Source organism: Aneurinibacillus thermoaerophilus (assembly GCF_900099925.1).
GTDB lineage: Bacteria > Bacillota > Bacilli > Aneurinibacillales > Aneurinibacillaceae > Aneurinibacillus > Aneurinibacillus thermoaerophilus.
In genome coordinates, this window is record NZ_FNDE01000001.1 from 57,672 (window position 1) to 173,014 (window position 115,343).

Here is a 115,343-nt window from a genome sequence, read left to right on the forward strand (position 1 = left end):
TTTTTCGGCTGCGGTCGTCGGGGCAGTGCTTGGTTTTCTTGTATTTAATGCGCACCCTGCCAAAGTGTTTATGGGGGATACGGGTTCTCTTGCCCTCGGCGGCGCGCTGGCAGGCGTCGCGATTTTAACAAAAACAGAAATCTTGCTTGTGATTATTGGCGGGGTATTTGTGATGGAAGCCCTGTCTGTTATCATTCAGGTTATTTCATTCAAAACGCGAAAAAAACGGGTATTCCGCATGAGTCCGTTGCACCATCATTATGAGTTGGGCGGCTGGTCCGAATGGCGAGTAGTGGTCACCTTTTGGTTTGCCGGACTGATTTGCGCAAGCCTGGGCGTGTATATTGGGGTGTTGAGCTAATGTCAGTAGAAGAGGGAAAAGCGTTATATCAAGGGAAAAGAGTCCTGGTGCTTGGCCTCGCCAAAAGCGGGGCCGCTGTGGCGCGCGTGTTGAAGCATTGCGGCGCCTTAGTAACGGTAAATGAAAAAAAGCCGGAAAGTGAATGTGAGGAGGCAAGAGATTTGCGGGCGGAAGGGATTGATGTTATTTGCGGGGGGCATCCCGACGACATTGTAAATCCGTCCGTCGATTTCGTAATAAAAAATCCGGGGATTCCGTATTCGGTCGTACCGATTCAAAAGGCGCTTGCGCTTGGCATTCCAGTAATAACGGAAGTGGAAGTCGCATATGAACTGTCGGATGCGCCCATTATTGGAATCACTGGCTCGAATGGTAAAACGACGACCACTACACTGATTGGGCGCATGCTGGAGGAAAGCGGTCTTCATCCGGTTGTGGCTGGCAATATTGGCACACCGTTGAGTGAACAGGCGGCCCAGGCAAAGGCGGAGCAGACGCTGGTGGCAGAGTTGAGCAGTTTCCAATTGAAGGGCACGCGACGGTTCCGTCCGTCCATTGCCTGTCTGCTGAACGTGTATGACGCGCATTTGGATTATCATAAAACAAAGGAAGACTACGTACATAGCAAAAGCAAGCTGTTTGCGAATCAAACAGCCGAAGATGTGGCTGTACTGAATTATGATAGCGAGATTTGTCGGGCGCTTGCGGCTGATATAAAGGCCGCTCTTCTTTGGTTCAGCACAAAGCAAGAGGTGGAACAGGGAAGCTTTGTTCGTGGAGACGAAATCGTATTTAAGCGCCCGCAAAGCGGAAGATTAGCGCAAAAACTGTCGGAAGCCCCGGAGATAGAGAAAGTGCTTCGTCTGGATGAACTGGCGCTTCCGGGAACACATAATCTGGAAAATATTTTGGCGGGTGTCTCTGTGGCGCGTGCTGCCGGGGCGAGTATAGAAGCGATTCGGCGCGTACTTCGCACATTTGCCGGGGTGGAGCACCGGCTTGAATTTGTGGCGGAAATTAATGGGGTTAAATACTACAACGATTCGAAGGCGACCAATCCGGAGGCGGCGAGCCGGGCACTTGCTTCGTTTGTCGCGCCAATTATCTGGATTGCAGGTGGTCTTGACAGGGGCATTGATTTCAAAGAGCTTGTGCCACTTCTAAAAAAGCGCGTTAAAGCGGTCATCACATATGGACAAACAGCAGAAAAATTGTTGGCTCGGGCGGAAGAAGCAGGGATTATTCGCAGAAAGCGCGTCGATAATGTTACTGACGCGGTTGCGCAGGCCCGACTGATCGCTCAGGAAGGGGATGTGGTACTGCTCTCGCCGGCGTGTGCCAGCTGGGATATGTACAAATCGTTCGAAGAGCGGGGGGTCTTGTTTAAGCAATCCGTGCATAAGCTTAAAACAAGCCTGTAACCGCTGTTTGAACGTTTGATCCAAAATCAGGGGATTGAACGGACAGGCAGCTGGATGCAGTAAATTCTGTGCTGTAAGAGGTGTTTATGTTGATAAAGGCCCGTTCAACTCCTGATTTTATTATTATTGTTGTTACACTTGTACTGCTGGCGGTCGGTGTCGTTATGGTGTACAGTTCGAGCGCGGTTGTCGCTGCACAGAAAGGCGACCCGTTCTTTTTCACCAAACGGCAGCTTATTTTTGCGATTCTCGGTATTTTCGCTATGTTTGTGACGATGAACATTGATTACTGGATATGGAAAAAATGGGCAAAACCTGGCCTTTACTTTTGCTTCTTTTTGCTTGTTATTGTACTCCTTATCGGTAAGGAGGTTAACGGAGCAAAAAGCTGGTTGGGAATTGGTGCATTCGGAATTCAGCCAGCGGAGTTTACGAAGTTAGGTATGGCTATTTTTCTGGCCAAATGGCTTTCGGATAACCAGAAAATGATTGTTTCGTTTACGAAAGGTTTGGCACCAACGCTCGGCATTGTATGCCTTGCATTTGGTCTTATTATGATGCAGCCTGATCTTGGAACTGGCACGGTATTGCTTGGTACTTCAGTATTGATGATTTTCATCGCTGGAGCAAAAATGAAGCATTTGTTTGGGCTTGCCTTTCTCGGCGTTCTCGGGTTCGCTGGCCTTATTTTAGCGGCGCCGTACCGAATAAATCGGATTACCGCCTTTCTCGACCCGTGGAAAGACCCGCTTGGCGATGGATACCAGATTATCCAATCTCTATACGCCATTGGGCCTGGCGGTTTAATGGGGCTTGGCATCGGTATGAGTCGCCAGAAATTCTTGTATTTGCCGGAACCGTATAACGATTTTATTTTTTCTATCCTTTCGGAAGAGCTTGGATTTATCGGCGGTGCGACAGTGCTGTTGTTATTCTTACTGCTGCTGTGGCGCGGTATGAGAATTGCAATTACGGCGCCCGATTTATTCGGTAGCTTGCTTGCGACGGGGATTATTGGTATGCTGGCGATTCAAGTGGTTATCAATGTCGGTGTTGTTACCGGTATGTTTCCGGTAACGGGAATCACCCTACCTTTTCTGAGCTACGGCGGTTCTTCCCTCACGCTGATGCTGACGGGAATTGGGGTTCTGCTAAATATTTCACGCTATTCTCGAATCTAAGTGCACGGATTAAAATAGAGAGAAAATGAACAATAGAGGAGACAGGTGGTGCGAGTATGGATATTGTTATTAGCGGGGGCGGCACAGGCGGACATATTTATCCGGCTCTCGCCCTTATTAAAGAAATCAAACGGCACGAGCCGGGCTCCCGCGTATTATATATTGGAACAGAAAAAGGGTTGGAGTCGGAAATTGTGCCGAAAGAAGGGATTCCGTTTGAGTCGGTGTATATTACTGGCTTTAAGCGGAGTCTTTCGTTTGAGAATGTAAAAACAATCATGCGATTTTTTAAGGCGACCCGCCGGGCGAAACGTCTTATCCGGGAATTTAAGCCGGATGTTGTCGTAGGCACCGGCGGTTATGTTTGTGGTCCGGTTGTATACGCCGCGAGTTCGCTCGGTATTCCCACGCTGATTCATGAGCAGAACGTAATTCCAGGTCTGACCAATAAATTTTTGTCTCGTTATGCGGATCGAGTGGCGGTTACATTCTCCGGGTCAGCTTCGTACTTTCCACAGGGAAAAACGGTGGTGACCGGAAATCCACGGGCTACGGAAGTTGCGCACGCGGACGGACGGGCCGGGCTCGTTTCGCTACATGTTCCATCAGGGAAAAAATATGTTCTTATTGTTGGCGGAAGCCGCGGGGCGAAAGCGATTAACGAAGCAGTGATTCAAATGGCACCGAAGCTGTGTGATTATCCGGCTTACCATTTTATTTATGTAACGGGAGAGGTCCACTACGATAAAACAATGGAAGCTATAAAAAATCAGGGCGGTGTGCCGGAAAATATGACGATCCGTCCTTTTATCTATAATATGCCTGAAGTGCTGGCTGGTATTGATTTAATCGTAAACCGGGCAGGCGCATCTTTCCTAGCGGAGATTACTGCGCTCGGCTTGCCGTCTATTTTGATTCCTTCTCCTTATGTAACAAACAATCATCAAGAAAAAAATGGAAGGTGGCTGGAAGAACAGGGCGCATCGCGCGTGATTACTGAGTCGCAATTGAACGGTTCTCTTCTTCTTGCTGAAATTGACGCTATCCTGCGTGACAGCGCGCGAGTGGATAGAATGCGCCAGGCGGCAAAAGCGCTTGGTCAGCCGAATGCCGCCACACTCATATACAAAGAATTACAAGCGATCACCTGCGCCTAGCTGTAACACAGCGAGCGGGTTGGGCATACATTATTCTAGGCGCGTGACCCGTGGAAGCAGTGCGTACCAGGCAGGGGATTCACTCAAGGAGGTTCTATCATGCAGGAGCTAATCAGAGAGTTGAAAGAAGCTAACATTGGAACAGTGCTTATCAATGAGCCGCTGGCAAACCATACAACATGGAAAATCGGCGGCCCGGCAGATATTCTTGTTGAACCGACTGACAAGATGGCGTTAGCTCGCAGTATGAAACTCGTTCACAAGCATAATGTACCTTGGTATGTGCTGGGCAGAGGCTCAAATATGCTTGTGCGGGACCGAGGAATCCGCGGCGTTGTCTTTAAACTGGCTGATGGATTTAATCACCTCGCTTTTAATGGGGAAGAGATAGAGGTGGGTGCTGGCTATTCGTTTATTCGATTAGCTGTCATGGCCGGGAAAGAGGGATTAACCGGGCTTGAATTTGCCGGTGGCATTCCCGGTACGGTGGGCGGCGCCATTTATATGAATGCAGGCGCACACAATTCTGACGTTTCACGCATTCTTAAATCGGCTGAAGTGTTGCTCGAAACAGGGGAATTGGTGATTTTTTCCGCCGACGAACTCGGGTTTAGTTACCGCACGTCCATCTTGCAGAAGAGGCGGGGCATTGTTGTAAGCGCGGTGTTTAAGCTGGCTTACGGCGACCGTAAAGAGATCGCCCGTCATATGGCAGCATATAAAGATAGAAGACGCCAGACACAGCCGTTGTCGCTGCCGTGCGCGGGAAGCGTGTTTCGTAATCCGCCAGGCGACCACGCCGGACGTTTAATTGAAAGCGCGGGACTTAAGGGGCTTCGGGTCGGCGGTGCACAAATTTCGGAGAAGCACGCCAATTTCATCGTAAATCGAGGGAACGCGACGGCCCAGGATGTCCTCGACCTGATGGAACAAGTAATAAAAATCGTAAATGAACGGTATAATATTAAACTTGTTCCGGAAGTATTGGTGGTGGGCGAGGGGTAAACGGAGGTGAAATCTTGGAGTCATTCGTAATAGAGGGGGGAACCCCTCTTTCAGGAGAATTGCGCATTCAAGGCGCAAAGAATGCGGCACTTCCGATTCTTGCGGCTACCGTGCTGACCGGAGGTTCCTACACCATCTACGATGTACCCCGTCTCTCTGATATTGATGTAATGCTTAAGATTTTGACAAAACTTGGTGCCGTATGCAGTCATACAGGAACGACTGTTCACGTAGATACGACGAATCTTTCTTCTTCGTTTGTTCCACAAGATCTAATGGGGCAGATGCGTTCTTCTATCTTTTTAATGGGGCCGCTTTTGGCGAGATTCGGGCAAGTGACGCTTTCACGTCCGGGCGGCTGTGCTATCGGGGAGAGGCGCATCAATCTTCATCTTAAAGGATTGAAAGCTCTCGGAGCCACAATTACGACTCAAGACGGATTGATTCATTGTACAGCTAATAAGCTCAAAGGTAGCGTCATCTTTCTTGATTATCCGAGTGTCGGAGCTACGGAGAACATTATGATGGGAGCGGTGTTGGCAAAAGGGGAGACCATTCTTTCCAATGCAGCGCGTGAACCGGAAATTATCGATTTGCAAAATTTCCTTAACCGTTTGGGCGCGCGCGTACGCGGCGCTGGAACGGATCGGATTATCATCGAAGGGGTCTCCCGACTTCATGCCACAGATTATCAGGTGATTCCCGATCGGATTGTAACCGGGACGATGATGCTGGCGGCGGCTATTACACGCGGAAGCATTACTTTGCGAAACGTCAACCCAATGCATCTTGTGTCTTTGTTAGATGTTGTCAAACAAAGCGGTGTTGAAATCACATATGGGCATGATATAATTACGGTAAAGGCCAGCAGATCATTTCGCGCCATTGATCGAATTATGACGGCACCCTATCCTGGATTTCCAACCGACATGCAATCTCAGATGATGGCGTTTCTTTCACTGGCACGAGGATGCAGTATCATTAAAGAGACGGTGTTTGACGGGAGATTCCGGCATGTGAATGAATTATGTCGGTTGGGTGCTGATATTTACGTGGATTTGAATACGGCTTTTATTCGTGGTGTGCCGCGTTTATCGGGCGCGGTAGTAGAAGCAACTGATTTGCGAGCCGGTGCGGCGCTGATTATTGCCGGGCTCGCTGCGGAAGGAGAAACGAGAGTGACGCAATCCTATCATATTGATCGCGGTTATGATAGGATTGAAGACCAGCTTGTGAGTCTGGGGGCTCGTATTCGGCGGGTTCAGTGAAGCGGCACTTTCAACAAGCATATTTTGTGCATGTGAAGCGGCATATGGGAGTATGCCGCTTTTGTAAGTTTACAGGTTTAAAAGCGGAGGAATACGGAATGGCGAATATAGAAAAAATCCCGCGTTTACGGAAGGAAAACCGGAAGAAAAGGACGAACCGCCAATTGCTTATACTGCTGTTGCTATTTTTTCTCGTGTTACTCCTCGTTCTTTTTTTTCAATCCTCTATCAGCCGGGTACAGGATATTTCCGTAACCGGAGCCCAACTTGTGTCTCCGGGAGAAGTGATCAAACAATCTCACCTTCATTTTGATATGCAGTATTTGCTGGTGAATAAAGAGAAAGTAGCCACCTCTATCGTATCAGCGATTCCTGCGATTGAAAGCGTAGAAGTGCGTAAAACGTTTCCTGGGAAAATTGAACTGGTGGTTAAAGAACGCCCACGTGTGGCGTTTTTGATGAATAACCGCGGCGAACTTTATCCGGTAACAAACAAAGGCGTTGTCTTGCGACAGTATCCGTCGAGCGACGAAATGGTGGACAAGCCGATTATCCGGTTGTGGAAGACAGAGCAGCTGTTGCCTGAATTTGCGGAGCAACTCGACAAGTTAGATCCAGGAATTCGTCGACAAATTTCGGAGATTAGGCATGAACCTACGAAAAATAATCCAGATCGTCTCATTCTTTTTATGAAAGACGGTTTTGAGGTTCATACCGTAATCCAGGATTTTGCGGATAATATGGCATGGTACCCTTCATTTGTACAGAGCTTGAAGCGGGAAGGAAAGACGGAAGGGATTATTAATTTATCAGAGGTGAAGTGGTTTGAACCGTATAAGCAGCAACAAACAAACGGTAATAAACAACCTTAAGATTCGTAGAATCCACGTATACTTAGCGCTTGTGTTCCTCGTATTTGGATTTATTGTTGCTTATTCGGTGCAGTTGACCATGGAAGGTGCAAGCAATGTTCCTGCTTCAAGCGATAGTGAGTGGGAGAAAAAAGTTAAGCTAAATGAAAAGCTTATCCAGGAAAAAGAAACGAACGAGGAACTGGAAAAAAGATTGCAAAAGTTGCGGCTGGAAGTGAATCAAAAAGAAAAGGAACTGTCGGAAAGACAGGCAGTTTCTCGACAGGTATTGAATGAATTGGAACAAATGCGAATGAAGGCGGGATTGATACCGGTTGTCGGATCGGGGGTGACGGTCACACTTGAAGACAGTAAATCGGCCCGCAGCTTTAATAATGTTGCCGACGGGATTGTGCACGATCAGAATATTCGGGATGTGGTCAACGAATTATTTGCTGCTGGTGCGGAAGGTATCGCCATCAATGATCAACGTTTGGTGGGCGGTTCAAGCGTCCGCTGTGTCGGGCCGACAGTGATTGTCAATGATACAAAACTTGCGCCTCCGTTTGTGATTAAGGCGATTGGTGACAAGGAAACTCTTCTTTCAGCTCTAAAATTGCCCGGTGGGGTCATTGACATGCTGAAGCAACGTACGATTGAAATTACCATCAACAGTTCAGACAAAATTGAACTGCCGGCCTATGTCGGTGAAACGCAAGCGAAGGCGTCGACAGAAGCCTAAAGCATCAAGGGAATGATAGTTTGACATCACTTTTTCCCTTATAACGTCGATGAATGTTAGTATCTTAAGGTGTATTTAATAGGAGCGGTAAGGAAGCGATGAAAAATGAAAAATAATCGACAGGTCCCATTCATAATTACAGTAATAAGTATTATTATTGGGTTCATGCTAGCGCTCCAATTTCGCTCAAATCAGATGATTTTTGCAACGGAACGCCAAGACTTGTTTCAACTGCGTCAGAATGTACAAAAAGAAATGGAGCGTCACCAGAAGCTATTAAATGACATTTCCAAGTATGAAAAACTGTTGAGAGAATATGAAACGTCGATGAATGAAGGCGGGGGGCTTTCTGTCATTCAGGAAGAGTTTGCCCGCATTAAAAGAGAGAATGGTTTTTCCGATGTGACGGGACCTGGCGTGATTATTACGATTGAAGATAATCCTGTCGCCCCAGGAATGAACAAGCTTCAATCTCCAGTTATTGACCAAGATTTAACCGATTTGACAAGCCTGTTATTCGCGAACGGTGCCAAAGCGATCGCCATTAACGGGAATCGGTTGATCGTGAGCAGTTCCATTCGTACCGTCGGTGAAGGCATTCAGGTAGATACAAAGCCAATTGAGATGCCTTATATTATAAAGGCAATCGGAGAACCACAGAGCTTGGAAGCTGCGCTGCGCCTTCCCGGTTCGGACCGTGAATCAATGGAAGCCTGGTTTCAATTTTTAAATAAAAAGTTTATCATTCAAAAATCGGAAAGCGTGACGGTTCCCGCGTATCAAGGAACTGTAAGAGTAAAATATATGAAGCCTATGGAACAAAAAGGAGCGTCGTAAGCGAATGTGGTTACCAATTCTCGGTTTAGTCATTGGTGTGATTCTCGGGCTATCATTTCAATTCCGGGTACCGGAGGAATACAGCAGCTATTTGTCCATCGCAGTGCTGGCCGCCCTTGACACCATTTTTGGAGGCTTGCGCGCATATTTGCAGAATTCCTTTGACATTAAAGTATTTATGTCGGGCTTTTTCTTTAATACGTTACTGGCGGCCGGGCTTGCTTTTCTTGGCGTGTATATGGGGATCGATTTGTATTTAGCGGCCATTTTTGCTTTTGGCGTTCGCCTGTTTAACAATATTGCTGTGATCCGCCGTATACTCATCGGGCGCTGGTTCAGGGAAAAAGAGGAGAAAACGCTCCCTTAACGCATATTTTTTATAAATTTTCGCGTTGAAAAAAGAGGGGAAATACTGCGCGATGTGGAAGTAAATACAGTACATCATTTTTATTGCTACGCTAGACACTACCAAAAATAAAAATAGAGGAGGTGCCAAATTTGAACAGCAGTGAATATATTGTCAGCTTAGATATTGGTACATCCAAAGTCAGAGTAATCATTGGAGAAATTAACAGCGGAACCATTAATATTATTGGGGTTGGAACGGCGGATTCGCATGGAATAAAAAAAGGTGCCATTGTAGATATTGACGAGACTGTGCAATCGATTCGGGAAGCCGTAGAAAAAGCGGAGCGTATGGTCGATTTGCCGATCCGTCATGTTGTGGTCGGTATTTCAGGCAACCATATTCAGTTGCAGCCGAGCCACGGAGTGGTTGCTGTGTCCAGCGAGAACAGAGAGATTACGGACGAAGATATTGAACGTGTAATGAAGGCGGCGCAGGTGATAGCCGTTCCCCCGGAACGCGAAATTATCGATGTGGTTCCTATTCAATATATTGTTGACGGCCTTGGAGAAATCAGCGACCCAAGAGGTATGATGGGCGTACGCCTCGAGATGGAAGGTACGATCATTACAGGAGCAAAGACTGTCATACATAACCTCGTACGCTGCGTAGAACGGGCGGGATTATCCATCGCCGGAATGTACCTTATGCCGCTTGCATCCAGTGAGATTGCGTTGACGAAGGATGAAAAAAATTTAGGGGTAGTGCTTGTGGATATCGGCGCCGGTTCTACGACAGTGTCAGTATTTGAGTCAGGAACGCTGAACGCTTTTTCCGTGTTGCCAATCGGTGGCGATTATATTACAAACGATATTGCGATCGGATTCAGGACGACAACAGAAGAAGCGAAGCAAATTCAATTAAACAGCGGGTGCGCGCTTATCGAAGAAGCGAGTGAGGACGAGCGCTTTCTTGTGAAGCGGATAGGGAGCGATGTGGAGAAGGAATATACCCAGTTAGAATTGGCTAATGTGATTGAACCTCGTGCTGCGGAAATTTTTAATTTGGTAGAAGACGAATTATATCTTATGGGTTATGATACAAGCATACCGAATGGTTTCGTATTGACCGGGGGAGTGGCCAATATTCCGGGTTTGTTAGAGTTGGCGCGTTATGAGCTACAGGCCCCTGTGCGGATTGCGATTCCGGATTACATAGGTGTGCGTGATCCATCCTATACAACGGGAGTGGGGCTGATCAAATACGCGTCCAAATACTATATGAATCAGATGCCTCAGCAACCGGAAGTGAAACAGCCTCAGCCGAAAAGCAAAAAAACGAATAATGCACTGAAAACTTCAAAAGAGCTGAAGGAACATGGGGGAGTTTTCAAGAAGGTTAAGGAATGGTTTAGTGAATTTATTTAGAACTGTGTGCATGATAAGTGAGGGGGACTTTTATACATGTTAGAATTCGACTTGGAAATGGATACGCTAGCGCAGATAAAGGTCATCGGTGTTGGCGGCGGTGGGAGCAATGCGGTAAACCGGATGATCGAAAGCGGGATTCAGGGCGTTGAATTCATCGCAGTCAATACTGATTACCAAGCGCTTAATCTGTCAAAGGCGCAGCATAAGCTGCAAATTGGCGCCAAGTTAACGCGCGGGCTTGGCGCTGGAGCCAATCCGGAAGTTGGAAAGAAGGCGGCGGAAGAAAGCCGTGAACAAATCGAACAGGCGCTACGGGGAGCCGATCTTGTTTTCGTGACTGCCGGAATGGGTGGTGGGACGGGAACAGGAGCTGCTCCAGTCATCGCGGAAATCGCAAAAGAAATCGGAGCACTTACAGTAGGCGTTGTAACCCGTCCATTTACATTTGAAGGTCGTAAACGCGCCGTGCAAGCAGAGCAGGGGATTATCGGACTAAAAGACAAGGTTGACACGCTTATTGTCATTCCAAACGATCGGCTGCTAGAAATTGTTGATAAAAATACTCCAATGCTTGAAGCGTTTCGTGAGGCGGATAACGTGCTTCGCCAGGGTGTGCAAGGCATTTCCGACTTGATTGCCGTACCGGGATTAATTAATCTTGACTTTGCTGATGTGAAGACGATTATGACGGAGCGGGGCTCTGCACTTATGGGGATTGGGATTGCTACGGGAGAAAATCGGGCGGCCGAAGCGGCGAAAAAAGCGATTTGTAGTCCGTTGCTTGAGACATCGATTGACGGCGCGCGCGGCGTGCTAATGAATATTACTGGTGGTACGAATTTGAGTCTATATGAAGTAAATGAAGCGGCCGATATTGTTGCTTCTGCTGCTGATTCGGAAGTAAACATGATTTTTGGTGCTGTAATTAACGAGAACCTGAAAGACGAGATCGTCGTGACAGTCATTGCGACCGGATTTGAAGAGTCACAACAACAAATGGCGCGCCGACCACAAATAGATGCAGGTCGCGATAAGGCGCTAAGCGTGCAGAACTTGCGACCGCTGCGTCGTACAAATCAGGCTGAGCCGGAGCGAGACAGCGAAGAGCCACAAATTCTGTCCCGTCCAGAGCCGCGTCAAGCTCCATCATACAGCGGAATGGACAATCTTGACATTCCGACATTCCTGCGCAATCGCAGACGCAAAAATAAAGAAAGATAGCTGGAATAGCAAAAGCCTTGAGTGAAATGCAATCACTCAAGGCTTTTGGCTTGAAAAATGGGAATAACTTATCTTTATTATAGAACATACATTTTCAAAAAGCGAGTGCGGCATATTCATGATTTACTTTTCCTCTTTTTCCCTTTATTATGTCATATCCTGTCTAAAATTCCTCTCATATTTTGTCTTAATTTTTCATACGATTTAAGGACAATGCCATCTTTTTCTATGTGATAATAAGAACACGAGAAAATGGGAGAGGAGGTTCAGAACGAATGTGACGGTGTATGCCGACATGGTATTTGTTATCAATATGGTTATTGATTATATGTTGTTGTTTTTAACCGGTCATATTTGTCGTCAGCCTCTTCGAAAACGCAGGTTGTTACTCGCTTCCGCCGTTGGCGCCGCGTATACGGTTTTTTTGTTTTTTCCGCCCTTATCCTTCGCGTTTACTTTTCTTGCGAAATTTATTTTTTCTTGCATTATGATTTTGCTTGCGTTCCGCTGGACGAGAATATGGACTACGCTTCGTCTTCTTGGTGCCTTTTACGCTGTTTCCTTTTTTATCGGCGGTGGGCTCATGGCTACCCACACTATGCTGGAATCCAAGAGTGAAGTCGTAAATGGGATCGTATTGACGCATACAGGCTCTGCTGGAACGAATCCGACATTTCTATTTATTGCTTTTGGTTTTCCAATTTTTTGGTGGTGTACACGTCACGGGTATTATAGCGTGAAAGCCAACCGGCAGGTTGATGTGCAGCACGTCTGTCTTGAAGTGGATGTGTTTGGTCACACGATTCGCTGCCGCGGCTTTATTGATACAGGCAACCAATTGCATGATCCGTTGTCACGCATCCCCGTCACTATTATGGAAGCCGAATTGTGGAAAGAGGTATTGCCGGATGGAATTTTGCGGCAGATATATTGTGAAGAAATAGATATTGCAAGCGCCGTGCCTGACGGAGAGGAAAAGTGGTTAGAAAGAATGAGATTTATCCCGTACTGTACGGTATCCAGCAAAGCAAGTTTTCTTATTGCTATTCGTCCGGACGAAGTGCGGGTATATGCGGGTAACAAAACATATCGTTTACGCCGGATGTTGATTGGTTTGCGAGCTTCCCCGTTATCTGCGGATGGAAGCTATCAGGCGGTAGTACATCCAAAAGCGACGGCAGAAAAGGATGAGCTCGCTTCCTAACGATAAAAGGAGGGATACAATGATTGCAAAGCTACGCTTGCTAGTACAATTGTGGTGGTACCGATTCCTTATTAGCATTGGCGCGAAAACCGAAGAAGTTCATTATATCGGCGGCAGTGAAGCGCTCCCGCCTCCGTTAAACCGTGAGGAAGAAGACTATTTGCTAAGCCGTTTACACACCGGGGATCCAGCTGTTCGCTCCATCTTGATTGAACGAAATTTGCGACTTGTTGTATATATTGCCCGCAAGTTTGAGAATACGGGCATTAATATCGAAGATTTGGTTAGTATCGGAACCATTGGCTTGATTAAAGCTGTTAATACGTTTGATCCGGAAAAGAAAATTAAGCTTGCAACATACGCATCCCGCTGCATTGAAAACGAAATTCTTATGTTCTTGCGTCGTAATAGCAAAGTTAAATCGGAAGTGTCGTTTGATGAGCCACTTAATATTGACTGGGATGGGAACGAATTGCTGCTGTCCGATGTACTAGGCACAGAGAACGATATTATTTACCGTGATCTGGAAGAACAAGTGGACAAAAATCTTCTGTATAAAGCGCTTGATAAACTGTCGGAACGCGAGCGTATTATTATGGAAATGCGTTTTGGGTTAAATGGGGAAGAAGAAAAAACGCAAAAAGACGTAGCCGATATTCTCGGCATTTCACAATCTTACATTTCCCGCCTTGAAAAGCGCATTATTAAACGGCTTAAGAAAGAGTTTAACAAAATGCTATAATAACCGCATGAATTGCGTGATAATTCGAAAGCGAATGTATCATGTCGATGCTGCATAATTTTTCCCTTCGCGGAGATACTTATCAGTAACGCTGGCTCCATTAGGAGGGAAAATACGTGACACGCAACAAGGTAGAAATCTGCGGAGTGGACACATCCAAGCTTCCTGTGCTAACTAACGCACAAATGCGGGAATTGTTTGTCCAACTGCAAAATGGAGATTATGCAGCAAGAGAGCAACTAGTGAATGGCAACTTGCGCTTAGTGTTAAGTGTAATCCAGCGCTTTAACAATCGCGGAGAATACGTGGATGACTTGTTTCAGGTGGGCTGCATTGGGCTGATGAAAGCCATAGACAATTTCGATTTGAGCCAGAACGTCAAGTTTTCTACGTATGCTGTCCCGATGATTATTGGGGAAATCCGCAGGTACCTTAGGGATAACAATCCCATCCGCGTCTCCCGCTCATTGCGAGATATTGCGTATAAAGCGTTGCAAGTAAGGGATGCGCTAACGAATAAAAATTCCCGTGAACCTACTATTATGGAAATCTCGGAAGAATTAAACGTTCCGAAGGAAGATGTAGTGTTTGCTCTGGATGCAATTCAGGATCCAGTCTCGTTGTTTGAACCGATTTATCAGGACGGTGGTGACCCGATTTTTGTTATGGATCAAATCGGCGACGAGCGAAATAGGGATAGCCAGTGGACAGAAGAGATCGCGTTGCGGGAGGCGATGCAGCGGCTCACGGAAAGAGAAAAATTGATTCTTTCTATGCGCTTTTTTGAAGGAAAAACCCAGATGGAAGTTGCCGAAGAAATCGGCATTTCCCAGGCGCAAGTATCGAGGCTGGAGAAGGCCGCCATATCGCAGATGTATAAGCACGTACAGTGAAGAAGTGAGTGGATCAATAACAGAAACGGACGCGTTGTACCGCGTCCGTTTTTCAATTATTACTTTTATTTTTTGAAATACTTATTGTAGATTTGGTCGAACTCGCCGTTTTCCTTTATAGCGGCAAGACCTTTGTTCAGCTTATCCAGCAATTCTTTGTTCCCTTTTTTCACCGCGATGCCGTACTGTTCTTGTTTGGCTGAAGTGTCTTCAATAATGTTCACATCGTCAAGCTTTAGCTTTTCCATGAATTTTTTCACAACCGCGTTGTCGGCAACAACCACGTCAATGCGGCCGTTCCTCATATCTTCAATCGCGCCCGCTACCTCTTCGTAGCCTTTTAAGCCGCTATAACCTTTTCCGAGTTTTTCTTCCACAAGGAGTTGACCTGTTGTACCGGATTGAACGCCGATTTTCTTGCCTTTCAGGTCAGCTACCGTTTTCACAGCCGGCGCGTTCTTTTTAACGAGAATCCCTTGTTCTGCTGTAAAGTAAGGGGTTGTAAAGTCAAACACTTTTTTGCGATCATCGGTAATGGTAATACCGGCGATGGCGATGTCAACGGAACCGTTTTTAAGACCGGCCATCATCGGATCCCAGCCCGTATGCTTTACTTCGATCTCCATGTTTTGCGCTTTGGCGATCGCTTTAATCAAATCAATATCAAATCCTTCCGGCTCTCCGGTCGGAGACATTGATTCAAACGGAGGGAACGCAGCATCCGTTGCTACTATGAGCTTCTTTTTTTCTGCCCCTGCCGCATTTCCCCCATTGCTTTCCTTGCTGCCACAAGCTGCAAGTCCAAACGCGAGCAAGCAGGCGATAAGTGTGAATAAAAACTTTTTCCCCATTGTGTATAGACCTCCTATATTTTTGTACATAATGTGCATTTCCTCATTTAGACTATAGCACGATGTTGCAATTTCAAACGGATTTATACAAAATGTTTATTCATAAGGTAACATGAATAAGTATACGAGCATAATACGTTATTGGCAAGTGCTTTGAAGATAAAAAATACTTTTAGGACATTTACTAAATCTCGTACATATACTGGTTATATAAACCGAGAAGCCGGGCGCTGCAAAGCGAGGTGAACAAATAATGGTAAAAATTTCAGAATTTCAGGAGAAAGATGTGGTAAACATATTAGATGGAAAAAATCTCGGCCAGGTGATCGATTTGGAAATTAACCTACAAGCGGGGCGCGTCGAGGCAATTGTTGTCCCGGGCAAAGGGAACGGAAAGTTTTTCGGGTTGTTTGGCGGAGGAGAAGAAATTACAATTCCGTGGCGCAACATCGTAAAAATCGGGAAAGATGTAATTCTTGTCCGGCTGGATGATGGGGTGGCACTTATGAAACAGGGTATGGACGAAGGCTCGTACCGTTCATAAATCCGTATTCTTTCTTTTCTTATAAGGACGGGAATGGTAAGATTCTTATTGTGAGGAGGGAAGAGGATGGAGCCATTCGTCATGCAGGAGAAGGGGCTTATGCTCCGCCTTACGGGATGGGAAAGCAAGTGGCCGCAGCTTGTGGCCGGCTTTTCCACGAGGAACGGCGGCGTAAGTAGGAGAGAATATGAAAGTCTGAATTGTGGGTTGCACGTTGGAGATACAGTGGAGCATGTCATTCAAAATAGACGAAAACTTGTTGAAGCAAACGGTTTTTCTTTTGCTTCTTGGACGTGCGCAGAACAAGTACACGGAAGCAATATTCGCGTGATAACGGACGATGATGTAGGCGCGGGCAGAATGGCGCACAGCGACGCGATTGCAGAAACGGATGGTCTGCTGACCGATAAGCGAAACGTGTTTCTTGCTTCGTTTTACGCCGATTGTGTGCCGCTTTTCTTTTATGCATCAAAAGCAAAAGCGCAAGTGATTGGTGTGGCGCATGCGGGCTGGCGCGGAACGGTCGCGCGTATCGGTCCGAAAATGGTTGAGACAATGCGGAAAATATGGGCGATTGGTCCGGAGAATATATACGCAGCAATCGGGCCGTCTATCGGTGCCTGCTGCTACGAAGTGAATGATATAGTGGCCGATGAGATTAAAAATGTGCTTGGTGCAAAAGCCTTTCGTGTATTGACAGAGACGCGCGAAGGAAAGTATATGTTAAATTTGCAGGAAACGAATCGAATTTTGCTTGAAAGAGCAGGAATTTTGCCATCTCATATCGAAGTGAGTCATTTATGTACAAGTTGCCGAAGCGATGTATTTTATTCCTATAGGAAAGAAAAAGGAAAAACGGGCCGGATGACGGCTTTTATCGCATTGAAAGAGGGGTAAGGGAAGACATTGTCATATATTGCGGAAAATTTACGACGGGTACAAGCAATGATTGAAGCCAGCTGCGAACGTGTGGGGCGTAAACCGTCCGAAGTGCAAATTGTAGCGGTCACGAAATATGTGTCTTTGGAGACGACGCGTGCGGCTATTTCGGCCGGCATCCATCATATTGGGGAAAGCCGGACACAGGATGCCGTGCCGAAGTGGCAGGCAATCGGCACGGAAGCAGCCACCTGGCATTTTATCGGTCATTTACAGACCAATAAGGTGAAAGACATGGTTGGCCGGTTTACATATGTGCACTCCTTGGATCGTTTTTCGCTCGCTAAAGAATTAAATAAGCGCGGAGCGCAACACGACGTAGTGACAAAATGCATGGTGCAAGTAAATGTTTCCGGTGAAGAGACGAAACATGGGCTTGCGCCGCAAGAGGTACCTGATTTTCTTGCGGCTATTCAGGACATGCCGCACATTGAAGCATGTGGATTTATGACGATGGCCCCATATGTCGAAAATCCTGAGGAAACAAGGTGGATTTTCCGGGAACTGCGTCAGTTGCGCGATCGGATGCGGAAACAGTATGCACATATGCCGCTGCATCATTTAAGCATGGGAATGTCCAACGATTACCATATCGCTGTCGAGGAAGGAGCAACCTTTATCCGTTTGGGGTCCACGCTGGTCGGCGACGAACGAAATTGAAATTATTTAGGTAAGGAGAGCGATGAACATGGGCGTCGTTAGCAAGATTAAGGAGTTTTTCGGGCTTGGGGGCGAGGCAGAAGTGTATGAAGAAATTATCGATGAGGCGGAGGAGTATGAAGAGGAAGAAGCGTATGTAAAGCCGCGCAAAAACCGCCAGATGAATAACGTCGTCAGCCTGCACGCCGTAAAAGAGCAGGCGCCCCGTGTCATGCTGGTTGAACCGAAATCTTATGAAGAAGTACAGGAGATTGCGGATCACCTATGCTCCAGACGCGCCGTTGTCATCAATTTGCAGCGTGTACCGGGCGAACAGGCAAAGCGGATTATCGACTTTTTAAGCGGTACGGTGTACGCTATTAACGGCAGCATTCAACGGGTTGGACACAAGACGTTTTTGTGCTTACCTGAACATATGGAAGTACAAGGAAATATTACGGAAATGATATATGATGATAGAGGTTAAAGTAGTCGAGGTGAGGAAATGGCGCAAATTATCAGCCTGATCCATTTTGGATTCAATGTATACTATTATATGATTATTATTTATATTGTAATGTCTTGGATTCCCCAGGTACGCGAAACATCTTTTGGTGAAATGTTGGGACGGCTAGTGGAGCCGTATCTGCAAATTTTCCGCCGCTTTATCCCGCCGCTTGGCATGATTGACATTTCGCCGATTGTGGCGCTGTTTGCGCTATATTTCGCCCAGATCGGGCTTATCAGCATCCTGATGTCGCTGGTGTAACTAGATGAGCATATACCAGCACTTTCGGCGGGATGAGCATCCGTTCGTGGAGCGGGTGCTGGAATGGACCGAGCGCGTTCGCGCTCGGTATCAGGTGCTCCGCACCGATTTTCTTGATCCGCGTCAAGCATTTATTGCGAGATCGATTGCGAACCGAGAAGCGGGCGTATATTTTGAAACATATGGCGGATACGAAAAGGCGGAGCGAGTAAGAGGCCTTTTTTACCCTGAATATGTGGAACCATCGCGGGAAGAGTTTGGGTTAGCCCTGCTTCAGGTCAAAGGGACAAATCGTTTTTTGACGCTGGAACATCGGGATTATTTAGGCGCTCTGATTGGGTTAGGTATAAAGCGGGAAAAATTTGGAGATATACTTGTTCATACTGATGGCGCACAGCTTTTGGTGGCGGAAGAAATTGCTGGTTACGTGCGTTTATATATGAATCAGGTTCACCGTGTTCGTGTAACAGTGGAGGAGGTTCCACTTGAGGGGATTTCTGTACCTGAGCAGTCGTTTCATCCGTTGTCGTTTACCGTACAATCCCCCCGACTGGATGCGGTAGTTGGAGATGTATACCGCTTGTCCCGGGCCAAAGTGGTCGCTCCGATCCAAAACGGACGGGTGAAGGTGAATTTTCGTGAAATAAACGATCCGTCTTTTTATCTGGAAGAAGGGGACATTGTTTCGTTTAAAGGTTTTGGCCGCTTTAAAGTAACTTCTATTGGCGGAGAAACAAAAAAAGGCCGCATTAAAATGGAAGTTGTTGTATTTGACTGATTCTATGTTTTGCTTTTTAGATTTATGGGAGGTGCACTGTCGTGTCGCTTACACCACTGGATATTCATAATAAGGAATTCAGCCGCGTGTTTCGCGGGTATGACGAAGACCAAGTCAATGAATTTCTTGATCAAATTATCAAAGAGTTTGATATTTTGCTAAAGGAAAAACGCCAGCTTGAAGAGCGCGTGGCTACGTTGAACGAGAGGTTGTCCCAGTTCTCCAACATCGAAGAGACGCTCAAAAAATCGCTCGTTATGGCTCAGGAAGCGGCGGACGAGCTGAAGGCAAACGCGCGCAAAGAAGCGCAGCTCATTATTAAAGAAGCGGAAAAGAACGCAGATCGCTTGATTAACGAGGCGTTGGCGAAGTCCCGCAAGCTTGTTTCCGAAATCGATGAGCTAAAGCGTCGCGCTTCCGTATATCGCATGCGTTTCCGCTCCATCTTGGAAGCGCAGCTTGAAATGCTGGACAACGGCGATTGGGAAGACTTCGAAAAAATTGAAGAAGACCTTGCGAAAAATATGACAGAATAAGCAGCAACATGTGAAAACTCTGTCGGTTGACGTTAGGGCATTGATTGGTCTATAATTCTTAGAATATACCAGATTTTTACGAGGGATAGCGTAGCCTTCTCGTCCCGTTTGCATGGGCTGGGAAGGCTATTTTGCGATGATTATACTGTAGGAGATGAAACGAGGATGGATTACAGTAAAACATTGAAGCTTCCAAAAACCGATTTCCCGATGCGGGGAAACCTGCCAACACGCGAACCTGAAATGCAGGCATGGTGGGAAGAAAACAAAATGTATGAGAAAGTGCAGGCACGCACCAAAGGCCGGCCTAAGTTTATCCTACATGACGGACCGCCGTACGCGAATGGTGATATCCATATCGGACACGCATTGAATAAAGTGCTGAAAGACTTTATTGTGCGCTCGAAATCGATGCTGGGATTTGACGCACCGTATGTGCCGGGCTGGGACACGCATGGACTGCCGATTGAGCATGCCATTATCAAAAACGAGAAAATTGATCGGCATAAAGTGGGCGTCGTCGAGTTCCGTGAGCGTTGCGCCGAGTACGCGTACAAGTACGTGGATAAGCAGAAAGAACAGTTCAAACGTCTCGGTGTGCGCGGCGACTGGGACAACCCGTATATTACGCTGAAGCCAGAATATGAGGCCCGCCAGATTAAAATCTTTGGTGAAATGGCGAAAAAGGGCTATATTTATAAAGGATTAAAAGCCGTATATTGGTCTCCGTCTTCGGAAACGGCGCTGGCGGAAGCGGAAATCGAATACAAGGACAAACGCTCTGCATCCATTTATGTCGCGTTTTCTGTGACGGACGGCAAGGGCAAACTGGCAGAAGGCGATAAAGTCGTTATCTGGACAACCACACCGTGGACGATTCCGGCTAACCTGGCAATTGCGGTTCATCCAGAACTGGAATATTCGCTTGTGAAAGTAGGAGCCGACAAGTTTCTCGTCGCATCCGGACTGCTTGAAAATGTAGCGCAGACGATCGGTTGGGAACAGTACGAGGTGACCGCTACATACAAAGGAGCGGAGCTGGAAGGCGTCGTATGTCGCCATCCGTTCTATGATCGCACATCACCAGTGCTGTTAGGTGAACACGTTACGCTCGATGCTGGTACAGGCTGCGTTCATACCGCGCCCGGCCACGGGGAAGACGACTTTATGCTTGGCCAGAAGTATGGGCTAGATGTACTCTGCCCTGTGGACGAAAAAGGGATGATGACCAAAGAAGCGCCGGGATTCGAAGGCGTATTCTACGATGATGCCAACAAGCTGGTTACTGAGAAGTTAAAAGAAGCGGGTGCGCTGCTTCATATGGGCTTTATTACTCACTCGTATCCGCACGACTGGCGTTCCAAACAGCCGGTTATTTTCCGGGCGACCGAGCAATGGTTTGCGTCCATTGACGGGTTCCGCGAGCAGATGCTTCAGGCGATTAAAGATGTGAAATGGATACCGCATTGGGGCGAGCAGCGTTTGCATAATATGATCGCGGACCGCAGTGACTGGTGTATCTCCCGCCAGCGTGTCTGGGGCGTGCCGATTCCGATTTTTTACTGCCGCGATTGTAATGAGCCGCTGGTGAATGACGATACGATTCATCATATTTCCGAACTGTTCCGTAAGGAAGGTTCTTCCGTTTGGTTCGCAAAAGATGTAGAAGAGTTGATGCCGGAAGGCACCGTTTGCCCGAAATGCGGCGGCAAGCACTTCCGTAAAGAAACAGACATTATGGACGTATGGTTTGACTCAGGTTCTAGCCACGAAGCAGTGTTGCGCGAACGGGAAGAACTGGTGTGGCCGGCGGACTTGTATCTGGAAGGTTCTGACCAGTACCGCGGCTGGTTTAACTCGTCTTTGTCCACCGCTGTGGCTGTGTATGGACGGGCACCATACAAAGCGGTATTGAGCCATGGTTTTACGCTGGACGGCGAGGGACGGAAAATGTCCAAATCGCTCGGGAACGTGATTGTGCCGCAGAAGATTATGGATCAGTTGGGCGCAGACATTCTCCGTCTGTGGGTTGCTTCTGTAGACTATCAGGCGGACGTGCGCATTTCGGACGCTATTCTCAAACAAATTGCCGAAGCGTACCGTAAAATCCGCAACACATTCCGTTTTCTGCTTGGTAACTTGGAAGGCTTCGATCCGGCCGCAGACCGTGTGCCTTATGAACAACTGGAAGAGCTTGACCGTTATATGATAGCTAAAACCCAGAAGGTCATCGAAAAAGTGCGTAAAGCGTATGAGGAGTATCAATTCCATACGGTATACCATGTGATTCACAACTTCTGCTCGATCGAGCTAAGTTCCTTCTATCTGGATATCTCGAAAGACCGCTTGTACGCGGACGGGGAGAAATCGCTTCGCCGGCGCTCCGCGCAAACTGTGATGTATGACATTCTGCTGGCTCTTGTGCGTCTTGTAGCACCGATTATCCCGCATACGGCGGACGAAGTGTGGAAGTACATTCCGGGAACTGACGCGGAAAGCGTACAGCTGACCGATATGCCGGAAGCGCGGAGTGAAAGGAGCGATGAGGCGCTGGAAGCGAAGTGGGATCGCCTTGTGGAAATTCGTGATGAAGTGCTGAAGGCTCTTGAAGAGGCACGTCGCGAGAAAGTCATCGGTCAATCGCTGGCTGCATCCGTCGCGATTTATCCAGGCGAAGAGGTGGAAAAAGCGCTTAAAGGCGCGGACGAGCATTTGAAAGAACTGTTCATTGTATCGCATGTGACGCTTCACTCCTCTTCCGAAGTGGCACCGGAAAATGCTGTGCAGCTGGAAGGTCTCGCGGTTGTCGTAACGCCTGCGGAAGGCGAAAAATGCGAGCGTTGCTGGGTGATTACGCCGGAAGTAGGACATGATGCTGACCATCCAACGCTGTGCGTACGCTGTGCAACGGTAGTTAAACAGGAAGTAAACGCATAACCGGGAGGAAGGCTGTTGATTTATTATTATGTGATTGCGCTGCTGGTTTTTCTTGTTGATCGCTTCACGAAATGGCTGGTTGTAACTTATATGGAAATCGGCCAGTCTATCCCCCTGTGGGAGGGTGTGTTTCATCTTACTTCGCACCGGAACAAAGGGGCAGCGTTTGGTATCCTTCAAAACCAGCGCGCCTTTTTTATCATCATTACCCTGGTTGTCATTGTCGGGATCGTGTGGTATTTGCGGAAAATGGTGAAAGAAAGCACGCTTGTTTCCTGGGCGCTGGCGCTTATTTTGGGCGGCGCGGCCGGCAACTTTTATGACCGGTTGCTGACCGGGGAGGTTGTGGATTTCTTTGATTTTACATTGATTCATTTTCCGATTTTTAATGTTGCCGATTCAGTGATTGTGATTGGGGTAGGTCTGTTTATGATAGACGCGCTGCGGGAGCTACTTATGAATGAACGGGGTAAAACGTATGAATAACGAAGAACGTTATGAACGGCATGATTGGATTATCGAGCCGGAGGATGCAGGCGAGCGCGTAGATAAATTTTTGGCTTCTGTGCAGGATGATTGGTCTCGCAGCCAATTGCAGGGCTGGATTAAAGACGGATTGCTTTTCGTTAATGGAAAGTCGGTCAAAGGAAATTATCGGTTACAGGAAGATGATGAAGTCGTACTGCACGTGCCGCCGGCAAGAGAATTGAACATTGAGCCGGAAAACATTCCGCTGGATATTGTGTACGAAGACAGCGATGTCATTGTGGTAAATAAGCCGCGTGGGCTGGTCGTACATCCGGCACCGGGTCATTACTCCGGCACGCTGGTAAACGCGCTGCTTTACCATTGCCAAGATTTATCCGGCATTAATGGGGTACTTCGTCCCGGAATCGTACACCGGATCGACAAAGATACATCCGGCTTACTGATGGTGGCGAAAAATGATAAAGCGCACGAATCGCTGGCGCGTCAACTGAAAGATCACACGGTGACGCGCCGCTACGTAGCGCTCGTGCACGGTGTGATTTCGCACGATAAAGGAACCATTGATGCGCCCATTGGCCGTGATCCGAAAAATCGCCAGCAAATGGCGGTTGTATTTGAGTATAGCAAGCCGGCGGTTTCGCATTTCGTCGTGCTGGAGCGTTTTAAAGAGCATACGCTTGTCGAATTGAAACTGGAGACCGGGCGCACGCACCAGATTCGTGTGCATATGAAATACATTGGCCATCCGTTGGTCGGCGATCCAAAGTACGGACCCAAGAGCTTCTTTAAGATTGAGGGGCAAGCGTTGCACGCGAAAACGCTCGGATTTACTCATCCTTCGACCGGAGAGTACCTAGAATTTCATGCTGCATTGCCGGATGATATGGAACAAATTTTGAAGCGCTTAAGATTTGGAGCGTTTATGGAGCAGTGAAAAATCCACGAGTTTACCTTATTTCTAAAAAGTAGTTGACATACTCCCGTTTTCGTGTCATACTTCTTTTAACTACAAAGGAACCTTTAAATCAGTCCTGTGAGGCTGGCAAGGAGAACGAATAGGTTTGGCATAGGGATGGGGAGTTGTGCGCTCACTCATTCTTTGTCGAGCACAAAAAAGCTTTCTGCCGCCCGCAGAAAGCTTTTTTTGTGTCGGGGTTTTATTTTATGGATAAAATAAAGGTACGTTTGTGAAGGAGAGAAGCGTGACAATGACGAGCGAATGGAAAGAAAAAAACGTGCTTCTAGATGAGGCTGCGATGCGGCGGGCGTTGACCCGTATCGCCCATGAAATTATCGAGCGCAACAAAGGTATAGAAAATTGTGTGTTGGTTGGCATTCGCACGCGTGGGATTTATCTGGCGAGGCGGCTTGCAGCCCGTATTCAGCAAATCGAAGGACAGACGATCCCGGTCGGTGAGCTGGATATCACGCTGTATCGCGATGACCTTACGCATAAACAAGAACAGCCGACGATCAGAGGCAGCAAGATTGAGGTTGATATTACTGGTAAAAAAGTCATCCTCGTAGATGATGTGTTGTTTACAGGCCGGACGGTACGGGCAGCGCTGGATGCGTTGATGGATATTGGAAGACCGCAAATGATTCAACTGGCCGTGTTAGTCGACAGAGGACATCGCGAACTTCCTATCCGCCCGGACTATGTGGGAAAAAACGTGCCGACATCGAAGGAAGAGATTATCGTTGTTGAACTGGCTGAAATTGATAACCGCGAATGCGTAACGATTCGTGAAAAATTTAAAAAGTAACAGAGCACAGAAAAAAGAACAGTGACCTTTAACTCAGCTCCGTGAGGCTGATAAGGAAGGAGAAGAAATTCAATGATAAAAAAGGATTATGTTGATGTGCATGAGATACCGGCGCTGCAAAAAGTAGTTCCGCTAAGCTTGCAGCACCTGTTTGCGATGTTTGGCTCAACCGTTCTGGTGCCCCTTTTGACCGGGCTTGACGTATCGGTGGCGCTTCTTACGAGCGGAATTGGAACGCTTCTGTTCCTGCTCATTACTAAAGGCAAGCTGCCGAACTATCTTGGTTCCTCGTTCGCGTTTATTGGCCCAATTCTTACGGTAAGCCACAGTCACGGTGTCGGCACTGCAATGCTCGGCTGCTTTATGGCCGGTCTCGTATATTTAATTGTGGCAGCCATTGTCAAATGGACGGGCGTTCATTGGCTCAATCGTTTGTTGCCGCCTGTTGTTATTGCATCGATTATCGTTGTAATTGGCCTTAGCGTATCCGGCGTGGCGGTTGGCTGGGCGCTAAATGACCCGCTAAGCGATCCGGCGAAGCCGGCCTACTCCCTCGGAGCGGTGGAAGTGGCGTTTGTTACGCTGGCGGCTACGGTTGTGGCGACGATTTTCTTCCGCGGATTTTTATCGGTGCTCCCGGTGTTAACCGGAATGATCGTCGGCTATGCGTACGCGGCGGTTCGCCATCCAGAATGGATTGATTTTGCGAAAATCAAGGAAACGCCCTGGTTTATTAGCCCAGGCATGTGGGTGAACGAGCATTTCATAACAGGTCAGGTATTGGACGCATTTGCTTCTCCGGGCGCCTTGCTGGCCGCGCTCGTAATCGCACCGGTGGCGTTTGTCACGCTGGCTGAGCACATTGGCCACCTGCTCGTAACAGCCAACATTATGAACCGTGATTTGATGCGCGACCCGGGCTTGCACCGCTCGCTTGCGGGAGATGGGGTAGCGGTGATAGTCGCATCGTTCCTTGGTGGACCACCGAGCACAACCTACGGCGAAAACATGGGCGTTCTTGCGTTAACTAAAGTATACAGCCGCGTGGTTATTGCCGGAGCCGCCTGCTTTGCTATCCTGTTCGCGTTCATTGGAAAAATCGGCGCGTTCCTGATGACGATTCCGAAACCGGTATTAGGCGGTGTAACGATTGTATTGTTCGGCATTATCGCGGCGCAGGGGATGCGAATGTATGTAGAGCACAACATCGATTTCTCCCATAAGCGGAATATGGTTATCTCGGCCATTGTGCTCGTAACCGGAATCGGAGGATTTAAAATGGACTTCCATGAAGTAACATTTAGCACCTTCATCGCGAACCTTACGATCGACAACATTGCAATGGCAACGTTCCTTGGTATTTTCCTGCATGCGGTGTTGCCCGGCAAAGAGGTCGCTTTTGGGAAAACAAAAGAGGGACAATTGCATAAACAGGCATCATAATCATCCTTTAAAACAGTCCTGTGAGTCTGGTAAGGATGCCATGATGTATACTGCATATGGAGAAAAGGCTTCGTGCCCGGCTTCAGACCGGACACTTAGAGAAACCGGGCCTCGCTTCTCAGTGTGTATATAACAAGGCTTCTTACCAAGAAAAATGGGTAAGAAGCTTTTTTTATAAATCAAATTTGATTCTAGGGCAGGAGGAGAACAATGGGTACCATTTTATGCAACGGTCAAATACTTGTAGATGGAAAGCTAGTAAAGAAAGATATTCTTATCGAAGGAACGAACGTGTCACGAATTGCCGACAGCATAGAGGAAGCAGGTCACGAAGTGTTAGATGCGGCGGGTAAACTGATTGTCCCCGGTTTTATAGATATGCATGTACATTTGCGGGAACCGGGTTTTGAAGCAAAAGAAACCATTGCTACCGGAACAGCGTCCGCGGCGCGAGGCGGTTTCACGACCGTTGCTTGCATGCCGAACACGCGTCCCGTGATTGACACTCCCGAGACGGTTCGGTTGATTCTGCAGAAAGCAAAAGAGGAAGGAAGCGCCAGGGTGCTGCCGATGGGGGCGATTACTGTTCGTGAACTGGGCCAAGAATTGACAGATATGGCCGCGTTGAAAGAAGCAGGGGTTATCGCAGTGTCAGACGATGGTGTAGGCGTACAATCCAGCAAAATGATGAAAGATGCGATGAAAGTAGCTACCTCCCTTGGGCTGCCGGTTGTGGCACATTGTGAGGATGATAGTCTTGTGGAAGGCGGCTGCGTGCATGAGGGTGTGTTCAGTGAAAAGCATGGTTTGAAAGGCATTCCATCTGAGGCGGAGTCGATTCATGTCGGACGTGATATCTTGCTGGCAGAGGCGACGGGGGCACACTACCATGTATGCCATATCAGCACAGCCGAATCAGTGCGGCTTGTTCGTGAGGCGAAACAGCGGGGCGTGCGCGTAACCGCGGAAGTTTGCCCGCACCATTTGCTGCTGTGCGACGAGGATATTCCAGGTCCGGATGCTAACTACAAGATGAACCCGCCGCTTCGTTCACGACGTGACCGTCAAGCGTTGCTCCAAGGATTAAAGGACGGCACGATTGACATGATTGTAACGGATCACGCACCACATACAGCAGAGGAAAAAGGGCGTGGCATTGAACTGGCACCGTTCGGCATCGTTGGCTTGGAGACTGCATTCCCGCTTTTATATACGAAGCTAGTATTGACAGGCGAATTTACCTTACAGGAAATTGTGGATCGGATGACCCGCGTTCCTGCGGAAGTATTTAACCTGCCGTGGGGTGCGCTGGAGGAAGGCAAGAGCGCCGATATTGCGGTAATTGACTTAGAAACGGAAAAAGAAGTGAATCCGGAAACATTCGCGAGCAAAGGGCGCAATACACCGTTTACTGGCTGGAAGTTAAAAGGTTGGCCGGTGCTGACCATGCTAGAAGGCCGTATCGTGTGGCAAGCGGAAGAGATGAACAGCGAAGGAGCGAGACAATAATGAAAAAACAAGCAAGACTTGTATTGGAAGATGGAACAGTATTTACTGGCAAATCGTTTGGGGCACAGGGAGAATCGCTGGGCGAGGTCGTCTTTAACACCGGAATCACCGGCTATCAGGAAGTGCTGTCAGACCCATCGTATTGCGGGCAAATCGTGACAATGACATATCCTTTAATCGGAAATTATGGCATAAACCGCGATGATTTTGAAACGATGAGGCCGTTCGTGCATGGTTTCGTTGTCCGGGAGCACTGCGAGGTTCACAGCAATTGGCGCAGCGAGCAAACGGTTGATTCGCTGCTGAAAGAATACAATATTCCGGGCATCGAAGAAGTCGATACGCGCAAGTTAACTCGTATTATCCGCCAGCATGGCACGCTGAAAGGGCTCATTACTACCTCGGATGAGCCGGTAGAATCCTTATTGGAGAAGCTAAAAGCGCCGCTGATGGAAGACCAGGTGGCCCGCGTATCTACCAAAAATATGTTTGCTGCACCAGGACGTGGTTCTAAAATCGTGCTTGTAGATTTCGGAGCCAAATACGGTATTTTACGCGAGCTGATCAAACGGGGCTGCGACGTTATCGTGGTGCCGTATAATGTGACCGCAGACGAAATCCGCCGCATTCGTCCGGATGGTATTATGCTGTCCAATGGACCGGGAGATCCGAAAAACGTTCCGAAAGCGATTCGCATGATTCAGGAGATTCTGGGTGAATATCCGCTGTTCGGCATCTGTCTCGGCCATCAACTGCTCGCGCTGGCGTGCGGCGCTGATACGCATAAAATGAAGTTTGGCCATCGCGGCGGCAACCACCCGGTGAAAGAGTTAGCGACCGGACGCACCTATATTACGTCCCAAAACCATGGCTATGCGGTTAGCAAGGAATCATTGACAGACACTGATTTGGAAATTAGTCACATCGCGCTCAATGACGGTACGGTAGAAGGCCTTACACATAAAAAATATCCGGCATTTTCCGTACAGTACCATCCGGAAGCTGCGCCAGGACCATACGATTCCGATTATCTGTTTGACCGTTTCTTAGAGCAAGTTGCCAAATTCACAAAGGAGGAGAAGAATTATGCCGCGACTCGATAACATCAAGAAAATTCTTGTAATTGGATCAGGCCCTATTGTCATCGGCCAGGCCGCTGAATTCGACTATGCCGGAACGCAGGCTTGTCAGGCGCTGAAAGAAGAGGGATTTGAAGTCATTCTGGTCAACAGCAACCCGGCCACCATTATGACTGACACGAACATGGCGGACAAAGTCTATATCGAACCACTGACGAAAGGCTTTCTCGCGCGCATTATCCGTCAGGAGAAGCCGGACGGTCTACTTGCCACGCTCGGCGGACAAACCGGCCTGAATCTCGCCATGGAACTGCATGAAGCAGGCATTTTAGAAGAGGAAAATGTAACGCTTTTAGGCACGAATCTTGAAGCGATCAAGAAAGCGGAAGACCGGGAACAGTTCCGCGCCCTGATGCAGGAGATCGGCGAACCGGTTCCACCGAGCGATATCATTCATACAGTGGAGGAGGCGCTTGCGTTTGCCGAGGAAATCGGCTATCCGATTATCGTGCGTCCGGCCTATACGCTCGGGGGAACGGGTGGCGGCATTGCATCCAATGAGGAAGAATTGCGCGAAATCGTAGCAAGCGGTCTAAAATACAGCCCGATTCACCAGTGTCTTGTCGAAAAAAGCATTGCCGGTTTTAAGGAAATTGAGTACGAAGTCATGCGCGACGCGAATGACAATGCGATTGTCGTATGTAACATGGAAAACGTTGATCCGGTTGGGATCCATACCGGCGACAGTATCGTTGTAGCACCGAGCCAAACCCTTTCGGATCGCGAGTATCATATGCTGCGTTCTGCGTCCCTCAAGATCATCCGCGCTTTGAATATTCAGGGAGGCTGTAATGTACAGCTGGCGCTCGATCCGGACAGTTTCCAATATTACGTTATTGAAGTCAATCCGCGCGTAAGCCGTTCTTCTGCACTGGCATCCAAAGCGACCGGTTATCCGATTGCGAAAATGGCTGCCAAAATCGCGGTTGGTTACACGCTTGATGAACTGAAAAATCCGGTGACTCAGCAAACTTACGCTTGCTTTGAACCCACGCTCGACTATATCGTAACAAAAATTCCGCGCTGGCCATTCGATAAGTTTACTTCGGCCAACCGGAAACTGGGCACACAGATGAAGGCAACAGGCGAAGTTATGGCGATTGGGCGCACGTTTGAAGAATCGCTCCACAAAGCCGTGCGTTCGCTCGAGATTGGCTTGCACAGCCTGGATTTGCCAGAGGCGAAAGAGCTTAGTCAAGAAGAACTGGAGCGCCGCCTTATAAAGGCAGACGACGAGCGTTTGTTCCTCGTTATGGAAGGTTTGCGCCGCGGTATAACCGAACAGAAAATTCATGAATGGACGAAAATCGATTCCTTCTTCTTGGCGAAGTTCAAAAATATTGTGCGCTTTGAAACAGAAATGGCAGAAGCGGCAAAAGAAGGCGCGCTTAGTTCCGACATGCTGCGCCAGGCGAAGCGCATGGGCTTTACTGATCGCCGCATTGCGGAAGTAACCGGTATTCCGGTTGCGGACATTGAAGCAAAACGCAAAGAAGCAGGCATCGTGCCTGTATATAAAATGGTTGATACCTGCGCGGCCGAATTTGAAGCGGCCACACCGTACTACTATTCTACATATGAAGAGGAAGACGAACGCGTCGATTCAGGCAAACCGCGCGTAATCGTACTCGGCTCCGGCCCGATCCGCATCGGACAGGGAATTGAGTTTGACTACTCAACCGTTCACGCTGTATGGGCGCTCAAAGAAATGGGCTATGAAGCCGTGATTATTAATAACAATCCGGAAACGGTATCGACTGACTTCAGCACATCTGATCGTCTGTATTTTGAGCCACTCTATATTGAGGACGTGCTGCACATTATTGAAAAAGAAAAGCCGGAAGGCGTCATTGTGCAGTTCGGCGGGCAGACTGCGATTAATTTGGCGGCAGGACTGGAAAAAGCAGGTGTAAAAATTCTCGGTACCGACCTTGCCAGCATTGATGCGGCGGAAGACCGCGAAAAGTTTGAAAAGCTGTTGCGTTCGCTGGACATCGCGCAGCCGCCGGGTCAAACGGTAACATCCATCGAAGCGGCTGTCGAAGCAGCGGCATCTCTCGGTTATCCGGTGCTTGTTCGTCCGTCATACGTGCTGGGCGGCCGAGCAATGGAGATTGTGTACAACGAGCAGGAATTGTTGACATATATGCGCGAAGCCGTAAAAGTGAATCCCGAACACCCGGTGCTTGTGGATACGTATTTGATGGGGGCAGAAGTAGAAGTAGATGCTATTAGCGACGGCGAAAACGTGTTAATTCCGGGAATTATGGAACATATCGAGCGGGCCGGCGTCCATTCTGGCGACTCGATTGCCGTATACCCGACGCAGACCATTTCACAGTCGCTAAAAGACGAATTAGTCGATATGACGACTCGCATCGCGCGCGGTTTGCATATCAAAGGGCTGTTGAACATTCAGTTTGTTATCCATAAAAACAAAGCGTACGTGCTGGAAGTAAACCCGCGTTCTTCCCGTACCGTACCGTTCTTGAGCAAAATCACAAACATTCCGATGGCGAACATTGCAACCAAAGTGATTCTCGGGGCTACCATTCCGGAATTGGGCTATGAGCCTGGCTATCAAAAAGAAACGGAACACGTATCCGTAAAAGTGCCGGTGTTCTCGTTCGCTAAGCTGCGTCGCGTTGACACGACGCTCGGACCGGAAATGAAGTCTACGGGCGAAGTCATGGGCCGCGACAAAACGCTGGCCAAAGCGCTTTACAAAGGTTTGCTTGCATCCGGCATGAGCATTCCGACACACGGCTCACTCCTAGTGACCATTGCCGATAAAGACAAGGAAGAAGCGAAAGACCTTATCAAAGGCTTTAACCGACTCGGATTTAAGCTGCTGGCGACAGAGGGAACGGCCAAATTCCTTGAAGCGGAGGGCATGCGCGTAACCCGCGTTCGCAAGGTGAATGAGGCTTCGCCAAATATGCTCGATATCATCCGCAAAGGTGAAGCAAGCTTCGTCATTAACACGTTGACGAAAGGCAAAACGCCGGAGCGGGACGGGTTCCGCATCCGCCGCGAATCAGTGGAGAATGGCGTCGTATGTTTGACATCGCTTGACACTGCACGCGCCCTTCTGAAAGTGCTTGAAGCGATTACGTTTACAGCGGAATCCATGCCAGGATTTGAAGCGCCGCAGTCGAAGGAGGCATACGTGCATGGATAAAGGCGTGCTGAGCGTTGTGTCCAATGAACAGATAGCAGAGCGGATTTTTCGTATGGAAGTGGAAGGGGAATTGGCGGGCCGCATGACGCGGCCTGGCCAGTTCGTTCACGTAAAATGCGGCGCTGGCATCGATCCGCTGCTGCGCCGTCCTATCAGTATTTGCAATGTGGACACGGACAAAAAGAGACTGACGATGATTTACCGGGTGGAAGGGCACGGCACGCGTGTATTGAGCGAATACGTGCCTGGACAGCCGCTTGACATTCTTGGGCCATTGGGCGAAGGGTTTCCTGTGGAAGGACGTCAAGCGGGCGAGCATGCGCTTTTGGTTGGCGGCGGTATCGGGGTTCCTCCGCTTTATTATCTTGGCAAACAGCTGAAACAACGCGGCGTACGCATTACGTCCGTCATCGGTTTTGGCACTGCTTCGCAGGTATTTTTAGAAAGGGAGTTGGCGGAACTGGGCGATGTGCATGTCGTTACGATTGACGGTACGGCAGGAGTCCAAGGGCTCGTTACAGATGTGCTGACAGGTGAATATGGTTTGGGTATGAGTGATTGGGACGTGCTGTACTCGTGCGGACCGCTTCCCATGTTGCGTGCATTGCAGGATAAATACCAGCCAGCTGGCAAGGAAGGTTACATTTCGCTTGAACAGCGGATGGGGTGCGGTGTCGGTGCGTGTCTCGCGTGCGTATGCCCGGTACAGGAACAAGGAGAAGGCAGGAAATACCGCAAAATCTGTTCCGATGGCCCGGTCTTTCCGCTTGGGGAGGTGCGGTTGTCATGACAGCTTCGAGAACGAACCGTTTAGCGGTTACCATTGCGGGCATTCACATGAAAAACCCGGTTATGCCAGCGTCCGGTTGCTTTGGCTTTGGCCGCGAATATGCGCAGTTTTATGATTTGAATCGGCTTGGCGCAATCGCTGTTAAGGCTACGACTGTAGAAGAGCGCCAAGGTAACCCGACGCCGCGTGTGGCAGAAACGCCGGGCGGTATGCTGAATGCAATCGGCTTACAAAACCCAGGATTGGAAGATGTCATTGCGCATGAGTTGCCGTGGCTGGAACAGTTTACAGAGCTGCCTGTCATTGTCAATGTCGCAGGCACGGTAATCGAAGACTATGTGCAGGTGGCGGAAAGGGTAAGCGAAGTTCCAAATGTAGCAGGAATTGAGCTAAACATTTCCTGCCCGAACGTGAAATGTGGCGGGATTACATTCGGTACAGACCCGGACATTGCCGCACAGCTTACGGCGGCGATTAAGAAAGTAAGCAAAGTTCCTGTATTTGTTAAGCTATCGCCGAATGTGACAGATGTGGTGACGATTGCGAAGGCGGTGGAAGCGGCTGGCGCGGATGGGTTAAGTATGATTAACACGCTGCTTGGCATGCGTATTGACCTAAAAACCCGCCGACCTGTTCTAGCCAACGGCTCCGGCGGATTGTCTGGCCCGGCGATTAAGCCGGTAGCGATTCGCATGATTTACGAAGTAAGCCAGCAGGTAAAGATCCCGATTATCGGTATGGGGGGCATTCAATCGGCGGATGATGTGATTGAGTTCTTCATGGCGGGCGCGTCGGCTGTTGCGGTCGGTACGGCAAACTTCGTCGATCCGTATATTTGCCCGACGATCATTGATGAACTAGAAAGGAAGCTGGACGAATTCGACGTGGGGTCGATTTCTGAATTAACGGGAGCGGGGTGGAAACGATGAATAGCAGGAACGGACGGATTATGGTGGCGCTTGATTTTCCGAGTGCCGCAGAAGCGAATGGCTGCTTGCAGTCGCTTGCAGGTACAGGTGTATATGTAAAAATTGGCATGCAGCTTTATTATGCGGAAGGTCCGGACTATGTACGGCAAATCAAAGAAAAAGGCCATTCCGTGTTTCTTGATATAAAGGTGCATGATATTCCAAACACGGCTAAAGGCGCGATGCAAAGCGTTGTGGGACTTGGTGTGGATATGGTGAACGTGCATGTGGCAGGGGGCCGCAAAATGATGGAAGCAGCCCGGGAAGGATTGGAAAAAGGAACGCCGGCAGGAAAGAAGCGGCCCTTGCTTATTGGTGTTACCCAACTAACAAGCACAACGGAGCAAATGATGAATAATGAGGTAGGGATTGCCGGTACGGTGGAAGACTGTGTCGTGCGCTATGCACGGCTGGCTCAGGAGGCAGGATTGGATGGGGTAGTGGCTTCCCCGAAGGAAGTACCGTTGATTAAGGAGGCGTGCGGCCCATCTTTTCTGACTGTAACTCCGGGAATCCGTCCTAAGGGTACGGACGCAGGGGATCAACACCGGATTACGACTCCGGAAGAAGCTTTTCGTCTTGGGTCTGATTATATCGTCATTGGTCGGGCAATTACGCAGGCGCAGGATCCGAAGCAGGCGCTATTCAATATTTTAGAAACAGTCAACAGACAGTAAACAGGGAGTGAACCAATATGCAAACGAATATAGATACGGCAAAACAAATCGCGGCAAAGCTGCTTGAAATCGATGCGGTGGCGTTACGTCCAGACGCGCCGTTCACGTGGACATCCGGTATGAAAAGCCCTATTTATTGCGATAATCGGCTGACGATGTCTTATCCGGAAGTGCGCCGTTTGATCTGTCTTTCTTTCGCCGCGCTTATTAAAGAGAGATACCCGGAAACGGAAGTGATTGCCGGAACGGCAACGGCGGGCATTCCCCATGCGGCCTGGGCAGCAGAACAATTAAATTTGCCGATGATATACGTACGCTCTAAGCCGAAAGGACATGGAAAAGGCAACCAGATTGAGGGGAGATTAGAGCCGGGTGCGAAAGTGGTTGTGATTGAGGATTTAATTTCTACTGGTGGCAGTTCGATTGAAGCGGCGAGGGCAGTAAAAGAAGCGGGTGGAAATGTGCTCGGCGTACTCGCTATCTTTTCGTATCAGTTCCCACAGGCGGAGCAGGCATTTGCGGAAGCTGGCTTTCCATTTGAAACATTAAGCAACTATACGACGTTGCTCGAAGTCGCTCAGGAAAAAGGTGCCATCCGCCCCGAGCAACTGGAGGCACTCCATGCATGGCGCAAAAATCCCGCAGCGTATAAAGGCTAACCTTATATGTTTCGTCGTTATCATAGATAAATGAGAAGCCTCGCTGGACAAACCTAGCGGGGCTGCCTCATTTTTGTTTTAGAACAGTACGTGGACATCCTGCTTAAGGAAGTCCACTTTTTTTGCGTGTGCCCGGCATGAGCGTTATCTCTAGGGTTCAAGTTCCGAGTGGTGGTGTACATTAAAATATTTTTTCGAGAAGGACTTGCATTTTTTCATAGATGAGAGGGCGGGGGCTAGTCACCCCCTCCTACTTGATTGTTGATTTACAGGAGCGGTATACTCTGGGACAATCCGGTAGCGTGCCAGAAGGTGATATGCTTTCTGTGCTACCCGTGGGAAATAGCGGATTTCCTGCACGTCAATTCCCTTTAACCAGAACAGCGCGATACCATAACCGGCAAGGCTAAAAATGGCGATGACAGCTGATTCAATACCAAAGAACAGAAATGCCGGCATTGGAATGAGCGGTTGTACCTTGAGTCCGAGCCATACAATACTGAGACCAATGGCGCTAAGCAGTAGAGATGACAGCAAAAATCCGCGCCACTTTTCGCCGAGAATAATCAGGCGAGTATATTGACTGATTGCACGCAAATTCAGCGCCATAACGACAATGAAGCACAACGATGTCGCCGCAATAATTCCATAAATCCCAAACAGCGGTGCCAGCGCATAGTTGCCGCCCCATTTTACGAGAATGCCGATCGCGACATGGCGCATGGGCAGGTCGGTACGCCCCAGTCCCTGAAGAATGCCGGACGAGGTCATCATCAAAATTTGAAAGATTGTTCCAAAGCAGAGAAAACCGATAATCCAGGCCGCTTTTGAATACGTTTCCTCCGTGTTGCTGAACAGAAATCCATTTACTGGATATGCGGCTACCGTTAAATATAGAGCCGCTGGAACCCCGGTAATGAGCGCCACACGCAATGCCATTGAACTCATGCGTTGCACTTCGCGTTCGTCATCGCGCGAGTGCGCAGACGAGACAACAGGAATAATAGACGAACTAAGCGCAATTGCGAGAATAATCGGCAGACCTGCCAGTGACTGGGCGCTTCCACCGAGAATGCCGAGCGTGTCCATCGCTTCCTTGTACGTATGCAACTGCTCGGTAAAGAAACGGAGTGGCACGCACGGAATGTTTGTGTTTTCCGCATACTGGAACGGTCCGAGTGACTTGCTGTCCAGTTTGATATTTTCACCCAACGTAAGCGTTATTTTTACTTTTCCTCGCTCATAGAAGGCGTATTTTCTGTTTTTATCCCACGTAACTTTGCCGCCCATCGCTTCAGCTACCGGTTCAAGCGGCACCATCGTTGTATTATTGTTGTGCAGGTAAGGAGCCACTGGCAGAATTATTTCTTTGTTGCCGATGGTTGCCTCTTTATGACCGACCGCGAACGAAATGCGCTCTTCCTGCGGCGTCAACAGGCGCAGCGATGTGGATGAATCAATAAAGTAAATGAGCGGCACCGCCAATGCTGATAGAGTAATCGGCAGCGACAGGCGGAGCATTTTGCTGTAAATTTGCCGATACGTAAGTTTTTTATACCTTTTTTGCGTGGCGAGTTCACGCTTTTGTTCCGGGCGTCGCTTTTTATAGAAATAGATCATGACCCCGCAGGCGGCAATGCTGCCGGTTACAGCTCCGAATGAAGCGCCGGCGACAGCCACGTCTTTGTTATAGCCTAGATGAAGCAGCACAAGCGGCAGCGCCACTGCGGTTATGACGCGCAAAATTTGCTCCATAATTTGCGACAGACCGGTCGGTTGCATGAACTGCAGCCCCTGGAAGTATCCCCGCATGATCGCGATTAACGGGAAGAGGAGCATCGCTGGAGCGATGGCGCGGATCGCCAGCTCCGCCTGCGGTGCGAGCGTATATTTGGCGTAGTATGGCGCGATGATCATCATCAATGCGAACATGACAAAACCGGTCACAAGCGCAAAATTGCGGGCTGCTTTATAGGTCTGATACGCCTCGTGATATTGGCCGATAGCCGTATATTCCGAGATTTGTTTGCTTAAGGCGCTCGGCACGCCCAGCGTGGCGATAATAAGCAGCATGCTATAAATATTGTAGGAAATAGTGTACAGCGTCATCCCGTCATTCCCCATAATATGCTGGAGCGGAACGCGCTGGCCGACGCCCAGTACGCGCGAAATGACGGCTGCCAAGGTTAGAATCAGCGTGCCTTTTAAAAATGAGTTCTTTGACATACTTCATTCCTCAAGACGTTGTAGTTTTCGTTTTCATTAGTTTGCGGACAACTTCTTCGTCCGGTGTGACAAATAGTGTTTTTTGTTGCTCGTAGATCACAAATCCCGGTTTGGCGCTTTTCGGTTTTTTCACATGACGTATAAGTGTATAATCGACAGGAACTTGGCTGGAATGACGCGCCTTGCTGTAATAAGCGGCAAGCGTTGCTGCTTCCGACAGCGTCGTTTCGCCGAAATCTGTTCCGCGGATGACCACATGCGAACCGGGAATGTCTTTCGTATGCAACCATGTGTCGTTTGGAGAGGCCAGCCGGTTAGTTAGATAATCGTTTTGCTTGTTGTTTTTCCCTACATAAATATCTACGCCTTCACTGGAGATATAACGTTCAAGCACAGGTTTTTTCGGCTTTCCTTTTTTCATTTTTTCCGGGCGCTTCCGCAGATAGCCCTGTTCGGACAGTTCTTCGCGAATTTCTTCAATGTCCAAAAGCCCTGCATTCTCAATTTGCTGTAGTACGGTATCCAGATAATGTACTTCCTCTTCCGCTGCGGCGATTTGTTCATCGATGACAGCGAGGCTATTCTTCGCTTTTGTATACCGCTTAAAATACGCCTGTGCGTTCTCCGCTGGCGTAAGTGCCGGATCAAGCGGAATCGTGATCTCGGGCGCCTCTTCCTCGTAGTAGTTTACCACTTTTGCTTCCGTTTGGCCTTTAGTCATTTGGTATAGATTTGCTGTAATCAGTTCACCGTATATCTGGTATTTGCGCGCGTTTTCCGCCTGCTGTTTCGTTTCTAGTAATTTTTCGATCTTCTTCTCGTTTTTGTTCCTCTCATTGGTGATAAACCGTACCAAATCGTGCATACGCTGCTTGACGGTGTCGCGTTCCGCTTTGCCTTGGTAGAACGCTTCAAGACATTCGCTAACCGTAGGGAACGTTTCGCTTTCTTTCGCTGGTAAGTGGGTTAAAGGAATGACGGAAAAATATTCTTTTTTATCCGTGCGAATAAGCATGGGTGTATAGGAATGGCGTCGGGTCGGCTCCAGCGTTTCCGAGAAAGCAGACCATAGCCGATCCTGCGTCGCAAGTCCTGCACGATGCACGATTTCATCCGCGATCAGAGGGCTTATCCCCGCGAAAGCCCCGACGATTTGTTTGGAAATTTTCCCTTCATTAAAATGGATTTTGCGCATAAAGTCTTCTTTTGTCGCGGCGAGCGGGTTAAGCTTGTTTTGTGGTGGCGGAGCCACATATGGACGTCCGGGCAGAACAACTCGATAACGACTGACCGCGGGGGTGACATGGTGGATCCCGTCGTGAATCATTCCGCTCTCAGGGTCCATAAGAATTAAGTTGCTGTGGCGGCCCATGATTTCAAGCACAATTCGCTTTGGCCGCTCATCTCCGAGTTCGTCGCGGCTTCTAAGGTCAATATGGATGATGCGCTCCATATTCGTTTGGCGGATGGCTTCAATAATAGCCCCTTCGCAGTATTTGCGAAGTAGCATGCAGAACATCGGCGCTTCCAGCGGGTTTTGGTAGCTTATATTCGTGATATGTATACGCGGAAAACTCAGGCTTGCCGAAAGCAGAACCCGGACGTTTCCAGATCGTGTTCTTACTTGCATGACAATATCCGTATCGGTCGGCTGATAGACTTTCATAATGCGGCCGGTGGCGAGCTTTTCATGCAGCTCGTGGGCCACCGCGCGCGTCACAATGCCGTCAAAGGCCATGGTTATCTCACCTTCCTATTTCTCTTACCGCTGCACAACGATCAAAATATCAAAAGAAACAAATGTATGCGGCGGAAAAACGATGCAGACTAACATTGTAGATTATACTATAAACTTTTCACGCGTGTTGGTAAATCTATGATAAATATAGTTTGACGTATCTACATTCTTATACCATTGTTGCGAAGTCGATATATCAAGTTCAATGCAGATAGCATTTTTTGCAGCTTGTCAGAATACATTAGGTTTGAAAAACAAGGATCGGAGCAAAGGAGGCACCTGCATGAATGGGCAGCATTATTGGTTTAGCTATTCAGAAGAGGAACTTTCGCGCACTCTCAAAACGGATGTAAAACAAGGGTTGACCGAAGAAGAAGCGCAGTTACGGCTTCGGACAATCGGGCCGAACGTGCTGGCGGAGAAGCAGAAAATTTCGCCGCTTATGATGTTTCTCGGGCAATTCAAGGATTTTATGGTGCTTGTGTTGCTTGTTGCTACGCTTATTTCTGGCTTCTTGGGCGAATATGTGGATGCGATCACCATTATTGCGATTGTGATCATTAACGGTATTCTCGGTTTTATTCAAGAGTACCGGGCGGAGCGTTCGTTATCTGCGCTGAAAGAATTGACTGCTCCGATGGCATATTGCGTAAGGGACGGGCAACTTGTTCATATTCCTGCCAAACAATTGGTCCCAGGTGATATTATTTATCTGGAAGGCGGTGACCGCATCCCGGCTGATGTCCGTTTTCTGTCCGCAAACGGTTTGCATGTGGAAGAATCCACACTGACAGGCGAATCGGTTCCAGTTATGAAAAAAAGCACGGTATTGCCTCATGAAGCGATTCCGCTCGGTGATCAAATCAACATGGGGTTTATGGGCACGATGGTCACTGCCGGAACAGGATATGCCGTAGTACTCACTACGGGCATGATGACGGAAATGGGGAAAATCGCCCATTTGCTACAAACGACGGAAACGCTCCAGACACCGTTGCAGGCTAAGTTGGAACAGCTTGGAAAAATCCTTATCGCAGTCGCACTTACGCTTACTGCTCTTGTAGTAGCGGCCGGAATTTTTCATGGGCAGAAAGCTTATGAGATGTTTCTTGCCGGGGTTAGTTTGGCTGTCGCCGCGATTCCGGAAGGATTGCCCGCAATTGTCACGGTAGCGCTCGCGCTGGGCGTACAACGCATGATTAGGCGTCGTGCCATCGTCCGCAAGCTTCCGTCGGTTGAAACGCTCGGCAGCGCCAGCGTGATTTGCTCGGACAAAACCGGAACCTTGACGCAGAATAAAATGACGGTAACTCATGTGTGGCTGGAGAACTCTATTATTGGAGTAACAGGCACTGGCTATGAGCCAGAAGGAAAATTTTTTACGGGCAACCAGCAGGTTCGGGCTCAGGCCCATGGAACGCTTTATAAACTTTTGCAGCTTGGCGTTTTGTGCAATAATGCGCATTTAGAGCATCAGCAGGAGGAAAGAAAAGGGCTTTTTAGGAAAACGGAAGAGCAGTGGGTGGTAAATGGCGATCCAACGGAAGGTGCATTGCTTGTGGCGGCAGGAAAAGCGGATATTACACGCGCGAAGATGGAGGAAACATGGACGAGAGTCCGCGAATTTCCGTTCGATTCCACCCGAAAGATGATGTCCGTCATCGTACAGGATCGATACAACAAAAGAATGTTGGTCGCCAAGGGGGCTCCCGATGTACTGCTAAGCCGCTGCACGCATGTTTTATGGAAGGGACATCCGACTCCGCTTACGCCGACAATGCGCCGTCATATTATTTCCGCCAACGAAACGCTGGCCAGGCAGGCGTTGCGCGTGCTGGCGATTGCATATCGCGATTTGCGCGCGGGCGAGACGCCGGGTAACGAGCAGATGGCAGAACGTGGCCTCGTGCTCGTCGGTCTTGTGGGAATGATTGATCCGCCGCGCCCGGAAGCGAAAGCGGCCATCCGCCGCTGCCGCCAGGCCGGAATCAAGACAGTGATGATTACGGGCGATCATCAGACAACGGCGGAAGCGATCGCTGACCAGCTCAGCATTTTGCCGCCGGGCGGGTTGACATTAAATGGACAGGATTTATATAATATGTCCGATAGTGAGTTCGAGTCGATTGTGGATAATGTATACGTTTACGCTCGTGTATCGCCGGAACACAAGCTTCGAATCGTGAAGGCTCTTCAGAAGAGGGGGCATGTTGTGGCGATGACAGGCGACGGCGTAAACGATGCGCCTGCGATTAAAGCGGCCGACATCGGAATCGCGATGGGGATTACCGGAACTGATGTGACGAAGGAAGCGGCTTCTTTGGTGCTTGCCGACGACAATTTTGCCACGATTGAGGCGGCGATTGAAGAAGGGCGCACGATTTATGACAACATTCGCAAGTTTATTCGCTATTTGCTCGCCTCTAACGTGGGGGAAATTATGGTCATGTTTTTTGCGATGCTGGCCGGATTGCCTTTGCCGCTCGTTCCGATTCAGATTCTTTGGGTCAATCTTGTTACGGATGGATTACCAGCTTTGGCGCTTGGAGTAGATCAACCGGAAGAAGCGACGATGAAGCGCCCTCCGCGCTCACGGCATGAAAATGTGTTCGCGCGTGGACTGGCCTGGAAAATTGTATCGCGTGGCCTGCTCATCGGTCTTGTAACGCTTACGGCGTTCTGGATTGCGTATGAAGCGTATCCCGGCGAGCTTACGCGGGCACAGACAATTGCGTTTGCGACGCTCGTGATGGCACAGTTAATCCACGTGTTTGACTGCCGGAGCGAGATTTCAATTTTTAGCCGTAATCCGCTGCAGAATAAATACCTTGTGCTGGCGGTGCTCTCTTCCGTACTGCTGGTGCTACCGGTGATTTACTTGCCGGTGCTACAGCCGATTTTTGGCACGGTGGCGCTCACGGCATACGAATGGTTATTTATTGTACTGCTGGCCGGAATACCGACGTTTGCGACAGGATGTTTCTCCCTGCTGCGTATAAAGTCCGGCAAGCAGGGAAGGGTGAGAGAGAGTTGAATTTTACGAAAATGAATGGGTTGGGCAACGATTTTATTATCGTTGCCCATTTTGAGACTTTGCCGGAGAATGCATCTGATATGGCTCGTGTGATGTGTGACCGGCATTTTGGAATTGGTGCGGACGGACTTGTGTTTGTATTGCCGTCAGACAAGGCGGATGTATGCATGCGCATTATCAATGCGGACGGTTCGGAAGCTGAACAGTGCGGCAATGCCGTGCGCTGTGTAGCCAAGTATGCGTATGACCACGGGATTGCGCGAAAAGAAGCGCTCACCGTGGAGACACTTGCCGGGATTCAGCGCGTATGGTTAACCGTGGAGAACGAAAAAGTTTCCTTGGTAAAAGTTGATATGGGTGCGCCGATTTTATACGGGCCTTCCATTCCGGTTGCGATTGACCGTGAGCAAGTGATCGATCATCCGATTGAAGCGGAGGGCAAGACATTTTCCTTTACAGGGGTCTCGATGGGGAATCCGCACGCAGTCATCTTCGTTGATAATGCCTTGGACTTTGATGTGGAAAAATGGGGTTCGCTTCTGGAAAAGCATTCCTTATTTCCGAACAAAGCAAACATTGAGTTCGTATCTGTTACGTCCCCACAGGAAGTAGAGATGCGTGTCTGGGAGCGCGGGTGCGGGCAGACGTTTGCCTGCGGCACGGGAGCGTGCGCCACGGTGGTGGCTGGCGCGCTTACCGGACGGACGAATCGCCGTGCGCTTGTTCATTTGAAAGGCGGCGATCTTGAAATTGAATGGGCTGAAACGGACGACCATGTTTACATGATAGGGCCTGCCGAAGAGGTATTTACAGGAACATGGTGCAAAAGGTAGCGGCAGGAGGTGAGGATAATGGTACACAGCATGACAGGATATGGTCGTGCGGAGAAAAAAGGGGAAGGCGTTTCGTTTACCGTGGAAATGCGCTCCGTTAATCATCGTTTTAGCGAAGTGGCGATCCGCATGCCGCGCGAGTTGACCGCGCTGGAAGACGCGGTACGTAAAAAAGTTCTTTCCTATGTCCGCCGCGGACGTGTGGACGTTTTTATTACGATGGAGACGGAAGTTTCCCCGTCTTCGCTCACTGTGAATTGGGAATTGGCCCGTCAGTATAAAGAGGCGGCAGAAAAAATGGGACAAATGTTCGACTTGGACCACCAGATGTCGGCACGTGAGCTGTTGCTTTTGCCGGATGTGGTGGAAGTAGGCAAAGAAGCGGTTGACTCGGAGACCTATCGGGAGCCGATGCTGGTCGCGGTAGAAGAAGCGGCGGCCATGCTCGTTGCCATGCGCCGCAAAGAAGGACAGGCGCTGCGCGAAGATATTCTGGGCCGCATTAATGTTATGAAACGCTTGGTTGAGGAATTAGCTGTGCTTGCTCCGAAAGTGGCTGAAGCGTACCGTGAGCGAATTTTCGCCCGGATTGAAGAATACATACAGGGCCGCTATGACATTGATGAATCGCGCCTGCTCCATGAGGTCGCGGTGTTTGCAGAGCGCGCCGACATTTCTGAAGAGATTACGCGCTTGCGCAGCCATTTTTCCCAGTTCGGACAGATCGCGGATGAAACGGAAGCGATCGGGCGCAAGCTGGATTTTCTTGTACAGGAATGCCATCGGGAAATCAATACGATTGGCGCCAAGGCAAATCATCTGGAAATCAGTCAGAAAGTGGTCATTTTGAAAGCTGAGTTAGAAAAAGTGAAAGAACAGGTGCAAAATATAGAATAAAGCAGTAGAATAAGAGTTAATCCAATAATCCCGCTGAAACAGGGAGGCGTAAATGAATGGCCATTAAATTGATCAATATAGGATTCGGAAATATTGTCTCAGCCAATCGCATTATTTCGATTGTGAGCCCGGAATCTGCACCGATTAAACGCATCATCCAGGAAGCGCGGGAACGTGGTATGCTGATTGACGCAACGTACGGCAGGCGTACACGTGCGGTAATCGTCACAGATAGCGACCATGTGATTTTGTCGGCTGTGCAACCGGAAACAGTGGCCCACCGGTTGACCAGCAAAGACGATGATTCTGAGGAATAATTGAACGGGGGATTGTATGACGCAAAACAGAGGATTGTTGCTTGTTTTGTCAGGGCCGTCCGGCGTCGGAAAAGGGACGGTATGCGCCGCACTTCGGCCGCGTATGAAAGAGCTTGTATATTCGGTATCGGCGACGACGCGCGCGCCGCGCGCTGGAGAAATAGACGGGGTGAACTATTTCTTTAAGACAAAAGAAGAATTTAAAGCAATGATCGAGAATGACGAATTGCTGGAATGGGCAGAATATGTTGGTAATTTCTACGGCACGCCCCGCAAATTTGTGGAAGATACGCTTGCGAGCGGCCTTGATGTTATTTTGGAGATTGAAGTACAGGGGGCGCTGCAAGTTAAGCAGAAGTTTCCAGAGGGAATATTCATTTTCCTTGCACCGCCCGATTTGAAAGAGCTTCGCTCCCGCATCACCGGCCGGGGGACGGAAACGGAAGAAAGCATCCACAAGCGGATGATGATGGCGAAGGCGGAAATCGAGCTGATGGATCATTATAATTATGTTGTTGTCAACGATGAAGTGGACAAGGCCTGCGAACGCATCGAAGCCATCGTGACGGCCGAACATCTGAAAAAAGAGCGACAAATCACGAAATACCGTGATTGGCTTAAGGAGGTTTTTTGACGCTATGATTTATCCTTCTATTGATGTATTGCTTAAAAAAGTGGACAGCAAATATACGCTGGTGAGCATCGCTGCGAAACGCGCCCGCCAGATGCGCGAGCAGAACAAATTTTTGCTTGAAAAGCCTGTTTCCCACAAATTTGTCGGCATCGCGCTGGAGGAACTGCACGCCGGAAAAATCGATTTTGAAAGAAAGTAAGACGGCAAACAAAAGAGAGCGCATATCGGAACCGGGGCTCATGTAAAACATACGCGGGAACGATATGCGCTTTTTCTGCATGATGAGGGAAAAAGGCACGCATGTATTTTATGCATCAGGTTCCTGTACGGAGGGAGAAAACAAATGAAGGGAAAAACGATTGTGATCGGTGTCGCGGGAGGTATCGCGATATATAAAATTGCCGATTTATGCAGCAAATTGACACAAAAGGGCGCGGATGTATGGGTTCTGATGACCGAGGCGGCGACAAAGTTTGTCCAGCCGGTTACTTTTCAAGCGCTCGTACGAAATCCGGTACTAACCGACATATTCCAAGAACCGAATCCATCGGTGATTTCTCATATTGATGTAGCGGATCGGGCTGATTTGTTTTTGATTGCACCTGCGACAGCCAACATTATCGGTAAAATGGCGAACGGCATCGCTGACGACATTGTAACTACAGCTTATCTGGCTACGAAAGCCCCGGTATGGATTGCGCCCGCGATGAATGTAAACATGTACAATCATCCGGCGGTTCAGCATAATATTCGCCGTCTCGCGGAATACGGCTACCGGTTTATTGAACCTGCGGAAGGGTATCTTGCGTGTGGCTGGATCGGCAAGGGCCGCCTGGCTGAGCCTATGGATATTTTGCAGGAGATGGAAAGATTTTTCGCTGCGGTAGAGCGCCAAGATATGAAGGACATCCGCCTGCTTGTAACGGCGGGCGCAACCCGAGAAGCGGTCGATCCTGTGCGTTTTTTCACGAACCGTTCGTCTGGAAAAATGGGGTACGCGATTGCGGAAGCGGCGGCCAAGCGCGGCGCGAAGGTAACGCTGGTGAGCGGAAAAACCGATCTCACTCCGCCCGCAGGCGTGGAGTTTGTGGAAGTGACGTCGGCGGAAGATATGTACCAGGCTGTTATTTCGCGTTATGATGACATGGATATTGTAGTCAAAGCGGCTGCGGTGGCCGATTATCGCCCGAAAGTTGTACATAGCCAGAAAATGAAGAAAAAATCCGGTGATCTTGTGCTGGAGCTTACGCGGACACGCGATATTCTTGCGGATCTTGGCAAACGCAAGACGCATCAATTCCTTGTAGGATTTGCCGCAGAGACGGAAAACGTGGAAGAAAACGCGCGAGGCAAGCTAGAGCGGAAAAACGCGGATATGATCGTGGCGAATAACGTGACACAAAGCGGTGCTGGCTTTGGCGTGGATACTAACATTGTTACCATTTATACGCGGGATGGAAAAAGCGAGGCGCTGCCGCAGATGAGAAAAACGGAGATTGCCGACTGCTTGCTGGATAAAGTGCTTGAGGCACGCGGGGGGCAAAAACGGCAGTGATGTATGCCCGGGTTATTGTTGACGTGCCGGTCATAGATACGGATCGTCCGTTTGATTACCGGATTCCTCCGGCGCTTGCACCGTTTGTACAGGTTGGAAGCCGCGTTTCCGTCCCGTTTGGCCCTCGCAAACTGCAGGGGTTTGTGATTGAGTTGTCTGAAGTGTCGGAAGTAAAAAAAACGCGTGATATTCTCGATGTGCTTGATGTGGAGCCTCCGCTGACCGAGGAAATGGTATGGTTGGCCAGACGTATGAGCGAGCGTTACATGTGCACATACTATGCTGCGCTGCAAGCGATGATTCCAGCGGTTTTGCGCTCAAGCTACGAAAAGCAAATTTCTTTGACTCCGGCAGGAGAGATGTTTGTGCCGGTACTTCCGGAAGAACAAGCATTTTACCAATATATCGCGAAACGTCAGCCTGTGTCTTGGAATAAAGTAATAAAAGAGTTCCCTGATGCCGCAGGCTGGATTGATGAAGGCATTAAGCAAGGTCGGCTTACAGTGGAGCAGGTGGTAGGTGATCGGGCCACCACAAAAAACGTAACGATTCTTTCGCCTGCGGTTTCCATAGAAGAGCTGGAAACTGCGCTGGAAAAGCTTCCGAAAACAGCGGTGCGGCAGAAAGAGGTTTTGTCCCACTTCATTCATTTTTACGGCCCCATTTCGCAGCCTGAGTTGCTTTCTATGCTTGGCATCTCAAACCACGCTATAAAAAGCTTGGTGGATAAAGGTTTGCTTAATAGCCAGGAGGTAGAAGATTATCGCGATCCGTTTGCCGGGCGGAAGTTTAAGCCTGTGACGAAGCACGTGTTTACCGCCCAGCAGCAGGCCGTTATCGACGGTATTACGGAGGGGATGAATCCGCCTGTTTATTTTCCGTGCCTGTTGCACGGAGTGACAGGCAGCGGAAAGACGGAAGTCTATCTTGAGATTATGGAACGTACCATTGCGCAGGGGCGAGAAGCGATTTTGCTCGTGCCAGAAATTTCGCTTACACCGCAGATGGTGAACCGGTTCAAAGGCCGGTTCGGCAGCCAGGTTGCGGTGATGCACAGCCGCCTTTCGCAAGGGGAGCGCTATGACGAGTGGCGGAAAATTCGGCGTGGCGAAGTAAAAGTCGCCATCGGCGCGCGTTCCGCTATTTTCGCTCCATTTCAAAATCTGGGTCTTATTATTCTAGATGAAGAACATGAAGGTTCGTATAAACAGGAGGAGACGCCGCGCTACCATGCCCGTACGATTGCCCAGTACCGTGGTATGCGCCACAAAGCGGTCGTTATTTTCGGCAGCGCTACTCCGTCGATGGAATCGTACCATGAGGCAAGGAGAGGAGCGATTCGTTTCTTTGAAATGAAAGACAGGGTGCATAACCGGCCGCTTCCGAAAGTCATAGTAGTGGATATGCGTGAAGAATTGCGGGAAGGAAACCGAACGATGTTCAGCAGGCCGCTTATGGCCGCCATTCACGATCGGTTAAGCAAACATGAGCAGATGGTCATGTTTTTGAATCGGCGCGGCTTTTCTACGTTCGTCATGTGTCGTTCTTGCGGTTACGTCGCTCAGTGCCCGCACTGCGACATTTCGTTAACGTACCATCGCAGCAACCGGACGCTTCGCTGTCATTACTGCGGTTTTACGGAACGTGAACCGCGTGTTTGCCCGGAATGCGGAAGCGAACACATTCGTTTCTTTGGCGCGGGCACGCAAAAAGTTGAAGAAGAGCTGGCCCGCTATTTTCCGGGGATTCGCGTCATTCGAATGGATGTTGATACTACGGGACGGAAGGGCGCACACGAAAAGTTGTTGCAGGCGTTTCGTGAAGGAAAGGGCGACGTACTTTTGGGTACGCAAATGATCGCCAAAGGACTCGATTTTCCGAACGTCACACTTGTTGGTGTGTTGGCGGCGGACAGTATGCTGCACTTGCCGGATTTCCGCGCCGCGGAGCGTACGTTCCAACTGATCACTCAAGTAGGTGGCCGGGCAGGTCGGCATGAAAAAACGGGCGAAGTCATACTTCAGACATACAATACGGAGCATTATAGCATCCGGTATGCAAGCCAGCACAATTATGAATCTTTTTTTGTGGAAGAAATCAAGCAGCGCTATGAGAAAAACTATCCGCCCTACTATCGGCTCATCTTGTTTACGTTTGCGCATGAAAATGTACCGCTGGTAGTTAAAACAGCAGAGCGGTTTGCGAAGCGTCTCCGCGAAATCATTCCGCCGGGCGCATATTTGCTAGGGCCGGTCGCTTCGCCCATTGCTCGTATCAAAGATAGATATCGTTTCCAATGCATGATAAAATATAAAAATGATCCGTATGTATCATCTGCCGTACACAGGATCGTGCGGGCATTTGAAGAGGAACGAAAAAAAACGGGAATTACGCTTACGGTAGACGTAGACCCGCAAATGATGATGTAATGCAAGAAGGTGGTGGCTTCTAATTAAAGATGCTTCCGCTTGTGTAGGAGGAAAAAATAATGAGTATTCGAATGATCGTAAAGCATCCGAACCCGGTTTTGCGGGAAAAATGTAAAGAAGTAACAAAATTTAATGCAAATCTTCACAAATTGCTTGATGATATGGCTGAAACAATGTATGACGCGGAAGGTGTCGGCCTGGCCGCGCCACAGGTAGGTATTACCAAACGCGTTATTGTCATTGATGTTGGTGATGGGATTATCGAAATGGTGAACCCGGAAATTATCGAAATGAAGGGGGAACAGTTTGGCCCGGAAGGTTGTTTAAGCATTCCGGGGCTCGTGGGCGATGTTCGCCGCGCCCGTTGGGTAAAAGCGAAAGCTCAGGATCGCCATGGCAAAGAATTTATTATTGAAGGGGAAGACTTGCTTGCGCGTGCCATTCAACATGAGATCGATCATTTGAATGGTGTACTGTTTATCGATATTGCAGAGAAGACGTATGCAGCAAAAGAATAGAAGGGACGCAGAAGGAGTGGAAGCTTGTGCGAATCGTTTTTATGGGCACCCCGGATTTCGCGGTGCCCTGTTTGCAGAAGTTGGCGGAGGAAAAGTATAACATCGTCGCGGTAGTGACGCAGCCGGATCGTCCGAAGGGCCGGAAAAAGCAGCTGACTCCGCCGCCGGTGAAAGAAGCCGCTCTAAAACTGGGGATTCCGGTGTTGCAGCCGGAAAAATTAAAAAGGAACGGCACGGAAGACATTCTAGCTTATGAACCGGATTTAATCGTTACCGCCGCATTCGGACAAATTCTCCCGAAAGAGATCATTGAGTATCCGAAGTATGGCTGCATTAATGTACACGCCTCTCTTTTGCCTGCGTACCGCGGCGGCGCGCCGATTCACAAGGCCATTATTGACGGACAACAAGAAACGGGTGTAACCATTATGTATATGGTCGAAAAATTGGACGCGGGCGATATTTTGAGCCAGGTGCGTGTCACGATTGAAGAGAGCGATAATGTGGGGACAATGCACGATAAGTTGAGCAAAGCGGGAGCCCGGTTGCTCGTCGAGACGATTCCGAAGCTGATAAGCGGTGAAATTCAGCCGGTGCCGCAGGATGAGGCCCGAGTGACGTATGCCTGGAACATCCAGCGGAAAGATGAGAGGCTTGACTGGACGAAAAGCGCGCGTCAGTTGTTTAACCAAGTGCGCGGCCTGAACCCTTGGCCAGTGGCGTACACAGAGGTGGACGGTCAGGTAATGAAAGTGTGGGAGGCGTATGTACTGCAAGAAGACGGGAAAGGTGCCGAAGAGCCAGGTACGATTCTTTCGGTCGCGCCGGAAGGTATCGATGTGCAGACCGGGGAAGGCGTGCTGCGCCTGACACGCATTCAACCGGCCGGCAAGAAAGCGATGGCGGTAGCGGATTATGTGAGGGGAAGCGCAAGCGTGGCATCGGGCATGTGTTTTGCGACGGGGTCTGGCGATGAGTAGGCGGAAGAAAGCGCTGCCCGAACCAGGGAACGCCCGTGAACTTGCGGTGCGTGTGCTCACGGATATCGAGAACCGGCAGGCGTACAGCAATCTGGAACTAAAGCGCGTACTGGAGCAGACAAAGCTGCTGCATCGGGATAAAGCTCTGGCAACAGAGCTTGTCTACGGGACGATAAGCCGCTTATATACGCTTGACTGGATGCTTGCGCAATTTGTAAATCAACCGCTCGACAAACTGGAAGGATGGGCGCGCAACTTGCTGCGTATCAGCTTCTATCAACTGACCTATCTTGATCGCATTCCGGCCCACGCCGTCGTGCATGAAGCGGTAGAAATTGCTAAAGTGTGGGGGCATAAAGGCGTTGCCGGAATGGTTAACGGCGTGCTGCGCAACCGACTGCGCCATCCAGAAAGAGTTGACATTCCGGCCGATTTACCACCAGTGGAACGCATCGCGCTTGTCCATTCCCATCCGAAGTGGATGGTGGAAGAATGGCTGCGACGCTTTGGCGAAGTGGAGACAGAGAACATGTGTGCTGCAAACAATCAGCCGCCGCGCTTGAGTCTTCGGGCTAATGTTCTTCGTGCAACGAGGGATGAACTCATCGCCCAGATTGAAAAGCAGGCCACGGATGCGGAAGTAGAGCCTTCCATGATCGCTCCGGAAGGAGTCATCGCAAGCGATGTCGGCAATATCGCTGAATTGCCAGCCTACACGAGCGGTTCTTGCACGGTACAGGATGAAAGTTCGATGCTGGTCGCGCGGGCGCTTGCGCCGGAAGCAGGCATGAGGGTGCTCGACATGTGCGCTGCGCCGGGCGGAAAGACAACTCATATTGCTGAGCTCATGGGCAATAAGGGACAAATTATTGCGCTGGATGTGCATCCGCATAAGATCAAGCTGATCGAAGCGAACGCATTTCGCCTTGGTATTTCGATTATTCGCGCGCGCCATGGGGATGCGCGGGATGCGGCCCGTCTGCTGGCTGGTGAGACGTTTGACCGGATTCTTGTGGACGCACCGTGCACAGGACTTGGTGTTATCCGCCGCAAACCGGATATTAAATGGTACAAATGGCAAGAAGACGCGCGGGCCATCAGCGAAATTCAGTACGAAATATTATGTGCTGCTTCCCGTCTTGCTGCGCCAGGAAGCAAAATAGTTTACAGCACATGCACCGTGCAGCCGGAAGAAAATATCGAGCTGGTGCGCCGCTTTTTAGCCGGGCATCCGGAATGGGAACTGGACAAATCGCTCATCCAGGATATGCCCAGAGCGTTGCAGGAGAAGTATCCAACGCTTGTCGAGGGGTATGTGCAAATTTTGCCCCATCATTTCCATACAGACGGCTTTTTTATTTCTCGCCTGAAAATGAAACAATAGTAGGAAGCGTATTTTATGCTTCCTTTTTCTTTTTGCAAATTATTTGTGATACAATATGATGTGAACTTTTTGAGGAAGATATGGTGATTTAAAGCATGAAATCTTTTATTTATAGCTTAACCTTGCCCGAATTGCAAGAATGGATGCAGCAAAATGGAGAGAAAGCGTTTCGCGCCGGGCAGGTATTTGATTGGCTATATGTCAAGAGGGTGGGTTCATTCGCTGAGATGACCAACCTGTCCAAAGCGCTGCGCGAGAAGTTGGATGCATCATTTAGCATGGATGCGCTGCGCGAGATTACACGTCAAGTTTCACAAGACGGAACGGTGAAGTTCCTTTTTTCACTACATGACGGCCATGCCATTGAAACGGTCATCATGCGTCATAATTACGGCAACAGTATTTGCGTTACAACTCAAGTTGGCTGCCGCATCGGTTGCACATTTTGTGCCTCAACGCTCGGCGGCCTGAAACGCAATCTGGAAGCGGGCGAGATTGTCGCCCAGGTGCTGACGGCACAAAAAGCGCTTGATCCGGAAGGACAGCGGGCTAGCCATGTGGTTGTGATGGGCATCGGTGAGCCGTTTGAAAACTATGATGCGCTGTTGTCATTCCTCCGCATTATCAATGATAAGAAAGGATTAAACATCGGTCAGCGGCACATTACGGTATCAACAAGCGGTATCGTGCCGTACATTTACCGGTTTGCCGACGAAAAAATGCAGGTCAATCTGGCGATTTCTTTGCACGCGCCGAATGCGGAAATTCGCACGCGCCTTATGCCGGTGAACCGCCGTTATCCGATGGATGAACTGATGCGTGCCTGCGAGTATTATATTAAAACAACCGGGCGCCGTCTGACTTTCGAGTACGGCTTGTTTGGCGGGGTTAACGACCAGCCCGGGCACGCGGAAGAGCTGGCCGAATTGCTGGATGGCATGCTGTGCCATGTGAATTTAATTCCAGTTAACTATGTCCCGGAACGCAACTATGTACGCACCGCGCGCAACGACATTTTCAAGTTCCTAAGAATTTTGCAAGCAAAAGGTATTAACGCCACGATTCGCCGGGAACACGGCAGCGATATCGCTGCGGCCTGCGGCCAACTGCGGGCCCAGCACGCTAAACAGACGTAGGGGTGAGGATACGGATGGAGTCAGTCATACAAACGCATATCGGTTGTGTGAGACAAACAAATGAGGATTCCGGGCGAGTTCAGCGCTACGATAATGGATGGATTCTTGGAATTGTGGCTGATGGTATGGGCGGCCACCAAGCAGGGGATGTTGCCAGCCAGATGGCGGTGGACATCATTTGCGACTCGCTGCGCGAAGTGGCCGACCATCTTACGCCGAACGAATTGCAGCAAAAACTAAATGATGCGATTCAACTTGCCAACGAGCGAATTCTCGCGTACGCACAGGAGCATGAAGAATGCCACGGCATGGGAACAACGGTCGTTATCGCGCTCATGAACCGGCAGCTTGGCGTTCTCGCACATGTCGGAGACAGCCGAATTTACCGGTATAGTCACGGAATTTTGCAGCAGATCACGAACGATCATACGCTTGTGAATGAGCTTTTGCGCAATCACCAAATCACGCAGGATGAAGCGGCCAACCACCCGCGACGCAATATTTTGACCCGCGCTCTTGGCACGGACAAAAAGGTGAAAGCCGACTTTAGCATTTTGCATTGGGATACGGGCGATACGCTGCTTCTTTGTTCTGATGGGCTCTCCGGCAAAATCAGCGGAGAGACGATCGCGTCCGTACTCGCGAACGGTTCCCTGAAAGAAATGGCGGACGAGTTGATTGCCCGGGCATTAAAAGCGGGTGGAGAAGATAACATTACGGTTATCCTTCTGCGCAATCAACCGGAGGCTGGAGAATGAAAGGGGGGAGCCTGCAAATGATTGGAAAACGAATCGGAGGCCGCTATGAGATCGAGCAAAAAATTGGGGAAGGCGGCATGGCCATTGTCTATCGTGCGCGCGATACGCTATTGAATCGTACGGTCGCGCTTAAAGTGCTGCGCTCCCAGTTCGGCAACGATGACGATTTTGTGGCCCGCTTTCATCGGGAAGCCCAGGCGGCGGCGAGCCTATCGCATCCACACGTAGTAAATATATATGATATCGGTCAGGAAGATGATATGTACTACATCGTAATGGAGTATGTGGAAGGGATGACGCTGAAGCAGTACATCAATGAACACGCTCCCCTCGATGTGAAAGAAGCGGTGGACATTGCGATCCAGATTTGTGATGCGCTTGACCATGCCCATCAGAATGAATTAATTCATCGCGACATTAAGCCGCACAATATTCTTATTAACAAGTTCAGGCGCATTAAAGTTACCGACTTTGGAATTGCCCGGGCCGTCTCATCTGTCACGATCACGCATACCGGTTCCGTACTCGGTTCTGTTCATTATTTTTCGCCGGAACAGGCAAAAGGCATTGCGGCCGGCGCCAAGTCCGATTTATATTCTCTCGGGGTTGTATTATACGAGATGCTGACGGGTGAACTTCCTTTTTCCGGGGATTCGCCGATTAGTGTGGCGCTGAAGCATTTGCAGGAACCGTATGTGCGGCCGCGCAAGTTGCGTCCAGAAATTCCGCAAAGCGTGGAAAACATTATCGTTCGCGCGATGGCTAAAGAGCCGATGTACCGGTATGAATCGGCGCGCGAAATGCTTGAGGATTTGCGGACGTGTTTGACTTCTGAACGGAGAAGCGAGGCGCCTTATGTTCTGCCGGAGAAATACGCGCCGGAAGAAGATCCGGAGATTACCCGCGTGATTCCGGCTATCAAACCTGAGATGCTGCGCAAACGTTCGTGGGATGAAGAAGAAGGGCATACGATTCGTGAGATTCCGGCGGTGAGTGCCGCGGAAAAAGCGCCCGTACAGGAAGAGGAAGAAGAGACGGAAGAGCGGGCGAGGCCGGTTCCGTGGAAAAAGGCGATTGGCTGGACGGGTGGTATTCTGCTGTTTTTTGTGCTGGTAGGCGCTAGCATATTTTACGGTTTCTCTTGGTTGGGCGTACCGCCTGACGTAGTCGTGCCGTCGGTGCAAAATCTACCGCTGGAAGAAGCGCGCCAGAAGCTTGAGGCCGTTCATCTGAAGCCGGCGATTCAGGAACAGTTTGATAACACGGTAGAGGCAGGACATGTTATTAAACAGAATCCGGTGGCCAACATGCCGGTAAAAGAAGGCACCGAAGTCCAGCTTATTGTCAGCAAGGGCAAGCCGAAGGCGACAATGCCAAATTTCGTCGGCCAGAATATTGACGAAATCGAAAGCCAGCTTGCAGGTAAATATAAAGACTATAAAATTGAAAAAGAACCGAGTGAAGAACAGCCTGCCGGCACAATTCTCAGGCAAACGCCAGCTGCCGGCACAGAAATCGTCGCGGGCGAAACTGAAGTTCGGCTGGTCGTAAGCGATGGACAGGATAAAGTAACCATGCCGAATTTGGTCGGGTTGACAGAAGAAGAAATGAAGGCAAAAATGGAAAGATTAGGTTTACGCCTTCAGCTTGAACGGGCGCCGAGCTACAAACCGGAAGGAATGGTTATCGAGCAGTCGTATCGCCCGGATAATCGCTTGGAGAGAGGCACGTGGGTGCGTGTGACGGTAAGTTCCGGCCTGCCGGAAGAAGCGCGCCGCGTGAAGGAAGAAGTGGATGTTTATCTGAATCCAGGCGAAAAAGCAAACATCGAGATTAAAGTAACGGATGCCACCGGGGAGAATAAGACCATAGAAAATTACACCATCACGCAAAGCATCAAGTTTCAAATCCCGGTCGTTCTTTCGCCTTCGAAAGACGCACTCATCCAGGTGTACAAGGATGGACAATTGTACCAGGAAAAACAAGTCAGATACAGCGATTTTCAATAACATAGTTGGAGGGGTCTCATGCCGCAGGGCCGTATTGTAAAAGTGCTGGCCGGCTACTACTATGTGCAGGATGGGGATCAGTGCTGGCGGTGCCGAGCCAGGGGAGTATTCCGGAAAAAAGGCATAACGCCGCTTGTCGGGGACGAAGTCGTATACGAAGCGAATGGAACAGAAGGGACAGTAACCGAAGTTTTGCCGCGGACGAGCGAATTAATCCGTCCGCCCATCGCTAATATCGATCAGGCGATACTCGTATTTTCCCTTGTCGAACCCGACTTTAATCCGCAATTGCTGGATAAATTTCTTGTGCACACAGAAGCGGCCGGAGTGGATGCAGTGATTTGTTTGACAAAGGCCGATTTAGTGCCGAACATAAGCGAAATTGAGCGCGTCTGGGCCTATTGTGAAGCTATCGGCTATCCGGTCGCTGTAACCAGTTCGAAAAGCAAAAGCGGAATAGAAGAAATCCGCGCCCGTCTGCGCGGACATCTCTCTGTTTTTGCCGGACAATCCGGCGTCGGGAAGTCTTCGCTTTTAAACGCGTTGTTCAACGAATTAAACCTTGAGACGGCGCCGATTAGCCAGAAGCTGGGTCGCGGGCGTCATACAACCCGCCATGTGGAATTAATCCGTTTGCCGGAAGGCGGCTGGGTGGCGGATACGCCCGGTTTTAGTTCGCTCGATTTTCAGGCGATTGCAGCGGGTGAACTGGGGCTGTATTTTAAGGAAATGCGCTCAAGGCTTGGTGAATGCAAGTTCCGGGGCTGCTTGCATGTAAACGAGCCGAATTGCGCCGTGCGCGCCGCTGTCGAAGCGGGGGAAATCCAGCCTGCGCGTTATCAGCATTACGTAGAGTTTTTACAGGAAATTAAGGATAGAAAGCCGAGGTACTAGACATATGGTTAAGATTGCACCTTCCATTCTTTCCGCGGATTTTGCCCGCTTGGGAGAGGAAATTAAAGAGGTTGAACAGGGAGGAGCGGATTGGATTCATGTCGATGTAATGGATGGGCATTTCGTGCCGAATCTGACTATCGGTCCGTTGGTTGTCAAGGCAATCCGTCCGCATACGAACCTGACGCTTGATGTTCATCTAATGATTGAGAATGCGGATTTCTACATTCCTGAATTTGCAAAGAGCGGCGCCGATATGATTACCGTGCATCAGGAAGCGTGCGTGCATCTGCACCGCACGATCTACCATATTAAAAATCAGGGCGTGAAGGCGGCCGTATCGCTAAATCCGGCGACGCCGGTATCCACGCTTGAGCACATACTCGAAGACATTGACATGGTGCTGTTGATGTCGGTCAACCCGGGCTTTGGCGGCCAGAAGTTTATCCCGGAAGTTGTGCGCAAGATAAAGCAACTGAGAGAGTTGCTTGTGGAGCGCGGCCTGGAAGATAAAGTAGAGATTCAAATTGATGGCGGTATCAACGCAGAGACAGCGCCGCTTGTCGTGGAAGCAGGCGCGACTTGCCTTGTGGCCGGTAACGCTATCTTCGGACAGCAGGATCGCGCTCGGGCAATTCGGGAAATCAGGCAGGCGTGCGAATGACAGAAGGCCCGGAAATTCTCCTTTCTTTATGTTAAAGAAAGGAGAATTTTTTTATTCTTTTTTATCGGTTTTCATAAATCCCCTGAATCGATCATATGTTAAATCGAGCGAATAAATGAAAATCGCAGATGATACACATCTGAGGAACCAAGGTGAATATACTAAATTGTACCTGAATTAAGGGGAGGGGTCATCATGAAGTTTTATACCATTAAGCTGCCGAAGTTTCTCGGAGGATTGATTCGCGCGATTCTCGGCGGAGGAAAACGATGAGGCGGCGCAAGACATGAAAAAGCACCATAAATCAGGTGCTTTTCTGTCTTAATAAGAAAGAAAACGATCGTGGTCTGTTAACCACAAGTCCTGACGTGAAAACAGCTTGTCAACGCCATGGCGAACTGAGGGAGTATGAAGGAAAGGCTCAAACAATGAAAAAGAACCTGCCATAAATAGCAGGTCCCGTCCGGACGCAACTTGATGCGCTACGGTTTCCTTTATTAAACACGGGTAACTAAACCAGAGCGTAACGCTTTTGTGCTTACGTATACGCGCTTCGGCTTACCATCCACTAGGATGCGCACTTTTTGCACGTTTACGCCCCATTTGCGCTTGTTTGCGCGGTTGGAGTGGCTGCGTTTATTACCGGTTCCTGCCCGCTTTCCAGTTACGTAACATACACGTGCCATTTATTTCCACCTCCCTGAGATGCAGTCACACAAAATGACTCTCTTTGCATACTCAAACATAATATCATACGCGCTGTTTAAAAGCAAGCAATCTGTCAATGGTTTATCCTTTACATCGTTAGAGGATGCGCCTGCACTCTATGTGAATGAACCGTCGTAGGTTAAGGCGGATGCGGGAAGACAAAAATTGTAAGAATAGTTTTGCTATGGAGGTTGGGGTTGTCAGCCTTGATGCTGTATAAAGTATAATATGAATAATAGATATTGCGTTCCTATCATGCTTGATGATAGGAATATTTTTATTGTAAGGGGGAAACGTTTTGAAATATCGCTCCGTATTTGACATTATTGGCCCGGTGATGATCGGACCTTCCAGTTCACATACAGCGGGGGCGGCTCGTATTGGCAGAGTGGCACGCGTGTTGTTCGGCAGGGCGCCGGAAAGAATCGATATTACTTTTTTCGGTTCGTTTGCCAAGACGCACAAAGGTCATGGAACGGATATTGCGATTGTCGGCGGTGTGCTGGGTTTTGATACATCGGATAAACGGATCGTTGATTCGCTGGAGATTGCCCGCCGCTCCGGCGTGTCGGTAGTGTTTCATATAGATGAAGAAGAAGAAATTACCCATCCGAACATGGCGCGGATCAAGTTGCAGGATAAGGAAGAAAGCCTTGAAATTACGGGAATCTCCATCGGTGGGGGAAAAATTGAGATTACGGAAATTAACGGTTTTACGGTAAAGCTTTCAGGAAATTCTCCTGCTTTGCTTGTACTGCATAAAGACCGATTCGGCATGATTGCCAGCGTTTCCAATGTGTTAACAAGATGGCAAATGAATATCGCGGCAATGGAAGTGGCCCGTAAATCCAAAGGAAGCGAGGCATTGATGGTAATAGAAACAGACCAGGATTTGCCGGAGGATGCAGTGCGCGAAATTGAAGCGATTCCCCATGTGCTGAAAGCGTCGCTGCTGTCGCTTTAGACTTGAAACAAACATGAAAACGAAAAAAGAAATCCGTAAAGGAGAATGAGAAGATGCAGTTTAAGACGGTTGCTGAGCTTGTCCAGCTTTCTGCTCACGAGAATAAACCCATTTCAGAAATTATGATTTTGGCTGAAATAGAAGTTTCAGGCCGGACACGGGAGGCCATTATGCAGGAAATGTACCGAAATCTTGAAATAATGGAGCAGGCGGTACAGCGCGGAACTATGGAGAAAGTGGCTTCACGCAGCGGATTAAGCGGGGGCGATGCTCGAAAGTTGCAGGCATATATTAAAAAAGGAAAAACGCTGGCTGGAGCGGAGGTGTTGGATGCGGTAAGCAAGGCGATTGCGACCAACGAAGTGAACGCGGCGATGGGCACGATTGTAGCAACACCGACAGCGGGCGCCTGCGGCATTATTCCAGGCACATTGTTCTCGATTGCGCCGCGTTTGCAGGCGACTCGCGAAGCCATGGTACGTTATTTGTTTACCGCGGGCGCTATCGGTTATGTGATTGCCAATAATGCTTTTATTGCGGGCGCTACAGGCGGTTGCCAAGCGGAGGTAGGATCGGCTACAGCTATGGCTGCTGCGGCGATTGTTGAAATGGCCGGTGGCACCGCGGAACAATCGGCGCATGCAACCGCCATTGCGCTGAAAAATTTGCTCGGCCTTGTATGTGATCCAGTAGCCGGTTTAGTTGAAGTGCCATGCGTAAAGCGGAACGCTATGGGGGCGGCGATCGCCACCGTGGCAGCCGATATGGCTTTGGCCGGTATCAAGAGCCGGATTCCCTGTGATGAAGTTATTGATGCGATGTACCGGATCGGCAAAACGATGCCGCATGCTTTAAGAGAGACTGCGTTAGGAGGGTTAGCGGCTACGCCGACAGGAAAAGCATTGGAGGCGAAAATTTTCGGTGGGCCGCTTAAGGGAAAAAGTGAGTAACAAATTATTGCAGCCCGTCACCGCGCTCAAAGGCATCGGGGCGGAGCGGGCGCTTGATCTCGAAGCGCTCGGCATCCGCACCATCGAAGATTTGCTCGAACACTTTCCGTATCGTTACGAAGACTACCGGGTGCGGGATGTAAGCGAGGCGGAAGACGGGGAAAAGATTACGATTGTCGGAACGGTATATGGCGAGCCCGTCGTCCGGTTCTATGGCCAGAAGAAATCGCGTTTGTCGGTGAAAGTGGTGGTAGACAGGGTGGTGCTGACCGCCATCTGGTTCAACCGCCACTTTTTGAAGCAACAGCTGCGTGCCGGGCGCGAGATTATGCTATCCGGAAAGTTTGAGCGGGCGCGTTTGCAAATAACAGTAAGTGAACACTATTTTCTTGATACGGGAAAAAAGGTACCGAAAGAAGGAACCATTGAGCCGGTCTATTCGACGACCGCCAATATTCAAGTAAAACAAATGCGCCGCTGGGTGGCGGAAGCGTTAAGAGAATACGGGGGAGCGGTGGAAGAAATTCTACCGCCTTACCTCGTGCAAAAATATAAGCTTGCTTCCCGGGCGGAGGCCATTCGCAATATTCATTTTCCGACAAGCATTGCAGCCGGCAAACAGGGTCGGCGCAGGCTGGCATTCGAGGAGTTGTTTTTATTTCAGTTAAAGCTTGCAGCTTACCATGCGATGAACCGGAGAGCGAGCGATGGGATGGCGCAGAAAATACCGCTCGACAAGGTGCGCGCTTTTGTTCGGAGCTTGCCGTTTTCACTGACAAACGCCCAGAAGCGGGTGATCAAAGAGATACTGGATGACATGCAGGCGAAATACCGGATGAATCGTCTGCTTCAGGGAGACGTGGGCTCCGGAAAAACAGTAGTGGCAGCCATTGCCCTGTTTGCCACCGCTTCTGCGGGATTTCAAGGCGCATTGATGGTGCCGACAGAAATTCTTGCCGAGCAGCATTATGCGACGCTTAAGCAATTGCTTGAGCCGCATCGGATTGAAATCGCCTTATTATCCGGCAGTGCAACGGCGCGTCAGCGCCGCGACATTCTGGCTGGGTTACAATCCGGGATGATTCATATTGTGGTTGGCACGCATGCTCTCATTCAAGAAGATGTGTATTTCAGAGAACTTGGACTGGTCATTACGGACGAGCAGCACCGTTTCGGGGTAGAGCAGCGTCGTATTTTGCGGGAAAAAGGCTTGCATCCGGATGTGCTGTTTATGACTGCAACCCCGATTCCGCGGACGCTTGCCATTACCGCGTTTGGAGATATGGACGTATCGACCATCGATGAATTGCCGGCCGGCCGCAAGCCGGTAGAAACATACTGGGTGAAGCATGAGATGCTGGATCGGATCTTGGCCTTTATGCGTAAAGAATTGGATAAAGGGCGCCAAGCATATGTCATTTCCCCATTGATCGAGGAATCAGAAAAGCTGGATTTACAGAATGCTATCGATGTGCATGCGCAGTTAAGCCATTATTTCTCCGGAAAGTATAAGGTGGGGTTGATGCACGGGCGGCTGCCCGCAAAGGAAAAGGATGAAGTCATGCAGCAGTTTAGCTGGGGCGAGGTGCATGTGCTTGTTTCGACGACGGTGGTAGAAGTCGGAGTCAACGTACCGAATGCCTCTTTGATGGTTATATACGATGCCGAACGTTTTGGGCTCGCCCAATTGCACCAGTTGCGTGGCCGCGTGGGCCGTGGCTCGGAACAGTCATACTGCATCTTGATTGCCGATCCAAAAACGGAAGTCGGCAAGGAGCGGATGCGCATTATGACTGAGACGAACGACGGTTTCGAAGTGGCGCGTCGCGATCTGGAATTACGCGGCCCCGGAGATTTTTTTGGCACTAAACAGAGCGGGTTGCCAGAGTTTAAAGTGGCTGATGTTGTGCAGGATTATCGGATGCTTGAAGTAGCCCGTCAGGAGGCGGCCGATATGGTGAGCCGTCCTGCTTTTTGGGTTGGTCCGGAGTATGCGAAGCTACGCGAATATTTAAAGCGGGATGAGTATTTCCTAGAAAGAATAAAAGACTAAGATTCTGCGTGTTCTTCTTCCTCTTCCTCGTCTTCTTCCTGGTGGGTGGAAAGCAGGGGAGAGTGTTCCAATCGGTGCCCGATAATAATGACAAGATACATGAGGAGCATGGCGAACGCTGTCATGCCATAATAGCCGGCTCCGATGCTGATGCCGATGCCGCCCGCGAAAAACACCATGGCAGCGGATGTAAGCCCTTTGACAGAACGGCCACGCTGAATGATAAGACCGGCACCAAGAAAGCCGAGCCCGCTTACGATCTGAGCGGTGAGACGCATGGGATCCATCATTGTATGCCCGGCGACGGAGTAGCGCTCCACCGTGTGTATGGACACAAGCGTAAGCAGCGTGGAAGCGACCGTGACAAACGTATATGTTTTAATACCGGCAGGTTTGGAACGGCTTGTACGTTCCAGCCCGATCGCAAATCCAAAAAAAGCGCTCAACAGCAGACGGACGTACATTTCCCAATGTTCATGGGAAATCACTGCTTGAATAATACTATTTACAAAATGTTGCAATGAACTTCACCTCTCTCCGTGTTTTCTATCTTACCACATTCTATTCTATGGGAAATAAGATAAAAAAAAAACCGCCCGGCAATCATACAGGGCGGGCAAGCCAAACGCGTAATCGTTTGGCTTGCATAATGGGAGAGGAGAAACCGGAGGAAGAGCTTATGGGGAAACGTAAGTCTTCTCCGCGGTTGTCGGCAGCACGGAAGCCCGTGCTGCTGTTATTATTTTGGTCGGCTTCAGCTCATAATATACATACAAAAGTAAGAAAAGGCTTTAATTATTTACCAAGATATTTCGTTTGTGTTATACTAACGACGGTTAAAAACGGAAAATAGTGGAGTGGAAGCGATGCGAGTGATAGCTGGCTCGAAAAAAGGGCATCCGCTGCAAGCTGTGCCCGGCAAAAGTACACGCCCAACGGTGGATAAAGTAAAAGAGGCGATTTTTAGTATGATAGGTCCTTATTTTGAAGGGGGACTGGTTCTTGACTTGTACGCAGGCACGGGCGGGCTTGGCATCGAGGCATTGAGCCGGGGGGCGGAACGCTGCATTTTTATCGATGCAAACCGTAAGGCGGTTCACGTTATTTTTCAAAATCTTGGGACGACCGGTCTGCGCGATCAGGCAGAAGTGTACCGAAACGATGCGAACCGGGCTTTGAATGCGCTTAAAAAGCGGAAGCTTTCGTTTCGTATTGTGTTCCTTGATCCTCCGTATGCCGAGCAGCAAATCGAAAGCCAGATTGCGATGATGATTGATTACAGGTTGCTTGCGCCGGGCGCCGTTATTGTCGCAGAGCACGATGCCAAAGATATACTATGCAACCGGATTGGCGGTGTCGTTAAGATAAAAGAAGTAACGTATGGACAAACGACAATTACCATTTATAAGAATGAGGGATAAAAAGGAGTGGGTATAGATGAGTATTGCGGTTTGCCCGGGAAGCTTTGACCCGGTTACATACGGGCACCTTGACATTATCCAGCGAGGTGCGAAAGTATTTGATAAGGTGATTGTGGCGGTATTAATTAATCGCAATAAAACGAATCCGGTTTTTACGATTGAAGAGCGGCTAGAACTTTTGCGCGAGGCGACGAAAGGGATGCCGAACGTGGAAGTGGACACATTTAATGGCCTGCTTGTCGAGTACATGCATACGAAAGGCGCGAAAGCGATTATCAAGGGTCTCCGCGCCGTTTCGGACTTTGAATATGAGATGCAGATGGCATCTATCAACCGCCTGTTGGATCATAACATCGAAACGTTTTTTATGATGACGAATAATCAGTACTCTTTCTTAAGTTCCAGCATTGTAAAAGAGGTTGGCAAATACGGTGCAGACGTTAGCAGTCTGGTGCCGCCGGTGGTGGAAAAGGCGCTGCGTGAAAAATTTGGAGAACCCCGTTAAAACGGGGTTTTTCGCTTCTATTTTTTGGAGGTGAAAGCGCCGAGCAGAAGGAACAGCCAGGTAGAGAGCATAAGCGTTGCACATACCAGCAGGGAAAGCGTCTGGGGGGAGGATAATGTCCAGAGTGAATCGCGCGCTGGGTCAAATGAAGACAGCCATACCGGAAGCGCTCCGTTGGCGCTTTGCTGTAGCTTGTTATACAGGAATGAGCCGATGGTATACGTGAACAGGAAGGAAAATAGTGCGTGGCACAGGCGGGCAAACAGGAACGGCAAATAGCGAATATCCGTTTCTGCAAGCAGGCTGGCCACTTGGGCATGCACAGAAAGCCCACCCCAAGCCAGAATGGCACTTGTCACCGCCATTATGAGCGCGGGCGGCTGGGAGGTGGACAGTTCGCTTGCCTGTTTCGCGCCGAGCGTGACTTCAAATAAGCCGTAGATGAACGCCTGGGCCGTTTCGAACGGATATCCGAAGAAAGAAAGTGTGGCGCCAAGTATATTAGAGAATAGAGCGATTAAACCGAGCTTCATAAATAGGGCGAGCAGGACAGAAAAAAGAAGGATAAACCCGCCGACAACGAGCTGAGTTTGGATCGATGTCATTACGGCATCGCCCATGAGCTTGCCGAACGTCCGTCCATCCTGTAAGCGGGCACGGTGCATGGCGACGAGCGCCCGTAAAAAAATTGGCCTTGATGTATCTGGATTATATGGTGTACGGGCAGCTTTGCGATCATGGAGCGACATGATGAATCCGACGAGAATGGCGGAAAGGTAATGTGATATTAGCAGGATAAGTCCGATCTTCGCATTGTGAAAAAAACCGATGGAGACCGCGCCGGTAATAAAGACAGGATCAGATGTCGTAGTATAGGATACGAGGCGTTCACCTTCGGCACGTGAAATGAGATTTTTTTCGCGCAGACGGACGGTGAGCTTGGCGCTGATCGGATAGCCGGATGCAAAGCCCATCGTCCACACGAATGAACCTGATCCGGGAATGTTGAATATCGGGCGCATGAGCGGTTCAAGCAGAACGCCCATGAAATTGGCGAGGCCTAGGCCGAGCAAAATCTCTGAGGTGATGAAAAACGGAAGCAATGCCGGAAAGACGACATCCCACCAGATTTTCAAGCCGCGTAGTGCGGCCAAAAACGACGTTTTCGGGAAGAGTAGTAAACTTGCCGCAAGAAAAAAGGAGCATAGGGCGAACAGAAGGGTGACCATATAAGGTTTTATCGTACGCATGCAAATTCTCCTTACTTTATCCAACTTCTTCTCACACTTATATATGTACGAGCTTGCATTCTAAATTAGACCTGCTCCTAATACGGGCATACGGCGGAGAAAAGAAAACGGAGAAATGGAGGGAAGATGATGTCGCGAATCGGTTTGGCCTTGGGATCGGGCGGTGCGCGCGGATTTGCGCATATCGGAGTGCTGGAAATACTGGAAGAACACGGCATTAGACCGGCCTTTTTGGCTGGAAGCAGTATGGGAAGCCTTGTTGCTTCGCTGTATGCATGCGGATTTACGCCTTCCATGATGGAAAAGCTGGCCGTTCATTTAAAACGGAAGCATTGGCTTGATTTATGTGTTCCTGGCATGGGGTTTGTCGTCGGGGAGAAGTTACGCCATATTGTAGAATTGCTGACACGCGGCAAAAATATTGAAGAGTTGGATCGCCCGCTGTCCATTGTTGCCGCGGATCTCATTTCAGGTGAACGCGTGGTTTTTACGGAAGGGCCTGTGTACGAAGCGGTACGCGCCAGCGTTTCCATTCCGGGTATTTTTGTTCCGCATAAAATAGGAAATCGGTTATTAGTGGACGGAGGTGTCGTGGATCGCGTGCCGATTGAGCTTGTCCGAAGCATGGGTGCAGACTTGACCATTGGGGTCGATGTTTCACTCGCGCCTTCAGGCAGCCCGATTCGTTCACTTTTTGATGTGATATTCCAGACGATTGATGTAATGGAGCGGGAAATTTTCCGCCACCGCACCGTGCATGCGGACATTATGATCCGCCCGGATGTAGGTCGGTTTAGCTCGACTTCCTTTACGAATGTCGCTCAGATTATTGAAGAAGGACGAAAAGCGGCGCGGTTGATGATACCGCATATTCAAGAGAAAATAGAAGAATGGAGGAAACAAGCATGATTCGCCACCGGCGTTTTTTTGCAAGCCGTTGGACACGGTTTATTGTGGCCGTACTGATCGCAGCGGTGCTGGCCGCAATAGCGTTTAGTCCAACGCCTTATTATATTGTCCAACCAGGCTCAGCTATCGAGCTTGAACCGATGGTAACCGTCGAAGGAGGAGAGAAAGATGAAAAAGGCGTGCTTATGCTGACGACGGTTCGTATGGGCAAAGCCAACGTGCTGGGCTATTTGTATGCCAAAATTAGCCCGTATGCGGAACTGATTAATGAAAAGGCTATTCACAGCCCCCATGAAACGGATGAGCAGTACAATCGACGTGAGTTGCAGGAAATGAAACATTCGCAGGAAAATGCGATGATCGTTGCGTTCCGCAAAGCGGGGCTGCCAGTCAAAATCAATGAGCGTGGCGCGCTTGTCGTTTTTTTAATTCCGAATATGCCGGCAGAAAAATATTTGAAGATTGGTGATGTGATTATTGGGGTGGACGGAAAGAACATCAAAAACGCTAAGCAATTGCTCACCTCCCTAAAAGGCAGACAGGCCGGGGAAAAAGTGAAGCTTACATATATCCGCGACGGACACGCGAAAACCGTAGAGATGACGTTAAAGGCATTGCCGCAGGCGCCAGGCGAAAAAATACGGGGCGGCATTGGCATCGCCTACCCTGACCCGGATGGCGCGGTAACAGCCCGGGATGTAGAGTTGCCGAAAAGGGTAACCATTCAAACCGAGAATATTGGCGGCCCTTCTGCCGGCATGATGTTTACGCTGGAAATTATCAACCAGCTTACGCCAGGTGATTTGACGAAAGGATACCGCATTGCCGGCACAGGAGAGATTCATGAGAATGGAACGGTAGGTCCGATCGGCGGGGTTGAGCACAAAGTGCGGGCCGCCGACAAAATGAAAGCCGATATTTTCTTTGTGCCGGACAATCCGGTGCCACCGGGCAGCAAAGCGCGCTCCAATTATGCCGACGCGAAAGCGGAAGCCGAAAAGCTTAACACCGGTATGAAAATCGTGCCCGTGCGCACGGTGGATGATGCTATCCGCTATTTAGAAAGCTTACCGCCTAAGCAATAAAGACTAGACATGGTTTTCATACTGCAGTGGGGGTTGCCAGAATTCCCGCTGCATTTCTTTTTTTCTTATGCATTGAGGATAGCCGAGCGCGTAAATAGCGCCCGCCTGTACATCAAGCGAAAGCATCGGATGCCTGTTTTTGGGAACACGGGTAATTACCGGCAAGGCGCTTACTTCTTTCATTTTTTTCAGCAGTTTTCGTCCTATTTCGTTAAAGCCGAGAACACGAATATAGGTTGGGCCTGGTGCGCATTCCGCGCGCGCCATTTTTTCGCGCGTTAGGTTGAGCATACTATACAAAAGCAAGCGTTGCAGCCGATTCCATGTGTACCGCCTTGTTTTAAGCGCGTTCATGAGTTCGAAGAACGAATCGGTTCCGGGAAGAACCTGTAGCAGACGGCGTTCGATTCCTTCATTCATTTCATGAATGGTGGCCAGCTCTTCTGGCCAGCGAGTGAGCAACTGGTGTTGCAAGTAAGGGAAAAACCGTTCCCATGACATGGGGAAGCGTCCGGCTGCCTTTTCTTGCTTTAATACTTCAAGCGTACCTGCAGGCACGTATGGCAGAAGAACATCGAGTCCGACGTTTTCTCGTTCGAATATCATACGCCGTAGCGCGGTAGCGCTGGCGATGTTTTTATCAGTGATGTCTGTCTGATGGTATCCGGCTTTTTGTCGTTTAATAGTAACGGCTTTCATCGGGCTTTGCAGACGGTGAAGCGCCAGGCAATAATTTAGACCAAGAATATTATTCGGCTCTGCTGCATGCCTGGTGTTTTCGGCTTCTTCGGTATCTGGTAACAGCATTTTAATCGCCCGCCCATACGCAGCAGGATAGCTTTTTCCCTGTGACAGTTCTTGCTTAAGTGCCGTTTGAAAAGCGGATGGTTCTTCCGCGAGACGCGCCGCCAGCTCTTTCATCCAGCTAATTTCTCCGCTTTCGGAGCCGAAGCAGACGGCGTCCACGACTCCGGTGGCGTGCAACGTAGCAATGGACCCGAATGCGAATCGTTCAGCGTTTTGCGTCGCATAGACGAATGGAAGTTCTAGCACAAGATCGACGCCGAGCCGAAGCGCCATATTCGCGCGCGCCCATTTGTTTACGATGGCCGGTTCGCCGCGTTGGAGAAAATGTCCGCTCATCACAGCTACGATTGCATCGGCGCCCGTCCGTTTTTTGGCTTCTACAAAATGGTATGCGTGACCGTTATGTAACGGGTTGTATTCGACAACGATCCCTACCGTTTTCATGTCATTCACCTTCGTTTTTGTTTCAATATAAAGGATGAATCGTCCCTTGGCAACGCTTCTTTCTTTCCTTGCTGGAGCGGCACCTGATAAGGGAGGAAGGTTGTCAAGATTGTTTCCTTGACATAATAGTGAGAGGAAAGATATAATAATTTTCGTTGCTCGAAATGAGGTGGCAAATGGTGAAGTTTAGGAAAAATCAATTGCTTCAACTACGCGGTGGAAAGCTTCCCCTTGAAGAAACCGTCGATTTGCATTTGAAGCGGAAGCACCCGCAAATTGTGGAGGCAAAGCCAGCACGTTTTATAGGAGAAGCGCATGCGACATCGGGGCTTTTCATTATCGAAGGACAAGTGTCCGGCGAGCTTACGATAGAATGTGCCCGGTGTTTAAAACGATTTCCTTACTCCTATAATGCAAGTAGTAAGGAAATGTTTATGGATGAAGATCAGATTGAATTCGGAGTCGATGAAGAGATGGAAATTCATCCGCTTGAGAGTGATGAAATTGATGTGACACCATACCTAGAAGCAACGGTACTCTTGTCTTTACCGCACACGATTGTGTGCAGCGATGACTGCAAAGGCCTGTGCCCGGAATGCGGAGCGAATCGTAATGAAAAAGATTGTGGTTGCGTTGTGGAACGCATTGATCCACGTTTGGCTGTGCTGGGTGAACTTTTTGGAAAGCAAGATAAATAAAAGCTTTTCATTTGTACAAAAATCAGGTATGATAATTGTTGTGCTTTGATGGATAACTTGTCCCATCAAATAGATGCTTTGATTGCGATCTTGTGAAGGGGGTGGGATTCATGGCAGTACCTTTTAGACGGACTTCAAAAACTCGCAAAAGAAAGCGTCGGACTCACTTCAAACTGGAAGTGCCTGGCATGGTAAAATGCCCTGAGTGCGGCGAAATGAAGCTTGCTCACCGCGTATGCAAAAGCTGCGGAACTTACAAAGGAACACAAGTTGTTAACAATGCTTAATGGTTGACACATGGGAGGCAGAATAATACTTTACTCATTCTGCCTCCTTTATTTGTTGGATAGAAACAGGGCAGTTGATTATCTCTGGTTTGATTAACTTTAAAAAATAAAGAACCCCTTAATAGCAAGGGGTTCCAATTGACACCGAATCGCTCTTTCTCTACTTTGTTTTATTTATTTTGTCCAGAGCCCGTTTCAGTAGCACCGCGCCTTCTGCACGGGTGGCATAAGCCTGTGGAGCGTATTCATCGCTTCTTCGTCCTGCCGCAATGCCTGCTTTCACTGCTGCGGCCACATCTTTCTCTGCCCATAGAGAAATTTCTTTTCGATCCTTGAATTTGCGAAGCAATTCGCTCTTCTCATTCTCGCTTACTTCATTTTCCACTTGTTTATACTTTAGAGCACGGGCCATCAAAGCGGAAATTTCCTGACGGGTAATTTTCTGATCCGGATAGAAACGACCATCCTTATAACCGCTGATTAATCCTGCTTTAGCTGCAGCCTGTACCGATTCGTAAGCCCAATGTTTAGGACTGAGATCTTTGAACGTTATCGCGCTGTCTTTATCTTCCTGCAATCCTAAGATGCGCGCCAGCATAGCCGTGAACTCGGCCCGGGTAATCGGGCTGTTCGGAGCAAACTTGCCACCCCCAATACCTTTCACGTATCCTTGACTGACCATAAACTGAATATCCTTTTCCGCCCAGTGACCTCTCAAATCGGTTAACTCAAATGTTTGCATAACCTCATCCGTAATCAACAGGGCAAATCTGCCAAACTTGCCGGTGGTGAAGCTGATCGTACGAGTGGTAGGATTATACGTCCCTCCGATATAATCCCATCTCTTCGTATCCGGATTGAAACGGTGCGCATGAACCTGACCAGCCAGTGCAGCGGCATGCTCCTCCTTCGGAACGGGAAGATTTACCTGCAACTGCTCTGTAAATGTTTTGATACCTACAGCTTTACCAGCTTTCGTAATCGCAGTCACTCGCAGCTCAAAAATGGTTCCGACGACTTTTTTCACCATCGCCGCATTTTCCGCTGCGTCTGTCACGTTTTTCGCATCTGCCTCGTTTAAAGCTGTAGCTGAGAATTCAATAGTGGCTGTATCCTTTATCGGCAATTCAGTAAGTACGGCAGAAGGAATTGTAAACGTAACATTATTGAATTTTATCTCCAACGCTTTTTTCGTGTCTTTAATTGTCTTAAGTTGATTAACTGTCAAGGAAATGGCCGCTGTTTTATCTGATTCGATACGAATGACAGATGCATTGTTATCAAGCGCATTTTTCACCGCTTGATTTATCTGGTTATCGCTTACTGACTTCGTCTCCTCTTTAGCCGGAGTTGGCATCGGCTGCATGCTTCCACCGCCGCCACCTGCTCCGCCGCTGCCCGAGCCGCCGCTGCCTGATCCACCGCTGCCGCTACCTAGCACAGTAAATGTACCCTCTTGCAGTGTGGTAGTCACTGGTCCATTCGGCCCGGAAGCAAATGCCACCTCTACTCGGTAATTTCCTGGCTCAAGGTTTCCTAACGATTCGCTAAAGCCATTATAGTAAGCAGCCTTGCTCTCATTAAAAATTCTTGTTTCTTTTCCATCTGCTTGTTTCTTGTAGACACGAAGATATGGATAGATTTCCGTTACGGACGGGCCAGCGGGTTTCGTTTCCTCATGGTTGACGCTATATTCTACATCCTTACTGGCTTTGATCTGTCCATTTGCCTGCAAGCGGACAGCAAGTGAGCCTTGTTCCTCTGTCTCACCTGCAGCGGCGCTCCAACTGCTATCTTCATCAATGAATGTGTAGACAACTTTGTTTCCATGTTTGTCCACAATTCCGGAACGTCCGGTCACCGCTTCTGTGCTTTTTATAGTCGTCTTATCGAGCAATAATTGCGGTACAAACTTACCGATCTGCCAGATTTTTTCTGCCCCGCGTGCAAATGACTGCTCTTTCGCTTCTTCCAAGAAATAATTCCATGTATACGCTGGATTCTCCTTATCTCCCAGCGTTAATTTCGTATCTAGATGATATGGAATATCTGCAGCTAAATAGAAAGTATGACCTACGGTGTTGAGTTCATTCATTTCATGACGATATGGGTTAAACGGGAAAAGACTTACTCCCCTGAAATCATGATATCCCGCTGTATCAGGTTCAAAAGTGATTTTTGCTGTCTTGGTACCATCCAGCAATACTTTGTTTACCGCTCCTTCGCTACCGGAAACAACCGCATCTTTTTGGAACAGGTAATAATTCACTTTCTTTCTTTCCCCAGTTTCAACAATGTAGTGACCGTCAAAGTGATACGTACCGGGCTCCAACCATACAACTTCTTTTTTATAGTCGTTGCCGGTAAATTGATAGAAAGGAACTTTCTTTCCTTCAACCAGCCCTGGGAAAATAATGCCGCGGTCTCGGCGAATCGGAGTTTGAATTGCTTTTCCGTTTTGATCTTGCGCACTGATTTCAACCCGCTGCATATTCTCTAGCTTTATCTCTTTCAGTTCTTCAAGCGTTGTGAATTGGCGGAAAGCGAACAAATACTCGCCTTTATTGGCGGCCCCATATTCTTTGTCTGTTAGAATATAGATGATTTTTGCCAGATTTCCGTTCTCTTTACTCGATAGCTTAATGTTATCTTCAATGGCAAGCTCTCCTGTAGTGGCATTAGCTTTACCTGTGAACGACTTCTCCCATATCATTTCGCCGCCGTCTTCTACTGAATGATAAATAGTTACATTGGCTGCGAATGGCTTACCATTCAATGTGGTTTTTATCGTTTTGTATTTCCGGTCATCTTTTACCGTATTCACCATATGAGCGGTTAGCTCTTTGCCGGCCAGCGGATTGTTCTGAAGCGTCAATTGAACATCATACTTACCCGGCGTAACGGTAGGCAGTACCACCGCCCAGAACGCCCAATAATAAAACTGGCGGAATTTGTTATTGTATATCGTAAAGTTATCCGCTTGACGCGTTACTTTAAAATTAGGGTAAATATTTCCAAAATAATATTCTTGCGTCTGCCAGCTATTACTTTGCTCATCAAGTCGGGAGACGGTTGGATTCTCTCCGTTCATATTCTGTTTTTTCCACAGTCCACTGCCTTCTAGAGAGCCTCGATACATACCGACAAGAAGATTGCCGTATGCATCGGTGAATTTTTGCTTTGTAAAGAAATATTCGAAACTTTTTTGAACCGTAAATTCGTCTTCCTGTGGCACATACTCTTTTCCCGTCTTTTTCAGGTGATTTTTCAACTCTTCCAAATCCGGGGCAAATTCTGCAAGAGTAAGCGTTCCGCCTACAGGGATGGACACCTTGCCGTTTGCCGGAACTTCCACTAACTTCTCTCCGGTTTCACCGGTACCGAATACATAAATCCAGTTTTGCCCGCCTTCTGGGTCTTTGACCTCAACATCGACCCAAAAATCATAAGACCCAGGTGTAACCCGCAGCTTCCTGCCGACGAGAACTTCGTCATTAATCCCGATCGTTTCTTCCGTTCCTTCATTAAACATGTAAAGAATGCCATTCACAATTTTATTCTCATTATTGCCGGGCGCTAACCCGACTTCACCCGCTTTTGAACCGTCGAATACGATGGTCGTTGCTTGTGCGATTTGTTTTGCCCGTTCATGTAAGAAGTACGTAGCCTCCGCTGCTTTACTGTAGGCAAATAAATTATATTTTCCTTTATTCATGAAAACCGTTGAGATAGAAGAACCTTCTTCATTTAAAGCCGTAGTCGTTCCAACGGTTATACCGTTATCATCGATGAGGGTTGCAAAATACTTTACGTTTTCCAGCTTCTTTTGATTTTCACCAAGCGTGTTAAGCGTAACCGGAACCGTTTCTTCTCCCCTGATCGTAAAGACTCCGGGGCCTTCTACTGTCTTATTATATAAAAATACGGTATTTCCTTCCGCAGCATCCGCATAATCAAACCCACCGTATACGACGATCGATACAGTTGTTAAATCTGTCACAATCGTTCCCGGCACTCGCGCGACTCCTAAACTATCTGTACTGCCCGACCATAGTAACTTATATGTATACGGAGCAGTGGCAGAAGAAGGGAACGGAGTCTCTTCCTGTGAAACAGGCGCTTTTGTATATATGCTTACTTTTGCTCCCGGCGCCTTGTTTCCCTCAGGGTCAAACACATTCAGCATAAGACCGTTTTTCGGATTGTTATTTACGATGACAGGTACGCTTGTACGCCCGATTTCCGCCTCTCCATTGTACGCAACCGCCCATACCGTGTACGAACCGTCGGCAATTTTTTTCGTATCCCATTTCGTATTGTAAAGCGTCTGTTCCCCTTGCTTATTAACAAGTGAAATCAAATTCTCTTCTTTCACTTCATCGAGATAAAAACGTACCGAATTGATAGTTTCGTCGGAAACCCGCGCTTGAATGGATACTTCTCCCATAACATGGCTATCTTTTGTCGGCTCGAGAATTTGAATGGCGGGCCGCTGCTCGGGATCTGTGATCGGATCGAGTGTTTTCGCCGCATTCAGCTTACCGTACCCGTATGTGTTATCGCGTCCGGCGGTACCTAAATCGGTAGCTGCCGCCGTTATTGCGTAAGCGATATCTGAAGCGGCCGCTCCCGGGTTCTGTAGCTTATATAGCGCCGCTACCGCTGCTGCATAAGGTGCAGCAAAAGATGTACCGCTTACTTTCACATAGTATCCTTTACTTTCATCACCCAGCGTCCCTTTTTCTTTTATCGTCGTAGTAATGATATCCACTCCCGGTGCTACGACATCAAGGGTGCTTCCCTGGTTGGAAAAATCGGCGATTTTATCTTTATCCTGTGTGATGGCACCTACCGTTAACACATCGGGCAGAGCCGCCGGGTATACAGCATCTACATTGGTAGCCGCATTTCCCGCAGCAGCGACGACAAGTATTCCTTTGTTCTGGGCATACTTGACGGCCTGCTCAATCGCTTTGCTATATTTGCCGCCCAAACTCAAATTGATAATATCGACACCTTGGTCGGCAGCGTACTGAATTCCGTTGGCAATATCAAAAGTACTTCCGGATCCTTTATCATGCATAACTTTAACGGGATATATCTTAACATCAGCAGAACCAACAGCTCCCGCTATTCCTTTTTGATTATTATAGAGGGCACTAATGATACCGGCTACCTGGGTACCGTGTCCGTGATCATCCTTACTGTCGCGATTCTCCGGATATAGCGTACCATCCGATTTTCTTTCAGCGAAGTTTTTTCCTTGCAATACCCGGCCGACTAAATCCGGATGGCTATCGTCTACGCCTGTGTCAATGACTGCCACCTTAACAGTGCCCGATAGCCCTGCTGTTTTTTCCCAGGCTTCTTCTGCTTTTATGTTTTTCAGCGCCCACTGCTGCTCGAAATACTCATCTGTGATTGCCTCTTGACTGGATGCATCGGAAAACACCATATATTCCTGGTTAGGCTCCGCATATTCCACAGCAGGATTTTGTTCCAGTTCTTCTATTACTTGCGCCATATCTTCCCCTGGTTGCAGGGTATATAGAGTCATTCCATTGTCTGCTTGCTCTACTTCCTGTACTCCCATCGTGGCAAGGGCAGCTCTTGCTTGCCTTTCTTTTCCTTTTTTATATTTAACGATAATTTCACCTGGACGTTCTTCTTCTGAAGCAATAGTTCCAGCCCCAGGCTTTACTGGCTCTACGATAATGCTATCAGCGGAAGTCGTTTTTTCCCCGTTCGCAAGAGGATTATCTTCCTCGAAAGCTGCTGTTGTCTCCAAGGTATTCTCTGCCTCTAAGGCTAGCCCTGTTCCCATGGGAAAGAGCATGGTAAAAACAAAGACGAAACTCAACAGCGATCCAACAAACCTGTGCCATTTTCTCTTTTGCAACATAATACACCTCTCCTAGAAAAAGCGTAACTCCCTCTTTTTAATACAAAAAAGCCTTAATTCGCCAAATCCATTGTGTTGGAAAAGACTTTTGTACAATTATTCAACTTTTTCTAACACAATTTCATTTGTATCCATCCCTTTTTTCACCTCTACTTTGAATTTTGTAGGATTTAAATGATTATGATAATCAATATCAATTTATATTTTTCTTATTTTTTTGTCAATATTTATTTAATTTGGAACGATAAACGGGACCAATTGATTTATAATTTGTTTGGGGACCATGACTTTTGGAATCAAGCCGACAAGCAAACTTTCTTTGCCATTATGGATAAAGCGTTTGAGGCAGGCGCAAACTTCTTTGATACGGCCGATGTATACCCGCCAGGCGGTAAAAAACTCGCTAGCTATGCCCGTCGGTTTTTCTTTGTCTGATTTGCTCGATTTTTGACTACTTTTCTGATGAAGCAGGAATTTATGATCCACACGCGAAAATAAGTGGAAAAAATCATAAAAAGAACGTTGTTATTTTAGCGGTTTTTTTATATACTGCTATTAGTAGCTGGTAATAAGAACGGCTGAGTATTGTGGAGCGACTTAGGTGGTGAAGCAAGATGGCTCGCCTTGCGAAAAAAGTTCGCCAGGAGGCACTGCACAACTTGCTTGCGGAAAGTCCGTTTTATACGGACGAAGAACTTGCCGCACATTTTGGCGTGAGCATCCAGACGATCCGGCTTGACCGGCTGGAACTTGGCATTCCGGAAGTCCGGGAACGGATCAAAAACATGGCGAAAAAGAAACTGGATGAAGTAAAGTCTCTTCCGATTGAGGAGGTCGTCGGAGAGTTAATTCATATCGAGCTGGATCGCTCGGGTATTTCTTTGCTGGAGATTACAGAAGAACATATTTTTTCTCGGACACAAATTGCTCGTGGGCATCATATTTTTGCCCAAGCTAATTCACTGGCTGTCGCGGTTATTGATGCGGACGTTGTTTTAACTGCCGCGGCACGTATTCGCTATATTCGTCCTGTTCGCCTTGGCGAGAAGCTGGTCGCCAAAGCTACCGTACGCGAGACGAAAGGTGATCAGAGCAAAGTGCGAGTTGAGACGAGGGTACAGGATGAACTTGTATTTAGTGGAACGTTTCGCGTGTTCCGCATGCGGGATTTTGACGCTATGGCCAGTCATAAACAGGAGGATGTATGATTATTGCAATAGACGCGATGGGGGGAGATTTCGCTCCTACCTCGAATGTGGAAGGTGCCATTCAGGCTGCACGGGAAATGCCGGACGTCCGCATCGTGCTTGTGGGTGATGAGGCACGGCTTGCCCCGATGCTATCCCAGGCGCCAAAAAATATTGAAATTAGACATGCCAGCGAAATGATTGCGGCTGACGAGGAACCAGTGAAAGCGGTACGTCGCAAGCGTGACTCTTCGATGGTTGTTGGCGTAACGATGGTGAAGAATAAGGAAGCTGATGTGATCATTTCCGCTGGAAATACGGGCGCATTCATGACAGCGGCTTTGCTTATTACCGGACGTATTAAAGGGATTGATCGCCCGGCGCTCAGTCCGATTGTACCGACGGTGGATTCTGCGGGCGTGATGATTCTTGACGCGGGAGCCAACATGGATGCTCATCCGAAGCATTTGCTACAATATGCGATTATGGGCAACATTTACGCGGAAAAAGTAATGGGCGTGGAACGGCCACGCATTGGACTTCTTAACGTCGGTACCGAAGAGAAAAAAGGCAATGATTTAACGAAAGAAACTTACGGTTTGTTGAAAGAAAGTTCGCTGAATTTTATTGGCAATGTGGAAGCGCGGGACATTATGGAACACGTATGCGATGTTGTCGTTTGCGATGGTTTTTCCGGCAATATCTTGCTGAAAACGATGGAAGGCACGGCCAAAACGATGATGTCGGTCATGAGGGGAGAATTTACGCGTACCATTACCAGCCAGCTTGCCGCGATGATGCTTCGCCCAGGACTCAGGCGGATGAAAGCACAGATGGATTATTCAGAATATGGCGGAGCACTTTTGATGGGCGTGCAAGGGATTTGCATTAAAGCGCACGGCTCCTCCAACCCTCGCGCCATTCATATTGCGGTAAGACAGGCGAAGAAGTTTATTGAACAGGATATTAACGGATTGATTGCGAGAGAAATTCAAGAGGAAAGCGGGGATGGCAATGTTTAAAGCAGTTCGGTCTGCAGGCATTTTAGCCACGGGCCGTTATTTGCCGGAGAAGGTATTAACGAATGCGGACCTAGAGAAAATGGTAGATACGTCGGATGAATGGATTGTCACCCGGACAGGAATTAAGGAACGGCGCATCGCACGGGAGGATGAGACATCTTCCGATATGGCGGTGGCGGCGGCTCGCCAGGCGCTTGACAAGGCGGGCATTGCTCCTGAAGAGATTGATCTGATTATCGTTGCGACGATTACGCCAGATATGTTCTTTCCATCCACGGCTTGCCTTGTGCAGGAGCGATTGGGGGCGAAGCGTGCGGCGGCGTTTGATCTGTCGGCAGCATGTTCCGGTTTTTTGTATGGCACATCGGTTGCCGCCCAATTTATCGCCAACGGTCTATATCGTTACGCGCTTGTTATTGGCGTAGAAAACCTGTCGAAAATCGTTGATTGGACAGATCGCAATACGTGCGTGTTGTTCGGCGACGGCGCAGGTGCGGCACTGCTCGGTCCGGTGGAAGACGGCATGGGATTTTTGTCGTTTGAACTTGGAGCTGATGGCGGTGGTGCGGAGCTGCTGAAGCTGGAAGCGGGCGGCTCCCGCATTCCGGTACCAAAGGTGAAGCCGGGTAGTCGTGAGAACTACATTTACATGGCTGGCAGCGAAGTATTCAAATTCGCCGTGCGTGCGATGAATACAGCGTCAGATCAGGTGCTTGAAAAAGCAGGCATTACCAAAAAGGATGTAGATTTTCTTGTTCCGCACCAGGCGAATCTTCGCATTATTGATTCGGCGGTTAAGCGTCTCGGTTTGCCTTATGACAAGGTGGTTGTGAACCTGAACCGGTACGGTAACATGTCGTCGGCCTCCATCCCGGTCGCATTGGATGAAGCGGTCAGCGAAGGGCGGATCAAAGAAGGCGATACCCTTGTGCTTGTAGGGTTCGGCGGCGGTTTAACATGGGGAGCTTCCGTTATGAAATGGTGTACGACCGAGAAAAAGGAGGTTCAATCATGAGTAAAACGGCGTTTATTTTTCCCGGTCAGGGCTCTCAGTTTGTTGGCATGGGAGTCGATCTGTATGAAAAGGAAAGTGCAGCAAAAGCCGTATTTGATGAAGCAGACCGGGCGCTTGGATTTTCCCTCTCCGCTCTTTGCTTTGAAGGGCCAGAAGAAAAGCTACGTTTGACGACCAATACTCAACCTGCTATTTTAACCACGAGCGTAGCTGTGTTACGCGTGCTGGAAGAGAAACTGAACGTTGTGCCGGATTATGTAGCCGGGCATAGCTTGGGGGAATACTCGGCGCTTGTAGCGGCAGGTGCGTTGTCGTTTGCTGACGCAGTGCAAATTGTGCGTGCGCGTGGTCAGTACATGGAAGAAGCTGTTCCTGCAGGTCAGGGCGCGATGGCGGCTGTCATGGGCATGGAACGCGAAATGCTCGCCGATGTATGCCGGAAGATAACAGAGGAAGGCGCGCCTGTGCAGCTCGCTAACTTAAATTGCCCAGGACAAATTGTAATCTCCGGCAGCGCGCAGGGCGTAGCGAAAGCCGGTGAAGCGGCAAAAGCAGGCGGAGCGAAGCGCATAATACCGCTGAATGTTAGCGGCCCCTTCCATTCCATGCTAATGGAGCCGGCGACGGAAAAGCTTGCTCGCAAACTTGATGATTATACAATCCAAGACGCAGCGGTGCCCGTTGTCGCCAACGTGTCCGCACGTCCGGTGCGGACGAAAGAGGACATCAAAGAATCATTGATTCAGCAGGTCGCATCGCCTGTACTCTGGGAAGACAGCGTACATTTTATGCTTGAAGAAGGCGTTGAGCTGTTCGTGGAACTCGGCCCGGGCACTGTGCTTTCAGGATTGGTGAAAAAAGTGAATCGCAAAGTAAAAACACTTGCCATTCAAGATATCACGACACTTGAAAAAGCGCTTGCAGAACTGCAGGCATAAAGATTAGGAGGCCAGAGGAATGCTGAAAGGAAAAGTGGCGCTCGTTACAGGTGCATCCCGTGGCATTGGTCGTGCGATTGCGCTTGAACTAGCGCGTCAGGGGGCGGATGTGGCCGTCAATTATGCAGGAAACGAAGCCGCGGCGCGTGAAGTGGCCGATGAAATCGTGAAGTTGGGCCGCCGGGCGATCGTGGTGAAGGCGAATGTGGCTAATGCGGGCGAAGTGGATGCGATGGTGAAGCGGACGTTGGACGAACTGGGGAAGCTGGACATTCTCGTCAATAACGCGGGCATCACGCGCGATAATCTTTTGATGCGCATGAAGGAAGAGGAATTTGATGAAGTGATTGCCACCAATTTAAAAGGTGTGTTTAACTGCATGAAGGCGGTAACGCGACCGATGATGAAAGCGCGGACGGGGCGCATTATTAATATCTCATCCGTTGTGGGGGTTATGGGCAACGCCGGCCAGGCGAATTATGTAGCCGCAAAAGCCGGGGTAATTGGCATGACTAAGTCGGCGGCGAGGGAGCTTGCGAGCCGTAATATTACAGTGAACGCGGTGGCTCCCGGTTTCATTGATACGGATATGACCGTAGTGCTTGGCGATGAAGCGAAACAAGCGCTCTTACATCAAATTCCGCTTAGCCGTCCTGGCAAGCCAGAAGATATCGCACACATTGTGGCGTTCATTGCGTCCGACAAAGCCGATTATATTACCGGTCAGGTTTTCCATGTTGATGGTGGCATGTACATGTAGGAAATCGTATAATAAACAAATGATCACCGCTTTGAGAGGAGGTGAAGGCTGTGGCAGATACGTTTGAGCGTGTGAAAAAGATCATCGTAGACCGACTCGGTGTTGATGAATCTGAAGTTAAAGAAGACGCTTCATTCAAAGACGACCTTGGCGCTGATTCTCTTGATGTCGTCGAACTTGTAATGGAGCTTGAAGATGAATTCGACCTTGAAATCTCCGATGAAGATGCAGAAAAAATCACAACTGTGGGGGATGTAATTAAATACATAGAGTCCCACAAGTAGTAGGTTTTGCTGCTTCAGGTAGAAGTCCCGTATGTGCATGCGGGACTTTCTCCTCATTATAAAGTAAGAATAAAGCGAGAGCGTAAATCGCCAGCACATATAAACATAAGGATATCTCTATAGCTTGAGGTGAAACGATGAAAAATCGCGTAGTAGTAACAGGAGTAGGGGCGGTAACGCCGCTTGGCAATAACGCAAAAGCTTTTTGGGAAGGGCTTTTGGCTGGCAAATCTGGCGTTGATTACATTACCGCATTTGATACGACAGAATATCCCGTTAAAATCGCGGCGGAAGTAAAAGATTTCAATCCGGAAGAATTTATAGACAAAAAAGAAATTAAGCGTACCGATCGCTTTGTGCAGTTTGCGATCGCCGCCGCGAAGATGGCTGTGAAGGATGCGGGGCTTGAGATTACAGAAGAAAACGCTGAAAATATAGGGGTATATATCGGCTCAGGCATTGGCGGACTGGCTACTTTAGAGGAACAGTGTACTCTTCTAATGGAGAAAGGCCCGCGCCGTGTCAGCCCGTTTTTCGTGCCGATGATGATCGCCAACATGGCGTCCGGTCAAGTCTCGATTACCCTTGGCGCCAAAGGCCCAAACAGCGCCGCCATTACCGCATGTGCCAGCGCAACACACTCTATCGGTGATGCATTCAAAATTATCGAGCGCGGATTCGCCGATGTTATGATTACCGGCGGCGCGGAAGCGCCGATTCGCCCGCTGGCAGTGGCCGGCTTTTCTAACATGAAAGCTCTTTCCACTCGCAACGACGAACCGCAGAAAGCAAGCCGTCCGTTTGACAAAGACCGTGACGGATTTGTTATGGGCGAAGGTGCGGGCGTTATTGTGCTTGAGTCGCTTGAACACGCCAAAAAGCGCGGCGCGACGATTCTTGCAGAAATCGTCGGATACGGTATGAGCGCGGATGCGTACCACTTAACACAACCGGCTCCGGAAGGGGAAGGTGCGGTGCGGGCGATGATCGCGGCGCTCAAAGACGCGGGGCTCAAGCCGGAAGAAGTAAGTTATATTAATGCGCACGGCACCTCTACCGATTACAATGATAAATTTGAAACAATGGCGATTAAGAAAACGCTAGGAGATTATGCATACAAAGTGGCGATCAGTTCTACGAAATCGATGACAGGTCATTTGCTTGGGGCAGCGGGTGGCATCGAAGCGGTAGCGAGCGTACTAACGTTGCGCGATCAGATTGTACCACCGACGATCAACTATGAAACACCGGACCCGGAGTGCGATTTAGATTACGTGCCGAATGAAGCGAGAAAAATGGATGTAAATGTTGTGATATCAAATTCGCTCGGCTTCGGAGGACATAATGCGACCATTGTCTTTAAAAAGTATGTAGATTGATACCCATTTGGTGGTGAATAAGGAGTGGACTTTGAAGCTTTGCAAAAAGAGATTGGGGTGCGCTTTAAAAATGAAAAGCTGCTCCGTCAGGCGTTTACCCATTCTTCATATGTCAACGAGCACCGTGGCAAACTGTTCCAGGATAACGAACGCTTGGAGTTTCTCGGTGACGCGGTGCTGGAACTAACCGTTTCTCAATTTTTGTATACTCATTTTCCGAAAATGACCGAAGGAGAATTGACCAAGCTGCGGGCGGCTATCGTTTGTGAACCTTCCCTTGTGTTGTTTGCTAATCAGCTAAAATTTGGCGATATGATTTTGCTGGGCAAGGGCGAAGAGATGACCGGAGGCAGATGCAGGCCAGCGCTCCTGGCGGATGTATTTGAGGCGTTTATCGGTGCGCTTTATCTTGATCAGGGGCTTGACGCGGTGTTCCGCTTCCTTGAAAAATACGTCTATCCGCGGGTTAATAAAGGTGAGTTTACCCGTATCACAGATTACAAAAGCCAGCTCCAGGAGTTTGTACAGCGCGATGGTCTCGGTGAAATTCAATATCGTATCGTACAGGAGAGAGGCCCGGCACACAGCCGCGAATTTGTGTCTGAAGTACTCTTGAACGGCACTGTACTGGGCCAGGGTACGGGTCGTTCGAAAAAAGAAGCGGAGCAGCATGCGGCGGCGATGGCGCTGAAGCGTCTTGCTGTCAAGCAATGAATAAGAGGGGCAGATGAGACGTATGAAACAGCATGTGAACATCGCATTGTTCGTCCCTCATCAAGGTTGCCCGAAAGATTGTGTGTTTTGCAACCAGTCGCGGATTACCGGACAGAAACGGGAGAACAGGCTGACAGAAGAGGCGGTGCGGCAGTCGATTGAACAACAACTGTCAACTGTCAGCACGGAACAGAACGCAGAAATTGCGTTTTTTGGCGGCAGCTTTACCGGATTGCCTCGAAGCTATCAAACGATGCTTTTGACGATAGCAAAAGAATACGTGGATAGGGGACTCGTTCATGGTATTCGCCTTTCCACGCGCCCAGATTATATTGCCCCTCATATTATGGAGTATTTGCTTCCCTATGGAGTGACCACCATCGAGCTAGGTTGCCAGTCGCTCGATGACGAAGTGCTTGCGCTCTCCAAACGCGGGCATACGGCTGCTCAAGTAGCGAAAGCTGTGGACATCATTCGGCGATATCCCTCTATACGGCTCGGCCTACAAATTTTGCCGGGCCTTCCGGGAGATACGCTTGCCAAAAGCGTGCGTACAGTAGAGGAGATTATAAAGCTCAAACCGGATTTCGTGCGTATCTATCCAGCTTTGGTTATTGCAGGTACGGAACTGGAATGGCTGTATCTTACCCGCCAATATGAGCCGCTTTCGCTTGAAGAGGCGGTGCAATGGACGGCGGAAATGTGGCCTCCGCTGCTTCGAGCTGGCATTCCTGTTATCCGTATGGGCCTTCATTCTTCGGATGATTTGCGCAGCGAAGGCACCGTGCTGGCCGGTCCGTTCCATCCTTCGTTTCGCCAGCTAGTTGAAGAGGAATTATTTTTCCGTTTGCTGAAGCGAATGATGGAAAGGATCGTGCCAGATATGGGGCCGTCTGTGGAAGTTACGGTTCACCCGGCGGACGAGACGGCGCTACGCGGGCGCAAAGGGAGAAACTGGCGCACTTTTGTATCTTGCCTGAAAAAAAAGGAAAAGCAGGTTGTGCTGGTATTGGATAGGAATCGTCCGCGCTGGCAAATCAGCTGGAGAACAGGCGGAAACCACGAACAGCGCCTCTCTTTTTGCGAACTGTAGCATGGCGGCTAGAAGACAAAGGGAAACGAATGGGGATGCAGAAGAGGTTGGATAGATGTTGGCTTGCGGCCGCTCTGCTTCCCCTCTTTTTTGCACGGAGTGACGACAGTGATACATGATGAAAAGAGAAAGCTGCACAGGATGGATACATTCGCGCTTTTGTGCGGCGCAAGGGAGGATGAGGAGCGAATTTATGTATCTAAAGCGCCTCGAAATTACTGGATTCAAGTCGTTCGCCGATCGTACGGAGCTGGAGTTTGTACCTGGTATAACGGCCGTTGTCGGGCCTAATGGCAGCGGCAAGAGCAATATTTCCGACGCGATTCGCTGGGTGCTTGGCGAGCAGAGTGCTAAGTCGCTGCGCGGGGCAAAAATGGAAGATATTATTTTTTCAGGTAGCGATTCGCGCAAGCCGCTGAATTTCTGCGAAGTATCGCTGACGCTTGACAATACTGATCAGCAGCTTAAAATTGATTTTTCCGAGATTACCGTAACGCGGAGAGTATATCGCTCCGGTGAAAGCGAGTACTATATTAACCGGCAAAGTTGCCGTCTGCGTGACATCGTGGAATTATTCATGGATACCGGTGTGGGCAAGGAAGCGTATTCTGTTATCGGACAGGGGAGAATCGAAGAAATACTAAGCACCCGCTCCGAAGACAGGCGGGGGCTTTTTGAAGAAGCGGCTGGCATTGTTAAATACAAAGCACGCAAAAAAGAGGCGGTAAAAAAACTTGATGAGACTGAACAAAATCTTGTGCGCGTGCAGGATATCATGAAAGAACTCGAGGAGCAAATTCAGCCGCTCGCCAAACAGGCGGAGAAAGCGCGCGCCTATCTTTCGTTGAAGGAGACGCTGGCCCAGCATGAAATCGGATTATACGTAAAGCAATTTGATTTGCTGTATGCAGAGTGGGAAGAAGCAAAAGCGCGCATTGATAAGCTTGTGGGTGAACAGGTTGAGTGCGCTGCAAGCATCAATCGGATGGATGCCCAAACCGCTGATTTACGAGCATTTGTGGGCGAGCAGGATCAAGTGCTCGAAGAATTGCAGCAGCGTCTGCTTATGGTTACAGAAGAAGTTGAAAAAAAAGAGGGCGTCAGGGAAGTGCTGCGCGAACGTTTGCGCAACTATAGCAAAAATAAGCAGGATGCGCGCAATAAGGCTTTTGCTTTAACGGAAAAGCAGGATGCGTTGCGCGACCAAATCGCCGTGGCGAAACAGCAGCTGGAAGCGGCGGGTAAAGAAGTAACGGCGCTTGAAAAAGAGCTTGCGCTTGAACAGAGGCGCTATATGAATTTTGCCGCGTTTTCCGACGGGGACGTAGAACGCCTGAAAGCCGATTACTTTGAAATTTTGAACCAAATGGCGTCGATGCGTAACGAAATTCGCCACTGGCAACAGTCGATTGAAGCGAACAAGCAGAAATGGGAGCGGCTTGAGGCAAGCAACCGGCAGCTAATTGACCAGAAAGAAAGCTTGAATGCACGCAGGGAGGAACTTGAACAGGAGCTGGCCGATATTTCCGCGCGTCTTGCCGCAAGCATTGAAGCGTTCAAAAAAGAGGCGGCCGCGCAAAAAGAACGGACCGACAGAAAATCCCATTGGCTGGAAGCGTTGCGTGAAGGTGAACATAAATTGAATGCATTGTTGTCACGGCGCGATACGATGAAAGAGATGCAGGCCGATTTCTCCGGTTTTATGCAGGGAGTAAGAGAAATTCTAAAGGCGCGCCAGCAAGGGTTCAAAGGGATTGAAGGCGCGGTGGCGGAGCTGATCTCGACGGATAAGCAGTACGAAACCGCAATTGAAGTCGCGCTCGGCGGCGCTCTGCAACATGTCGTTGTTACGGACGAGGCGGTGGGACGGCAAGCCATTGCGCTTTTAAAAAATAGACGAGCCGGGCGTGCCACGTTCCTTCCGCTTGACGTTATTCGGCCGCGCCAGCTTCCGGCTGCTGAGCGCACCCGCGTTATGGAAATGGACGGCGTGATCGGCGTGGCGGCCGAGCTTGTTAGTTGCGCGGAACGCTATGAACATATTGTTTATAATTTGCTCGGCAATGTTGTAGTAACAAAAACGCTTGAACAGGCGAATGCCGTAGCCCGAACGCTAGGGTACCGCTACCGGGTCGTGACGCTGGAAGGCGATGTGGTGAATCCGGGTGGTTCTATGAGCGGCGGCGCCATCCAGCAGAAGTCAAATCATCTTCTGGGGCGCCAGCGCCAACTTGAACAACTTGAGGAAGAAATCGTCCGTCAGAAGCGGATAAACGAGGAGCTATACGCCCGGCTCGAAGCGGCAAAAGCCGACGAAGAAGCATGGATGCAAAAGCAAGAGCAGATACGGGCTGAAGGCGAACGTCTGCGCTTAAGGGAACAGGAAATAAAGGGCCTTCTGCGCGAACTGGAAGCGTCCGAGAAAAACATTGCCGAACGTTGGGAGTTTTTCCAGCAGGATCAGGCATTGCTGGAAAAAGAGTATAAGCAGGCAAAACATCGTATCGCTGTATTGGAAGAAGAGCTGGAGGAAATGGCGATCGCTGAGCAGGAAAAGCAGCAGGAAATTGAGGCGGCTGAACGTAACAAAAAAGAAAAAGAGACAAATAAGGAGACGCTTAGCGCACGCATTACCGAATTGAAAGTGCAGGTTGCAACCCGCAAGGAGCAGTATGAGGCACGTCTTTCCGAATATAATCGGCTGGAAAAGGAGTATAAAGAGGTTAGCACGGAATTAGAGGCGACGTCCAAGACACTATTGCTGCTTGATTCCGATAGCGCGACTAGCGACGAAGAAGAAGAAAGGCTGGAGCGGGAAATTCGCGCCTTAAGGACGGAAAAAGAACAATACAGCATGCACATTCAGGAGCAACGAAAAAAACGTCAGGAAGTGCAGGCACAGCTTGCGGAGCAGGAAGCTGAAATCAAAGAAAAACGTCGCCAGTTGAAAGAAATTGAAGAAAATTTGCATAAGCATGAAGTAAAAGTGGAACGCATGGACGTGGAGCTTGATAACCTGCTACAAAAATTGCGTGAAGAATATGAGTTAAGTTATGAAATGGCAAAGGCAAAATATCCGCTACCAGACGATGTCGGTGAAGCGGCCAAGCTTGTGAACAGCATTAAGCAGCAAATCGCTGCGCTTGGCACGGTCAATCTCGGCTCCATTCAAGAATATGAGCGGCTGCGCGAGCGGCAGGAGTTCCTGCTTTTACAGCACCGCGATTTGAGCGAAGCGAAAGCGACGCTTTATCAGGTCATCGCCGATATTGAAGCGGAAATGTCCCGCCGTTTTAAAGAAACGTTCGAAGCGATCCGCGAACAGTTCCAACTGGTGTTTACGCAGCTGTTCGGCGGCGGGCGTGCAGACCTACAGCTGTCAGATCCGGACAACCTGCTGGAGACAGGTATCGAGATTGTGGCGCAACCTCCGGGTAAAAAGTTGCAGTATCTGGCGCTTTTGTCCGGCGGAGAAAAAGCATTAACAGCTATCGCGCTTCTGTTTTCCATTTTGCGGGTTAAGCCGGTCCCATTTTGCGTGCTGGATGAGGTGGAAGCAGCGCTTGATGAAGCGAACGTAACCCGTTTTGCACAGTATTTGCGAGAGTTTTGCGAAAAAACGCAGTTCATCGTCGTAACTCACCGGCGCGGCACAATGGAAGGCGCTGACGTTCTATACGGTGTTACCATGCAGGAGTCCGGCGTATCTAAGCTCGTATCCGTTCGTCTTGAAGACGAGACGATGGTATCGTAAATTACAGGAAGAAAGGAAGCACGCCATGAGTTTTTTTAAAAAGCTGAAGGAAAAAATCTCCGGCCAGGCCGAGACGATTACAAACAAGTTTAAGGAAGGTTTGACGAAAACGCGCAGCGCGTTTGAAAAATTGGAAGACCTCGTACGTCGCTACAAGCGGATTGATGAAGAATTCTATGAAGAACTAGAAGAAATCTTAATTTCCGCTGACGTCGGCGTCAGCACGGTTATGGAACTTGTGGATGAGTTGCGAAGCGAGGCGCGCAAGCGGAAAATTGAAAATGCGCACGATTTGCAGCCGATCCTGTCGGAAAAACTGGTGAATTTGTTGCAGGACAAAGATGAGGATACGTCTTTAAACGTTGAAGATGGACGATTGAACATTATTTTATTTGTTGGCGTCAACGGCGTTGGGAAAACGACAACTATCGGTAAAATGGCGCATATGTTTAAAAGTCGAGGCAAAAAAGTGCTCCTAGCGGCGGGCGACACGTTCCGGGCGGGAGCGATTGACCAGCTTGAAGTATGGGGGGAACGCGTTGGTGTAGAAGTCGTAAAGCAGCAGCAAGGTTCCGATCCGGCCGCGGTCATTTATGACAGCATCCACACGGCACGGGCCCGCGAAGCTGATGTTCTGCTGTGCGACACGGCAGGCCGCTTGCAGAACAAGGTGAATCTAATGGAAGAGCTTGCGAAAATTAAACGCGTGATTCAGCGCGAAGTGCCGGGGGCTCCGCATGAAACGCTGCTCGTACTCGACGCTACGACCGGGCAAAATGCCTTGAGTCAGGCGAAAGCATTTAGCCAGGCTGCTGAGTTGTCAGGTATCGTTCTTACCAAATTGGATGGTACGGCAAAAGGCGGCATCGTCGTTGCGATTCGTAACGAGCTGAATGTACCCGTGAAATTTGTCGGTCTGGGCGAGAAAATGGATGACTTGCAGCCATTTGACGCGGAGCAATTTGTGCACGCGCTGTTCGCGACATCCATCGAAAAAGAAATCGCTGACGAAAAAGAAGAAGAGTAAAGAGAAAATACTTGACAGAGAGAGCGAGCTTTTGTATGATTATTTCCTGTAAAGGATACAGGCTTTACAGTTTGTGTTTATTCGCATGAATTTCCGTACACGGGGGACGGGTCCCATGCTGGAGGAAACTACGCGTCTGCATTTATTGTACGACTTTTACGGCAAGCTTTTGAAAGAAAGGCAGCGCAAATATTTTGATATGTATTACCGCGAAGATCTGTCGCTTGGCGAGATTGCCGAGCTTGAGAACATTAGTCGCCAGGCGGTGTTCGAACAGGTGAAGCGGATCGCCAGGACGATGGAAGATTACGAGAGCAAGCTCGGTCTTCTGGCTCGTTACGAGAGGCGGCGCGCCTTGCTTGAAGAGCTGGAGAGGGAATTGTCGGAGAAAGCGTGGCAACATTCGCGGGCGCTTCAGCTTACGCGTCAGCTGCTCGCGTTAGAAATGGAGATAGATTAGGAGGCGGACCATGGCGTTTGAAAGCTTAGCCAGCCGACTGCAAGCCACATTTGACAAGCTTCGTGGCAAAGGGAAAGTGACGGAAGAAGACGTAACCAAAGCGATGCGCGAGGTTCGTTTGGCTCTGCTCGAAGCGGACGTTAACTTCAAAGTTGTGAAAGATTTTGTAGCCCGTGTCAAAGAGCGCGCCGTAGGTCAGGAAGTGCTCAAGAGCCTGACGCCTGGCCAGCAGGTCATTAAGGTTGTGAACGATGAATTGACCGAGTTGATGGGCGGCGGTCAGAGCAAAATCGCGGTGGCGAATCGGCCACCGACCGTTGTGATGATGGTCGGTTTACAGGGAGCGGGAAAAACGACGACCACCGGAAAATTAGCTAATTATCTGCGCGGCAAGCTGAATCGCAACCCATTGCTTGTCGCCTGCGACATATACCGTCCGGCCGCGATTAAGCAGCTTGAGGTGCTTGGCAAACAACTGAACATCCCGGTGTTTTCCATGGGTGAGCAGGTAAGCCCGGTGGAGATTGCACAGGCCGCAATTGCGCATGCGAAAGAGCAGCATCTTGATTATGTGCTGATCGATACGGCGGGCCGTCTGCACATTGACGAAGCGCTCATGGGTGAACTGCGGGAAATGAAAGAAATAACGAAGCCGCATGAAATTTTGCTTGTCGTGGACGCGATGACCGGCCAGGATGCCGTCAATGTGGCGGAAAGCTTCAACGATCAATTGTCGATTACCGGTGTGGTGTTAACGAAGCTAGATGGCGATACGAAAGGCGGCGCGGCTCTTTCCGTTAAAGCCGTTACTGGCACTCCGATTAAGTTCGTCGGTATGGGAGAAAAAATGGATGCCCTTGAGCCCTTTCATCCGGATCGCATGGCCAGCCGTATTCTCGGTATGGGAGATGTGTTGACACTCATTGAGAAGGCGCAGATGGAAGTGGACGAAGCAAAAGCGAAAGAACTTGAACGCAAAATGCGCCATGCCGAATTTACGTTTGAGGATTTTCTGGAGCAGATGGCTCATGTTCGCAAAATGGGACCGCTTGAAGAATTGTTGGGCTTAATGCCGGGTATGAACAAAATGAAAGGCATGAAAGATTTGAAAATCGATGAGCGGGCGTTGAACCGGGTAGAGGCGATCGTCCGGTCGATGACAACGGAAGAGAAGCGGCATCCAGAGATTATTAATTCAAGTCGCCGTAAGCGAATTGCCAAGGGCAGCGGCACGACCGTTCAAGAAGTGAACCGCTTGATTAAACAATTTGAAGATATGCGCAAAATGATGAAGCAATTTACGAAAATGGCGGATAAAGCAAAGAAGAAAGGCGGGGGCTTCAAGTTTCCGTTCTTTAGCTAACAGGTTATATTTTTAAAACTAAGTCTTTTCTTATATGAATGACTTTGTTATAATAATAAATTAGTGTGTAAATCACAACATGGAGGGAATGAACAAATGGCAGTAAAAATTCGTTTAAAGCGTATGGGTCAAAAGAAAGCTCCGTTTTACCGTGTGGTAGTGGCGGATTCCCGCGCTCCGCGTGACGGCCGCTTTATCGAAGAAATCGGAACGTATAACCCGGTAGCGCAACCGGCGCAAGTTAACATTGATGAAGAAAAAGCGCTGAAATGGCTAACTACAGGCGCACAGCCGACAGACACGGTTCGCAGCCTGTTCCGCAAACAAGGTCTATTACAGAAGTTCCACGAAATGCGCAATAGCAAGAAGTAAGGCAATGAATATTGCAGCGGGAGGACTAGCGGGTGAAATCATTAATTGAAGTGATTGCCAGAGCTCTTGTCGATCATCCAGATTCCGTTTCGGTCGAAGAGGTGACACAAGAGCAAAGCACCATATACCGCTTGTCCGTTCATCCGGACGATATGGGAAAGGTGATCGGAAAGCAGGGTCGTATTGCTAAGTCTCTTCGCACCGTAGTCAATGCGATGGCAGCAAAAGAAAACCAGCGCGTGACCATTGAAATTGTATAATCAAACAAAGAAGAAAGCTGGGGCCCTCTCCCAGCTTTTTCTTCCATTTATCCGGTCTTTATGCGATAAATTGTATACATAGTCCGCAAATAAGGAGGAAATGCGGCATGCTCATTGTCAAGCGTAAAGTGAAGGTCATGATGGTTATTACTGAAGCGTCACGCTGCAAAATGCGGGATGAGTTTGTATCGATGCGAAAACGGTATGAACTAGAGCTGGAGCAACTAAATTTCCAGGCGAAGAAGCTGCTTCAGGAGGCGCAACGTAAAGGAAGAGAAGCGCTTGATATCGTTCAGCGCAGGCTTGCGAAGGAACGGCAGGTGCGTGAGGAAAAGCTTTCGCAAATTTCGTTTCAGCTTGAGCAGTTGGAAAACCTTCCGCTCGGCAGTGAGATTCATTATACGACGGTGGAAAGTGATGTGGAAGTAAAAGTCGGCGACGATTGGGGTAAGGTAATGACAGGAACGGAAATCGTGCTTAAGGACGGGATTGTAAAAGAAATTCGCGAAAGGAGCCTGGATTAAGTGATCGAGGAATTTTTTACCGTAGGTAAGCTGGTAAATACGCACGGCATCCGCGGTGAAGTTCGCGTTGTCTCAGAAACCGATTTTCCGGAAGATCGGTATAAAAAAGGCAGTGTGCTGTATTTGTTTCATCCGGCAATGAAAGACCCGGTGCCGCTGACGGTTATGTCCGCGCGCCAGCATAAAAACTTTTATTTGTTGACATTTAAAGATCATCCTTCCATTCAGCATGTGGAAAAATATAAGGGCGGGCTGCTTAAGGTGAAGGCAGAAGACAGGAAGCCGCTTTCAGAAGGTGAATTTTATTTCCAGGATATCCTCGGCAGCGAAGTGTTTACGGAGGAAGGAAGACGCCTCGGCGTGGTCAAGGAGATTTTGCAGCCTGGAGCCAATGACGTTTGGGTAGTAAAGCAAGATAAAGGAAAAGATATTTTGCTTCCGTATATTGATGACGTGGTGAAACAAGTAGATGTAAACAATAAGAAGATTACCGTTCATCTCCTTGAAGGGCTTGTCTAGGAGGATAGGATGCAAATTGACATTTTAACGCTGTTTCCGGAGATGTTCGAAGGTGTGCTCGGAGCGAGCATTGTCGGTAAAGCCGCACAAAAAGGGATTGTATCGTTTCGTGTCATCAATTTTCGTGAATTTTCAGATAATAAGCACGGACAAGTGGACGACATGCCGTATGGTGGCGGAGGCGGTATGGTACTCAAGCCGGAGCCGATTTTCCGGGCGGTAGAATCGCTGACTGGATCGCTGGAAGAAGGCGCGGAGCATTCTGTGGGTGGCAAGCCGCGCGTTATTTTACTGTGCCCACAGGGGAAGCGATATAATCAAGCAATGGCGGAGGAGCTAGCGGAAGAGAAACATTTGATTTTTATTTGCGGTCATTATGAAGGCTACGACGAACGCATCCGCGAGCACCTGGTGACCGACGAGATTTCTATCGGCGATTATGTGTTAACAGGGGGCGAACTTCCTGCCATGGTTATTATTGATAGTGTGGTACGTTTGCAGGAAGGAGCGCTCGGAAATGCGCAATCAGCGGTTGCTGATTCATACAGTATGGGCCTGCTGGAGCATCCGCATTATACGCGCCCGGCCGAATTTCGCGGCTGGCGAGTACCGGATGTGCTATTATCTGGCCATCACGAAAACATCGAAAGATGGCGGCTCAAAGAATCGCTTCGTCGCACACTTATGCGCCGGCCGGATCTGTTGGAAACGATCGAGATGACACCGAAAATAAAAAAATTGCTTGAAGAGATAAAACGGGAGTTGTAACCAGTTTTCGGTTATGGTATGATAAATCTTGTGAGCCATTTTGGTTCGGATTAAGATGGTCCTCTTCCTATCGGGAGGTTCGCAGACTCGAACATAGCCGCTTACTTCTCATATGGAATGAACATCTGTTGGAAGGAGGAAAACTCATGCATCATATTATTCGTGAAATTACGCAAGCGAACATGAAACAAGATATTCCTAGCTTCCGCCCCGGTGACACTGTACGTGTGCATTTGAAAGTAATTGAGGGGCAACGCGAACGTATTCAGGTGTTCGAAGGCGTTGTAATTAAGCGCCGCGGAGGTGGCATCAGCGAGACTTTCACGGTTCGTAAAGTTTCTTATGGTGTCGGTGTTGAGCGTACACTGCCGCTCCATTCTCCGAAAATCGAAAAAATCGAAGTAGTACGTCAAGGTAAAGTTCGTCGTGCGAAGCTCTATTATCTGCGCGATCGTGTGGGTAAAGCGGCACGTATTAAAGAAATTCACCGTTAATACGGGAAAAAGGAGCTTGGTAACAAGCTCCTTTTTTAGCGATTCGGAAATGAGTAACCAGAGTTAGGGGTTCAGAAATCCGCCCCTTCTTCCTGCGCTCGTGTTACGTTTCGGTGAATGAATAGCCGTGGATAGGAAAAAAGGCCGAATTTACGGCACGTAAGGAGGATTCGTGATGGTTGAAGAGACCTCCTCTGAGTCAACCAAAAAAAGAAAGGGAAAAAGCGAAGCATGGGAGTGGCTGAAAGCGCTTGGTGTTGCCGTCGTGCTTGCGCTTTTCATCCGTACGTTTTTGTTTGCTCCGTTTCTTGTTGATGGTTCTTCGATGATGCCGACATTAGAAAATGGGGAGCGTTTGATCGTAAATAAATTAATTTATTATATTCAAGACCCGAAACCGGGCGATATTGTTGTCTTCCATGCAACCCGGGAGAAAGATTATATTAAACGGGTCATTGCCACGGAAGGGCAGACCGTGGAAGTAAGGAACGATCAGCTTTACATAGATGGAAAGCCGGTCGATGAATCGTATTTAAAACAGTATAAAGAAGAGGCGAGAGCGGCAGGCTATGTGTTGACGGAAGATTTCGGACCGGAGAAAGTGCCGCCGGGCCATATTTTCGTCATGGGTGACAATCGCCGCAACAGTACGGATAGCCGTGTTATTGGGCCCGTGCCTGTGAAAAGCGTAGTGGGTCGTTCAGAGCTGATAATCTGGCCGCTTGATAAGATTCGTTTGAACTAACAAGAAATGCAGGTGAAGGCATATGACGATTCAATGGTTTCCGGGTCATATGGCTAAAGCGCGCCGACAAGTGACGGAGAAGTTGAAGCTGATTGATGTCGTGATCGAACTTCTGGATGCACGTCTTCCTTTATCGAGCCGCAATCCGATGATCGATGAGATTGTTTCTGGAAAACCGCGTTTAATTTTATTGAACAAATCCGATCTGGCGGCTGAAGAGATAACGAAGGCGTGGGTACGGCATTTTGCTGAAAACGGCATTAAGGCAATTCCGATTGACGCTCTTTCCGGCCGCGGCGTGAGTAAATTGCCACAGGAATGCGAAGTGCTCGTTGAGGAAACGATGCAGAAGCGACGTGCTAAAGGGATGCAGGATCGGGCGATTCGTGCCATGATTCTTGGAATCCCGAACGTCGGCAAGTCATCGCTAATGAATCGGCTGGCTGGCCGCAAAGTGGCGCAAACAGGGGATCGTCCGGCGGTTACGAAGGCCCAGCAATGGGTGAAAGTCGGCAAGGTGCTAGAGCTATTGGACACACCGGGAATTTTATGGCCCAAATTTGAAGATCCGCTCGTGGGGCTTAGGCTTGCTGCCAGCGGCGCCATTAAAGATGAAATTATAGATTTTCAGGAAGTGGCGCTGTTTGTTGTTGCGTACTTGCGAATGTACTACAGCAACGCGCTCAAAGAGCGCTACCAGCTTGCCGAACTGCCCGAAAGTAAACTGGAGATTTTGACGGAAATCGGTCGTAAACGTGGCTGTCTGGTGAGTGGCGGCCATATTGATTATGATAAAGTAGCCGAACTGATTCTGCGTGAATTGCGCGGCGGTAAGATTGGTCGGATTTCGCTGGAGCGCCCGGATGACGAGTTTACGCTTGAAATGGCACGTGTGAGCATGGATGAGCTTACGCCCTATTGATGAATTGCCTGTTTTATATTTTGTAGAAGAAAATAAACGTGTGGCTTCGGCTACACGTTTTTCTTATGGCGTTAACACAAGAAATATTGATAAAAAAGGAGCGAAATCTCATTGAATATCGCCGACATGACGATAAAAGAAATAAAGGAATGGCTAGAGACTTGCAAGGAGTTGCCGGCAGAAGTGCAGGCTCTGTTTATGGCTGATGCGCGAAGCGGTGTGCAAGCGGTATATAGAAGGTGGCAGCGAAACCAGGAGAAGGCACGAAAACAGCAGGAACGTTGGCTTGAGATGAGCCGATACGAACGCGAATTATGGAAAAGGGGGTACAGGCATATCGCAGGTGTGGACGAAGTGGGCCGCGGCCCGCTTGCAGGGCCTGTCGTTACTGCCGCCGTTATTTTGCCGCAAGATTTTTATTTGCCGGGACTAAACGATTCTAAAAAAGTGTCTCCTGCTCAACGGGAAGTTATGTACGAACGGATTATGGAAGGGGCTGTTGCGGTGTCAATCGCGATGAGCGACGCGCCCCTTATCGACGAAATGAACATTTTTCAGGCGACGCTTCGCGCCATGCACGAAGCGGTACGCGGTTTGCAAGTTGTGCCGGATATTACGCTAAATGATGCAGTCACAATTCCACAGCTTTCCTTGGAGCAGAGACCGCTTATCGGCGGGGATGGAAAAAGTATTTCCATTGCCGCTGCCTCTATTGTTGCAAAAGTGGAACGCGACCGGCTTATGAAAGAATATGACAGGCAATATCCGGGATACGGGTTTGCTTCCAACATGGGGTACGGTACGGCGGAGCATCTCGCCGCATTGCGAGAGAAGGGACCATGTCCGATTCATAGACGTAGCTTCGGTGGCGTACTTCAGTCATAGCGTCTTTTTGTATGCATTTCAGGGCAAGGAGGGAGAGGATGATACAGAGCTTTGTGCTGAACCATGTATTTCAGCAAATGCAACGGACGCAATTATCCGCGGTAGAACTTGTTCCAGGGCAAGTGTTTCAGGGGAAAGTAGTAAAGCTATTTCCAAATAATATGGCGATGGTGCAACTGGGGGGCATGACGGTTACGGCGCGTCTGGAAACGCCGTTAGAATTGGGGCAGCGTACATGGCTGCAAGTACAGCCAGGCGGGGGGCCGATTTCACTGAAAGTGATTAGCCAGCCGGAAAAGCAGAATCAGGCTACGGAAGCAAGCATGGAAGGCTTGGCGAAAGGACTCGGAGTTCCGCTAACAAAAGAATGGCTCGCCTTTTTGCAAAAAGCGCTTGACGCTCGCATTCCTCTATCCGGTGGCTCGCTGCGTGCTGTGATGCAAGCGATACGGGAGGTGGGTGGTGGTACGACTGCGGAAGACGCGGCTTTGTTTGCCATGCAAAAAGCGCTTCCAATTACCAAGGAAACCATATTGGCGTTACGGTCATTTGCAGGAAACAGCAATTTGGAAGCAGGAATGAAAAATCTTCTTCAGAATATGCATGACTTGCTTACACGCCCGGAATCGATTGCAGCAGGCATAAAGGAGCCGCTTCAACAGGCGGCCGGACAGCTTGCGGCTGCGCGGGTGATTCTTGCCCAGGTACAGGAAAAGCTTGTTTCATCGCCGACAAAATTCGAGGGGCAGGTACAACGAACAATTTCTTCTATAGAGCAACCGGCTTTGTTGTTGCAGGAATCTGGGGACGAAAGTGTTTCTAAGGCCCCTTTAGCCGCTTCTACCCAAGGAGGGATCAAGCGGTTAATGATAGAGTTGTTTGAGCGTCTTGGCTTTTTCCATGAACGCGCCCTGGCGCAAGCGATAGATAGGGAAGCGCAGGATTGGGGGAAGCAGGCAGGAAGCGTGAAAGGCTCGCTGCTTCAACTTTTACAGCACCCGGAAGCGAAAGCATTACCCGCTCCGTTGCGGGAGCAAATGCAGCAGCTCGTCCAGCAACTTACCGGTCAACAGCTAATGATGGCCGGAGTACAGGAAGACGTCTCGTTTGTTCAGGTAGCCCTTCAGTTGCCACTGCCCGGAGGCAAGCATGAGGAAAATGCGCTGATCCAGATTGAATCACGCAAAAAAGGCCCGGGACAGCTCGATCCAGAAAATTGCCGTCTATTTTTTTATTTGACCATGCAAAATATTGGGGAGACGACGCTTGACGTTTCCGTCGTAAACAAAATTGTATCGATTTATCTATACAATAACCGGAAAGAGCTTCCCGCGCTAGTGAATGTGTTGCGTGATTCGCTGGAGAAAAATCTTGCCGCTCAAGGGTACAGACTGTCATTGTTGCGAGTTATGACGTTGCCTGAGCGGCAAAACGATCGGAGCCAATCAGCAGCGCATGGTTTTCTTTCTTCAAATCTTACCCATTATCAGGGGGTGGATGTACGCGTATGAAAGCAAAATATACACGAAAAAGCGCGGTTGCCTTAGGCTATAATCCTGCCGAAGCTGATGCGCCCCGCGTGATTGCCAAAGGAAAAGGAAGGATCGCCGAAAAAATTCTAGAGCAGGCGAAAGAACATGGGGTGCCGATTCAGGAGGACCCTTCTTTGGTGGAAGTGTTAGCTACTCTTGAGTTAAACGAACAGATTCCTGTTGAACTTTATCAGGTAGTGGCTGAAATCTTAGCGTTTGTCTATGAGACAGACAGACGGAGCGAATGCCGATGACCCCGAAAAAAATGAACCGGCAGCGCGGTGCTGAGGGAGAAGAATGGGCTCGCCGATATCTTGAAGGGAAAGGGTTTGTGTTTGAACGGCGCAATTTCCGCACACGTGACGGGGAAATTGATTTGATTATGCGCGAAGGAGATACTCTTGTATTTGTCGAGGTAAAACTGCGCACGACAGTTCGTTTTGGACATGGCAGTGAAGCGGTGACACCGGCAAAACAGCGAACAATTCGCAAGGTAGCAACGGCGTATTTACAGCGGTACGGTTATGTAGCCAGCGCGCCTTCTGTTCGTTTTGACGTCATTTCAATTGTTTGCTATAGGGACAAAACGTATAAAGTTACTCATATTCCTCATGCCTTTTGAAAAATAGGCAAAGAAAAGAAATTTCTTCCGCGGCACCTGTCCACATGCTTGTGCAGTTTTGCGCATATAGTAATAGTGTACTCGACGTGTAACACCTCCTTTTTTGTACCTGAGCGGCTGGATGTCGTTCAGGTTTTTTTGCGTTTTCTCTTTTTTTCTTTGTCATTATATGGTAATTTTTTACAAAAGAGGAGGTTGGTTACTTTGTTTACCCGTGTACATAGCGCTACTGTATTAGGGATTCAGGGAATCGGAGTTGAAGTGGAGGTCGATATTTCGAACGGGTTGCCTTATTTTGAAATCGGCGGGCTGGCCGCTTCTTCTGTTCGCGAGGCCCGCAACCGTGTCAAGTCTGCTATTAAAAATAGCGGTTTTACCTTTCCTGTGCAGCGCATTACGGTAAATCTTGCGCCAGCTGATGTAAGAAAGGCTGGCTCCATGCTTGATTTGGCGATCGCCGTGGGAATTTTGTTAGGAAGCGGCCAGGTCGAGGTTCGTAACAAACTGGAGCGCTGGCTATTTCTCGGTGAACTTTCGTTGGAAGGAACGTTACGCCCGATTCATGGCCTGTTTCCGATGCTTCTTGCCGCCAAGCAAGCGGGATTTTCCGGCGTGGTTATTCCGGCGGCGTGTGAAGAAGATGTGAAACGGGTCAAGGTTCCTGTTCTTCGTGTGCACACGCTTGCGGAATGCATGGCTTGCTTTGGATGGTCGGATGAAACACTGAGAAAGGAAGCAGGAAAAAGCATGTTATCCAGCGATCCGGTATCGATTCGCGCGGAGATAAACTGTTTCAGCGATGTAAAGGGACAGCGGCACGTTAAGCGAGCCATGGAGGTAGCGGCAGCCGGGTTTCATCATTTGGCGATGATAGGGCCACCGGGCACCGGAAAAACGATGTTGGCTAGGCGATTTCCTTCGATTTTGCCCCCTTTGGATGAAGAAGAGTCTCTTGTTGTGGATACGATTTACAGCGCCTGCGGTTTGCTTACAGAGCGCTTGAAGCAGGCGCCTTATCCGCCTTTCCGCGCCCCACATGCTTCCATTACCCCTGTCGGGATGCTAGGGGGCGGCATGTATCCGCAACCGGGCGAGATGAGTCTTTCGCATTGCGGCGTTTTGTTTTTAGATGAGTGGACCGAATTTTCACGTGCGGTGCTCGAAGCGATGCGTCAGCCGCTTGAGGATGGACAGATTACTATTATCCGCCATGGAGCGAAGCTCGTCTTTCCTTGTCGTTTTTTACTTATTTCTTCCTTTAATCCCTGCTTTTGCGGTTTTTACAGATTTGAAAGTGATTATCAATACTGTACATGTACAGCGCGGGAAATTAAGAGATATTGGAAAAAGCTCTCCGGACCGATGCTGGACAGAATGGATATTCAAGTGGAAGTTCCGCGTGTTCGTATTGATGAAATGGGGCGGGATAAATCATTAACATCTGCTGAAATGCGTGGGAGGGTCATGGTGGCGCGGGAACGGCAGCGACACCGTTACCGTGATACCGGATTTCAATTTAATTCTCAGCTGTTCGGCAGATGGGTTGAAAAGTACGTATCGCTTTCTGTTTCCGCGCAACGCTGGTTTTCTGTTCTTTATCAAACGAGCGGCATTAGCAACCGCTCATACGACAAAATCCTTAAAGTTGCGCGTACGATCGCGGATCTGGAAGACAGCGAACAGGTGTTAGAAGCACATGTGGCTGAAGCATTTCAGTATCGTACGCTGGATCAAAAGCAGTGGAAAGGGTAAGCTGGAAAAAATTTTTCGACATAAATTTCTGTGGATAACTATATCTACAGAAAGAAATAAAGTTTTACAACCATTTTGAATTCTTGTACACAACTTATTCACAGAACCTTGTGGATAATGGAATGCTTGTTCTAAAAAAAGGGTCGATGTTACAATATGGAAAATAGAAGATGAGGGGGGAGTTATTCATGCACCTACTTTCAGACGAAGCATTGCTTGACGCTTATCTAAAAGCAGTCCATTTGGGTCTGGAACAGGAATTTATTCAGCTTTTAATCGAGGAAATCAATAAAAGAGAATTGCCGTTACCTTCCCATTAAGAAGCAGATGCTAGGCGTCTGCTTCTTTCATTTTTTCTTCATGAGTAAACAAGGAAACACTCGCAAGTTTTTCTCATTTCCCACAAAAAGTAAAACGGTAGTTGAAAAACGTCAGAAAAGCGCGAAAAGAAAGCAGGGATTTGCCGAATGATGACGAATAAGCTATACTGTATGCGCAGACAGGCTTACACAAGGAGAAGCTTGATGCGTTTATTTTATGTAAAATGAGGTTAGGAGGATGGAGAATGAATATCCATGAGTATCAAGGAAAAGAGATACTTAAGCAGTACGGCGTTGCCGTGCCGAACGGAAAAGTAGCGTTCACGGTAGACGAAGCGGTAGAGGCAGCGAAGGCTCTTAACTCGAACGTATATGTAGTTAAGGCGCAAATTCACGCTGGCGGCCGCGGCAAAGCAGGTGGTGTCAAAATCGCGAAAAGCTTGGATGAAGTTCGTACATATGCGCAGGAGCTTCTCGGTAAAGTGCTTGTTACGCATCAGACAGGCCCTGAAGGGAAAGAAGTAAAGCGTTTGCTCATTGAAGAAGGCTGCGATATCAAAAAAGAATACTACGTAGGTCTTGTAGTTGACCGCAAAACGAGTCGCGTCGTTATGATGGCGTCTGAAGAAGGCGGTACGGAAATCGAGGAAGTAGCGGCAAAAACGCCGGAAAAAATCTTTAAAGCAGTCATCGATCCGGCTGTAGGTCTGCTTCCGTTCCAGGCGCGCAAGCTTGCGTTTTCCATCAACATTCCGAAAGAATTGGTAAACAAAGCCGTGAAATTCATGATGGGCTTGTATCAAGCTTTTGTTGATAAAGATTGCTCCATTGCAGAAATCAATCCGCTTGTCGTAACAGGCGACGGCAATGTAATGGCGCTTGACGCGAAGCTGAATTTCGATTCCAACGCGCTTTATCGTCATAAAGACGTTTTGGAGCTGCGTGACCTGGATGAGGAAGATCCGAAAGAAATCGAAGCTTCCAAGTATGATTTGAACTACATTGCGCTTGATGGTAACATCGGTTGCATGGTTAATGGTGCGGGTCTTGCGATGGCAACTATGGACATTATCAAGTTTTATGGCGGCGAGCCTGCGAACTTCCTTGATGTTGGCGGCGGCGCGACAACCGAGAAAGTTACAGCAGCATTCAAGTTAATTCTTTCTGATGAGAATGTAAAAGGCATTTTCGTTAATATTTTTGGTGGTATTATGAAGTGCGATGTTATCGCTGAAGGTGTTGTAGAGGCAGCGAAAGAAGTGGGTCTAGATCGTCCGCTTGTTGTGCGTCTCGAAGGTACAAACGTAGAGCTTGGTAAGAAAATCCTGAATGAATCCGGCCTTAACATTGTAGCAGCAGAATCGATGGCAGACGGCGCGGAAAAAATCGTTTCCTTGGTAAAATAAGAAAGGTGGGGGCTTACGAGTCATGAGTATTCTTATCAATAAAGATACAAAAGTAATCACCCAGGGTATCACTGGTGCTACTGGTTTATTCCATGCGAAGGGTTGCCGTGAATACGGTACGCAAATGGTTGGAGGTACTTCACCTGGAAAAGGCGGTACAGAAGTTGACGGTTTCCCCGTTTTTGATACAGTTGCTGAAGCAGTAAGAGAAACAGGAGCGAATGCATCTGTTATTTATGTTGCGGCGCCTTTTGCGGCAGACGCCATTATGGAAGCGGTAGACGCTGAGCTAGACCTTGTTATTTGTATTACAGAAGGTATCCCAGTACTTGATATGGTAAAAGTAAAACGCTACATGGAAGGTAGCAAAACCCGTTTGATTGGACCGAACTGCCCTGGTGTTATTACTCCTGGTGAGTGCAAAATCGGTATCATGCCGGGATATATCCATGCGCCTGGTAAAGTTGGCATCGTATCCCGCTCCGGAACGCTTACATACGAAGCGGTACATCAATTGACAACGAACGGTGTTGGCCAGTCTACGGCGGTAGGTATTGGTGGCGACCCGGTAAACGGCACGAACTTCATCGATTGCTTGAAACTGTTCAATGAAGATCCGGATACAGAAGCGGTGATCATGATCGGTGAAATCGGCGGTACAGCCGAAGAAGAGGCTGCTGAGTGGGTGAAGGCGAACATGAAGAAGCCGGTAGTAGGCTTTATTGGAGGCCAAACTGCGCCTCCAGGAAAGCGTATGGGTCATGCGGGAGCCATTATCTCCGGCGGCAAAGGAACCGCTGCTGAGAAAATCAAGACAATGGAAGCGTGCGGCATCCGTGTAGCAAGAACGCCGGCTGAAATCGGTCAAACGATGATTGATGTCTTAAAAGAACGTGGCTTGTTGGAAGCATGCATGACAGTTAAATAATACGCGTGAGGCGTACAGAAAAAAGGAGTGCTGATTCGGCGCTCCTTTTTTATCAGGTAAGAACATACAAAAATGTAGGATCAAAAGTCGAATTAGAAGGATTTCCATTTATTTCCTCGAAATAAAAAGGAAAGAAAATGCGAGGTGAGGAAAAGATGGAAGAAAGAGAATACATACTGCTTGCTTTATCAAATATTCGTGGAGTGGGACGGAATGTGGTGCGTCGTGCTCGCAAGCTCACAGAGGCGCTGGATTTTGCGGCGCACTCCGTCACGGATATCAGGGAATTGCTTGGAATTTCTACCAAAAAAGCGGAGCTAATTAAAGCGGAATTTGACATGGAGAAAACGATGGATTATGTTAGACGTTGGTGTGACCATGGAATTACGGTGTTGACCTGGTTGAATCCGCTATATCCTGCGTTGTTGAGAGAAATTCCTGATCCTCCCGAGGTCTTATACATAACCGGAAACAAGGAACTTCTGTCCTATCCCGCACTTGCTATCGTCGGGACGCGCACGCCAACAGTATATGGTAAGAACGCGGCGCGCCAGTTTGCTAGAGACTTAGCGGCGAAAGGATTTTGCATTGTTTCAGGGCTTGCACGCGGTGTTGACAGCGAAGCTCACCGCGGCGCATTGGAAGCTGGAGGAGCTACCATCGCTATACTGGGATGTGGCATTGATATTGTTTACCCAAACGAAAATCGAAAGCTGGCCGCTGAACTTCGGCGGCAGGGTCTTATTATTTCAGAATATCCGCCCGGTGTAGAACCGCGACGGAGGTTTTTTCCGGAGCGAAATCGCCTTATTAGCGGGCTTGCGAGGGGAGTGCTTGTCATTGAGGCGGCGGCGCGCAGCGGTTCGCTTATTACGGCCGATTTGGCCGCGGAGCAGGGACGGGATGTGTACGCTTTGCCAGGTTCAGTTTATTCTCCGAAAAGTGTTGGTTGCCACTGGCTGATCCAACAGGGGGCAAAATTGGTGCACAATGTTTATGATATTGTAAGTGAATACCCTTGGATGGTTTCGGATACAAATGAAAATACAACCGATCACACGTTATCATCCTCAATAAAGCTGAGCGAAGAAGAGAAAATCGTACTCGAGCTTATAGGGGGGGAATCCGTATCGTATGAAGAGATTTTATGTCGAACGGCGTTTTCCTCTAGCCATTTGCATTATCTTCTGCTATCTTTGCAAGTAAAACAGAAAATTGAGCAATTGCCCGGACCGGCTTTTATCCGGATGAAAGAATAATACGTTTGACAAATGCAAGTTTTGTAATTAATAATAGGAGGAATTCTTTTCACTTGTTCACGAATAAGAACGCATGTGTTCTTACATTCGTATACATGTAAAGCGAAGAAGGCAGCGCTTATGCCAAATCGGCTGCGCACGCCAAGTTTTCTGTAGCAAAAGGGGGAAACATGCTTGGCAGATTCACTGGTGATAGTGGAGTCTCCCGCAAAGGCGAAGACAATTGGAAAATATCTTGGGAAGAAATATATTGTCAAAGCATCGATGGGCCATGTGAGAGACTTACCGAAAAGTCAAATGGGAGTCGATATTAAAAAAGGGTTTGAGCCGAAGTACATTACGATTCGCGGCAAAGGGGACGTGCTAAAGGAGTTGCGTGATGCATCCAGAAAGGTGAAGCATGTGTATCTTGCGGCGGACCCCGATCGCGAAGGCGAAGCGATCGCCTGGCATTTGGCCCACAGTTTGAACATAGATCAGGATCAGCCTTGTCGTGTTGTCTTTAACGAGATTACCAAGCAAGCGGTCAAGGAGGCGTTCAAACATCCACGCAAAATCGACATGGACTTGGTAAACGCCCAGCAGACGCGCCGGATTCTTGACAGGCTGGTAGGGTATAACATTTCTCCGCTGTTGTGGAAGAAAGTCAAAAAGGGGCTTAGTGCTGGGCGGGTGCAATCCGTAGCCGTAAAGCTTATTATTGACAGGGAAAAGGAAATCAACTCGTTTGTACCGGAAGAATACTGGTCGGTTACCGCACACCTAAAAGCCGGAAAAGAAACGTTTGAAGCCAAATTTTACGGATACGGCACAGAAAAAGTCGAGCTGAAATCCGAAGCGGAAGTCAAAGAATTACTGCAGAGGATTGAAGGGAAGCCGTATGTCGTTGCTGAGATCAAGAAGCGGGAGCGCAAGCGGAACCCTGCCGCGCCGTTTACGACAAGCTCCTTGCAGCAGGAAGCGGCGCGCAAGCTGAATTTCCGCGCTGCAAAAACGATGATGATCGCACAGCAGCTATATGAAGGGATTGACATCGGCGAAGAAGGCACGGTCGGCCTGATTACGTACATGCGTACCGATTCGACGCGGGTTTCGCCTGTGGCGCAGGAGGAAGCGAAAAAATATATTACCGAGGAATACGGCGTAGAGTACGCCCTTGCTAAACCGCGTCAGTTCGGGAAAAAAGAAGGGGCACAGGATGCACATGAAGCGATTCGTCCGACGCTCATCCATAAAGACCCGGCCTCGCTCAAAGCGTATTTATCGCGCGACCAGCTAAAGCTGTATCGTTTGATATGGGAACGCTTCATCGCCAGCCAGATGGCCCCGGCGGTGCTCGATACGGTAACGGCGGACATCGTTGCTGGAGACGCTGTGTTCCGTGCCAGCGGTTCGCAGGTGAAGTTTCCGGGTTTTATGAAAGTGTATGTAGAAGGAACGGATGACGTTCAGAAAGAAGAAGACAAGATGCTGCCGCCGCTTGAAGCAAAACAGGAGCTTGCGCTGGAAGAGATAGAGCCAAAACAGCATTTCACTCAGCCACCGCCGCGTTACTCCGAGGCGAGGCTTGTTAAAACGCTCGAAGAGTTGGGGATCGGACGTCCGAGCACGTACGCACCGACGCTTGAAACGATTCAGAAACGTGGGTACGTAGCATTACAGGATCGCCGCTTTGTTCCGACCGAGCTTGGAGAAATTGTGCTTGAATTAATGGAAGAATTCTTTCCGGAAATTCTCGATACGAAGTTTACCGCCAAAATGGAGGATGAACTTGATCATATTGAAGAAGGAAAAGTGCAGTGGGATAAGGTGTTGGAAGAGTTCTATGAAGGATTCTCCAAACGCCTGGAAGTTGCGGAAAAATATATGCGGGAAGTAGAGATTAAAGACGAAGTGGCGGACATCATGTGCGATAAATGCGGCAGCCCAATGGTGTATAAGGTTGGGCGCTACGGCAAGTTTCTCGCATGCTCTGCGTTTCCGGAGTGTCGCAATACAATGCCGATCGTCAAAGAAATCGGCGTAAATTGCCCGAAATGTGAAACCGGACAAATTGTGGAGCGTAAAAGTAAGAAGAACCGAATTTTCTACGGTTGCACAAATTATCCGAATTGTGACTTTGTTTCATGGGATAAGCCATTACCACGTGCATGTCCAAAGTGCGGCAACATGCTTGTCGAGAAAAAGGGCAAAGGCAAAAATAAAGGGCCGACTGTTCAATGCTTGGCCTGCGACTACCAAGAAGAAACATCATAAAAATAAGGAGTTTTACGGAGCGATGGAAAAAGTAAAAGTCATCGGAGCTGGGTTGGCAGGCAGCGAAGCGGCCTGGCAAATCGCCGAACAGGGTGTTGATGTCATTCTGTATGAAATGCGCCCTGTGCGCCAAACTCCGGCCCATCACACCGATAAATTCGCGGAGCTGGTGTGCAGTAACTCACTGCGCGCCAATTCGTTGACCAATGCTGTGGGCATTTTAAAAGAAGAGATGCGCCGCCTTTCGTCCGTTATTATTCGTTCGGCCGACAATTGTTCTGTGCCGGCTGGAGGAGCGCTTGCAGTGGACAGACACGAATTTGCCGATGCCGTAACAAGAAGCGTGCGCAATCATCCACGCATCGAGGTGTGCAATAAAGAGATCACGGAGATTCCAGATGGGATTGTCGTTATTGCTACCGGTCCGCTAACATCACCTGATTTGTCCAAGAAACTGCAAGAGTTGACGGGCGAAGAGTATTTGTATTTCTATGATGCGGCGGCGCCGATCATTGACAAAGAAACGATCGATATGAACAAAGTGTTTTTGGCTTCCCGTTATGGTAAGGGAGAAGCAGCTTATCTTAATTGTCCGATGACGGAAGAAGAATTTGACGCATTTTATGAGGCACTGATTACAGCAGAAGAAGTGCCGCTTAAAGAATTTGAAGAGCAGATTTTCTTCGAAGGGTGCATGCCGATTGAAGTAATGGCCAAGCGCGGTAAACAGACGATGTTATTCGGGCCGCTGAAGCCGGTCGGGCTCATTGATCCGCGCACCGGAAAACAGCCGTACGCGGTCGTGCAGTTACGCCAGGACAATAGTGCCGGCACATTATACAATATTGTCGGTTTCCAGACGCACCTTAAGTGGCCGGAACAAAAGCGGGTATTTCGGATGATACCCGGGCTTGAAAATGCGGAAATCGTGCGTTATGGCGTGATTCACCGTAATACGTTTATCAATTCTCCACGTTTGTTAAAGCCGACATACCAATATAAAGACAGAGATACCTTGTTTTTCGCTGGACAGATGACTGGTGTGGAAGGATATGTAGAGTCCGCCGCTTCCGGATTGATTGCAGGTATTAACGCCGCGCGTCTTGCGCGCGGGCTTGAGCCCCTGGTATTTCCGCCGGAGACGGCGATGGGCAGTATGGCGCATTATATCACAACGGCAAACCCGGACAATTTCCAGCCTATGAACGCAAATTTTGGCTTATTTCCGCCGCTTGAAAGCAACATCCGCAACAAAAAAGAACGGTATGAACAGTATGCGAAGCGGGCGTTAGATAAAATTCAGAATTTTTCTCGAAGCGTTCACAATTTAAGTTGCAGCTAGCGATGGGGTTATGTTATACTAACGACGGTTAAAAGCTGGATTCTCCCTGTGGGGAAAGTATTTTTGGAAATGATGTGTACGGGATGCGGCGTTGCTGCGTCCCGTATGCATTGTTGCTCGGGTAGGAGGTACACAAATGGAAGCCTTGGAGTCTGATCGCCTGCTTTTGCTGTTTAAACAGTACTTGCAGATTGAAAAAAACGCTTCGCCTCTGACGATTGCGAACTATGAGAAAGACATCCGGGCTTTTGCGGCGTTTATGAAGCAGCATGACGTAACAGCATATGCTGCTGTTTCTTATGTTCATGTTCGCAGTTATTTGACGGAATTGCACAGGCAAAACTACGCTCGTCGCTCAATTGCGCGAAAATTATCAAGCCTGCGAAGTTTTTACCGTTTTTTACTACGTGAAGAACTGGTGGGGCACAATCCGTTCGCGATGACCGCAACGCCAAAGCTGGAAAAGAAGCTTCCGAATTTTTTATTTCCGAAAGAAGTTGAAGCGATTTTGCAGTTGCCGGATACAAAGACACCGCTCGGGCTAAGGGATCGAGCCATACTCGAGATGCTATACGCCAGTGGAATGCGCGTGTCGGAGCTTGTTGGCTTGACCATCCGTTCCGTTGATACACTTGCAGGTACGGCTCTCGTATTCGGAAAGGGCGCAAAAGAAAGATATGTTCCGCTCGGGCAACACGCGCTTGTTGCCTATAAACAATACATACAGCGCGGTCGCCCGTTCTTATGCAAACAGATGAAAAACGATGCTTTGTTTGTTAACGTTCGGGGGGAGCCGCTCACAGACCGCAGCGTGCGCCGCATAATTAACAAATATGTGAAACAAACAAGCGAGCTTTTAAAAGTAAGTCCGCATACGTTTCGCCATACGTTTGCTACCCACTTGCTGGAGAATGGTGCGGATTTGCGAAGCGTGCAAGAAATGCTTGGACATGCAAGCATTTCTTCAACGCAAATTTACACGCACGTAACGCGGGAGAGGATGCGATTTGTTTACAATCAGGCTCATCCGCGGGCGTAAAACCAATAGATTATGGAGGGAAGTCAATGGATATGACTTTTCACGCCACCACCATTTTTGCCGTGCGTCATAACGGAGGAGCAGCGATGGCTGGCGACGGGCAAGTAACGATGGGCAACGCTGTGGTTATGAAACAAACGGCCAAAAAAGTGCGGCGCCTTTATCATGGTCAAGTTGTGGCTGGATTTGCCGGTTCTGTTGCTGACGCGATTACGCTTTTTGAGAAGTTTGAGGCCAAACTCGATGAACACCACGGCAATTTGCCGCGGGCGGCGGTGGAGCTTGCGAAGGACTGGCGGCTTGACAAAGTGTTGCGCAAGCTGGAAGCGCTCATGATTGTGATGGATAAGGAACATATGCTTTTAATCTCGGGAACTGGAGAAATCATTGAACCAGATGACGGGATTCTGGCTATCGGCTCGGGAGGCAATTACGCGCTTGCGGCAGGCCGCGCGCTGAAAAAGCACGCTCCGAATTTAACCGCACGAGAGATTGCAACAGCGGCATTGACGGCGGCAGCTGATATTTGCGTCTATACAAATCATAACCTTGTTGTGGAAGAAATTCATGAATGACGAGGAGGCTGTGCCCTTGAAAAACCCTGAACGTTTAACCCCGAAACAAATTGTTGAACAGCTTGATCATTTCATTGTGGGACAAAAGCAAGCGAAACGCTCGGTGGCGATCGCTTTAAGGAACCGGTACCGCCGCAGTTTGCTTCCGGAAGAAATCCGCGACGAAATCGTGCCGAAAAACATTCTGATGATCGGTCCGACCGGGGTGGGTAAAACGGAGATTGCAAGACGTCTTGCCAAGTTAACCGGAGCGCCGTTTATTAAAGTGGAAGCCACAAAGTTTACGGAAGTAGGCTATGTGGGGCGCGATGTCGAGTCAATGGTGCGAGATTTGGTAGAGACAGCTATACGCATGGTCAAAGCGGAGAAAACCGAACAGGTGAAAGATAAAGCAGAAGCGATGGCGAACGAACGGATTGTGCATATTCTCGTTCCAGGCAAGCACGCCAATAAATCTTTTAAAAACCCGTTGGAGATGTTATTCGGGGGAAACCAGAATACGTACCAATCTGCAACTGGCGATGCGGATGATCTTTCAGTATCTCAACAGCGGCGCCAAGTAGCCCATCAACTGGCGATGGGACAGCTGGAGGACACCGTCATAGAAATTGAAGTAGAAGATACGGCGCCGACGATGTTTGATATGTTTTCAGGCTCAGGAATGGATCAAATGGGTATCAATATGCAGGAGATGCTAGGAAGCCTCTTGCCCAAAAGAATGAAAAAGCGAAAACTCCCCATAAGGGAAGCACGTAAAGTGCTGATCATGCAGGAGGCACAAAAATTGATTGATATGGATGAAGTCATCCAAGAATCAATCGAACGCGCGGAACAGAGCGGGATCATCTTTATTGATGAGATAGACAAAATTGCCGGTAAAGAGACCAACTCTGCCCAGGTTTCGCGTGAAGGCGTACAGCGCGATATCCTGCCGATTGTGGAAGGTTCGACGGTAATGACGAAATATGGTCCGGTGAAAACCGACTACATTTTATTTATTGCCGCCGGTGCGTTTCATATGGCGAAGCCGTCTGACTTGATTCCGGAGCTTCAGGGACGGTTCCCGATTCGTGTGGAATTAGATAGCCTGCGGGTAGAAGATTTTGTCCAGATTTTAACCGAACCGAAAAACGCTTTGATAAAACAATATGTCTCTTTATTGGAAACAGAAGGAATAAAAGTTGAATTTTCTGACGAAGCTATTAAAGAGATTGCTAAACTCGCAGCCGAGGTGAATCAAAACACAGATAATATCGGGGCTAGACGACTGCATACGATCATGGAAAAGTTATTAGAGGATTTATCATTTGAAGCTTCTGATATTACGCTAGAGAAAGTTGTGATTACCCCGGAATATGTGAGAGAAAAATTGAAAGACATCGTAGAAGATCGAGACTTAAGTCGCTATATTCTGTAAAATTTGAAGGAGGAAGTATAATAATGGATTTGTTATCAAAAATTCGTCGCATTAATCGTTTGTTACAAAAAACGGCAGGACATCCGGTAAACTTTATGGAAATGGCAGAGGTCATGAGCGAGATTATCGGAGCAAACATTTTCGTTCTTAGCCGTAAAGGAAAAATTCTTGGTTATGCTATCGCGCAGGAAGTAGACAATGACCGTATCCGCAAAATGCTTGAAGAACGTCGTTTCCCAGGTGATTACAGCACACAGCTGCTGCGCCTTGACGAAACGTCGGCTAACCTTGACATCGATAGTCCGTATACTGCATTTCCGGTAGAAATGAAAGATTTATTTAAGAAAGGGTTAACAACCATCGTTCCGGTTATCGGCGGGGGGGATCGCCTCGGAACGCTTGTTCTGGCACGCTTGAACGAGAAATTTACGGATGACGATCTTGTGCTGGCCGAAGTGGGTGCGACTGTAGTAGGCATGGAAATTTTGCGGGAGCGTGCTGAAGAAATCGAGCAGGAAGCTCGAAGCAAGGCGGTTGTGCAAATGGCTATCGGCTCTCTATCTTACAGTGAGCTAGAAGCGGTGGAGCATATCTTTGAGGAATTGGATGCAAAAGAAGGATTGCTGGTTGCAAGTAAAATTGCCGATCGTGTAGGCATTACACGCTCCGTTATCGTAAACGCGTTGCGCAAATTGGAAAGCGCCGGCGTTATCGAATCACGTTCCCTCGGTATGAAAGGTACCTATATTAAAATCTTAAATGAAAAGCTTTTACCTGAACTTGAAAAATTAAAAACTTCGTAAAACAGATAAGACTTTCGTCTGGTAAAAAGGCCCTATCTTTCGGATAGGGCCTTGTTCATTTTAGACAATCTGCTAATATTAAAGTTGTTACCTGTATATGTTATATTTTGTCGAATTGGCAATATTTTTATCCTTTTCTATAGAATATTACGGGGGATATTTGACCCAATTTATGGCAAGAGGGAGGGGAAGAAAGATGCTTATGACACAGACATTGACAATTTTGGAAAAAGCACTGGACGCTGCGACCATGCGTCAAAAGGCCATTAGTAACAATATTGCGAACGTGGATACTCCTTATTATAAATCACAGTCAGTGACCTTTGAAAGTGAGCTGCAAAGGGCGCTTTCAAGAACGGAGACTACTTTTTCTGCATACAGGACGGATAAAAAACATATTGCTTTTGGCACATCTTCTTTGATGGACGTTCGCCCCCGACTTCAAATCGACTCTTCTATTGGACCTATGCAAAATACAGCGAATAATGTCGATTTGGACTTTGAAATGACGAATTTGGCGAAAAACCAGCTTTGGTATAACGCCTTAGTCCAACAGACTGCTGGACAGTTTACAAAACTGAGAGCGGTAATAGGAGGGAAGGCATAGTGACACTATTTGGCAGTTTTGATACGAGCGCTTCCGCATTAACGGCAAACCGTCTGAGAATGGATATCATATCCAGCAACATTGCGAACGCGAATACGACGCGCGGAGAATACGTAAATGGACGGTGGGAGCCCTACAAAAGAAAAATGGCTATTATCGAACCAAAAACAGGCGCTTCTAGTTTCGAAAATTTTTTGCAAGCGGCTGTGGGACGGACCGGGCCGATGCCGATAAACGGTGTGCGGGTTACACGCATCGTAGAGGATCGAACGCCTCCGAAAATGATGTATGATCCGACCCATCCGGATGCGGATGAAAGAGGATATGTGGCGCTTCCAAATGTGGATATGTTAAAAGAGATGATCGATTTGATGTCTACGACAAGGGCGTATGAATCAAATGTAACCGCGATTAACGCCGCGAAAGCGATGGCGATGAAAGCACTGGAGATTAGTAAGTAAGGAGAGGGAATATGGTAGAGAGAATTGGAGCAGAGCTGCCGTCAATTTCCGTTCAAGATAAAGTGCCAACAGGTGCCCCTACGCCTTATGAAGTCACAACATCGTTTGCTTCTTATTTGAAAAATGCGCTCCATGAAGTGAATGCACTTCAGAAAGCAAGCGAGAAAATGAACCAAGGGCTGGCCGCAGGGCAGATCCAAGATTTACACCAGGTCATGATCGCCTCGCAAAAGTCAGGCATCGCACTTGAACTGACGATGCAGCTTCGTAACAAAGTGGTAGAAGCCTACCAGGAAATAATGAGAATGCAAATCTAGCACTAGTTAGTAATTTATGAAGGTAATTGGCGGGGTGGAGGATGAACGAGAAATTGCAGCAATGGCGGGAGAAAATCATAGAGTTTTCAGGCCGCCTTTCAAAGAAACAAAAAATAATGCTAGGCGCAATTACCGCTTTTCTTATTATATCGGCAACGTTAGCAATTTATATAGCCTCCAGACCGAATTATGTGCCGCTGTTCGGCGGAAACTTGACGGAAGTGGACGTGGCGCAGATCAAGACGGAACTGGATGCGATGGGATACAGCGGTAAATATAAAATTGAAGGCAATCGTGTGCTTGTCCCTGAAAAAGACAAATACAATCTGGCGGCTGATTTGACGGCCAAAGGGGTTCCGAAAGGCGAAGGAGTCCGGCTTGATATTTTTAGCCAGAATATTGGCATGGGAATGACCGATCGCCAATTCGATGTTGTAGAGCGCGACGCGATGCAAAACCAGCTTGCGGATTTGTTGAAAACGGTCGACGGTGTGAGCGATGCCAAAGTCATTTTGACGATGCCGGAAGAAACGGTGTTTGTCCGCGAAGACGGGGCTAAAGCGACCGCTTCTATCGTGGTTCAGGTAGAACCGGGCAAATCGCTTACGCAGCCGCAGATTAACGCGTTGTATAATCTTGTTTCTAAAAGCGTGCCGAATCTACCAAAAGAAAATATCGTCATTATGAACCAGTATAGCGAAATGCTAGAGATGATGGAAGATGAAGGCGATGCGTTTGCTCTTACCCAGTATGAGCAACAGCGCAAAATCAAAAAGGATATTGAAAATGATATCCAGAAAAACTTACAAAATATGTTAGGCACCATTCTTGGGCGCGATAAAGTATTTGTATATACATATGTAAAGTTGAATTTTGATAAGATACAGCGCGAAGAACAATTGGTGGAGCCTGTGGACAAGGAAAACAATGAAGGAATTATTATTAGTGCAGAAAAAATCCAGGAAACGTACTCGGGTAAAGGTGTCCCGGCCGGAGGTACCGCCGGAACCGGAGAGACACAGATTCCGGGTTATGCAGGAGCCACAGGTGGAGAAGGCAGCGAATATGAAAAGATGGAAGAACGTGTAAACCGGGAAGTCAACCGGATTAAGCAAAATATTGTTGGTCAGCCGTATAAAATTGAAGACATTTCCATTAGTGTCGGAGTAGAGCCCCCAAATCCAAACGACCCGGCGAGTTTAACGCCGCAGGTGCAGGAGGAAATTCAACAAATTATTGGGAATGTCGTACGTGCTTCTCTATCGTCTCAGGGCACTCAGCTTACGCAGGAGCAGATTGATCAACGGGTGAAAGTGTTTGCCCAGGCGTTTAACGGTAAGCCGGAAGTGGCGTCAGAGAAAAATAATTGGCTCACCATTTTGCTTGCAAGCGGCATTGGGCTTTTGGTAATAGGAGCTGTCGTGGTATTCATAGTCATGCGCAGACGAAGAAACGCGGCTGCAGTGGAAGCAGAGGAATTAGAGCAACGATCGTTTGAAATTCCGGATCTGCAGCAGGCCGAAGATGGGGAGGACGTGATTGTGCGCAAGCAGCTTGAAAAGCTTGCCAAAGAGAAGCCGGAAGAGTTTGTTAATTTGTTGCGCACTTGGTTAGTAGAGGAATAGGAGTGAGGGATGTAAATGGCACGTGCGCCGAGAGAATGGAGCGGGAGACAGAAAGCGGCTATCCTTTTGATATCGCTTGGGCCTGAAGTTTCCGCTCAGGTTTTTAAACATTTGCGTGAAGAGGAGATTGAACAATTAACTCTTGAAATTGCAAACGTGCGAAAAGTGGACAGCTCGGAGAAAGAATCGGTGTTAACAGAATTTCATCAGATTTGTGTAGCTCAAGAATACATCTCTCAGGGTGGTATTAGTTACGCGAAAGAAATTCTGGAAAAAGCGTTAGGTCAGCAAAAAGCGCACGATATTATTCAACGGTTGACAGCGCATTTGCAAATTCGTCCCTTTGATTTTGCGCGTAAAGCCGACCCTGCGCAAATTTTGAATTTTATTCAAAATGAACATCCGCAAACCATTGCGCTTATTCTTTCCTATCTTGAACCTGAACAGTCTGCTGCTATTCTTTCCGCGTTGTCGCAGGAGATGCAAGCGGAAGTGGCGCGGCGGATTGCGCTTATGGAAAGTACATCTCCCGAAGTGATTAGTCAGGTAGAAAGCGTGCTGGAGCAGAAGTTGTCCTCTACGGTTGTGCAGGACTATACGCAGGCAGGAGGTATTGAATCTGTGGTCAATATGCTGAACAATGTGGATCGCAGTACGGAACGCATCATTTTGGATGCATTGGAAATTCAAGACCCGGAGCTTGCAGAAGAAATCAAAAAGAGAATGTTCGTATTCGAAGATATTGTTTCGCTTGATGACCGTTCCATTCAGCGCGTCATTCATGATGTGGATAATTCCGATCTTATGCTTGCGCTTAAAGTTGCAAATGAGGAAGTGCGGAACGTCGTATTTCGCAATATGTCCAAGCGAATGGCGGATACGTTCAAAGAAGAGATGGAATATATGGGGCCTGTTCGCTTGCGTGATGTGGAGGAAGCGCAGACGCGTATTGTGGCAATCATTCGTCGCTTAGAAGAAGCCGGCGAAATTATCATCGCCCGCGGCGGAGGAGATGAGATTATTGTCTAGAGTAATAAAATCTTCTTTCTACCTTACTGCCGAAAATAAGAAAGTAATTGAGTTGCCGTACCGGAAAGAAAACAAACCGCACCATGATTCAGCCGTTACAATTCAAGAATATTCAACCCCGCAGGGGGACGAAATCGTAAGAGAAGCGGAAGCAAAGGCAACTTGCATCATTAAAGAAGCGAAGCAACAGGCAAAGGAGCTCATAGAGGAAGCCCGGCGAGACATTGATGCATGGTGGGCCGCCAAACGGCAGGAAGATGAAGAAATTCGCACACATATTCAGCAAGAAGGTTTTGCACAGGGAAT

General features: G+C 48.7%; 112 protein-coding genes (2 of these 112 cut by a window edge). 104 read left to right on the forward strand and 8 right to left on the reverse strand.

Translation table 11 applies throughout. The annotated features are described in order from the left end of the window. The 15 genes from mraY to sigG form a co-directional block, all read left to right on the forward strand. Window positions 1-361: the end of a phospho-N-acetylmuramoyl-pentapeptide-transferase gene (gene mraY, locus BLR88_RS00300; RefSeq protein WP_057898306.1), read on the forward strand. Its footprint begins 602 nt before the window's first position; the window shows 361 of its 963 coding nt (coding positions 603-963); its start codon lies beyond the left edge, outside the window; it ends in the stop codon at window positions 359-361. Then, a complete protein-coding gene (gene murD / locus BLR88_RS00305; RefSeq protein ID WP_091259579.1) occupies window positions 361-1,782 on the forward strand; it encodes a UDP-N-acetylmuramoyl-L-alanine--D-glutamate ligase in 1,422 nt (473 codons plus the stop codon). Before mraY ends, murD begins: the two co-directional genes overlap by 1 nt. An 89-nt stretch (window positions 1,783-1,871) precedes the next feature. Next, window positions 1,872-2,963 carry a stage V sporulation protein E gene (gene spoVE, locus BLR88_RS00310; RefSeq protein ID WP_091259658.1) on the forward strand — a complete coding sequence of 364 codons (1,092 nt, stop codon included), beginning with the start codon at window positions 1,872-1,874 and terminating at the stop codon, window positions 2,961-2,963. A 56-nt stretch (window positions 2,964-3,019) separates the two neighbouring features. Next, window positions 3,020-4,120 carry an undecaprenyldiphospho-muramoylpentapeptide beta-N-acetylglucosaminyltransferase gene (gene murG, locus BLR88_RS00315; RefSeq protein ID WP_091259582.1) on the forward strand — a complete coding sequence of 367 codons (1,101 nt, stop codon included), beginning with the start codon at window positions 3,020-3,022 and terminating at the stop codon, window positions 4,118-4,120. Between the two features lie 99 nt (window positions 4,121-4,219). Beyond that, window positions 4,220-5,125, forward strand: coding sequence for a UDP-N-acetylmuramate dehydrogenase (murB, locus tag BLR88_RS00320; RefSeq protein WP_057898309.1), 906 nt, complete (start codon window positions 4,220-4,222; stop codon window positions 5,123-5,125). A gap of 14 nt (window positions 5,126-5,139) precedes the next feature. After that, a complete protein-coding gene (gene murA / locus BLR88_RS00325) occupies window positions 5,140-6,393 on the forward strand; it encodes a UDP-N-acetylglucosamine 1-carboxyvinyltransferase (RefSeq protein ID WP_057898310.1) in 1,254 nt (417 codons plus the stop codon). Window positions 6,394-6,491: 98 nt separating this feature from the next. Beyond that, on the forward strand, window positions 6,492-7,265 hold the full coding sequence (locus BLR88_RS00330; RefSeq protein WP_162265005.1) for a cell division protein FtsQ/DivIB: 774 nt from the start codon (window positions 6,492-6,494) through the stop codon (window positions 7,263-7,265). Then, window positions 7,219-7,986 carry a DUF881 domain-containing protein gene (locus tag BLR88_RS00335; RefSeq protein WP_057898312.1) on the forward strand — a complete coding sequence of 256 codons (768 nt, stop codon included), beginning with the start codon at window positions 7,219-7,221 and terminating at the stop codon, window positions 7,984-7,986. The genes BLR88_RS00330 and BLR88_RS00335 overlap by 47 nt, the downstream gene beginning before the upstream one ends. A 105-nt stretch (window positions 7,987-8,091) precedes the next feature. Next, window positions 8,092-8,823 (forward strand): DUF881 domain-containing protein, encoded by a 732-nt coding sequence (locus tag BLR88_RS00340; RefSeq protein WP_057898313.1) that lies wholly within the window; start codon window positions 8,092-8,094, stop codon window positions 8,821-8,823. Between the two features lie 4 nt (window positions 8,824-8,827). Next, window positions 8,828-9,190, forward strand: coding sequence for a small basic family protein (locus tag BLR88_RS00345; protein ID WP_057898314.1), 363 nt, complete (start codon window positions 8,828-8,830; stop codon window positions 9,188-9,190). Between the two features lie 131 nt (window positions 9,191-9,321). Then, window positions 9,322-10,596, forward strand: coding sequence for a cell division protein FtsA (gene ftsA / locus BLR88_RS00350; protein WP_057898315.1), 1,275 nt, complete (start codon window positions 9,322-9,324; stop codon window positions 10,594-10,596). Window positions 10,597-10,632: 36 nt separating this feature from the next. Next, window positions 10,633-11,820, forward strand: coding sequence for a cell division protein FtsZ (ftsZ, locus tag BLR88_RS00355; RefSeq protein WP_057898316.1), 1,188 nt, complete (start codon window positions 10,633-10,635; stop codon window positions 11,818-11,820). Window positions 11,821-12,103: 283 nt separating this feature from the next. Then, a complete protein-coding gene (gene spoIIGA, locus BLR88_RS00360; RefSeq protein WP_302846652.1) occupies window positions 12,104-13,024 on the forward strand; it encodes a sigma-E processing peptidase SpoIIGA in 921 nt (306 codons plus the stop codon). Between the two features lie 19 nt (window positions 13,025-13,043). Then, window positions 13,044-13,766 (forward strand): RNA polymerase sporulation sigma factor SigE, encoded by a 723-nt coding sequence (sigE, locus tag BLR88_RS00365; RefSeq protein WP_057898318.1) that lies wholly within the window; start codon window positions 13,044-13,046, stop codon window positions 13,764-13,766. A gap of 116 nt (window positions 13,767-13,882) precedes the next feature. Continuing rightward, entirely contained in the window at window positions 13,883-14,659 is a 777-nt protein-coding gene (gene sigG / locus BLR88_RS00370) for an RNA polymerase sporulation sigma factor SigG (protein WP_057898319.1), read from the forward strand. 65 nt (window positions 14,660-14,724) lie between these two features. Here sigG and BLR88_RS00375 read toward each other — a convergent pair whose 3' ends face one another. Next, complete coding sequence (locus BLR88_RS00375) at window positions 14,725-15,510, reverse strand: basic amino acid ABC transporter substrate-binding protein (RefSeq protein ID WP_254778188.1); 786 nt, start codon at window positions 15,508-15,510, stop codon at window positions 14,725-14,727. A gap of 253 nt (window positions 15,511-15,763) precedes the next feature. Between BLR88_RS00375 and BLR88_RS00380 the strand changes: the two genes are divergently transcribed. The 19 genes from BLR88_RS00380 to pyrE all read left to right on the forward strand — a co-directional run bounded on the left by BLR88_RS00380 (window position 15,764) and on the right by pyrE (window position 35,273). Further along, entirely contained in the window at window positions 15,764-16,054 is a 291-nt protein-coding gene (locus tag BLR88_RS00380) for a YlmC/YmxH family sporulation protein (RefSeq protein WP_057898321.1), read from the forward strand. 66 nt (window positions 16,055-16,120) lie between these two features. Next, entirely contained in the window at window positions 16,121-16,951 is an 831-nt protein-coding gene (gene pgeF / locus BLR88_RS00385; RefSeq protein ID WP_091259587.1) for a peptidoglycan editing factor PgeF, read from the forward strand. 9 nt (window positions 16,952-16,960) lie between these two features. Next, a complete protein-coding gene (locus BLR88_RS00390; RefSeq protein ID WP_281423684.1) occupies window positions 16,961-17,653 on the forward strand; it encodes a YggS family pyridoxal phosphate-dependent enzyme in 693 nt (230 codons plus the stop codon). A 28-nt stretch (window positions 17,654-17,681) separates the two neighbouring features. Further along, window positions 17,682-18,119 (forward strand): cell division protein SepF, encoded by a 438-nt coding sequence (locus tag BLR88_RS00395; protein ID WP_057898323.1) that lies wholly within the window; start codon window positions 17,682-17,684, stop codon window positions 18,117-18,119. Window positions 18,120-18,137: 18 nt separating this feature from the next. Then, window positions 18,138-18,401 carry a YggT family protein gene (locus BLR88_RS00400; RefSeq protein ID WP_057898324.1) on the forward strand — a complete coding sequence of 88 codons (264 nt, stop codon included), beginning with the start codon at window positions 18,138-18,140 and terminating at the stop codon, window positions 18,399-18,401. A gap of 4 nt (window positions 18,402-18,405) precedes the next feature. Continuing rightward, the gene (locus BLR88_RS00405) at window positions 18,406-19,179 is read left to right on the forward strand and encodes a YlmH family RNA-binding protein (protein ID WP_057898325.1); all 774 of its coding nucleotides are present in this window, start codon (window positions 18,406-18,408) and stop codon (window positions 19,177-19,179) included. 41 nt (window positions 19,180-19,220) lie between these two features. Further along, window positions 19,221-19,715 (forward strand): DivIVA domain-containing protein, encoded by a 495-nt coding sequence (locus BLR88_RS00410; protein WP_057898326.1) that lies wholly within the window; start codon window positions 19,221-19,223, stop codon window positions 19,713-19,715. A 165-nt stretch (window positions 19,716-19,880) separates the two neighbouring features. Then, the gene (gene ileS / locus BLR88_RS00415; RefSeq protein ID WP_057898327.1) at window positions 19,881-22,652 is read left to right on the forward strand and encodes an isoleucine--tRNA ligase; all 2,772 of its coding nucleotides are present in this window, start codon (window positions 19,881-19,883) and stop codon (window positions 22,650-22,652) included. A gap of 18 nt (window positions 22,653-22,670) precedes the next feature. After that, a complete protein-coding gene (lspA, locus tag BLR88_RS00420; protein WP_057900278.1) occupies window positions 22,671-23,138 on the forward strand; it encodes a signal peptidase II in 468 nt (155 codons plus the stop codon). Beyond that, complete coding sequence (locus tag BLR88_RS00425; RefSeq protein WP_057900279.1) at window positions 23,131-24,075, forward strand: RluA family pseudouridine synthase; 945 nt, start codon at window positions 23,131-23,133, stop codon at window positions 24,073-24,075. Before lspA ends, BLR88_RS00425 begins: the two co-directional genes overlap by 8 nt. 274 nt (window positions 24,076-24,349) lie before the next feature. Next, window positions 24,350-24,907, forward strand: a complete 558-nt coding sequence (gene pyrR / locus BLR88_RS00430) for a bifunctional pyr operon transcriptional regulator/uracil phosphoribosyltransferase PyrR (RefSeq protein WP_057898328.1) — start codon at window positions 24,350-24,352, stop codon at window positions 24,905-24,907. 72 nt (window positions 24,908-24,979) lie between these two features. Next, entirely contained in the window at window positions 24,980-26,350 is a 1,371-nt protein-coding gene (locus BLR88_RS00435) for a uracil-xanthine permease family protein (protein ID WP_057898329.1), read from the forward strand. A gap of 210 nt (window positions 26,351-26,560) precedes the next feature. Further along, complete coding sequence (locus BLR88_RS00440; RefSeq protein WP_057898330.1) at window positions 26,561-27,859, forward strand: dihydroorotase; 1,299 nt, start codon at window positions 26,561-26,563, stop codon at window positions 27,857-27,859. Next, a complete protein-coding gene (locus BLR88_RS00445) occupies window positions 27,859-28,962 on the forward strand; it encodes a carbamoyl phosphate synthase small subunit (protein WP_091259590.1) in 1,104 nt (367 codons plus the stop codon). The genes BLR88_RS00440 and BLR88_RS00445 overlap by 1 nt, the downstream gene beginning before the upstream one ends. Then, window positions 28,946-32,179: a carbamoyl-phosphate synthase large subunit gene (gene carB / locus BLR88_RS00450; RefSeq protein ID WP_091259592.1), complete on the forward strand. Its 3,234-nt coding sequence runs from the start codon at window positions 28,946-28,948 to the stop codon at window positions 32,177-32,179. The genes BLR88_RS00445 and carB overlap by 17 nt, the downstream gene beginning before the upstream one ends. Next, complete coding sequence (locus tag BLR88_RS00455; RefSeq protein ID WP_057898333.1) at window positions 32,172-32,969, forward strand: dihydroorotate dehydrogenase electron transfer subunit; 798 nt, start codon at window positions 32,172-32,174, stop codon at window positions 32,967-32,969. Before carB ends, BLR88_RS00455 begins: the two co-directional genes overlap by 8 nt. Next, the gene (locus tag BLR88_RS00460) at window positions 32,966-33,898 is read left to right on the forward strand and encodes a dihydroorotate dehydrogenase (RefSeq protein WP_057898334.1); all 933 of its coding nucleotides are present in this window, start codon (window positions 32,966-32,968) and stop codon (window positions 33,896-33,898) included. Before BLR88_RS00455 ends, BLR88_RS00460 begins: the two co-directional genes overlap by 4 nt. Further along, window positions 33,895-34,614, forward strand: a complete 720-nt coding sequence (gene pyrF, locus BLR88_RS00465) for an orotidine-5'-phosphate decarboxylase (protein ID WP_057898335.1) — start codon at window positions 33,895-33,897, stop codon at window positions 34,612-34,614. The genes BLR88_RS00460 and pyrF overlap by 4 nt, the downstream gene beginning before the upstream one ends. A gap of 17 nt (window positions 34,615-34,631) precedes the next feature. Next, on the forward strand, window positions 34,632-35,273 hold the full coding sequence (gene pyrE, locus BLR88_RS00470; RefSeq protein ID WP_057898336.1) for an orotate phosphoribosyltransferase: 642 nt from the start codon (window positions 34,632-34,634) through the stop codon (window positions 35,271-35,273). A 240-nt stretch (window positions 35,274-35,513) separates the two neighbouring features. On the opposite strand, the gene BLR88_RS00475 is transcribed toward pyrE, so the two are convergent. Continuing rightward, on the reverse strand, window positions 35,514-37,499 hold the full coding sequence (locus BLR88_RS00475; RefSeq protein WP_057898337.1) for an oligosaccharide flippase family protein: 1,986 nt from the start codon (window positions 37,497-37,499) through the stop codon (window positions 35,514-35,516). A 10-nt stretch (window positions 37,500-37,509) separates the two neighbouring features. Further along, window positions 37,510-39,237 carry an Rqc2 family fibronectin-binding protein gene (locus BLR88_RS00480; RefSeq protein WP_057898338.1) on the reverse strand — a complete coding sequence of 576 codons (1,728 nt, stop codon included), beginning with the start codon at window positions 39,235-39,237 and terminating at the stop codon, window positions 37,510-37,512. 283 nt (window positions 39,238-39,520) lie between these two features. Here BLR88_RS00480 and BLR88_RS00485 point away from each other — a divergent pair, with 283 nt between their 5' ends. The 17 genes from BLR88_RS00485 to spoVM all read left to right on the forward strand — a co-directional run bounded on the left by BLR88_RS00485 (window position 39,521) and on the right by spoVM (window position 57,552). Then, window positions 39,521-42,271 (forward strand): calcium-translocating P-type ATPase, SERCA-type, encoded by a 2,751-nt coding sequence (locus BLR88_RS00485; RefSeq protein WP_057898339.1) that lies wholly within the window; start codon window positions 39,521-39,523, stop codon window positions 42,269-42,271. Beyond that, complete coding sequence (dapF, locus tag BLR88_RS00490) at window positions 42,268-43,104, forward strand: diaminopimelate epimerase (RefSeq protein ID WP_057898340.1); 837 nt, start codon at window positions 42,268-42,270, stop codon at window positions 43,102-43,104. The genes BLR88_RS00485 and dapF overlap by 4 nt, the downstream gene beginning before the upstream one ends. 18 nt (window positions 43,105-43,122) lie before the next feature. Then, window positions 43,123-44,001, forward strand: a complete 879-nt coding sequence (locus BLR88_RS00495; RefSeq protein ID WP_057898341.1) for a YicC/YloC family endoribonuclease — start codon at window positions 43,123-43,125, stop codon at window positions 43,999-44,001. 56 nt (window positions 44,002-44,057) lie between these two features. Beyond that, window positions 44,058-44,318, forward strand: a complete 261-nt coding sequence (gene remA, locus BLR88_RS00500; RefSeq protein ID WP_091259595.1) for an extracellular matrix/biofilm regulator RemA — start codon at window positions 44,058-44,060, stop codon at window positions 44,316-44,318. 16 nt (window positions 44,319-44,334) lie between these two features. After that, a complete protein-coding gene (gmk, locus tag BLR88_RS00505) occupies window positions 44,335-44,952 on the forward strand; it encodes a guanylate kinase (RefSeq protein ID WP_057898343.1) in 618 nt (205 codons plus the stop codon). 4 nt (window positions 44,953-44,956) lie between these two features. Further along, the gene (gene rpoZ / locus BLR88_RS00510) at window positions 44,957-45,151 is read left to right on the forward strand and encodes a DNA-directed RNA polymerase subunit omega (protein ID WP_057898344.1); all 195 of its coding nucleotides are present in this window, start codon (window positions 44,957-44,959) and stop codon (window positions 45,149-45,151) included. A gap of 144 nt (window positions 45,152-45,295) precedes the next feature. Continuing rightward, window positions 45,296-46,507: a bifunctional phosphopantothenoylcysteine decarboxylase/phosphopantothenate--cysteine ligase CoaBC gene (coaBC, locus tag BLR88_RS00515; RefSeq protein WP_057898345.1), complete on the forward strand. Its 1,212-nt coding sequence runs from the start codon at window positions 45,296-45,298 to the stop codon at window positions 46,505-46,507. After that, the gene (gene priA, locus BLR88_RS00520; protein WP_057898346.1) at window positions 46,507-48,936 is read left to right on the forward strand and encodes a primosomal protein N'; all 2,430 of its coding nucleotides are present in this window, start codon (window positions 46,507-46,509) and stop codon (window positions 48,934-48,936) included. The genes coaBC and priA overlap by 1 nt, the downstream gene beginning before the upstream one ends. Before the next feature lie 59 nt (window positions 48,937-48,995). Continuing rightward, window positions 48,996-49,454: a peptide deformylase gene (gene def / locus BLR88_RS00525; RefSeq protein ID WP_057898347.1), complete on the forward strand. Its 459-nt coding sequence runs from the start codon at window positions 48,996-48,998 to the stop codon at window positions 49,452-49,454. Window positions 49,455-49,495: 41 nt separating this feature from the next. Continuing rightward, entirely contained in the window at window positions 49,496-50,434 is a 939-nt protein-coding gene (gene fmt, locus BLR88_RS00530; RefSeq protein WP_057900280.1) for a methionyl-tRNA formyltransferase, read from the forward strand. Continuing rightward, complete coding sequence (rsmB, locus tag BLR88_RS00535) at window positions 50,427-51,818, forward strand: 16S rRNA (cytosine(967)-C(5))-methyltransferase RsmB (RefSeq protein ID WP_057898348.1); 1,392 nt, start codon at window positions 50,427-50,429, stop codon at window positions 51,816-51,818. The genes fmt and rsmB overlap by 8 nt, the downstream gene beginning before the upstream one ends. 95 nt (window positions 51,819-51,913) lie before the next feature. Then, entirely contained in the window at window positions 51,914-52,954 is a 1,041-nt protein-coding gene (gene rlmN / locus BLR88_RS00540; RefSeq protein WP_057898349.1) for a 23S rRNA (adenine(2503)-C(2))-methyltransferase RlmN, read from the forward strand. A gap of 14 nt (window positions 52,955-52,968) precedes the next feature. Next, window positions 52,969-53,712: a Stp1/IreP family PP2C-type Ser/Thr phosphatase gene (locus BLR88_RS00545; protein ID WP_057898350.1), complete on the forward strand. Its 744-nt coding sequence runs from the start codon at window positions 52,969-52,971 to the stop codon at window positions 53,710-53,712. 17 nt (window positions 53,713-53,729) lie between these two features. Next, the gene (gene pknB / locus BLR88_RS00550) at window positions 53,730-55,721 is read left to right on the forward strand and encodes a Stk1 family PASTA domain-containing Ser/Thr kinase (RefSeq protein WP_082706165.1); all 1,992 of its coding nucleotides are present in this window, start codon (window positions 53,730-53,732) and stop codon (window positions 55,719-55,721) included. Between the two features lie 18 nt (window positions 55,722-55,739). Beyond that, window positions 55,740-56,615, forward strand: coding sequence for a ribosome small subunit-dependent GTPase A (rsgA, locus tag BLR88_RS00555; protein ID WP_057898352.1), 876 nt, complete (start codon window positions 55,740-55,742; stop codon window positions 56,613-56,615). 4 nt (window positions 56,616-56,619) lie between these two features. Then, window positions 56,620-57,279 carry a ribulose-phosphate 3-epimerase gene (gene rpe, locus BLR88_RS00560; protein WP_057898353.1) on the forward strand — a complete coding sequence of 220 codons (660 nt, stop codon included), beginning with the start codon at window positions 56,620-56,622 and terminating at the stop codon, window positions 57,277-57,279. Between the two features lie 195 nt (window positions 57,280-57,474). Next, on the forward strand, window positions 57,475-57,552 hold the full coding sequence (gene spoVM / locus BLR88_RS00565; RefSeq protein ID WP_082706166.1) for a stage V sporulation protein SpoVM: 78 nt from the start codon (window positions 57,475-57,477) through the stop codon (window positions 57,550-57,552). A gap of 224 nt (window positions 57,553-57,776) precedes the next feature. Here the strand turns inward: spoVM and rpmB are convergent, their stop codons facing one another. Continuing rightward, window positions 57,777-57,965, reverse strand: a complete 189-nt coding sequence (gene rpmB, locus BLR88_RS00570) for a 50S ribosomal protein L28 (protein ID WP_057898354.1) — start codon at window positions 57,963-57,965, stop codon at window positions 57,777-57,779. A gap of 320 nt (window positions 57,966-58,285) precedes the next feature. Between rpmB and sdaAB the strand changes: the two genes are divergently transcribed. From sdaAB to recG, 3 genes are read left to right on the forward strand one after another with little or no spacing between them, the layout of a single operon-like run. Continuing rightward, the gene (sdaAB, locus tag BLR88_RS00575; protein ID WP_091259598.1) at window positions 58,286-58,951 is read left to right on the forward strand and encodes an L-serine ammonia-lyase, iron-sulfur-dependent subunit beta; all 666 of its coding nucleotides are present in this window, start codon (window positions 58,286-58,288) and stop codon (window positions 58,949-58,951) included. Window positions 58,952-59,004: 53 nt separating this feature from the next. Beyond that, the gene (gene sdaAA, locus BLR88_RS00580; protein ID WP_057898356.1) at window positions 59,005-59,901 is read left to right on the forward strand and encodes an L-serine ammonia-lyase, iron-sulfur-dependent, subunit alpha; all 897 of its coding nucleotides are present in this window, start codon (window positions 59,005-59,007) and stop codon (window positions 59,899-59,901) included. Next, the gene (recG, locus tag BLR88_RS00585; protein ID WP_091259661.1) at window positions 59,894-61,954 is read left to right on the forward strand and encodes an ATP-dependent DNA helicase RecG; all 2,061 of its coding nucleotides are present in this window, start codon (window positions 59,894-59,896) and stop codon (window positions 61,952-61,954) included. The genes sdaAA and recG overlap by 8 nt, the downstream gene beginning before the upstream one ends. Here recG and BLR88_RS00590 read toward each other — a convergent pair. Next, window positions 61,951-62,475 carry an MgtC/SapB family protein gene (locus tag BLR88_RS00590; RefSeq protein WP_322787627.1) on the reverse strand — a complete coding sequence of 175 codons (525 nt, stop codon included), beginning with the start codon at window positions 62,473-62,475 and terminating at the stop codon, window positions 61,951-61,953. The two genes, recG and BLR88_RS00590, sit on opposite strands and share 4 nt — an antisense overlap. A 345-nt stretch (window positions 62,476-62,820) precedes the next feature. On the opposite strand from BLR88_RS00590, the gene rsmD reads away from it, so the two are divergent. Together rsmD and coaD are read left to right on the forward strand one after the other, a co-directional pair. Then, complete coding sequence (gene rsmD, locus BLR88_RS00600; RefSeq protein ID WP_254778190.1) at window positions 62,821-63,375, forward strand: 16S rRNA (guanine(966)-N(2))-methyltransferase RsmD; 555 nt, start codon at window positions 62,821-62,823, stop codon at window positions 63,373-63,375. A 16-nt stretch (window positions 63,376-63,391) separates the two neighbouring features. Next, window positions 63,392-63,880, forward strand: a complete 489-nt coding sequence (coaD, locus tag BLR88_RS00605; protein ID WP_057898358.1) for a pantetheine-phosphate adenylyltransferase — start codon at window positions 63,392-63,394, stop codon at window positions 63,878-63,880. A 17-nt stretch (window positions 63,881-63,897) separates the two neighbouring features. Here coaD and ylbJ read toward each other — a convergent pair whose 3' ends face one another. Further along, window positions 63,898-65,130 (reverse strand): sporulation integral membrane protein YlbJ, encoded by a 1,233-nt coding sequence (ylbJ, locus tag BLR88_RS00610; protein ID WP_057898359.1) that lies wholly within the window; start codon window positions 65,128-65,130, stop codon window positions 63,898-63,900. Window positions 65,131-65,259: 129 nt separating this feature from the next. Here ylbJ and BLR88_RS00615 point away from each other — a divergent pair, with 129 nt between their 5' ends. Beyond that, entirely contained in the window at window positions 65,260-66,039 is a 780-nt protein-coding gene (locus tag BLR88_RS00615; protein WP_409359878.1) for a patatin-like phospholipase family protein, read from the forward strand. Beyond that, a complete protein-coding gene (locus tag BLR88_RS00620) occupies window positions 66,036-67,124 on the forward strand; it encodes a SepM family pheromone-processing serine protease (protein ID WP_246615632.1) in 1,089 nt (362 codons plus the stop codon). The genes BLR88_RS00615 and BLR88_RS00620 overlap by 4 nt, the downstream gene beginning before the upstream one ends. 3 nt (window positions 67,125-67,127) lie before the next feature. Here the strand turns inward: BLR88_RS00620 and BLR88_RS00625 are convergent, their stop codons facing one another. After that, complete coding sequence (locus tag BLR88_RS00625) at window positions 67,128-68,375, reverse strand: nucleotidyltransferase (RefSeq protein WP_091259608.1); 1,248 nt, start codon at window positions 68,373-68,375, stop codon at window positions 67,128-67,130. 164 nt (window positions 68,376-68,539) lie between these two features. Between BLR88_RS00625 and BLR88_RS00630 the strand changes: the two genes are divergently transcribed. Both BLR88_RS00630 and rpmF read left to right on the forward strand, forming a co-directional pair. Continuing rightward, window positions 68,540-69,073, forward strand: a complete 534-nt coding sequence (locus BLR88_RS00630) for a YceD family protein (RefSeq protein ID WP_082705939.1) — start codon at window positions 68,540-68,542, stop codon at window positions 69,071-69,073. Between the two features lie 110 nt (window positions 69,074-69,183). Next, window positions 69,184-69,360, forward strand: a complete 177-nt coding sequence (gene rpmF, locus BLR88_RS00635) for a 50S ribosomal protein L32 (RefSeq protein WP_057898364.1) — start codon at window positions 69,184-69,186, stop codon at window positions 69,358-69,360. Window positions 69,361-69,520: 160 nt separating this feature from the next. On the opposite strand, the gene BLR88_RS00640 is transcribed toward rpmF, so the two are convergent. Continuing rightward, the gene (locus tag BLR88_RS00640; RefSeq protein ID WP_091259611.1) at window positions 69,521-75,262 is read right to left on the reverse strand and encodes a S8 family serine peptidase; all 5,742 of its coding nucleotides are present in this window, start codon (window positions 75,260-75,262) and stop codon (window positions 69,521-69,523) included. A gap of 180 nt (window positions 75,263-75,442) precedes the next feature. Here BLR88_RS00640 and BLR88_RS19910 point away from each other — a divergent pair, with 180 nt between their 5' ends. From BLR88_RS19910 to BLR88_RS00850, 44 genes are all read left to right on the forward strand, one after another. Further along, on the forward strand, window positions 75,443-75,697 hold the full coding sequence (locus BLR88_RS19910) for an aldo/keto reductase (RefSeq protein ID WP_217639366.1): 255 nt from the start codon (window positions 75,443-75,445) through the stop codon (window positions 75,695-75,697). Between the two features lie 179 nt (window positions 75,698-75,876). Further along, window positions 75,877-76,470: a transcription factor FapR gene (gene fapR, locus BLR88_RS00645; protein WP_057898367.1), complete on the forward strand. Its 594-nt coding sequence runs from the start codon at window positions 75,877-75,879 to the stop codon at window positions 76,468-76,470. Beyond that, entirely contained in the window at window positions 76,467-77,471 is a 1,005-nt protein-coding gene (plsX, locus tag BLR88_RS00650; RefSeq protein WP_057898368.1) for a phosphate acyltransferase PlsX, read from the forward strand. Before fapR ends, plsX begins: the two co-directional genes overlap by 4 nt. Next, window positions 77,458-78,486: a beta-ketoacyl-ACP synthase III gene (locus tag BLR88_RS00655; RefSeq protein ID WP_057898369.1), complete on the forward strand. Its 1,029-nt coding sequence runs from the start codon at window positions 77,458-77,460 to the stop codon at window positions 78,484-78,486. The genes plsX and BLR88_RS00655 overlap by 14 nt, the downstream gene beginning before the upstream one ends. Next, a complete protein-coding gene (gene fabD / locus BLR88_RS00660; protein WP_057898370.1) occupies window positions 78,483-79,424 on the forward strand; it encodes an ACP S-malonyltransferase in 942 nt (313 codons plus the stop codon). Before BLR88_RS00655 ends, fabD begins: the two co-directional genes overlap by 4 nt. A gap of 19 nt (window positions 79,425-79,443) precedes the next feature. After that, a complete protein-coding gene (gene fabG, locus BLR88_RS00665) occupies window positions 79,444-80,184 on the forward strand; it encodes a 3-oxoacyl-ACP reductase FabG (protein ID WP_057898371.1) in 741 nt (246 codons plus the stop codon). 50 nt (window positions 80,185-80,234) lie between these two features. Beyond that, window positions 80,235-80,468: an acyl carrier protein gene (locus tag BLR88_RS00670; RefSeq protein ID WP_057898372.1), complete on the forward strand. Its 234-nt coding sequence runs from the start codon at window positions 80,235-80,237 to the stop codon at window positions 80,466-80,468. A 137-nt stretch (window positions 80,469-80,605) separates the two neighbouring features. Next, window positions 80,606-81,847 (forward strand): beta-ketoacyl-ACP synthase II, encoded by a 1,242-nt coding sequence (gene fabF / locus BLR88_RS00675; RefSeq protein ID WP_057898373.1) that lies wholly within the window; start codon window positions 80,606-80,608, stop codon window positions 81,845-81,847. Window positions 81,848-81,871: 24 nt separating this feature from the next. After that, window positions 81,872-82,561, forward strand: a complete 690-nt coding sequence (gene rnc / locus BLR88_RS00680; protein ID WP_057898374.1) for a ribonuclease III — start codon at window positions 81,872-81,874, stop codon at window positions 82,559-82,561. 22 nt (window positions 82,562-82,583) lie between these two features. Next, window positions 82,584-83,654: an elongator complex protein 3 gene (locus BLR88_RS00685; protein ID WP_217639367.1), complete on the forward strand. Its 1,071-nt coding sequence runs from the start codon at window positions 82,584-82,586 to the stop codon at window positions 83,652-83,654. A 193-nt stretch (window positions 83,655-83,847) separates the two neighbouring features. Further along, window positions 83,848-87,408, forward strand: a complete 3,561-nt coding sequence (smc, locus tag BLR88_RS00690) for a chromosome segregation protein SMC (protein ID WP_057898376.1) — start codon at window positions 83,848-83,850, stop codon at window positions 87,406-87,408. Window positions 87,409-87,433: 25 nt separating this feature from the next. Further along, window positions 87,434-88,435: a signal recognition particle-docking protein FtsY gene (gene ftsY, locus BLR88_RS00695; RefSeq protein WP_057898377.1), complete on the forward strand. Its 1,002-nt coding sequence runs from the start codon at window positions 87,434-87,436 to the stop codon at window positions 88,433-88,435. A 115-nt stretch (window positions 88,436-88,550) separates the two neighbouring features. Continuing rightward, window positions 88,551-88,895: a YlxM family DNA-binding protein gene (gene ylxM / locus BLR88_RS00700; protein ID WP_082705940.1), complete on the forward strand. Its 345-nt coding sequence runs from the start codon at window positions 88,551-88,553 to the stop codon at window positions 88,893-88,895. 10 nt (window positions 88,896-88,905) lie between these two features. Further along, a complete protein-coding gene (ffh, locus tag BLR88_RS00705) occupies window positions 88,906-90,258 on the forward strand; it encodes a signal recognition particle protein (protein WP_057898378.1) in 1,353 nt (450 codons plus the stop codon). Window positions 90,259-90,354: 96 nt separating this feature from the next. Then, window positions 90,355-90,630 (forward strand): 30S ribosomal protein S16, encoded by a 276-nt coding sequence (rpsP, locus tag BLR88_RS00710; RefSeq protein WP_057898379.1) that lies wholly within the window; start codon window positions 90,355-90,357, stop codon window positions 90,628-90,630. 32 nt (window positions 90,631-90,662) lie between these two features. Continuing rightward, complete coding sequence (locus BLR88_RS00715; protein ID WP_057898380.1) at window positions 90,663-90,890, forward strand: KH domain-containing protein; 228 nt, start codon at window positions 90,663-90,665, stop codon at window positions 90,888-90,890. A 107-nt stretch (window positions 90,891-90,997) separates the two neighbouring features. Then, the gene (locus BLR88_RS00720; RefSeq protein ID WP_057898381.1) at window positions 90,998-91,414 is read left to right on the forward strand and encodes a YlqD family protein; all 417 of its coding nucleotides are present in this window, start codon (window positions 90,998-91,000) and stop codon (window positions 91,412-91,414) included. Between the two features lie 3 nt (window positions 91,415-91,417). After that, window positions 91,418-91,933 carry a ribosome maturation factor RimM gene (gene rimM / locus BLR88_RS00725; RefSeq protein WP_057900283.1) on the forward strand — a complete coding sequence of 172 codons (516 nt, stop codon included), beginning with the start codon at window positions 91,418-91,420 and terminating at the stop codon, window positions 91,931-91,933. Window positions 91,934-91,942: 9 nt separating this feature from the next. After that, a complete protein-coding gene (gene trmD, locus BLR88_RS00730; protein ID WP_057898382.1) occupies window positions 91,943-92,701 on the forward strand; it encodes a tRNA (guanosine(37)-N1)-methyltransferase TrmD in 759 nt (252 codons plus the stop codon). Window positions 92,702-92,847: 146 nt separating this feature from the next. Continuing rightward, entirely contained in the window at window positions 92,848-93,195 is a 348-nt protein-coding gene (rplS, locus tag BLR88_RS00735) for a 50S ribosomal protein L19 (protein ID WP_057898383.1), read from the forward strand. Between the two features lie 175 nt (window positions 93,196-93,370). Then, on the forward strand, window positions 93,371-93,940 hold the full coding sequence (gene lepB / locus BLR88_RS00740) for a signal peptidase I (RefSeq protein WP_057898384.1): 570 nt from the start codon (window positions 93,371-93,373) through the stop codon (window positions 93,938-93,940). Between the two features lie 22 nt (window positions 93,941-93,962). Further along, on the forward strand, window positions 93,963-94,862 hold the full coding sequence (gene ylqF / locus BLR88_RS00745) for a ribosome biogenesis GTPase YlqF (RefSeq protein WP_091259613.1): 900 nt from the start codon (window positions 93,963-93,965) through the stop codon (window positions 94,860-94,862). Beyond that, window positions 94,843-94,977, forward strand: coding sequence for a hypothetical protein (locus tag BLR88_RS20290; RefSeq protein WP_302846650.1), 135 nt, complete (start codon window positions 94,843-94,845; stop codon window positions 94,975-94,977). The genes ylqF and BLR88_RS20290 overlap by 20 nt, the downstream gene beginning before the upstream one ends. Then, window positions 94,974-95,747: a ribonuclease HII gene (locus tag BLR88_RS00750; RefSeq protein WP_057898386.1), complete on the forward strand. Its 774-nt coding sequence runs from the start codon at window positions 94,974-94,976 to the stop codon at window positions 95,745-95,747. The genes BLR88_RS20290 and BLR88_RS00750 overlap by 4 nt, the downstream gene beginning before the upstream one ends. Before the next feature lie 38 nt (window positions 95,748-95,785). Further along, window positions 95,786-97,258, forward strand: a complete 1,473-nt coding sequence (locus BLR88_RS00755; protein WP_091259616.1) for a hypothetical protein — start codon at window positions 95,786-95,788, stop codon at window positions 97,256-97,258. Further along, entirely contained in the window at window positions 97,255-97,533 is a 279-nt protein-coding gene (locus tag BLR88_RS00760) for an EscU/YscU/HrcU family type III secretion system export apparatus switch protein (RefSeq protein ID WP_057898388.1), read from the forward strand. Before BLR88_RS00755 ends, BLR88_RS00760 begins: the two co-directional genes overlap by 4 nt. Next, window positions 97,530-97,901, forward strand: coding sequence for a YraN family protein (locus tag BLR88_RS00765; RefSeq protein WP_057898389.1), 372 nt, complete (start codon window positions 97,530-97,532; stop codon window positions 97,899-97,901). Before BLR88_RS00760 ends, BLR88_RS00765 begins: the two co-directional genes overlap by 4 nt. Window positions 97,902-98,105: 204 nt before the next feature. After that, entirely contained in the window at window positions 98,106-99,653 is a 1,548-nt protein-coding gene (locus tag BLR88_RS00770) for a YifB family Mg chelatase-like AAA ATPase (RefSeq protein WP_057898390.1), read from the forward strand. A gap of 188 nt (window positions 99,654-99,841) precedes the next feature. Beyond that, complete coding sequence (sda, locus tag BLR88_RS00775) at window positions 99,842-99,973, forward strand: sporulation histidine kinase inhibitor Sda (RefSeq protein WP_062731150.1); 132 nt, start codon at window positions 99,842-99,844, stop codon at window positions 99,971-99,973. A 245-nt stretch (window positions 99,974-100,218) separates the two neighbouring features. Then, window positions 100,219-101,379, forward strand: coding sequence for an ADP-forming succinate--CoA ligase subunit beta (gene sucC / locus BLR88_RS00780; protein WP_057898391.1), 1,161 nt, complete (start codon window positions 100,219-100,221; stop codon window positions 101,377-101,379). A gap of 22 nt (window positions 101,380-101,401) precedes the next feature. Then, window positions 101,402-102,307, forward strand: a complete 906-nt coding sequence (sucD, locus tag BLR88_RS00785) for a succinate--CoA ligase subunit alpha (protein WP_057898392.1) — start codon at window positions 101,402-101,404, stop codon at window positions 102,305-102,307. A 155-nt stretch (window positions 102,308-102,462) separates the two neighbouring features. Continuing rightward, window positions 102,463-103,566, forward strand: coding sequence for a DNA-processing protein DprA (gene dprA, locus BLR88_RS00790; RefSeq protein ID WP_057898393.1), 1,104 nt, complete (start codon window positions 102,463-102,465; stop codon window positions 103,564-103,566). A 174-nt stretch (window positions 103,567-103,740) separates the two neighbouring features. After that, window positions 103,741-105,822, forward strand: a complete 2,082-nt coding sequence (gene topA / locus BLR88_RS00795) for a type I DNA topoisomerase (RefSeq protein WP_091259619.1) — start codon at window positions 103,741-103,743, stop codon at window positions 105,820-105,822. A gap of 22 nt (window positions 105,823-105,844) precedes the next feature. Continuing rightward, window positions 105,845-107,164: an FADH(2)-oxidizing methylenetetrahydrofolate--tRNA-(uracil(54)-C(5))-methyltransferase TrmFO gene (gene trmFO / locus BLR88_RS00800; protein WP_091259621.1), complete on the forward strand. Its 1,320-nt coding sequence runs from the start codon at window positions 105,845-105,847 to the stop codon at window positions 107,162-107,164. A gap of 136 nt (window positions 107,165-107,300) precedes the next feature. After that, entirely contained in the window at window positions 107,301-108,203 is a 903-nt protein-coding gene (gene xerC, locus BLR88_RS00805; RefSeq protein ID WP_057898396.1) for a tyrosine recombinase XerC, read from the forward strand. 26 nt (window positions 108,204-108,229) lie between these two features. Continuing rightward, window positions 108,230-108,778: an ATP-dependent protease subunit HslV gene (hslV, locus tag BLR88_RS00810; protein ID WP_057898397.1), complete on the forward strand. Its 549-nt coding sequence runs from the start codon at window positions 108,230-108,232 to the stop codon at window positions 108,776-108,778. Continuing rightward, window positions 108,771-110,195 (forward strand): ATP-dependent protease ATPase subunit HslU, encoded by a 1,425-nt coding sequence (gene hslU / locus BLR88_RS00815; protein ID WP_057898398.1) that lies wholly within the window; start codon window positions 108,771-108,773, stop codon window positions 110,193-110,195. Before hslV ends, hslU begins: the two co-directional genes overlap by 8 nt. 23 nt (window positions 110,196-110,218) lie before the next feature. After that, window positions 110,219-110,998, forward strand: coding sequence for a GTP-sensing pleiotropic transcriptional regulator CodY (gene codY, locus BLR88_RS00820; RefSeq protein WP_057898399.1), 780 nt, complete (start codon window positions 110,219-110,221; stop codon window positions 110,996-110,998). 196 nt (window positions 110,999-111,194) lie between these two features. Next, complete coding sequence (gene flgB / locus BLR88_RS00825) at window positions 111,195-111,605, forward strand: flagellar basal body rod protein FlgB (protein WP_057898400.1); 411 nt, start codon at window positions 111,195-111,197, stop codon at window positions 111,603-111,605. Next, window positions 111,605-112,066, forward strand: a complete 462-nt coding sequence (flgC, locus tag BLR88_RS00830; protein ID WP_057898401.1) for a flagellar basal body rod protein FlgC — start codon at window positions 111,605-111,607, stop codon at window positions 112,064-112,066. Before flgB ends, flgC begins: the two co-directional genes overlap by 1 nt. 11 nt (window positions 112,067-112,077) lie before the next feature. Then, a complete protein-coding gene (fliE, locus tag BLR88_RS00835; RefSeq protein WP_057898402.1) occupies window positions 112,078-112,383 on the forward strand; it encodes a flagellar hook-basal body complex protein FliE in 306 nt (101 codons plus the stop codon). A 41-nt stretch (window positions 112,384-112,424) separates the two neighbouring features. Next, a complete protein-coding gene (gene fliF / locus BLR88_RS00840; protein WP_057898403.1) occupies window positions 112,425-114,008 on the forward strand; it encodes a flagellar basal-body MS-ring/collar protein FliF in 1,584 nt (527 codons plus the stop codon). A 15-nt stretch (window positions 114,009-114,023) separates the two neighbouring features. Then, window positions 114,024-115,037 carry a flagellar motor switch protein FliG gene (gene fliG / locus BLR88_RS00845; protein WP_057898404.1) on the forward strand — a complete coding sequence of 338 codons (1,014 nt, stop codon included), beginning with the start codon at window positions 114,024-114,026 and terminating at the stop codon, window positions 115,035-115,037. Continuing rightward, a protein-coding gene (locus tag BLR88_RS00850; protein ID WP_057898405.1) for a FliH/SctL family protein crosses the window boundary here: on the forward strand, window positions 115,030-115,343 show its 5' end (the start). Its footprint extends 484 nt past the window's final position; 314 of the gene's 798 nt are visible here — the first part of the coding sequence; it begins with the start codon at window positions 115,030-115,032; the stop codon falls past the right edge of the window. The genes fliG and BLR88_RS00850 overlap by 8 nt, the downstream gene beginning before the upstream one ends.

Bases quoted from the DNA above. Each gene is read 5' to 3' on its own strand.
- murD (WP_091259579.1), top strand. From the start codon at position 361: ATGTCAGTAGAAGAGGGAAAAGCGTTATATCAAGGGAAAAGAGTCCTG.
- murG (WP_091259582.1), top strand. From the start codon at position 3,020: ATGGATATTGTTATTAGCGGGGGCGGCACAGGCGGACATATTTATCCG.
- murB (WP_057898309.1), top strand. From the start codon at position 4,220: ATGCAGGAGCTAATCAGAGAGTTGAAAGAAGCTAACATTGGAACAGTG.
- BLR88_RS00330 (WP_162265005.1), top strand. From the start codon at position 6,492: ATGGCGAATATAGAAAAAATCCCGCGTTTACGGAAGGAAAACCGGAAG.
- BLR88_RS00340 (WP_057898313.1), top strand. From the start codon at position 8,092: ATGAAAAATAATCGACAGGTCCCATTCATAATTACAGTAATAAGTATT.
- BLR88_RS00345 (WP_057898314.1), top strand. From the start codon at position 8,828: ATGTGGTTACCAATTCTCGGTTTAGTCATTGGTGTGATTCTCGGGCTA.
- ftsZ (WP_057898316.1), top strand. From the start codon at position 10,633: ATGTTAGAATTCGACTTGGAAATGGATACGCTAGCGCAGATAAAGGTC.
- sigE (WP_057898318.1), top strand. From the start codon at position 13,044: ATGATTGCAAAGCTACGCTTGCTAGTACAATTGTGGTGGTACCGATTC.
- BLR88_RS00375 (WP_254778188.1), bottom strand. From the start codon at position 15,510: ATGGGGAAAAAGTTTTTATTCACACTTATCGCCTGCTTGCTCGCGTTT.
- BLR88_RS00380 (WP_057898321.1), top strand. From the start codon at position 15,764: ATGGTAAAAATTTCAGAATTTCAGGAGAAAGATGTGGTAAACATATTA.
- pgeF (WP_091259587.1), top strand. From the start codon at position 16,121: ATGGAGCCATTCGTCATGCAGGAGAAGGGGCTTATGCTCCGCCTTACG.
- BLR88_RS00395 (WP_057898323.1), top strand. From the start codon at position 17,682: ATGGGCGTCGTTAGCAAGATTAAGGAGTTTTTCGGGCTTGGGGGCGAG.
- BLR88_RS00400 (WP_057898324.1), top strand. From the start codon at position 18,138: ATGGCGCAAATTATCAGCCTGATCCATTTTGGATTCAATGTATACTAT.
- BLR88_RS00405 (WP_057898325.1), top strand. From the start codon at position 18,406: ATGAGCATATACCAGCACTTTCGGCGGGATGAGCATCCGTTCGTGGAG.
- ileS (WP_057898327.1), top strand. From the start codon at position 19,881: ATGGATTACAGTAAAACATTGAAGCTTCCAAAAACCGATTTCCCGATG.
- BLR88_RS00425 (WP_057900279.1), top strand. From the start codon at position 23,131: ATGAATAACGAAGAACGTTATGAACGGCATGATTGGATTATCGAGCCG.
- pyrR (WP_057898328.1), top strand. From the start codon at position 24,350: ATGACGAGCGAATGGAAAGAAAAAAACGTGCTTCTAGATGAGGCTGCG.
- BLR88_RS00435 (WP_057898329.1), top strand. From the start codon at position 24,980: ATGATAAAAAAGGATTATGTTGATGTGCATGAGATACCGGCGCTGCAA.
- BLR88_RS00440 (WP_057898330.1), top strand. From the start codon at position 26,561: ATGGGTACCATTTTATGCAACGGTCAAATACTTGTAGATGGAAAGCTA.
- BLR88_RS00445 (WP_091259590.1), top strand. From the start codon at position 27,859: ATGAAAAAACAAGCAAGACTTGTATTGGAAGATGGAACAGTATTTACT.
- carB (WP_091259592.1), top strand. From the start codon at position 28,946: ATGCCGCGACTCGATAACATCAAGAAAATTCTTGTAATTGGATCAGGC.
- BLR88_RS00455 (WP_057898333.1), top strand. From the start codon at position 32,172: ATGGATAAAGGCGTGCTGAGCGTTGTGTCCAATGAACAGATAGCAGAG.
- BLR88_RS00460 (WP_057898334.1), top strand. From the start codon at position 32,966: ATGACAGCTTCGAGAACGAACCGTTTAGCGGTTACCATTGCGGGCATT.
- pyrF (WP_057898335.1), top strand. From the start codon at position 33,895: ATGAATAGCAGGAACGGACGGATTATGGTGGCGCTTGATTTTCCGAGT.
- pyrE (WP_057898336.1), top strand. From the start codon at position 34,632: ATGCAAACGAATATAGATACGGCAAAACAAATCGCGGCAAAGCTGCTT.
- BLR88_RS00475 (WP_057898337.1), bottom strand. From the start codon at position 37,499: ATGTCAAAGAACTCATTTTTAAAAGGCACGCTGATTCTAACCTTGGCA.
- BLR88_RS00480 (WP_057898338.1), bottom strand. From the start codon at position 39,237: ATGGCCTTTGACGGCATTGTGACGCGCGCGGTGGCCCACGAGCTGCAT.
- BLR88_RS00485 (WP_057898339.1), top strand. From the start codon at position 39,521: ATGAATGGGCAGCATTATTGGTTTAGCTATTCAGAAGAGGAACTTTCG.
- BLR88_RS00495 (WP_057898341.1), top strand. From the start codon at position 43,123: ATGGTACACAGCATGACAGGATATGGTCGTGCGGAGAAAAAAGGGGAA.
- remA (WP_091259595.1), top strand. From the start codon at position 44,058: ATGGCCATTAAATTGATCAATATAGGATTCGGAAATATTGTCTCAGCC.
- gmk (WP_057898343.1), top strand. From the start codon at position 44,335: ATGACGCAAAACAGAGGATTGTTGCTTGTTTTGTCAGGGCCGTCCGGC.
- rpoZ (WP_057898344.1), top strand. From the start codon at position 44,957: ATGATTTATCCTTCTATTGATGTATTGCTTAAAAAAGTGGACAGCAAA.
- coaBC (WP_057898345.1), top strand. From the start codon at position 45,296: ATGAAGGGAAAAACGATTGTGATCGGTGTCGCGGGAGGTATCGCGATA.
- priA (WP_057898346.1), top strand. From the start codon at position 46,507: ATGTATGCCCGGGTTATTGTTGACGTGCCGGTCATAGATACGGATCGT.
- def (WP_057898347.1), top strand. From the start codon at position 48,996: ATGAGTATTCGAATGATCGTAAAGCATCCGAACCCGGTTTTGCGGGAA.
- fmt (WP_057900280.1), top strand. From the start codon at position 49,496: ATGGGCACCCCGGATTTCGCGGTGCCCTGTTTGCAGAAGTTGGCGGAG.
- rsmB (WP_057898348.1), top strand. From the start codon at position 50,427: ATGAGTAGGCGGAAGAAAGCGCTGCCCGAACCAGGGAACGCCCGTGAA.
- rlmN (WP_057898349.1), top strand. From the start codon at position 51,914: ATGAAATCTTTTATTTATAGCTTAACCTTGCCCGAATTGCAAGAATGG.
- BLR88_RS00545 (WP_057898350.1), top strand. From the start codon at position 52,969: ATGGAGTCAGTCATACAAACGCATATCGGTTGTGTGAGACAAACAAAT.
- pknB (WP_082706165.1), top strand. From the start codon at position 53,730: ATGATTGGAAAACGAATCGGAGGCCGCTATGAGATCGAGCAAAAAATT.
- rsgA (WP_057898352.1), top strand. From the start codon at position 55,740: ATGCCGCAGGGCCGTATTGTAAAAGTGCTGGCCGGCTACTACTATGTG.
- rpe (WP_057898353.1), top strand. From the start codon at position 56,620: ATGGTTAAGATTGCACCTTCCATTCTTTCCGCGGATTTTGCCCGCTTG.
- spoVM (WP_082706166.1), top strand. From the start codon at position 57,475: ATGAAGTTTTATACCATTAAGCTGCCGAAGTTTCTCGGAGGATTGATT.
- rpmB (WP_057898354.1), bottom strand. From the start codon at position 57,965: ATGGCACGTGTATGTTACGTAACTGGAAAGCGGGCAGGAACCGGTAAT.
- sdaAA (WP_057898356.1), top strand. From the start codon at position 59,005: ATGCAGTTTAAGACGGTTGCTGAGCTTGTCCAGCTTTCTGCTCACGAG.
- rsmD (WP_254778190.1), top strand. From the start codon at position 62,821: ATGCGAGTGATAGCTGGCTCGAAAAAAGGGCATCCGCTGCAAGCTGTG.
- coaD (WP_057898358.1), top strand. From the start codon at position 63,392: ATGAGTATTGCGGTTTGCCCGGGAAGCTTTGACCCGGTTACATACGGG.
- ylbJ (WP_057898359.1), bottom strand. From the start codon at position 65,130: ATGCGTACGATAAAACCTTATATGGTCACCCTTCTGTTCGCCCTATGC.
- BLR88_RS00615 (WP_409359878.1), top strand. From the start codon at position 65,260: ATGTCGCGAATCGGTTTGGCCTTGGGATCGGGCGGTGCGCGCGGATTT.
- BLR88_RS00620 (WP_246615632.1), top strand. From the start codon at position 66,036: ATGATTCGCCACCGGCGTTTTTTTGCAAGCCGTTGGACACGGTTTATT.
- BLR88_RS00625 (WP_091259608.1), bottom strand. From the start codon at position 68,375: ATGAAAACGGTAGGGATCGTTGTCGAATACAACCCGTTACATAACGGT.
- BLR88_RS00630 (WP_082705939.1), top strand. From the start codon at position 68,540: ATGAGGTGGCAAATGGTGAAGTTTAGGAAAAATCAATTGCTTCAACTA.
- rpmF (WP_057898364.1), top strand. From the start codon at position 69,184: ATGGCAGTACCTTTTAGACGGACTTCAAAAACTCGCAAAAGAAAGCGT.
- BLR88_RS00640 (WP_091259611.1), bottom strand. From the start codon at position 75,262: ATGTTGCAAAAGAGAAAATGGCACAGGTTTGTTGGATCGCTGTTGAGT.
- BLR88_RS19910 (WP_217639366.1), top strand. From the start codon at position 75,443: ATGATAATCAATATCAATTTATATTTTTCTTATTTTTTTGTCAATATT.
- fapR (WP_057898367.1), top strand. From the start codon at position 75,877: ATGGCTCGCCTTGCGAAAAAAGTTCGCCAGGAGGCACTGCACAACTTG.
- plsX (WP_057898368.1), top strand. From the start codon at position 76,467: ATGATTATTGCAATAGACGCGATGGGGGGAGATTTCGCTCCTACCTCG.
- BLR88_RS00655 (WP_057898369.1), top strand. From the start codon at position 77,458: ATGGCAATGTTTAAAGCAGTTCGGTCTGCAGGCATTTTAGCCACGGGC.
- fabD (WP_057898370.1), top strand. From the start codon at position 78,483: ATGAGTAAAACGGCGTTTATTTTTCCCGGTCAGGGCTCTCAGTTTGTT.
- fabG (WP_057898371.1), top strand. From the start codon at position 79,444: ATGCTGAAAGGAAAAGTGGCGCTCGTTACAGGTGCATCCCGTGGCATT.
- fabF (WP_057898373.1), top strand. From the start codon at position 80,606: ATGAAAAATCGCGTAGTAGTAACAGGAGTAGGGGCGGTAACGCCGCTT.
- BLR88_RS00685 (WP_217639367.1), top strand. From the start codon at position 82,584: ATGAAACAGCATGTGAACATCGCATTGTTCGTCCCTCATCAAGGTTGC.
- smc (WP_057898376.1), top strand. From the start codon at position 83,848: ATGTATCTAAAGCGCCTCGAAATTACTGGATTCAAGTCGTTCGCCGAT.
- ftsY (WP_057898377.1), top strand. From the start codon at position 87,434: ATGAGTTTTTTTAAAAAGCTGAAGGAAAAAATCTCCGGCCAGGCCGAG.
- ylxM (WP_082705940.1), top strand. From the start codon at position 88,551: ATGCTGGAGGAAACTACGCGTCTGCATTTATTGTACGACTTTTACGGC.
- ffh (WP_057898378.1), top strand. From the start codon at position 88,906: ATGGCGTTTGAAAGCTTAGCCAGCCGACTGCAAGCCACATTTGACAAG.
- rpsP (WP_057898379.1), top strand. From the start codon at position 90,355: ATGGCAGTAAAAATTCGTTTAAAGCGTATGGGTCAAAAGAAAGCTCCG.
- BLR88_RS00720 (WP_057898381.1), top strand. From the start codon at position 90,998: ATGCTCATTGTCAAGCGTAAAGTGAAGGTCATGATGGTTATTACTGAA.
- trmD (WP_057898382.1), top strand. From the start codon at position 91,943: ATGCAAATTGACATTTTAACGCTGTTTCCGGAGATGTTCGAAGGTGTG.
- rplS (WP_057898383.1), top strand. From the start codon at position 92,848: ATGCATCATATTATTCGTGAAATTACGCAAGCGAACATGAAACAAGAT.
- lepB (WP_057898384.1), top strand. From the start codon at position 93,371: ATGGTTGAAGAGACCTCCTCTGAGTCAACCAAAAAAAGAAAGGGAAAA.
- ylqF (WP_091259613.1), top strand. From the start codon at position 93,963: ATGACGATTCAATGGTTTCCGGGTCATATGGCTAAAGCGCGCCGACAA.
- BLR88_RS20290 (WP_302846650.1), top strand. From the start codon at position 94,843: ATGAGCTTACGCCCTATTGATGAATTGCCTGTTTTATATTTTGTAGAA.
- BLR88_RS00755 (WP_091259616.1), top strand. From the start codon at position 95,786: ATGATACAGAGCTTTGTGCTGAACCATGTATTTCAGCAAATGCAACGG.
- BLR88_RS00760 (WP_057898388.1), top strand. From the start codon at position 97,255: ATGAAAGCAAAATATACACGAAAAAGCGCGGTTGCCTTAGGCTATAAT.
- BLR88_RS00765 (WP_057898389.1), top strand. From the start codon at position 97,530: ATGACCCCGAAAAAAATGAACCGGCAGCGCGGTGCTGAGGGAGAAGAA.
- sda (WP_062731150.1), top strand. From the start codon at position 99,842: ATGCACCTACTTTCAGACGAAGCATTGCTTGACGCTTATCTAAAAGCA.
- sucC (WP_057898391.1), top strand. From the start codon at position 100,219: ATGAATATCCATGAGTATCAAGGAAAAGAGATACTTAAGCAGTACGGC.
- sucD (WP_057898392.1), top strand. From the start codon at position 101,402: ATGAGTATTCTTATCAATAAAGATACAAAAGTAATCACCCAGGGTATC.
- dprA (WP_057898393.1), top strand. From the start codon at position 102,463: ATGGAAGAAAGAGAATACATACTGCTTGCTTTATCAAATATTCGTGGA.
- trmFO (WP_091259621.1), top strand. From the start codon at position 105,845: ATGGAAAAAGTAAAAGTCATCGGAGCTGGGTTGGCAGGCAGCGAAGCG.
- xerC (WP_057898396.1), top strand. From the start codon at position 107,301: ATGGAAGCCTTGGAGTCTGATCGCCTGCTTTTGCTGTTTAAACAGTAC.
- hslV (WP_057898397.1), top strand. From the start codon at position 108,230: ATGGATATGACTTTTCACGCCACCACCATTTTTGCCGTGCGTCATAAC.
- hslU (WP_057898398.1), top strand. From the start codon at position 108,771: ATGAATGACGAGGAGGCTGTGCCCTTGAAAAACCCTGAACGTTTAACC.
- codY (WP_057898399.1), top strand. From the start codon at position 110,219: ATGGATTTGTTATCAAAAATTCGTCGCATTAATCGTTTGTTACAAAAA.
- flgB (WP_057898400.1), top strand. From the start codon at position 111,195: ATGCTTATGACACAGACATTGACAATTTTGGAAAAAGCACTGGACGCT.
- fliE (WP_057898402.1), top strand. From the start codon at position 112,078: ATGGTAGAGAGAATTGGAGCAGAGCTGCCGTCAATTTCCGTTCAAGAT.
- fliF (WP_057898403.1), top strand. From the start codon at position 112,425: ATGAACGAGAAATTGCAGCAATGGCGGGAGAAAATCATAGAGTTTTCA.
- fliG (WP_057898404.1), top strand. From the start codon at position 114,024: ATGGCACGTGCGCCGAGAGAATGGAGCGGGAGACAGAAAGCGGCTATC.